Source organism: Sphingomonas sp. SP3, assembly GCF_058514305.1.
The window spans coordinates 993,220-1,103,280 of the sequence record NZ_JBZSOE010000001.1; the positions used below are offsets into that span (position 1 = coordinate 993,220).

The 110,061-nt window shown below is 64.2% G+C and carries 119 protein-coding genes and 3 tRNA genes (2 of these 122 cut by a window edge); 82 read left to right on the forward strand and 40 right to left on the reverse strand.

Features of this window, described 5'->3' with window-relative positions:
- On the forward strand, window positions 1–385 hold the 3' end of the coding sequence (gene astD / locus AC4K8G_RS05240) for a succinylglutamate-semialdehyde dehydrogenase (RefSeq protein ID WP_491733114.1). The gene continues 1,079 nt to the left of window position 1, outside the view; the window shows 385 of its 1,464 coding nt (coding positions 1,080–1,464); the start codon falls outside the window, past its left edge; its stop codon occupies window positions 383–385.
- Between the two features lie 35 nt (window positions 386–420).
- Window positions 421–1,872 carry a L,D-transpeptidase family protein gene (locus tag AC4K8G_RS05245; protein WP_491733115.1) on the forward strand — a complete coding sequence of 484 codons (1,452 nt, stop codon included), beginning with the start codon at window positions 421–423 and terminating at the stop codon, window positions 1,870–1,872.
- A gap of 63 nt (window positions 1,873–1,935) precedes the next feature.
- Here AC4K8G_RS05245 and AC4K8G_RS05250 read toward each other — a convergent pair whose 3' ends face one another.
- Window positions 1,936–3,459, reverse strand: coding sequence for a replicative DNA helicase (locus tag AC4K8G_RS05250; protein WP_491733116.1), 1,524 nt, complete (start codon window positions 3,457–3,459; stop codon window positions 1,936–1,938).
- Between the two features lie 191 nt (window positions 3,460–3,650).
- Here AC4K8G_RS05250 and dcd point away from each other — a divergent pair, with 191 nt between their 5' ends.
- Window positions 3,651–4,205, forward strand: coding sequence for a dCTP deaminase (dcd, locus tag AC4K8G_RS05255; protein WP_491733117.1), 555 nt, complete (start codon window positions 3,651–3,653; stop codon window positions 4,203–4,205).
- A complete protein-coding gene (gene kynU, locus AC4K8G_RS05260) occupies window positions 4,202–5,425 on the forward strand; it encodes a kynureninase (RefSeq protein ID WP_491733118.1) in 1,224 nt (407 codons plus the stop codon). The genes dcd and kynU overlap by 4 nt, the downstream gene beginning before the upstream one ends.
- On the opposite strand, the gene AC4K8G_RS05265 is transcribed toward kynU, so the two are convergent.
- The 6 genes from AC4K8G_RS05265 to AC4K8G_RS05290 form a co-directional block, all read right to left on the reverse strand.
- Window positions 5,418–5,828 carry a DoxX family protein gene (locus tag AC4K8G_RS05265; protein WP_491733119.1) on the reverse strand — a complete coding sequence of 137 codons (411 nt, stop codon included), beginning with the start codon at window positions 5,826–5,828 and terminating at the stop codon, window positions 5,418–5,420. The genes kynU and AC4K8G_RS05265 overlap by 8 nt on opposite strands.
- Before the next feature lie 71 nt (window positions 5,829–5,899).
- Window positions 5,900–6,502 (reverse strand): NADPH-dependent FMN reductase, encoded by a 603-nt coding sequence (locus tag AC4K8G_RS05270; RefSeq protein WP_491733120.1) that lies wholly within the window; start codon window positions 6,500–6,502, stop codon window positions 5,900–5,902.
- Window positions 6,503–6,603: 101 nt separating this feature from the next.
- On the reverse strand, window positions 6,604–6,852 hold the full coding sequence (locus AC4K8G_RS05275) for a hypothetical protein (protein ID WP_491733121.1): 249 nt from the start codon (window positions 6,850–6,852) through the stop codon (window positions 6,604–6,606).
- Window positions 6,853–7,046: 194 nt separating this feature from the next.
- The gene (gene rnr / locus AC4K8G_RS05280; RefSeq protein WP_491733122.1) at window positions 7,047–9,386 is read right to left on the reverse strand and encodes a ribonuclease R; all 2,340 of its coding nucleotides are present in this window, start codon (window positions 9,384–9,386) and stop codon (window positions 7,047–7,049) included.
- An 18-nt stretch (window positions 9,387–9,404) separates the two neighbouring features.
- Window positions 9,405–9,668, reverse strand: a complete 264-nt coding sequence (locus tag AC4K8G_RS05285; protein WP_491733123.1) for a DksA/TraR family C4-type zinc finger protein — start codon at window positions 9,666–9,668, stop codon at window positions 9,405–9,407.
- A 9-nt stretch (window positions 9,669–9,677) separates the two neighbouring features.
- On the reverse strand, window positions 9,678–11,081 hold the full coding sequence (locus AC4K8G_RS05290; protein ID WP_491733124.1) for a M20/M25/M40 family metallo-hydrolase: 1,404 nt from the start codon (window positions 11,079–11,081) through the stop codon (window positions 9,678–9,680).
- A gap of 89 nt (window positions 11,082–11,170) precedes the next feature.
- Between AC4K8G_RS05290 and AC4K8G_RS05295 the strand changes: the two genes are divergently transcribed.
- Entirely contained in the window at window positions 11,171–13,156 is a 1,986-nt protein-coding gene (locus AC4K8G_RS05295; RefSeq protein ID WP_491733125.1) for a M3 family metallopeptidase, read from the forward strand.
- On the opposite strand, the gene AC4K8G_RS05300 is transcribed toward AC4K8G_RS05295, so the two are convergent.
- On the reverse strand, window positions 13,157–14,113 hold the full coding sequence (locus AC4K8G_RS05300) for a DMT family transporter (protein ID WP_491733126.1): 957 nt from the start codon (window positions 14,111–14,113) through the stop codon (window positions 13,157–13,159).
- A gap of 63 nt (window positions 14,114–14,176) precedes the next feature.
- Here AC4K8G_RS05300 and AC4K8G_RS05305 point away from each other — a divergent pair, with 63 nt between their 5' ends.
- The 21 genes from AC4K8G_RS05305 (at window position 14,177) to AC4K8G_RS05405 (ending at window position 31,482) form a co-directional block, all read left to right on the forward strand.
- Entirely contained in the window at window positions 14,177–15,676 is a 1,500-nt protein-coding gene (locus AC4K8G_RS05305) for a CoA-acylating methylmalonate-semialdehyde dehydrogenase (protein WP_491733127.1), read from the forward strand.
- 2 nt (window positions 15,677–15,678) lie between these two features.
- Window positions 15,679–16,617 (forward strand): polysaccharide deacetylase family protein, encoded by a 939-nt coding sequence (locus tag AC4K8G_RS05310; protein WP_491733128.1) that lies wholly within the window; start codon window positions 15,679–15,681, stop codon window positions 16,615–16,617.
- A 60-nt stretch (window positions 16,618–16,677) separates the two neighbouring features.
- Entirely contained in the window at window positions 16,678–16,902 is a 225-nt protein-coding gene (locus tag AC4K8G_RS05315) for a hypothetical protein (protein WP_491733129.1), read from the forward strand.
- A gap of 14 nt (window positions 16,903–16,916) precedes the next feature.
- Window positions 16,917–17,537: a glutathione transferase GstA gene (gstA, locus tag AC4K8G_RS05320; RefSeq protein ID WP_491733130.1), complete on the forward strand. Its 621-nt coding sequence runs from the start codon at window positions 16,917–16,919 to the stop codon at window positions 17,535–17,537.
- A gap of 12 nt (window positions 17,538–17,549) precedes the next feature.
- Window positions 17,550–18,692: an acyl-CoA dehydrogenase family protein gene (locus tag AC4K8G_RS05325; RefSeq protein WP_491733131.1), complete on the forward strand. Its 1,143-nt coding sequence runs from the start codon at window positions 17,550–17,552 to the stop codon at window positions 18,690–18,692.
- 3 nt (window positions 18,693–18,695) lie between these two features.
- Window positions 18,696–20,321, forward strand: coding sequence for a PHA/PHB synthase family protein (locus AC4K8G_RS05330; protein WP_491733132.1), 1,626 nt, complete (start codon window positions 18,696–18,698; stop codon window positions 20,319–20,321).
- 8 nt (window positions 20,322–20,329) lie between these two features.
- The gene (locus tag AC4K8G_RS05335; protein WP_491734415.1) at window positions 20,330–21,397 is read left to right on the forward strand and encodes an enoyl-CoA hydratase/isomerase family protein; all 1,068 of its coding nucleotides are present in this window, start codon (window positions 20,330–20,332) and stop codon (window positions 21,395–21,397) included.
- Window positions 21,398–21,407: 10 nt separating this feature from the next.
- The gene (locus AC4K8G_RS05340) at window positions 21,408–22,184 is read left to right on the forward strand and encodes an enoyl-CoA hydratase (RefSeq protein WP_491733133.1); all 777 of its coding nucleotides are present in this window, start codon (window positions 21,408–21,410) and stop codon (window positions 22,182–22,184) included.
- 1 nt (window position 22,185) lies between these two features.
- Window positions 22,186–23,082, forward strand: a complete 897-nt coding sequence (gene mmsB, locus AC4K8G_RS05345) for a 3-hydroxyisobutyrate dehydrogenase (RefSeq protein WP_491733134.1) — start codon at window positions 22,186–22,188, stop codon at window positions 23,080–23,082.
- On the forward strand, window positions 23,079–23,615 hold the full coding sequence (locus AC4K8G_RS05350; protein ID WP_491733135.1) for a c-type cytochrome: 537 nt from the start codon (window positions 23,079–23,081) through the stop codon (window positions 23,613–23,615). Before mmsB ends, AC4K8G_RS05350 begins: the two co-directional genes overlap by 4 nt.
- A gap of 10 nt (window positions 23,616–23,625) precedes the next feature.
- The gene (locus AC4K8G_RS05355; RefSeq protein ID WP_491733136.1) at window positions 23,626–24,282 is read left to right on the forward strand and encodes a cytochrome b/b6 domain-containing protein; all 657 of its coding nucleotides are present in this window, start codon (window positions 23,626–23,628) and stop codon (window positions 24,280–24,282) included.
- A gap of 31 nt (window positions 24,283–24,313) precedes the next feature.
- Complete coding sequence (locus tag AC4K8G_RS05360; RefSeq protein ID WP_491734416.1) at window positions 24,314–24,886, forward strand: NifU family protein; 573 nt, start codon at window positions 24,314–24,316, stop codon at window positions 24,884–24,886.
- Window positions 24,887–24,941: 55 nt separating this feature from the next.
- Complete coding sequence (gene tsaB / locus AC4K8G_RS05365; protein ID WP_491733137.1) at window positions 24,942–25,556, forward strand: tRNA (adenosine(37)-N6)-threonylcarbamoyltransferase complex dimerization subunit type 1 TsaB; 615 nt, start codon at window positions 24,942–24,944, stop codon at window positions 25,554–25,556.
- A complete protein-coding gene (locus tag AC4K8G_RS05370; RefSeq protein WP_491733138.1) occupies window positions 25,556–26,041 on the forward strand; it encodes a GNAT family N-acetyltransferase in 486 nt (161 codons plus the stop codon). Before tsaB ends, AC4K8G_RS05370 begins: the two co-directional genes overlap by 1 nt.
- 115 nt (window positions 26,042–26,156) lie before the next feature.
- Entirely contained in the window at window positions 26,157–26,576 is a 420-nt protein-coding gene (locus AC4K8G_RS05375) for a Ros/MucR family transcriptional regulator (protein WP_491733139.1), read from the forward strand.
- A 45-nt stretch (window positions 26,577–26,621) separates the two neighbouring features.
- Window positions 26,622–27,044, forward strand: coding sequence for a Fur family transcriptional regulator (locus AC4K8G_RS05380; protein ID WP_491733140.1), 423 nt, complete (start codon window positions 26,622–26,624; stop codon window positions 27,042–27,044).
- Window positions 26,941–27,792: a lysophospholipid acyltransferase family protein gene (locus tag AC4K8G_RS05385; RefSeq protein WP_491733141.1), complete on the forward strand. Its 852-nt coding sequence runs from the start codon at window positions 26,941–26,943 to the stop codon at window positions 27,790–27,792. Before AC4K8G_RS05380 ends, AC4K8G_RS05385 begins: the two co-directional genes overlap by 104 nt.
- Entirely contained in the window at window positions 27,789–29,096 is a 1,308-nt protein-coding gene (miaB, locus tag AC4K8G_RS05390) for a tRNA (N6-isopentenyl adenosine(37)-C2)-methylthiotransferase MiaB (RefSeq protein ID WP_491733142.1), read from the forward strand. Before AC4K8G_RS05385 ends, miaB begins: the two co-directional genes overlap by 4 nt.
- Window positions 29,096–30,088 (forward strand): PhoH family protein, encoded by a 993-nt coding sequence (locus tag AC4K8G_RS05395; RefSeq protein WP_491733143.1) that lies wholly within the window; start codon window positions 29,096–29,098, stop codon window positions 30,086–30,088. The genes miaB and AC4K8G_RS05395 overlap by 1 nt, the downstream gene beginning before the upstream one ends.
- Window positions 30,089–30,094: 6 nt before the next feature.
- The gene (gene ybeY, locus AC4K8G_RS05400; protein ID WP_491733144.1) at window positions 30,095–30,601 is read left to right on the forward strand and encodes an rRNA maturation RNase YbeY; all 507 of its coding nucleotides are present in this window, start codon (window positions 30,095–30,097) and stop codon (window positions 30,599–30,601) included.
- Window positions 30,601–31,482, forward strand: coding sequence for a hemolysin family protein (locus AC4K8G_RS05405; protein WP_491733145.1), 882 nt, complete (start codon window positions 30,601–30,603; stop codon window positions 31,480–31,482). Before ybeY ends, AC4K8G_RS05405 begins: the two co-directional genes overlap by 1 nt.
- Here the strand turns inward: AC4K8G_RS05405 and AC4K8G_RS05410 are convergent.
- Window positions 31,479–31,901: a VOC family protein gene (locus AC4K8G_RS05410; RefSeq protein ID WP_491733146.1), complete on the reverse strand. Its 423-nt coding sequence runs from the start codon at window positions 31,899–31,901 to the stop codon at window positions 31,479–31,481. The two genes, AC4K8G_RS05405 and AC4K8G_RS05410, sit on opposite strands and share 4 nt — an antisense overlap.
- A gap of 66 nt (window positions 31,902–31,967) precedes the next feature.
- On the opposite strand from AC4K8G_RS05410, the gene lnt reads away from it, so the two are divergent.
- Genes lnt through AC4K8G_RS05430 form a run of 4 tightly spaced genes read left to right on the forward strand, consistent with a single transcriptional unit; the run spans window position 31,968 to window position 36,728 of the window.
- Window positions 31,968–33,482: an apolipoprotein N-acyltransferase gene (gene lnt, locus AC4K8G_RS05415; RefSeq protein ID WP_491733147.1), complete on the forward strand. Its 1,515-nt coding sequence runs from the start codon at window positions 31,968–31,970 to the stop codon at window positions 33,480–33,482.
- A 54-nt stretch (window positions 33,483–33,536) separates the two neighbouring features.
- Window positions 33,537–34,772: a methionine adenosyltransferase gene (gene metK / locus AC4K8G_RS05420; RefSeq protein WP_491733148.1), complete on the forward strand. Its 1,236-nt coding sequence runs from the start codon at window positions 33,537–33,539 to the stop codon at window positions 34,770–34,772.
- Window positions 34,773–34,782: 10 nt separating this feature from the next.
- Window positions 34,783–35,481, forward strand: coding sequence for a tRNA (guanine(46)-N(7))-methyltransferase TrmB (trmB, locus tag AC4K8G_RS05425; protein WP_491733149.1), 699 nt, complete (start codon window positions 34,783–34,785; stop codon window positions 35,479–35,481).
- Between the two features lie 14 nt (window positions 35,482–35,495).
- Window positions 35,496–36,728 (forward strand): aminotransferase class V-fold PLP-dependent enzyme, encoded by a 1,233-nt coding sequence (locus AC4K8G_RS05430; protein ID WP_491733150.1) that lies wholly within the window; start codon window positions 35,496–35,498, stop codon window positions 36,726–36,728.
- Here AC4K8G_RS05430 and AC4K8G_RS05435 read toward each other — a convergent pair.
- Window positions 36,718–37,962 (reverse strand): PQQ-dependent sugar dehydrogenase, encoded by a 1,245-nt coding sequence (locus tag AC4K8G_RS05435; RefSeq protein WP_491733151.1) that lies wholly within the window; start codon window positions 37,960–37,962, stop codon window positions 36,718–36,720. The genes AC4K8G_RS05430 and AC4K8G_RS05435 overlap by 11 nt on opposite strands.
- A gap of 28 nt (window positions 37,963–37,990) precedes the next feature.
- Here AC4K8G_RS05435 and AC4K8G_RS05440 point away from each other — a divergent pair, with 28 nt between their 5' ends.
- The 16 genes from AC4K8G_RS05440 (at window position 37,991) to AC4K8G_RS05515 (ending at window position 54,656) form a co-directional block, all read left to right on the forward strand.
- Window positions 37,991–39,067, forward strand: coding sequence for a type III polyketide synthase (locus AC4K8G_RS05440; RefSeq protein WP_491733152.1), 1,077 nt, complete (start codon window positions 37,991–37,993; stop codon window positions 39,065–39,067).
- The gene (locus tag AC4K8G_RS05445) at window positions 39,064–39,549 is read left to right on the forward strand and encodes an isoprenylcysteine carboxyl methyltransferase family protein (protein WP_491733153.1); all 486 of its coding nucleotides are present in this window, start codon (window positions 39,064–39,066) and stop codon (window positions 39,547–39,549) included. The genes AC4K8G_RS05440 and AC4K8G_RS05445 overlap by 4 nt, the downstream gene beginning before the upstream one ends.
- Before the next feature lie 126 nt (window positions 39,550–39,675).
- Entirely contained in the window at window positions 39,676–40,203 is a 528-nt protein-coding gene (gene rimP, locus AC4K8G_RS05450) for a ribosome maturation protein RimP (RefSeq protein ID WP_491733154.1), read from the forward strand.
- Window positions 40,204–40,208: 5 nt separating this feature from the next.
- Window positions 40,209–41,834 carry a transcription termination factor NusA gene (nusA, locus tag AC4K8G_RS05455; protein WP_491733155.1) on the forward strand — a complete coding sequence of 542 codons (1,626 nt, stop codon included), beginning with the start codon at window positions 40,209–40,211 and terminating at the stop codon, window positions 41,832–41,834.
- Window positions 41,815–42,540, forward strand: a complete 726-nt coding sequence (locus AC4K8G_RS05460) for a DUF448 domain-containing protein (RefSeq protein WP_491733156.1) — start codon at window positions 41,815–41,817, stop codon at window positions 42,538–42,540. The genes nusA and AC4K8G_RS05460 overlap by 20 nt, the downstream gene beginning before the upstream one ends.
- Window position 42,541: 1 nt before the next feature.
- A complete protein-coding gene (gene infB, locus AC4K8G_RS05465) occupies window positions 42,542–45,046 on the forward strand; it encodes a translation initiation factor IF-2 (protein WP_491733157.1) in 2,505 nt (834 codons plus the stop codon).
- Complete coding sequence (rbfA, locus tag AC4K8G_RS05470) at window positions 45,047–45,451, forward strand: 30S ribosome-binding factor RbfA (protein ID WP_491733158.1); 405 nt, start codon at window positions 45,047–45,049, stop codon at window positions 45,449–45,451.
- Entirely contained in the window at window positions 45,448–45,990 is a 543-nt protein-coding gene (locus AC4K8G_RS05475; protein WP_491733159.1) for a GNAT family N-acetyltransferase, read from the forward strand. The genes rbfA and AC4K8G_RS05475 overlap by 4 nt, the downstream gene beginning before the upstream one ends.
- 12 nt (window positions 45,991–46,002) lie before the next feature.
- A complete protein-coding gene (truB, locus tag AC4K8G_RS05480) occupies window positions 46,003–46,887 on the forward strand; it encodes a tRNA pseudouridine(55) synthase TruB (RefSeq protein WP_491733160.1) in 885 nt (294 codons plus the stop codon).
- Window positions 46,888–46,904: 17 nt separating this feature from the next.
- Window positions 46,905–47,174, forward strand: a complete 270-nt coding sequence (gene rpsO, locus AC4K8G_RS05485) for a 30S ribosomal protein S15 (protein ID WP_491733161.1) — start codon at window positions 46,905–46,907, stop codon at window positions 47,172–47,174.
- A gap of 154 nt (window positions 47,175–47,328) precedes the next feature.
- Window positions 47,329–49,698: a polyribonucleotide nucleotidyltransferase gene (gene pnp, locus AC4K8G_RS05490; RefSeq protein ID WP_491733162.1), complete on the forward strand. Its 2,370-nt coding sequence runs from the start codon at window positions 47,329–47,331 to the stop codon at window positions 49,696–49,698.
- A 108-nt stretch (window positions 49,699–49,806) separates the two neighbouring features.
- Complete coding sequence (locus AC4K8G_RS05495) at window positions 49,807–51,321, forward strand: beta-N-acetylhexosaminidase (protein ID WP_491733163.1); 1,515 nt, start codon at window positions 49,807–49,809, stop codon at window positions 51,319–51,321.
- Window positions 51,322–51,335: 14 nt separating this feature from the next.
- Window positions 51,336–52,334 (forward strand): L,D-transpeptidase family protein, encoded by a 999-nt coding sequence (locus AC4K8G_RS05500; RefSeq protein WP_491733164.1) that lies wholly within the window; start codon window positions 51,336–51,338, stop codon window positions 52,332–52,334.
- Between the two features lie 67 nt (window positions 52,335–52,401).
- A tRNA-Ala gene (locus tag AC4K8G_RS05505) sits at window positions 52,402–52,477 on the forward strand.
- A 172-nt stretch (window positions 52,478–52,649) separates the two neighbouring features.
- Window positions 52,650–53,555, forward strand: coding sequence for a DUF2171 domain-containing protein (locus tag AC4K8G_RS05510; protein ID WP_491733165.1), 906 nt, complete (start codon window positions 52,650–52,652; stop codon window positions 53,553–53,555).
- Between the two features lie 114 nt (window positions 53,556–53,669).
- Complete coding sequence (locus tag AC4K8G_RS05515) at window positions 53,670–54,656, forward strand: NADP-dependent oxidoreductase (RefSeq protein ID WP_491733166.1); 987 nt, start codon at window positions 53,670–53,672, stop codon at window positions 54,654–54,656.
- Here AC4K8G_RS05515 and ypfJ read toward each other — a convergent pair.
- Complete coding sequence (gene ypfJ, locus AC4K8G_RS05520; RefSeq protein ID WP_491733167.1) at window positions 54,653–55,513, reverse strand: KPN_02809 family neutral zinc metallopeptidase; 861 nt, start codon at window positions 55,511–55,513, stop codon at window positions 54,653–54,655. The two genes, AC4K8G_RS05515 and ypfJ, sit on opposite strands and share 4 nt — an antisense overlap.
- Before the next feature lie 84 nt (window positions 55,514–55,597).
- On the opposite strand from ypfJ, the gene AC4K8G_RS05525 reads away from it, so the two are divergent.
- Complete coding sequence (locus AC4K8G_RS05525; protein ID WP_491733168.1) at window positions 55,598–56,365, forward strand: 3-hydroxybutyrate dehydrogenase; 768 nt, start codon at window positions 55,598–55,600, stop codon at window positions 56,363–56,365.
- Window positions 56,366–56,368: 3 nt separating this feature from the next.
- Window positions 56,369–56,992, forward strand: a complete 624-nt coding sequence (locus AC4K8G_RS05530; protein ID WP_491733169.1) for a DUF4893 domain-containing protein — start codon at window positions 56,369–56,371, stop codon at window positions 56,990–56,992.
- Here the strand turns inward: AC4K8G_RS05530 and AC4K8G_RS05535 are convergent.
- A complete protein-coding gene (locus AC4K8G_RS05535) occupies window positions 56,989–57,975 on the reverse strand; it encodes an aldo/keto reductase (RefSeq protein ID WP_491733170.1) in 987 nt (328 codons plus the stop codon). The genes AC4K8G_RS05530 and AC4K8G_RS05535 overlap by 4 nt on opposite strands.
- Before the next feature lie 89 nt (window positions 57,976–58,064).
- Between AC4K8G_RS05535 and prsK the strand changes: the two genes are divergently transcribed.
- Both prsK and prsR read left to right on the forward strand, forming a co-directional pair.
- On the forward strand, window positions 58,065–60,125 hold the full coding sequence (gene prsK / locus AC4K8G_RS05540) for an XrtA/PEP-CTERM system histidine kinase PrsK (RefSeq protein WP_491733171.1): 2,061 nt from the start codon (window positions 58,065–58,067) through the stop codon (window positions 60,123–60,125).
- Window positions 60,122–61,483 (forward strand): PEP-CTERM-box response regulator transcription factor, encoded by a 1,362-nt coding sequence (gene prsR, locus AC4K8G_RS05545; protein ID WP_491733172.1) that lies wholly within the window; start codon window positions 60,122–60,124, stop codon window positions 61,481–61,483. The genes prsK and prsR overlap by 4 nt, the downstream gene beginning before the upstream one ends.
- A gap of 4 nt (window positions 61,484–61,487) precedes the next feature.
- Here prsR and AC4K8G_RS05550 read toward each other — a convergent pair whose 3' ends face one another.
- On the reverse strand, window positions 61,488–62,384 hold the full coding sequence (locus AC4K8G_RS05550) for a 2OG-Fe(II) oxygenase (protein ID WP_491733173.1): 897 nt from the start codon (window positions 62,382–62,384) through the stop codon (window positions 61,488–61,490).
- Between the two features lie 49 nt (window positions 62,385–62,433).
- Window positions 62,434–64,221 (reverse strand): ABC-F family ATP-binding cassette domain-containing protein, encoded by a 1,788-nt coding sequence (locus tag AC4K8G_RS05555; RefSeq protein WP_491733174.1) that lies wholly within the window; start codon window positions 64,219–64,221, stop codon window positions 62,434–62,436.
- A 97-nt stretch (window positions 64,222–64,318) separates the two neighbouring features.
- Here AC4K8G_RS05555 and AC4K8G_RS05560 point away from each other — a divergent pair, with 97 nt between their 5' ends.
- The 5 genes from AC4K8G_RS05560 (at window position 64,319) to AC4K8G_RS05580 (ending at window position 69,982) form a co-directional block, all read left to right on the forward strand.
- Entirely contained in the window at window positions 64,319–64,621 is a 303-nt protein-coding gene (locus AC4K8G_RS05560) for a hypothetical protein (RefSeq protein ID WP_491733175.1), read from the forward strand.
- A 115-nt stretch (window positions 64,622–64,736) separates the two neighbouring features.
- Complete coding sequence (locus tag AC4K8G_RS05565; RefSeq protein WP_491733176.1) at window positions 64,737–65,402, forward strand: response regulator transcription factor; 666 nt, start codon at window positions 64,737–64,739, stop codon at window positions 65,400–65,402.
- Window positions 65,403–65,491: 89 nt separating this feature from the next.
- Window positions 65,492–66,811: a sensor histidine kinase gene (locus AC4K8G_RS05570; protein ID WP_491734417.1), complete on the forward strand. Its 1,320-nt coding sequence runs from the start codon at window positions 65,492–65,494 to the stop codon at window positions 66,809–66,811.
- Between the two features lie 86 nt (window positions 66,812–66,897).
- On the forward strand, window positions 66,898–68,928 hold the full coding sequence (locus AC4K8G_RS05575; RefSeq protein ID WP_491733177.1) for a M13 family metallopeptidase: 2,031 nt from the start codon (window positions 66,898–66,900) through the stop codon (window positions 68,926–68,928).
- A gap of 94 nt (window positions 68,929–69,022) precedes the next feature.
- Window positions 69,023–69,982, forward strand: coding sequence for a polyprenyl synthetase family protein (locus AC4K8G_RS05580; protein ID WP_491734418.1), 960 nt, complete (start codon window positions 69,023–69,025; stop codon window positions 69,980–69,982).
- Window positions 69,983–69,985: 3 nt separating this feature from the next.
- On the opposite strand, the gene AC4K8G_RS05585 is transcribed toward AC4K8G_RS05580, so the two are convergent.
- Window positions 69,986–70,588 (reverse strand): hypothetical protein, encoded by a 603-nt coding sequence (locus tag AC4K8G_RS05585; RefSeq protein ID WP_491733178.1) that lies wholly within the window; start codon window positions 70,586–70,588, stop codon window positions 69,986–69,988.
- 102 nt (window positions 70,589–70,690) lie between these two features.
- On the opposite strand from AC4K8G_RS05585, the gene AC4K8G_RS05590 reads away from it, so the two are divergent.
- Window positions 70,691–70,972 (forward strand): ETC complex I subunit, encoded by a 282-nt coding sequence (locus AC4K8G_RS05590; RefSeq protein WP_491733179.1) that lies wholly within the window; start codon window positions 70,691–70,693, stop codon window positions 70,970–70,972.
- Here AC4K8G_RS05590 and AC4K8G_RS05595 read toward each other — a convergent pair.
- Both AC4K8G_RS05595 and AC4K8G_RS05600 read right to left on the reverse strand, forming a co-directional pair.
- Window positions 70,969–71,331: a cupin domain-containing protein gene (locus AC4K8G_RS05595; protein ID WP_491733180.1), complete on the reverse strand. Its 363-nt coding sequence runs from the start codon at window positions 71,329–71,331 to the stop codon at window positions 70,969–70,971. The genes AC4K8G_RS05590 and AC4K8G_RS05595 overlap by 4 nt on opposite strands.
- On the reverse strand, window positions 71,331–71,696 hold the full coding sequence (locus tag AC4K8G_RS05600) for a DUF1330 domain-containing protein (protein WP_491733181.1): 366 nt from the start codon (window positions 71,694–71,696) through the stop codon (window positions 71,331–71,333). Before AC4K8G_RS05600 ends, AC4K8G_RS05595 begins: the two co-directional genes overlap by 1 nt.
- Window position 71,697: 1 nt before the next feature.
- Here AC4K8G_RS05600 and wecB point away from each other — a divergent pair, with 1 nt between their 5' ends.
- Complete coding sequence (wecB, locus tag AC4K8G_RS05605) at window positions 71,698–72,840, forward strand: non-hydrolyzing UDP-N-acetylglucosamine 2-epimerase (protein WP_491733182.1); 1,143 nt, start codon at window positions 71,698–71,700, stop codon at window positions 72,838–72,840.
- Between the two features lie 75 nt (window positions 72,841–72,915).
- Here wecB and AC4K8G_RS05610 read toward each other — a convergent pair whose 3' ends face one another.
- From AC4K8G_RS05610 to AC4K8G_RS05620, 3 genes are all read right to left on the reverse strand, one after another.
- Window positions 72,916–73,644 (reverse strand): cytochrome c biogenesis CcdA family protein, encoded by a 729-nt coding sequence (locus tag AC4K8G_RS05610; RefSeq protein ID WP_491733183.1) that lies wholly within the window; start codon window positions 73,642–73,644, stop codon window positions 72,916–72,918.
- Window positions 73,645–73,648: 4 nt separating this feature from the next.
- Window positions 73,649–74,032: a thioredoxin family protein gene (locus AC4K8G_RS05615; RefSeq protein WP_491733184.1), complete on the reverse strand. Its 384-nt coding sequence runs from the start codon at window positions 74,030–74,032 to the stop codon at window positions 73,649–73,651.
- 75 nt (window positions 74,033–74,107) lie between these two features.
- Window positions 74,108–75,037 carry a LysR family transcriptional regulator gene (locus tag AC4K8G_RS05620; RefSeq protein WP_491733185.1) on the reverse strand — a complete coding sequence of 310 codons (930 nt, stop codon included), beginning with the start codon at window positions 75,035–75,037 and terminating at the stop codon, window positions 74,108–74,110.
- A gap of 119 nt (window positions 75,038–75,156) precedes the next feature.
- On the opposite strand from AC4K8G_RS05620, the gene AC4K8G_RS05625 reads away from it, so the two are divergent.
- The 5 genes from AC4K8G_RS05625 (at window position 75,157) to AC4K8G_RS05645 (ending at window position 78,162) form a co-directional block, all read left to right on the forward strand.
- Entirely contained in the window at window positions 75,157–75,702 is a 546-nt protein-coding gene (locus AC4K8G_RS05625) for a carboxymuconolactone decarboxylase family protein (RefSeq protein ID WP_491733186.1), read from the forward strand.
- A complete protein-coding gene (locus tag AC4K8G_RS05630; RefSeq protein WP_491734419.1) occupies window positions 75,699–76,166 on the forward strand; it encodes a nuclear transport factor 2 family protein in 468 nt (155 codons plus the stop codon). The genes AC4K8G_RS05625 and AC4K8G_RS05630 overlap by 4 nt, the downstream gene beginning before the upstream one ends.
- A gap of 78 nt (window positions 76,167–76,244) precedes the next feature.
- Window positions 76,245–76,958, forward strand: a complete 714-nt coding sequence (locus tag AC4K8G_RS05635) for a haloacid dehalogenase type II (protein WP_491733187.1) — start codon at window positions 76,245–76,247, stop codon at window positions 76,956–76,958.
- Between the two features lie 35 nt (window positions 76,959–76,993).
- Window positions 76,994–77,527 (forward strand): sigma-70 family RNA polymerase sigma factor, encoded by a 534-nt coding sequence (locus AC4K8G_RS05640; RefSeq protein ID WP_491733188.1) that lies wholly within the window; start codon window positions 76,994–76,996, stop codon window positions 77,525–77,527.
- Window positions 77,524–78,162: a DUF1109 domain-containing protein gene (locus AC4K8G_RS05645; RefSeq protein WP_491733189.1), complete on the forward strand. Its 639-nt coding sequence runs from the start codon at window positions 77,524–77,526 to the stop codon at window positions 78,160–78,162. The genes AC4K8G_RS05640 and AC4K8G_RS05645 overlap by 4 nt, the downstream gene beginning before the upstream one ends.
- Before the next feature lie 6 nt (window positions 78,163–78,168).
- Here AC4K8G_RS05645 and AC4K8G_RS05650 read toward each other — a convergent pair.
- From AC4K8G_RS05650 to AC4K8G_RS05675, 6 genes are all read right to left on the reverse strand, one after another.
- Window positions 78,169–78,244, reverse strand: a tRNA-Glu gene (locus AC4K8G_RS05650).
- 49 nt (window positions 78,245–78,293) lie between these two features.
- Entirely contained in the window at window positions 78,294–78,734 is a 441-nt protein-coding gene (locus AC4K8G_RS05655; RefSeq protein ID WP_491733190.1) for a nuclear transport factor 2 family protein, read from the reverse strand.
- Window positions 78,735–78,745: 11 nt separating this feature from the next.
- Window positions 78,746–80,326, reverse strand: a complete 1,581-nt coding sequence (locus AC4K8G_RS05660) for a hypothetical protein (RefSeq protein ID WP_491733191.1) — start codon at window positions 80,324–80,326, stop codon at window positions 78,746–78,748.
- A 68-nt stretch (window positions 80,327–80,394) separates the two neighbouring features.
- The gene (locus AC4K8G_RS05665; protein WP_491733192.1) at window positions 80,395–80,580 is read right to left on the reverse strand and encodes a hypothetical protein; all 186 of its coding nucleotides are present in this window, start codon (window positions 80,578–80,580) and stop codon (window positions 80,395–80,397) included.
- Window positions 80,581–80,616: 36 nt separating this feature from the next.
- The gene (locus AC4K8G_RS05670; protein ID WP_491733193.1) at window positions 80,617–80,940 is read right to left on the reverse strand and encodes a hypothetical protein; all 324 of its coding nucleotides are present in this window, start codon (window positions 80,938–80,940) and stop codon (window positions 80,617–80,619) included.
- A gap of 36 nt (window positions 80,941–80,976) precedes the next feature.
- Window positions 80,977–81,462: a DUF4396 domain-containing protein gene (locus tag AC4K8G_RS05675; RefSeq protein ID WP_491733194.1), complete on the reverse strand. Its 486-nt coding sequence runs from the start codon at window positions 81,460–81,462 to the stop codon at window positions 80,977–80,979.
- A 239-nt stretch (window positions 81,463–81,701) separates the two neighbouring features.
- Between AC4K8G_RS05675 and AC4K8G_RS05680 the strand changes: the two genes are divergently transcribed.
- Entirely contained in the window at window positions 81,702–82,091 is a 390-nt protein-coding gene (locus tag AC4K8G_RS05680; RefSeq protein WP_491733195.1) for a MerR family transcriptional regulator, read from the forward strand.
- A 4-nt stretch (window positions 82,092–82,095) separates the two neighbouring features.
- On the opposite strand, the gene AC4K8G_RS05685 is transcribed toward AC4K8G_RS05680, so the two are convergent.
- The gene (locus AC4K8G_RS05685) at window positions 82,096–82,395 is read right to left on the reverse strand and encodes a hypothetical protein (protein ID WP_491733196.1); all 300 of its coding nucleotides are present in this window, start codon (window positions 82,393–82,395) and stop codon (window positions 82,096–82,098) included.
- A 2-nt stretch (window positions 82,396–82,397) separates the two neighbouring features.
- Window positions 82,398–82,907, reverse strand: a complete 510-nt coding sequence (locus AC4K8G_RS05690; protein WP_491733197.1) for a DNA-deoxyinosine glycosylase — start codon at window positions 82,905–82,907, stop codon at window positions 82,398–82,400.
- A gap of 25 nt (window positions 82,908–82,932) precedes the next feature.
- Between AC4K8G_RS05690 and AC4K8G_RS05695 the strand changes: the two genes are divergently transcribed.
- Window positions 82,933–84,102, forward strand: a complete 1,170-nt coding sequence (locus tag AC4K8G_RS05695) for a glycosyltransferase family 4 protein (protein ID WP_491733198.1) — start codon at window positions 82,933–82,935, stop codon at window positions 84,100–84,102.
- Window position 84,103: 1 nt separating this feature from the next.
- On the opposite strand, the gene AC4K8G_RS05700 is transcribed toward AC4K8G_RS05695, so the two are convergent.
- Window positions 84,104–84,733: a PadR family transcriptional regulator gene (locus AC4K8G_RS05700; RefSeq protein WP_491733199.1), complete on the reverse strand. Its 630-nt coding sequence runs from the start codon at window positions 84,731–84,733 to the stop codon at window positions 84,104–84,106.
- A gap of 94 nt (window positions 84,734–84,827) precedes the next feature.
- On the opposite strand from AC4K8G_RS05700, the gene AC4K8G_RS05705 reads away from it, so the two are divergent.
- From AC4K8G_RS05705 to AC4K8G_RS05725, 5 genes are all read left to right on the forward strand, one after another.
- Window positions 84,828–86,168 carry a replication-associated recombination protein A gene (locus AC4K8G_RS05705; RefSeq protein WP_491733200.1) on the forward strand — a complete coding sequence of 447 codons (1,341 nt, stop codon included), beginning with the start codon at window positions 84,828–84,830 and terminating at the stop codon, window positions 86,166–86,168.
- Window positions 86,169–86,200: 32 nt separating this feature from the next.
- A complete protein-coding gene (locus tag AC4K8G_RS05710; protein WP_491733201.1) occupies window positions 86,201–87,508 on the forward strand; it encodes a mechanosensitive ion channel in 1,308 nt (435 codons plus the stop codon).
- The gene (locus AC4K8G_RS05715) at window positions 87,505–88,359 is read left to right on the forward strand and encodes a hypothetical protein (protein WP_491733202.1); all 855 of its coding nucleotides are present in this window, start codon (window positions 87,505–87,507) and stop codon (window positions 88,357–88,359) included. Before AC4K8G_RS05710 ends, AC4K8G_RS05715 begins: the two co-directional genes overlap by 4 nt.
- A gap of 17 nt (window positions 88,360–88,376) precedes the next feature.
- A tRNA-Thr gene (locus AC4K8G_RS05720) sits at window positions 88,377–88,452 on the forward strand.
- Between the two features lie 34 nt (window positions 88,453–88,486).
- Entirely contained in the window at window positions 88,487–89,095 is a 609-nt protein-coding gene (locus tag AC4K8G_RS05725) for an energy transducer TonB (RefSeq protein ID WP_491733203.1), read from the forward strand.
- Window positions 89,096–89,111: 16 nt separating this feature from the next.
- Here the strand turns inward: AC4K8G_RS05725 and xth are convergent, their stop codons facing one another.
- The 3 genes from xth to AC4K8G_RS05740 form a co-directional block, all read right to left on the reverse strand.
- Window positions 89,112–89,885: an exodeoxyribonuclease III gene (gene xth / locus AC4K8G_RS05730; RefSeq protein ID WP_491734420.1), complete on the reverse strand. Its 774-nt coding sequence runs from the start codon at window positions 89,883–89,885 to the stop codon at window positions 89,112–89,114.
- Window positions 89,886–90,137: 252 nt separating this feature from the next.
- Window positions 90,138–91,325: a threonine synthase gene (locus tag AC4K8G_RS05735; RefSeq protein WP_491733204.1), complete on the reverse strand. Its 1,188-nt coding sequence runs from the start codon at window positions 91,323–91,325 to the stop codon at window positions 90,138–90,140.
- Complete coding sequence (locus tag AC4K8G_RS05740; protein ID WP_491733205.1) at window positions 91,325–92,206, reverse strand: cation diffusion facilitator family transporter; 882 nt, start codon at window positions 92,204–92,206, stop codon at window positions 91,325–91,327. Before AC4K8G_RS05740 ends, AC4K8G_RS05735 begins: the two co-directional genes overlap by 1 nt.
- 134 nt (window positions 92,207–92,340) lie before the next feature.
- Between AC4K8G_RS05740 and AC4K8G_RS05745 the strand changes: the two genes are divergently transcribed.
- Together AC4K8G_RS05745 and AC4K8G_RS05750 are read left to right on the forward strand one after the other, a co-directional pair.
- A complete protein-coding gene (locus tag AC4K8G_RS05745) occupies window positions 92,341–92,739 on the forward strand; it encodes a hypothetical protein (protein ID WP_491733206.1) in 399 nt (132 codons plus the stop codon).
- Window positions 92,740–92,883: 144 nt separating this feature from the next.
- Entirely contained in the window at window positions 92,884–95,034 is a 2,151-nt protein-coding gene (locus AC4K8G_RS05750) for a TonB-dependent receptor (protein WP_491733207.1), read from the forward strand.
- Between the two features lie 271 nt (window positions 95,035–95,305).
- Here the strand turns inward: AC4K8G_RS05750 and AC4K8G_RS05755 are convergent, their stop codons facing one another.
- From AC4K8G_RS05755 to AC4K8G_RS05770, 4 genes are read right to left on the reverse strand one after another with little or no spacing between them, the layout of a single operon-like run.
- Complete coding sequence (locus AC4K8G_RS05755) at window positions 95,306–95,539, reverse strand: hypothetical protein (protein WP_491733208.1); 234 nt, start codon at window positions 95,537–95,539, stop codon at window positions 95,306–95,308.
- Entirely contained in the window at window positions 95,536–95,943 is a 408-nt protein-coding gene (locus AC4K8G_RS05760; RefSeq protein ID WP_491733209.1) for a PspC domain-containing protein, read from the reverse strand. The genes AC4K8G_RS05755 and AC4K8G_RS05760 overlap by 4 nt, the downstream gene beginning before the upstream one ends.
- Entirely contained in the window at window positions 95,940–96,725 is a 786-nt protein-coding gene (locus AC4K8G_RS05765; RefSeq protein ID WP_491733210.1) for a PspA/IM30 family protein, read from the reverse strand. Before AC4K8G_RS05765 ends, AC4K8G_RS05760 begins: the two co-directional genes overlap by 4 nt.
- A complete protein-coding gene (locus AC4K8G_RS05770; RefSeq protein ID WP_491733211.1) occupies window positions 96,718–96,855 on the reverse strand; it encodes a hypothetical protein in 138 nt (45 codons plus the stop codon). The genes AC4K8G_RS05765 and AC4K8G_RS05770 overlap by 8 nt, the downstream gene beginning before the upstream one ends.
- A 222-nt stretch (window positions 96,856–97,077) precedes the next feature.
- Here AC4K8G_RS05770 and AC4K8G_RS05775 point away from each other — a divergent pair, with 222 nt between their 5' ends.
- Window positions 97,078–97,305 (forward strand): hypothetical protein, encoded by a 228-nt coding sequence (locus AC4K8G_RS05775; RefSeq protein ID WP_491733212.1) that lies wholly within the window; start codon window positions 97,078–97,080, stop codon window positions 97,303–97,305.
- Here the strand turns inward: AC4K8G_RS05775 and AC4K8G_RS05780 are convergent.
- Window positions 97,266–97,556 carry a DUF3297 family protein gene (locus tag AC4K8G_RS05780; protein ID WP_491733213.1) on the reverse strand — a complete coding sequence of 97 codons (291 nt, stop codon included), beginning with the start codon at window positions 97,554–97,556 and terminating at the stop codon, window positions 97,266–97,268. The two genes, AC4K8G_RS05775 and AC4K8G_RS05780, sit on opposite strands and share 40 nt — an antisense overlap.
- A gap of 112 nt (window positions 97,557–97,668) precedes the next feature.
- Here AC4K8G_RS05780 and AC4K8G_RS05785 point away from each other — a divergent pair, with 112 nt between their 5' ends.
- From AC4K8G_RS05785 to AC4K8G_RS05795, 3 genes are read left to right on the forward strand one after another with little or no spacing between them, the layout of a single operon-like run.
- Complete coding sequence (locus AC4K8G_RS05785) at window positions 97,669–98,940, forward strand: 3-methyl-2-oxobutanoate dehydrogenase (2-methylpropanoyl-transferring) subunit alpha (RefSeq protein WP_491733214.1); 1,272 nt, start codon at window positions 97,669–97,671, stop codon at window positions 98,938–98,940.
- Window positions 98,941–98,948: 8 nt separating this feature from the next.
- Window positions 98,949–99,953, forward strand: a complete 1,005-nt coding sequence (locus tag AC4K8G_RS05790; RefSeq protein ID WP_491734421.1) for an alpha-ketoacid dehydrogenase subunit beta — start codon at window positions 98,949–98,951, stop codon at window positions 99,951–99,953.
- Window positions 99,953–101,251, forward strand: a complete 1,299-nt coding sequence (locus tag AC4K8G_RS05795) for a dihydrolipoamide acetyltransferase family protein (RefSeq protein WP_491733215.1) — start codon at window positions 99,953–99,955, stop codon at window positions 101,249–101,251. Before AC4K8G_RS05790 ends, AC4K8G_RS05795 begins: the two co-directional genes overlap by 1 nt.
- Before the next feature lie 5 nt (window positions 101,252–101,256).
- On the opposite strand, the gene AC4K8G_RS05800 is transcribed toward AC4K8G_RS05795, so the two are convergent.
- On the reverse strand, window positions 101,257–101,499 hold the full coding sequence (locus tag AC4K8G_RS05800) for a DUF6582 domain-containing protein (protein WP_491733216.1): 243 nt from the start codon (window positions 101,497–101,499) through the stop codon (window positions 101,257–101,259).
- A 164-nt stretch (window positions 101,500–101,663) separates the two neighbouring features.
- Window positions 101,664–102,215: an FMN-dependent NADH-azoreductase gene (locus AC4K8G_RS05805; protein ID WP_491733217.1), complete on the reverse strand. Its 552-nt coding sequence runs from the start codon at window positions 102,213–102,215 to the stop codon at window positions 101,664–101,666.
- Window positions 102,216–102,359: 144 nt separating this feature from the next.
- On the opposite strand from AC4K8G_RS05805, the gene AC4K8G_RS05810 reads away from it, so the two are divergent.
- The 7 genes from AC4K8G_RS05810 to AC4K8G_RS05840 are packed head-to-tail and all read left to right on the forward strand — an operon-like array spanning window position 102,360 to window position 109,887.
- Entirely contained in the window at window positions 102,360–102,734 is a 375-nt protein-coding gene (locus AC4K8G_RS05810) for a winged helix-turn-helix transcriptional regulator (protein WP_491733218.1), read from the forward strand.
- Window positions 102,735–102,771: 37 nt separating this feature from the next.
- Entirely contained in the window at window positions 102,772–105,084 is a 2,313-nt protein-coding gene (locus AC4K8G_RS05815) for a thiamine pyrophosphate-binding protein (RefSeq protein WP_491733219.1), read from the forward strand.
- Between the two features lie 9 nt (window positions 105,085–105,093).
- Window positions 105,094–105,543 (forward strand): MaoC family dehydratase, encoded by a 450-nt coding sequence (locus tag AC4K8G_RS05820; RefSeq protein ID WP_491733220.1) that lies wholly within the window; start codon window positions 105,094–105,096, stop codon window positions 105,541–105,543.
- The gene (locus tag AC4K8G_RS05825; RefSeq protein ID WP_491733221.1) at window positions 105,540–106,373 is read left to right on the forward strand and encodes an HpcH/HpaI aldolase/citrate lyase family protein; all 834 of its coding nucleotides are present in this window, start codon (window positions 105,540–105,542) and stop codon (window positions 106,371–106,373) included. The genes AC4K8G_RS05820 and AC4K8G_RS05825 overlap by 4 nt, the downstream gene beginning before the upstream one ends.
- A gap of 9 nt (window positions 106,374–106,382) precedes the next feature.
- Window positions 106,383–107,483, forward strand: a complete 1,101-nt coding sequence (locus AC4K8G_RS05830) for an NAD(P)-dependent alcohol dehydrogenase (RefSeq protein WP_491733222.1) — start codon at window positions 106,383–106,385, stop codon at window positions 107,481–107,483.
- The gene (gene acs / locus AC4K8G_RS05835) at window positions 107,480–109,402 is read left to right on the forward strand and encodes an acetate--CoA ligase (RefSeq protein WP_491733223.1); all 1,923 of its coding nucleotides are present in this window, start codon (window positions 107,480–107,482) and stop codon (window positions 109,400–109,402) included. The genes AC4K8G_RS05830 and acs overlap by 4 nt, the downstream gene beginning before the upstream one ends.
- Window positions 109,399–109,887 (forward strand): DUF3833 family protein, encoded by a 489-nt coding sequence (locus tag AC4K8G_RS05840; RefSeq protein WP_491733224.1) that lies wholly within the window; start codon window positions 109,399–109,401, stop codon window positions 109,885–109,887. Before acs ends, AC4K8G_RS05840 begins: the two co-directional genes overlap by 4 nt.
- Here the strand turns inward: AC4K8G_RS05840 and AC4K8G_RS05845 are convergent.
- Window positions 109,884–110,061 carry the 3' portion of an anti-sigma factor family protein gene (locus tag AC4K8G_RS05845; RefSeq protein ID WP_491733225.1) on the reverse strand. Its footprint extends 566 nt past the window's final position, so only the last 178 of its 744 coding nucleotides appear in the window; its start codon lies beyond the right edge, outside the window; it ends in the stop codon at window positions 109,884–109,886. The two genes, AC4K8G_RS05840 and AC4K8G_RS05845, sit on opposite strands and share 4 nt — an antisense overlap.

Below are 110,061 nucleotides of genomic sequence, written 5' to 3' on the forward strand. Positions count from 1 at the left end.
CGACGTGACCGACATGAAGGATCGTCCGGACGAAGAGATTTTCGGGCCGGTGCTCCAAATCATCCGGGTCGAGGATTTCGATGCGGCGATCGCCGAGGCAAACAACACGCGCTTCGGGCTTGCCGCGAGCCTCGTTGGCGGCACGCCCGAAATGTACAACAAGTTCTGGGCCAGCGTCCGCGCCGGTGTCATCAACTGGAACAAGCCGACCAACGGTGCGCCATCGAGTGCGCCGTTCGGCGGCGTAGGGCTCAGCGGCAATCACCGTCCGAGCGCCTTTTACGCGGCCGACTATTGCGCCTATCCGGTGACGAGCAGCGAAGCTGACCGGGCGCGCGCAACGCTGGGCGAAGGCATCCGCGATCCGGACATGCTCGAGGACTAACGAACCTTTTTCGTTTCCCGCCGCGTTCATCCGCCGTGAAAAAGCAATCGTGGCCCGGCAAAGCCCTGATATTTGCCCTGTCCAGCGTTTCCCTCATTGCCTGCTCGCAGGCGGGAAGCGGATCCAACCAAGCAAGCGCCAATGCGTCTGGCGAGAGCATTTCCCTGAACGACAAGGCCGAGAAGGACCTGCGCGAGGCAATCGCGCAAGCGCCCATGCACGGCTTGAAGACGGAGCTCTTCCTGAAAGGCAGCGAAGACGGGCCGGCGCTGGTCCAGGCCGGTCTGAAATATGCTTCGGCGCTGGCCAACGGCTACACCGACCCTAACAAGCTGCACGAGGTCTACACGATCCCCCGGCCCAAGACCGACGTTCGCGCCGGCCTCCAGCAGGCGATCCAGAACGGCAACGTCGGGGAGTGGCTGAATTCGCTCGCGCCCCAGACCGACGAATATAAGGCACTGAGCCAGGCCTTCGTCCACTATGCGAAGCTCGCGGGGCAAGGCGGTCAACAGCAGATACCGTCCGACACCGCGATCAAGCCGGGTGCGCGCGATACCCGTATCCCGGCCATCGTCGCGGTGCTTCGCTCGGGCGGATACATCCCCGAACAAGCGCAAGGCACTCCCGATCCCACTGTCTATACGCCGGCGTTGGTTGCCGCGGTGAAGCAGTATCAGTCGGACATGGGCACCAAGCCCGACGGCGTTCTAGGCAAGGAGACCATCGGGGCGCTGAGCTGGGGACCCGTTCAGCGCGCGCGCCAGCTAGCCGTCGCCATGGAGCGGCTTCGCTGGCTCAAGCGCGACCCGCCCAAAACGCGGATCGACGTGAACACCGCCGCCTCCTTCCTCGATTTTTGGCGCGACGGCCAGCACGTCGACCATCGCAAGGTGATCAATGGCGAGAGCGACAAGCCGACGCCCCAGCTGCAGGCCCCAATCGTCAACCTGGTCGCCAAGCCGGTCTGGAACATCCCCGAAGGAATCGCCGCGAAAGAGCTGGTGACCAAGAGCGGGAGCTGGCTCGCCAGTAACGGCTACGTCCAGAAGAACGGCAAGTGGATCCAGAAGTCGGGCCCGAAGAACTCACTAGGCCTGGTCAAGTTCGACATGGACGATGATGAGGCGATCTACCTCCACGACACCCCGGCCAAGGCCGTCTTCGCGGAAACCGACCGCCATCGCAGCCATGGCTGCGTCCGGGTCGAAAATGCGGTCCAGTTCGCGACCAGCCTGGCGCAGCAGGAAGGCATCCTCGATAAATTCTCCGCTGCGATGCAGAAGGATGACGAGGCCTTCATCAAGCTGCCGAACCCACTTCTCGTCCGCCTGCTCTACCAGACCGCGTTCTGGGACGGCTCGCGCGTCCAGTTCCGACCTGACGTCTATGGCTGGGACGACAATATCGCGAAGGCGCTCGAGCTCGCGCCCGGCGAGCCGCAGAAGATCGAACAGCCCGAAAGCAGCGACGATATCGGGCCGTAAATTCGACAGAGGGCGCCGGACACGAAGTCCGACGCCCTCGTCCCCCTCCCCCGGAACTGCCGACTAGTTCCGCATCTCGGGCAAATAGCGTTCGTCGACTGCGTCGCTGAACTTGGTTGTCCGACCGTCGAACCTGACCCTGACGATCCCGGTTGAACCGTGGCGCTGCTTGGCGACGATGATCTCCGCCTTCCCCGCAGCGGCATCGTATTTCTGCTTCCACTCTTCGTACTTGGTAACCTTGTCGAGGCTGGCGGAGGCTTCCTCCGGCGTCGGCATCTCGATCTCCGTCCCCTTGAGGTAATAATCCTCGCGATAGATGAAGAGCACGATGTCGGCGTCCTGCTCGATCGAGCCGGATTCGCGAAGGTCAGACAGTTGGGGCCGCTTGTCCTCGCGCTGTTCGACCGCGCGGCTCAGCTGCGACAGGCCGATCACGGGTACGTCCAGTTCCTTGGCGAGCTGTTTCAGGCCGCGGCTGATTTCCGAGATTTCCTGCACGCGGTTGTCGTTACCGCTCCGGCCGCTGCCCTGGAGCAGCTGGAGATAGTCGACCACGACCACGCCGATATTTTTCTGGCGCTTAAGCCGGCGCGCCCGCGTGCGCAGCGCGGCGATCGTCAAGCCCGGCGTGTCGTCGATATAAAGAGGAAGGCTCTGGAGCTCGGCGGCGGCGCGCGCTAGCTCGCGAAATTCCTGCTGGGTGATGCGCCCCGTGCGCAGGTTCTCGGACGTAATGCCCGACTGCTCCGACAGGATACGCGTGGCTAGCTGGTCGGCCGACATTTCCAGGCTGAACAGCAAGGCAGCGGCGCCGGCCGATTTCTCCGCCTCAACCCCTTCTGAGACGTCGCGAAGGAAGCGCTGCGCCGCGGCGAAGGCCATGTTCGTGCCGAGCGCACTCTTGCCCATGCCGGGGCGACCCGCGACGATGATCAAGTCCGATTTGTGGAGGCCGCCGATCTTGGAATTGAGCGCATCGAGGCCGGTAGTGAAGCCTGAAAGATGGCCGCCGCTGTTTAGCGCGCGTTCGGCCATCTCCAGAGCTTCCTTGGTAGCTTCGGAGAAGGACTTGGCCTTGCCCTCGGCTCCCCCCTCCTCGGCTACCTTGTATAACTCGGTCTCGGCGCGCTCGATTTGAGCGAGGGGGGCAACGTCCTCACTCGTGTCGAGCGCGCCTTCGACCAGGTCGCGACCCACGCCGATCAGGGCTCGAAGCAACGCCAGATCGTAGATCTGTTGAGCGAAGTCCCTTGCCCCGATCACGGCCGCGCCCGATCCCGTCAATTGCGCTAAATATTGGACGCCGCCAACTTCTTTTATCGATTCGTCGCCCTCGAAAAGCGGGCGCAATGTCACCGGATTCGCGACCCGGTTTGAATCCGTAAGTTTTAGAATGGCTTCGTAGATGCGGGCATGCAGCGGCTCGAAGAAATGATGCGGCCGCAATTTTAGCTGAACGTCCTCGATCAGCCGGTTATCGATCATCAACGCGCCCAAAAGCGCCGCTTCTGCTTCGATATTCTGAGGGAGGGCCTGAGTCGCCTGATCGGACGCGGACTCGGCGATACGGATGATTTCGGCCATGGCTTGCTCCTACGCCGCCAAGGCCCCGCGGCAACGAGAACAAATTAGCACAGGCACGCTCCCCTGTGGATAGATTGTGCACGAATCGTAACGCCGTGCGGCGGAAGCCCGAAAAAGCCGGCGTGAGCTCCATCCACAGAAATCATGCGGCTCAATTGATGGGGGCCGCATGGCTCGTTAGGCGTGCTCACATGGCGATTTTATCCGACCGCTGGATTCGCGAGCAGGCGCAAGCAAACGCTATGATCGAGCCGTTCGTCGAGGCCCAGAAGCGCGATGGCTGCATCAGCTTCGGCCTCTCGTCATACGGCTATGACGCGCGCGTTTCCGACGAGTTCAAGATCTTCACCAACGTCGACAATGCGATCGTCGACCCGAAGGATTTCGCCGCGAACAGCTTCGTCGACCGCAAGACTGACGTGTGCATCATCCCGCCGAACAGCTTCGCCCTTGCGCGAACGGTCGAATATTTCCGGGTGCCCCGCGACGTTCTCGTCATTTGCCTCGGCAAATCGACCTACGCGCGGTGCGGGATCATCGTAAACGTGACCCCGCTCGAGCCGGGCTGGGAAGGCCATGTGACGCTCGAATTCTCGAACACCACGCCGCTCCCCGCCAAAGTCTACGCCAACGAAGGCGCGTGCCAGTTCCTGTTCCTACAGGGTAATGAGCCGTGCGAAGTGAGCTACGCCGACCGAGCCGGCAAATATATGGGGCAGAAGGGCGTCACGCTGCCCAAGCTGTGACAGTCGACGACGCCCACCAGCTCGACGCAGCCGATCCGCTGGCCTCTGCCCGCGAACGTTTTTCGCTGCCGGATGGCCTGATTTACCTCGACGGCAACAGCCTGGGCGCACTGCCCAGGTCCGCACCGGCCGCGCTCGCGAAGACCGCCGAGGAGCAGTGGGGCGCCGACCTGATCGCCAGCTGGAACAAGCATGGCTGGATCGACTGGCCGACGAGGGTCGCCGCGCGCCTCGCGCCGCTGATTGGCGCCAGGCCAAGCGAGCTGCTGATTGCGGATTCGACCAGCATCTGCCTGTTCAAGCTGCTTGCGGCGGCTGCGCGCACGCGGCCCGGGCGCAGGACCATCCTTTCGCAGAAGGCGAATTTCCCAACTGACCTCTATGCCGCGCAAGGCGTCGCGAACATGCTCGGTCTCGAGCTTCTGGCAGTGTCGCCGGAAGAGGTGCTCGGGTCGATCAACGCAAATACCGCCGTCGTCACCCTGACCCATGTCGACTACCGGAGCGCGAGCATCCACAACATGGCCGCGATCAATGGCGCCGCGGAAGCCGCCGGGGCGCTAGTCGTGTGGGACCTGTCGCACAGCGCCGGCGCTATCGAGCTAGATCTACACGCAGAGGGCGCGTCGCTCGCGGTCGGCTGCGGGTACAAGTATCTGAACGGCGGTCCCGGGGCACCCGCCTATGTCTATGTCGCCGAGGCGCTGCAGGACGAGTTAGCCAATCCGCTACAGGGCTGGATGGGCCATGCCGCGCCCTTCGCGTTCGTCGACGATTACCGGCCAGCCGACGGGATCCTGAAATTCCTCACCGGCACGCCGTCGATCCTCGCACTTGCAGCGCTGGACGCCGGGCTCGCCACCTTCGACGGCATCGCGATGCGCGACCTTGCGGCCAAGTCGCGCGCATTGTCGCAGCTGTTCGTCGACGAGGTCGAAGCGCGCTGCGGCGGAGAAGTGCATCTAGCCAGCCCCCGCGACGCAATGGACCGCGGGAGCCACGTCGTCTTCGCCCACCCAGAAGGCTATGCCGTCATGCAGGCGCTGATAGCGCGCGGCGTGGTCGGCGACTTCCGCGCACCGGACCTGATGCGATTTGGCTTCGCGCCGCTCTACAACGGCTTCAGCGAGATGGTCCGCGCGGCCGAGATCCTCGCCGAGCTGCTCAGCTCACGCGAATGGGATCAGCCGCGCTTCCACGCTCGATCGAAAGTTACCTGATCGGCGCGTTCCGGCTGCGCGTCCCATCCACGCTCCATGCACCCGGTCCAGCCGAGGCAATATAGAGAAAGGCGAAGCAGAACAGGATCGCGGCTTCGCCGTTGTTTAGCGCCGGCCAGAAGCTCTTCGGTCCGTGAAACATCCAATAACCAATTGCGATCTCGCCTGACGCGATGAAGGCCGCCGGTCGCGTGAAGAGGCCAAGGAAAACGAGTGCACCGGTGATGATCTCGATGACGCCGGCGACCCACAGGAGCGTTCCGACCGGTTGCAGGCCCGGAGCGCCGCCGGGCGGAAATCCGAACAATTTGATCGTCGCGTGCTCGATGAACAACAGGGCAACGATGACGCGCAAGACCGCGAGAAGCTGCGGCTGATATCTTTCAAGAAAGCGGAATTCCATGCCGTTCCTCCCGTGAGCGATTGGGGGACGATATCGCCGGTCGGCCTGGCTCGCCAGAAGGATCAGGCGTGTTACTTGCGCTGGGACGCGTGGGCCGAGTCCTCGGCGAGCAACCGGCGCGAACGATGGATCATCTCCACCCAGTCGTGGAATGCGTGGGCGAGAACGCTGATCAAGTCCTTTAACGGCCCTTCCTTCAAGCATCCGCTGTCGTCGAAGGCATCGTCGCTGACATGGCCGAGGTATGCTTCGGGCTGCTGCATCACTGGCATGTTGAGGAACACGCAGGCCTGCCGGATCTGATGATTGGCGCCGAACCCACCGATCGACCCGGGAGACGCGGTGACGATCGCCGCCGGCTTCTTGTCGAACACGCTTTGGCCGTAGGGTCGCGAGCCGACATCGATGGCATTTTTGAGCACCCCGGGAATGCCGCGATTGTATTCGGGGCTGCAGAACAAGACGCCGTCCGCCTGGCCGACCTGTTCGCGAAACCTCACCCATTGTTCGGGCGGGTTGGAGTCGATGTCCTGGTTGTAGAGCGGCAGGTCGCCAATCTCGATCATCGAGCAATCGAGATTGTCGTTGCGAAGACCGCAGATTGATCGCGCTACCTTGCGGTTGATGCTGCCTTCGCGAAGGCTGCCGACGATGATTGCGATCTTATAAGGCATGGCGCTTCTCCTGAGAATGAAGCGCCAATACCCGCTGCGACCAAAGGTTGCGATGGCACGGACACGCCGGCGGCCGAGGGGACCGCCGGCGCCCGGGAAACTTAGCGATTTTCTTCTTCGACCTGCTTCCATTGCTTCGCGGTAAGGCACGCCTTCCGCGGAAGCCGGCTGCCGGAGAGATCGAGCTGCTTACAAATCTTTTTCTCGACCGGAGCGGCCTTGGCGTCCTGCGCGGCAGCGTCTGCGGTCGCAGCCGGGGCTTGGACGGTCGATTCTGCGGCGAGCGCGACATTTGAGGTAGCGAGCAGCGAAGCGGCAGCCAATAGGCCGGAAACGGTGATGCGGTTCATGATCCAAACTCCCTTTTAGGCAGTCATGAATCTACATTTGTAGCGTGTGAAAACGCCACCCGCCCGTTGTCCAATCGCCGACCAATGAGGTGTGTTAGTCGAACGACACATCGACGAACGGCGTTTGTCGATGAACCCCAAATTAATGATGCGTGATCAGTGGCTTCGGGCCACCGAATAGCTAGCCGACTCGATCACCGGCGACGCGATTGGTGCCGGATGTTAGGCGGACGGCCGCGCTTGCCGGTGCTTCGCACGCGGTCGCGGCGTGCTGTGGCCGGTCCACCGTAGCTTCCTTCCGGAAGCTCGAACCGCAGCGATCCGCTGACCGGGTTCGCCTCCGCCAGCCGCAGCGTCAGCCGCTGGCCGACCTTGTAAGTCTCCCCCGTTTCGTCGCCGACCAGTTGCCTCGCGCCTTCGTCGTAACGGAAATATTCCTGGCCCAGGTCCTTGGCGAGGACGAGGCCGTCGCCGCCGAGGTCCTCGACCGTCGCGAAGAAGCCGAAGGGCTGGACGCCGGTGATCCGGCACTCGACCAACTGACCGACCTGATCTGATAGGTAAGCGGCGACATAGCGGTCGACGGTGTCGCGCTCGGCCTCCATCGCGCGTCGCTCGAGCATCGAGATTTGCTCGCCGATCTGCTCGAATCGCTCCTCGTCGCCCTGCGGCAGGCCGCCCTCGCCCAGTCCATAGGCCTTCACCAGCCCGCGGTGGACGAGGAGGTCGGCGTAGCGCCGGATCGGCGAAGTGAAATGGGCGTAGGTTGCGAGCGCCAGCCCGAAATGGCCGAGCCGCTCGGGCCCGTAGCGCGCCTGCATCTGGGTGCGGAGCAGCTGCTCCATGATTTCCTCGCGCCCGTCACCGTCGCCGACCCGCTCGATGATGCGGTTGAAGGTGCCGGGCTTCACAACCTGTCCGAGCGAGAACTCCACGCCGAAGGTTTTCAAATAATCCTTGAGCGCGACCAGTTTCTCACGGCTCGGCGGCTCGTGGACGCGATACATGACGGGCGCCTTCTTGGCCTCGAGCGCGCGCGCCGCGGCGACATTGGCCGCGATCATGAAATCCTCGACCAGCCGGTGCGCGTCGAGCCGGTCGCGCGGCGCGATCGACATGATTCGCCCCTTCTCATCGAGCACCACCCGGCGCTCGGGCAGGTCGAGCTCGAGCGGGTCGCGCTTCTTGCGCGCCGCGAACAAAGCTCGCCAGCACGCCCACAGCGGTTTTAGGGCCCTGTCGACCAGCTCCTGCGGAACGCGGCCTTCCACGGGGGGCATTGCACAGGTCGGGGAGCTGACCTCGACCCGCTCCTCGCCCTCGGCATCGATGGCGGCCTGCGCATCTTCATAGGCGATGTTCGCCGCAATGCGGACCTTGGCGCGGGTGAAGCGCCAGCTCTTGAGCTCCCCGTCCTTCGCGATCTTCAGGTGGCAGACCATCGCCGCGCGGTCCTCACCCTGTTTCAGCGAACAGATGTCGGCCGACAGCTCCTCGGGCAGCATCGGGACGACGCGGTCCGGGAAATAGACGCTGTTGCCGCGCGCCCCGGCTTCCTTGTCGAGCTCGGAGCCGGGGCGGACGTAGAAGCTGACGTCGGCAATCGCGACCACCGCGTTCCAGCCGCCCTCCCCATCCGCCTCGGCCCAGATAGCGTCGTCATGGTCGCGCGCGTCCTCCGGGTCGATCGCGACGATGGGCAAATGCGTCAGGTCCTCGCGCTCGCCCAGCGGCAGCTTTGAGACGCGATGCGCCTCGTCAATCGCGGCCTGCGCGAACTCGTGCCGAAGGCCGTGCTTGTGGATCGCGATCAGCGAGAAACTGCGCGGCGCGAACGGATCGCCGAGCACCGCATCGACCCGCGCATTCACACGCGGCGGCCGACCGCTGACCTCGCACAGCACTAGGTCGCCGGGCTCGGCGTCCTTCAAGTCGCTGATGAACAGCTCTCGCCGTTCCTTCTTGTCGACCGGCGATAGCCAGAAGCGATCGCCCTCGCGCCGCACCACGCCCAGTGCCAGCTCGGCCGAGCGCTCGAGCTTCTTCATCGGGTGCCCGATGTAACCGTCGCCTCTTTCCTCGGTGCGGCAGAGAACCCGGTCGCCGATGCCGAGCGCACTGCGGCGGTCGCGCTCGACCAGCCGGATCCGCGGCGGCGGCGTTTCCGCATGCCATTGCTCGGGCACCCCCCACACCGCGCCGCTGTCGTCGGCCGACTGGACCCGCAGCACCGTGACCCTGGGGACGCCGCCCATTTGGTGAAACGCACGGCCCGGCGAGCTGTCGATCAGGCCTTCATCCGCCATGTCCCTGAGCAGAGCCTTGAGCGCGATTTTGTCATTGCCCTTGAGACCGAACGCGCGCGCGATCTCGCGCTTGCCCGCCGGCTGGTCGGACGAGGCAATGAAGTCGAGGACCTGCTTGCGGGTCGGAAGGCCGGAAGGCCAGCCGCCGGGCTGATTGCGTGGAGGTCGGGATGGCCTTGCGTCGCGCGCCGGCCGGGGGGTTCTCGGTGTTCGGGGCGGTCGGGCCATGTCTCGCCCTAAACGCGCCTAGCGCAGCTGGCTATCCTTGCTGCCGCGCCGATTGATGGTCGAGTGGACCACCGCCTTGTCGCGTGTCGTCTGGCACGCGATACAGGTGCGGACGCCGGGCACCGCATCGCGACGCTTCTTCGGGATCGGCTCGCCGCAATCGTCGCATTCCTCCGCGCTCTCGCCCTGCGGCGTGAGCGCGCGGGCGCGCAACACCGCGTCCTTCACCGTATCCTCGATCTGCTGCTCGACCGCGCCATCGCGGGTCCATCCGCCGGCCATCGAAAGCTCCTATTTCGTTTCAGGCGCAATATAGGGCTTGAACGCCCCGCCCGGTACCGCGGATGCAACCGGGCTTTCGAACCCGTCCTCGCTAACCGAAGAAACGCCGAACACCCAGTCGTCGACGCGGATGTGGGGCAAGACAACTTTGCATTTTGGTACCCAGCCCGGAATGCGCGTCCCGGTGAGAATAAGCGGATCGCAGCCTGCCAGATTGAGCGGACGCGAGGCTTCCCAATTGCTCGCGTCGGTCCGGCGCCACCGGACGACATAATGATCTGCACCATCATATGGCCACGTCACCGTCGTGTCGGTCGCGACGCCGCCCTCGACCTTGGGCTCAGGCGGGGGCGGGGCGCTGGCGATGGCGGCCAGCGCGGCGACGTTCAGTTTCGTCATCTTGGCGAGATAGGCGAAATCGACATGGTCGATCGTGTCGCCGTAGCGAATGCCGTTCTCCGTCCTCAGGTCCTGGTGCTGCCAGTTATAGTTCTCGACCGCGACGCTGATCCGCGCCGCCGGAAAGCCCAGACCGAGGAACGGGATATGGTCGCCGCCGCGGCTGAACCGGTCGGTGCGCCAGATCTGCCGCACGTCGAGCCCGATCTTCAGCCGGTCGGCAAGGCTGTCGAGATAGCGCGAGATGTTGCGCGACGGGCTGTCATTCTCGCCCCCCAAGCTGTGGGTCGCCGCAGCCAGCTCCGCCTGCCCCTGTGAGCGCGGACCTTCCGACAGCACCCGGGCATGCGTGCTGTCGCATACGCCATCGGATGAGCAGCTATTGCCGATGATGTCGTTGTTGAGGACAGTGACGACGTTCCAGCCCTGCGCCTTGGCGTAATTGGCAAGGGTCTTTCCGCCGTACAGCCCCTGCTCTTCGCCCATCAGCGCGGCGTAGACGATAGTGCCCGGGAACCTGTGCTTCGACAGCACTCGCGCCGCTTCCATCACCGCCGCGACGCCCGACCCATCGTCGTTGGCGCCCGGTGCATCGGCGGTAGCGTTCATCGGATCGGTCACGCGGCTGTCGATATGACCCTGGATGATGACCACGTCGTTGGGCCGTTCCGTGCCGCGCTGGATCGCGAACACGTCGGTGATCTTGGTCGGTGCCGGGAGGCGATCCCCACTGAAGGTCTCGCTCGTGCGCTGAACCGTCAGGCAATTGCCGCACGCGGCGGAATAGCGACTGAACTCGGCGTCGGCCCAGTTGAGCGCGGCGCCGATGCCGCGCTTGGGATCCGTCTGCGACGACAAGGTGTGGCGAGTGCCGTAGCTCACCAGGCTCTCGATCGTATGCCGCAGCTGCGCCTGGCTTACCGGGGCGATGATCGCGCGTAGCTTCGCGTCGACGGAAGGCGGCGGCGCGGCGCCGATCAGCAGCACACTTAATCCGGCAATCAGCTTACGCATCGCGACTCTCCCTTTGCAGGCTCGCTTAGCGGCATTTGCGCATCCCTTCACCTTCGCTAGGGTCGCGGCCGACCGAGGGGAGAGTCGCCATGCGTAAATCCGTGATCCTGTTGTCCTGCTGCACCGCGCTGATGAGCACGAATGCCTTTGCAGCGGCCGCGCCCGCGATCCCGCCGATCCTGATCGGCACGCCAACCGCCGCGCGGATCAACCAGCGCTGCACCATGTTGGTCGCGCGCAGCACGGCGCTTCGCACAGCGCTCGAAAAGTCGAAGGGCGCGGCGACTGCCGGCACCACCCTCACCGACTTTGATAAGATCGTCGAAGTGATCAGCGACGGCTCGGGCGAAGCCGGCTTCTACCGCCAGGTATCGCCCAGCGCCGCCAGCCGCGAAGCCGCCGAGAAATGCGAAGTGCGCATGGCGAGCGAGGGCACCAAGCTGTCGCTGTCGCGCCCGATCTACGAGCGCCTGAAGGCGATCAAGGCGCCGACGGACGCGGCGACCAACCTCTATCTCGACCGCAACCTCAAGGCATTCGAGCGCGCCGGCATCGCGCTCGACGCGGCAGGCCGCGCCAAGGCGCAAAAGCTTGGCGACGAGATTGCCAACCTTGGCACCACCTTCGAATCCAATATCCCCAAGGGCCAGCGGACGATCACCGTGACCGCGGCCGAGCTCGATGGCGTGCCGCAGGACTTCATCGACGCCCATAAGCCTGGCGCTGATGGCAAGATCACGCTTCGCACCGACAGCACCGACTATGTGCCAGTCATGACCTACGCGAAGAGCCGCGACCTCAGGCAGCGCTTCTATCGCGAATATCAGCTCCGCGCTTACCCGGCGAACGACACGCCGCTGCGCGGCCTTATCGACAAGCGCGACGAGCTGGCGAAGCTCGTCGGACGGCCCAATTACGCGACGCTAAACTTCGAAGACCGGATGCTGAACACGCCGGACAAGGTGCAGGCCCTGATCGACGACATGGCGTCGGCGGCAAAACCCGCTGCCGATCGCGATTATGCGAAGAAGCTCGCGGTCCTGCAGCAGCTTCAGCCGGGCGCGACCAAGCTCGAACCGTGGGACAACGGCTATGTCAGCCAACTCGTCCAGAAGCAGTCATACGGCTACGACCGACAGGAGGCGCGGAAGTATTTCTCCTACGACAAGGTCCGCGACGGCATCCTCCAGCTGACCGAGGACATGTTCGGCGTCGATATCCGCCCGTGGAAGACAGCGAAGTGGCATAAGTCCGCCGAATCCTATGAGGTCGTCGATCACGGCAAGGTGATCGGTCGCTTCTATTTCGACGCCCACCCGCGCCCCGGTAAGTACGAGCACGCGAATGCGGTGCCGCTGCGCTACGGCGCGCGCGGCCAGGTGCCGGTCGGCGCCTTGGTCTTCAACGTGCCGGAAGGCGTGATGGAGCATGGTGACGTGGAAACCTTCCTCCACGAATATGGCCACCTCCTGCACTTCATCTTCGGCGGCCAGGATCAGCGCTGGGCAGGGATGAGCGGCTTCCAGACGGAGTGGGACTTCGTCGAGGCGCCGTCGCAGATGCTCGAAAACTGGGTCTACGATTACGACACGCTGGCCAAGTTCGCGGTCGACGCGCAGGGCAACGTTATCCCGCGCGACCTCGTCGATAAGATGAACAAGGCCCGCTATTTCTCGATCGGCATGGACGACATGCGGCAGCTCGGGCTGACCAACGTCTCGCTGCAATATTATCTGGGAAGTGCGCCTGCCGATCTCGGCGCGACAGCCCGCGCCAATGATGCGAAATACGACATGCTTCCGCCGGCGCCCTTCTCACAGTTCCAGGACGGGTTCAGTCACCTCGCCGGCTATGGCGCGGCCTACTACACCTACCGCTGGTCGATCGTGATCGCGGACGATTTGTTCACGCAATTCGAAAAGAATGGGCTTCGCGACCGGGCAACGGCGGAGCGCTATCGCAAGTTGGTGCTGGCGCCGGGCGGATCGAAGCCAGCGGCAGACCTCGTCGCCGATTTCCTCGGCCGCCCGATCAGCATCGACGCCTACAAGGCGAAGATGGCGAAGGACCAGTAGCTATTCGTTGACCTCCGGCACGGCGGCGACGGCGTTCTTGAGCAAGCGCAGGCGCTGCTCGCGCCACAGGATGACCAGGCCTGCGCCAATCACGATCGGTGCACCGACCCAGGTCCAGCGCGACGGGACCTGGTCGAATAGCAGCCAGCCGAACAGGCTCGCCCACAGCAGCGACGAATAATCCATCGGCAGCACCACTGCGACCGGAGCCAACCTCAGTGCGCCGGTGAGCGCCAGCTGGGCAATGCCGCCCGAGACGGCAACGCCGGCGATGGCCGCGAAGGTCACGGGATCGTGAGCTTTCGCGACGAACAGCATGACGATCCCGAGCGGAATGAGTGAGCTCGCCCCAAACCAGAAGACGGTCGTGCCCGCTGCCTCGGTCTGCCCAAGCCGGCGGATCGCGATGGTCGCGCAGGCGGTGCTTAAGGCCGCGCCGACCGCGACCAGCCCGCTATAGCCGTCGATATGCGTGCCGCCCGGCTGGACGATCACTAGCACGCCGAGGAAGCCGACCAGCACCGCGCCCCAGCGCCACTTGCCCGTGGGTTCGCCGAGCAAGAGTGCCGCCAGCATCGTCGAGAAGATCGGCGCGGAAAAGCCGATCGAGGTCGCTTCGGCGAGCGGCAGGATGATCATTGCGAGGAAGTTGAGGCCCATGGCAACGACGCCGATGCTCATCCGAGCGACATGTGCGCCGACCCGCTTCGTCCGAAGCGTGGCGATGCCCGGCCCGAGCGCGACCCAGGTCGCCGCGCAGGCGGCGGTGCCGATCTGACGGTAGAACAGGCTTTCGACGAAGCTGACACCGCGCTGGCTTACCCATTTGACGCCAGCGAACATGATTGCGAGGCTCAGCGCCGCAAGCAGGCGGAGCCCAATCGCCAGGGCGACATGCGGCTCGGCTGGCCGATCGGTGGATTTGGCGCCCCCCATGGCTTTGCGCTGCCTAGCCATGGCTGGAGCGAAGGACTAGTGCAGCCCGCGATTCCAGTCTCAGCAAATCAGGACGCGTATCCAATGCTTCGCAGCATCGACCATTTCATCGGCGGTTCCAGCTTCGCTTCGGGCGAGCGCCAGGGCGACGTTTTCGACCCCAACCAGGGCCAGGTCCAGGCGCAGGTCCGGCTCGGCACCTCGGCCGACCTGCAAAAGGCAATCGACGCCGCCAAGGCTGCGCAGCCGGCCTGGGCAGCGACCAATCCGCAGCGCCGGGCGCGCGTGATGTTCAAGTTCAAGGAGCTGGTTGAAGCGAACATGGAAGACCTAGCCCGCACGCTGTCGAGCGAGCACGGCAAGGTGATCGCGGACGCCAAGGGCGACGTTCAGCGCGGGCTCGAAGTGATTGAATTCTGTTGCGGCATCCCGCAGGCGCTGAAGGGCGAATATACGGTCGGCGCGGGTCCAGGGATCGACGTTTACTCGATGCGCCAGCCGCTCGGCATCGGCGCGGGCATCACCCCGTTCAACTTCCCGGCGATGATCCCGATGTGGATGTTCGGCATGGCGATCGCCTGCGGCAACGCCTTCGTGCTGAAGCCATCCGAGCGCGACCCGAGCGTTCCCGTCCGTCTCGCCGAACTAATGAAGGAAGCGGGCCTTCCCGATGGCATCCTGAACGTCGTCCATGGCGACAAGGAAATGGTCGACGCGATCCTGGACCATCCGGACATCGCGGCGGTCAGCTTCGTCGGCTCATCCGACATCGCCCAGTATATTTATTCGCGCGGGACCGCGAACAACAAGCGCGTCCAGGCCTTCGGCGGAGCCAAGAATCACGGGATCGTTATGCCCGACGCGGACCTCGACCAGGTCGTCAACGACCTTGCCGGCGCGGCGTTCGGCTCAGCCGGCGAGCGCTGCATGGCTCTTCCGGTGGTTGTCCCGGTCGGCGAGGAGACCGCCGAGGCTCTGCGCGAGAAATTGATCCCCGCGATCGCAAGTCTTCGCGTCGGCGTTTCGACCGATCCCGAGGCGCATTACGGCCCGGTGGTGAGCAAGGCGCACAAGGCGCGCATCGAGAATTACATCCAGATGGGGATCGACGAAGGCGCCGAGCTGGTCGTCGACGGCCGCGGCTTCTCGCTTCAGGGACATGAGGAAGGCTTCTTCATCGGCCCGACCCTGTTCGACCATGTGAAGCCGAGCATGAAGAGCTACCAGGACGAGATCTTCGGCCCGGTGCTGCAGATCGTCCGCGCCGCCAACTTCGAGGAAGCGGTGAAGCTTCCGTCCGAGCATGACTATGGCAACGGCGTCGCGATCTTCACCCGCAACGGCCATGCCGCGCGTGAATTCACCGCCCGCGTCAATGTCGGGATGGTCGGCATTAACGTGCCGATTCCCGTCCCCGTCAGCTACCACAGCTTCGGCGGGTGGAAGCGTTCGGGCTTCGGCGACATCGGCCAATACGGTCAGGAAGGGATGCGCTTCTGGACCAAGAACAAGGTCGTGACGCAGCGCTGGCCGGACGGCGGCGGCCACGGCGAAAGCGCGTTCATCATCCCGACCTTCGCCTGACCATGCGGTGGCTGATCGCGGCGCTGCTGCTTCTGTTCGCGGCGGCGCCGGCGGCTGCCGACAAGCGCATCGCGCTCACCTTCGACGACGTCCCGCGCGGTCGTGGCGCTTTCTTCACGCCGGACCAGCGCACGATCCGGCTGATCGCGGGGCTGCACAAGGCGGGGGTCAAGCAGGCGGCTTTCTACCTGGTCCCCGGCCAGATCGGTCATGACGACGGCATCGGCGGCGAGGAGCGGATCCAGGCCTACGTCGCGGCCGGCCACGTCATCGCCGACCATAGCTTCACCCACCCGCATTTGAGCGAGCTCAGCGTCGCCGATTACATGGCGAACGTCGACAAGGCCGAGGCCTACCTAAAGGGCCGCGAGGGCCGGCGCCCGTGGTTCCGCTATCCGTTCCTCGACGAAGGCCAGGAGGACAAGGCCAAGGTTGCCGCTGTCCGCGCTGCGCTCAAGGCGCGCGGGCTTCACAACGGCTATGCGACCGTCGACGGGTCCGACTGGTATATCGAAGCGATGACCGCGGACGCGATCGCGGCCGGCAAGAAAATCGACATGGACGGGCTTCGGTCGCTCTATGTGACGACGATGGTCGGCGCGGCGGACTTCGCCGACAGCTTGGCGCTGAAGACCTGGCACCGCCGGCCCGCGCAGGTCATCGTACTCCACGAAACCGATATCGCGGCGCTGTTCATCCCTGACCTCGTCGCGGCGCTGCGCAAGGACGGGTGGAAGATCGTGACCGCCGACGAAGCCTATGCCGACCCCATTTCCAAGCTTGCGCCGAACGTCCCGTCAGCGAACGGCACCCTGCTGGAGCTTGCGGCGTGGGAGAAGGGCATTCCCAAGCCACGCTGGTACGAGCGCAACGACATGGCGCTCGCGAAGCGGCTGTTCGACGAGCAGGTGCTTCACGAGGCGCCCGCACCCGCGAAGTGACGGATACGCCCGTCGCCTGACGCGTTTGATCTGGATCAGGAAGGATGCGGGAGGATCGCGATGCGCGTTGTGACCAAATTGCTCGTTTTGGCGGGAGCGGCAGCTGCGATGGGCGCGTGCCAGAAGCAGTCGGCCGAGAACATCGCGATCGACAACGTCGCTGCCAACGCCGACATCGAAACCTTGCCGGCGGATGAGAGCAGCACCACGCCGTCCGACCAGCTCGCAAACGGCCAGGACGGCGTCGACGTCAACGACCTCAACGCCTCGTCCAACGCGTTCTAGGAAAGCATCCGGCCATGAAGCTCTATTATTCGCCGGGCGCATGCAGCCAGGCACCGCACATCCTTCTTCACGATATCGGCCTTAGCCACGACGCGGTGCGGGTCGACCTCAAAGAGAAGCGCGTCGAAGACGGCAGCGATTTTTTAGCAATCAATCCAAAGGGTTCGGTGCCGGCGCTGGAACTCGACAGTGGCGATGTGCTCACCGAAAACGCGGTGATCCTGCAATATCTCGGCGATCGGTCGAGCGTCGGCGAAGTGCTTCCCCCGCTTGGGAATTTTCGGCGTTACCGAGTGCTCGAGCTGGTCAATTTCATCACCACCGAGCTCCACAAGAGGTTCGGCTTCCTGTTCAACCGTGACGCTACTGACGAAATGAAGCAACTCGTCATTCGCGATCTCGGGAAGAAGCTCGACTATATCGACGGCGAGCTCGGCGAAGGGCCGTTCCTGATGGGCGAGGAGTTGACCCTGCCCGACCCTTATCTGTTTGTGATCACCGGCTGGGCCGAGAAGTTTCTCGGGCTCGACCGCTGGCCCAACCTCAAGGCGTTCCGCGAGCGGATGATGGAACGTCCCTCGGTCCGCCACGTGCTTCGGTTTGAAGGATTGCTTCAAGAGGAACCGGCGGGCTAGAGCGCCCGCGCAATGACGCAATTCGACCTCACCGACGACCAGCTCCAGATCCAGGAGATGGCGCGCAAGTTCACGGCCGACGCCATCACCCCGTTCGCTGCCGAGTGGGACGAGAAGCACATCTTCCCGCGCGACACGATCCGCGAAGCCGCAGAGCTCGGTTTCGGGGCGATTTACGTGAGCGAGGAGAGCGGCGGCATCGGTCTCGGCCGGCTCGAGGCGGCGCTCATTATGGAGGCGATGGCCTACGGCTGCCCCTCGACCAGCGCCTTCATCTCGATCCACAACATGGCGAGCTGGATGATCGACCGCTTCGGCTCAGCCGAGGTGAAGCAGAAATACCTGCCCTCGATGATCACGATGGAGCGGATCGGCAGCTACTGCCTGACTGAGCCGTCCTCTGGCTCCGACGCGGCCGCGCTCAAGACCAAGGCAGTGCTGGACGGCGACCATTATGTCGTCTCCGGGTCCAAGGCGTTCATCTCCGGCGGCGGCGAGAACGAGGTCTATGTGACCATGGTCCGCACCGGCGAGGAAGGACCCAAGGGCATCAGCTGCCTGGTCATCGAAAAGGACATGAAGGGCGTCAGCTTCGGCGCCCAGGAAAAGAAGCTCGGCTGGCATTCGCAACCGACCGCGCAGGTCAATTTCGACGAAGTCCGAGTGCCCGTCGCCAACCGCGTCGGGGGCGAGGGCGAAGGTTTCCGCATTGCGATGATGGGACTCGACGGCGGCCGTCTCAACATCGGCGCCTGTTCGCTTGGCGGGGCGCAGCGTTGCCTCGACGAGGCCGTCAAATATACGAAGGACCGCAAGCAGTTCGGAACGCCGATCGCAGACTTCCAGGCGACGCAATTCACGTTGGCCGACATGGAGACCGAGCTACAGGCCGCACGCTACCTGCTTTACGTTGCCGCGGCCAAGGTCACCGCCAATGCGCCCGACAAGACCCGGTTCGCGGCCATGGCCAAGCGCCTCGCCACCGATAGCGGCTCATCGATCGTCGATCGCGCGCTGCAGTTGCATGGCGGCTACGGCTATCTTCAGGATTATCCGATCGAGCGCTTCTGGCGCGACCTTCGAGTCCACTCGATCCTCGAGGGCACCAACCAGATTATGCGCGTGATCGTCAGCCGCGACCTGCTGCGTCAGTAGCTGATGAAGAAAGCGCCGCATCCCTTCGATCCGTTCGCGCTCGCCCAGGCCGCGACCGAAGCCGCGATCGGCTTTGCCGCGCGGCCGGCAGAATTGCTCAACGTCCAGCTCGAAGCGGCGCGGCAGTGGAGCGACTTCTGGTCTGACGCGCTTGCAGGCAAGCAGACCGACAAGCCGCGCGACCGTCGTTTCTCGTCGTCCGAGTGGCAGGACGATCCTTATTATCGGGCGATCCGGGATTCCTATCTTCTCGCCTCGCGCCAGCTTCGTGACACGGTCGAACGGACAGCCGGCGATGGCTCGAGCGGCGCGATGGCGAAGTTCCTGCTCGACCAATATCTGAACGCAGTCGCGCCAACCAACTTCGCAACCACCAATCCTGACGTGGTCAAAAGGGTCAAGGAAACCGGCGGCGCGAACCTCGTCCAAGGTTTCATGAACCTCCTCGAGGATGTCGGCAGCGGCAAGGGTATCGTCCAGCGCCGGACCGACCCCAGTGCGTTCGTGAAGGGCAAGACGATTGCCGCGACTCCCGGAGCCGTGGTGTTCGAGAACGAGCTGTTCCAGCTGATCCAGTACATGCCCGCGACTGACAAGGTTGCGGCCGAGCCTTTGCTCTACGTGCCGCCGCTGGTGAACCGCTATTACATGATCGACCTCGTGCCTCGGCAGAGCCTGGTCAAATGGCTGGTCGACGAGGGCCGGACGGTGTTCGTGATCAGCTGGGTCAACCCGACCGAGTCTCATCGCGACAAGGACGTCGGCGACTATGTCCGCGACGGCATCATCACCGCGATCGAGCAAGTGGCCAAACGGACCGGCACCGCGCCCGACCTCTTCTCTTTCTGCCTCGGCGGGACGCTGACCGCGATCGCGCTCGCCTGGCTCGCCGCCAAGGGCCGCGCTGACGAGGTCATTTCCGCGACCCTGATTGGCGCGCTGGTCGACTTTTCGGATATGCGCGACTGGTCGGCGTTCGTTCACGAAGCCCATATCGGCGCGCTCGAAGGTCATCTCGAAGCGCAGGGCTTTGCGGACAGCCTGGAGCTTCAACGGCTGTTCGCCGCGATGCGCGCCAACGACCTTATCTGGTCGTCGGTCGTGAACCATTACCTGCTCGACAAGCCAGCGCCGCCGTCGGACCTGCTCTATTGGTTCGAGGATGGAGCACGCATCCCTGCGGCGTTCCTCAAGAGCTACAACCGCGAGCTCCTGCTCGAAAACAGGCTGAAAGAGCCGGCCGGCTTCAAGGTCGGTGATGTCGCCATCGATCTTGCCGCGATCACCACCCCGACCCTGGTCATCGCGCTGAAGGACGACCACGTATCGGCCTGGGAAGCGGTCTATGGCGGCGCCAGGCACCTCGGCGCGGACTTCGTGCTCGGCGGGTCCGGCCACAATGCCGGGATCGTCAACCCGCCCGCGGCCAACAAACATGGCTATTGGACCAACGAAAAGCAGCCCGAGAGCGCCAGCAGCTGGCTCGAAACCGCGACCCGCCACGAAGGCAGCTGGTGGCCGTGGTGGACGAAGTGGCTCGAGCGGCATGGAAGCCGGAAGAGTGTCGCGGCCCGTGAGCCCGAGAAGGTGATCGAGCCCGCGCCGGGCCGATACGCGATGATGCCCTGATGGATGCGATGACCGGGGCGAAGGACGTCATCACCGAAAAGCAGGGGCCGGCGGGGCGATTGCGGCTCAACCGGCCGAAGGCGCTGCACAGCCTCAATCGCCAGATGGTTCGCGACATGGCGAGCGCGCTCATCGAATGGCGCGACGATCCGGAAGTGCGGATCATTCTCATCGACCATGCCGAGGGCCGCGGTTTCTGCGCGGGCGGCGACGTCGTCGGGATTAGCCAGGATGTCGAGGGTCACGAGGCCGCGGCGCGCGCCTTCTTCTTCGACGAATATCGCCTCAACCACCTCGAATATACCTACCCGAAGCCGGGCGTCGCCTTCATGGACGGGATCACAATGGGCGGCGGGGTCGGCATCGCCTGCCCGTGCCGCTTCCGCGTCGCCACCGAGCGCACGGTCTTCGCCATGCCGGAAACGACCATCGGCATTTTCCCGGATGTCGGCGGTGGCCGTTATTTGTCGCGCCTCCGCGGCCGCCTTGCCCAATATCTCGCGCTGACCGGCGATCGCCTCACCGGCTCGGAATGTCTCGGGCTGAGGCTCGCGACGCATTACCTGCCGTCCGAGCGGCTGGAGGAAGCGAAGGAGCGGATCATCTCCCAGCCCTTCCGCACCGAGGCGATCCTAGACGAGCTCAGCGCCGAAGAGGTGCCCGAAGCGCCGATCCTCGGCCGGTTGAAGCAGATCGACAGGCTGTTCGCGTCGGACCGGGTCGAAGACATCCTCCAAGCGCTCGATGATGAAAGCGAAATCGGTGACGGATGGGCGGCCCGCGAAGCCGAGATCATCCGCAAGAAATCGCCCATGGCCTGCAAGGTCAGCCTCAAGATGCTGGTCGAAAGCCCGTACCAGCTTCACTTCGTCGACGAGATGCGGATGGAATATGGGATCATGGTGCGGATGATCCGCCATCCCGATTTCAAGGAAGGCGTTCGCGCCCTCCTGATCGACAAGGACAACAAACCCAACTGGCACCCGACCAACCCGGCCGTCATCGGCGACGCGGACGTGGACAAGTTCTTCGAGCCCCTTCCGCCCGAAGAGCAATGGATGCCGTTCGATTTCTAAAGGACGAGCGATGAGAGACTACAACACGATCCTGGTCGAGAAGCGCGGAGCGGTGACGCTCGTGACCCTCAACCGCCCGCAGGCGCTGAATGCGCTCAACAGCGAGGTGCTGAAGGAGTTGATCGACGCGTTCGCCGCCTATGATGCGGACGACAGCCAGCGCTGCCTGGTCCTGACCGGATCGGAGAAGGCGTTCGCGGCCGGCGCCGACATCAAGGAAATGCAGGGCCAAGGCTTCGCCGACATGTATTCGTCGGACTTCTTCGCCGGCTGGGAAAAGGTTACCGCAACCCGCAAACCGTGGCTCGCCGCGGTGTCGGGATACGCGCTCGGCGGCGGCTGCGAGGTCGCGATGATGGCCGACTTCATCATCGCCGCGGACAGCGCCAAGTTTGGCCAGCCCGAGATCAAGCTCGGCGTCTCGCCGGGCATGGGCGGGTCGCAGCGGCTGACCTGGGCGGTCGGCAAGGCCAAGGCGATGGAAATGTGCCTGACCGGGCGGATGATGGACGCGGCAGAAGCCGAGCGGTCCGGCCTCGTCGCCAAGGTCGTCCCTGCGGCCGACCTGCTCGACGACGCGATGAAAACTGCGGAGGCGATCGCGAGCATGCCGCCGCTGGCAGCGATCGCGGTCAAGGAAATGGTCAACGCCGCCTTCGAAATTCCCCTCGGACAGGGCATCCGGTTCGAGCGTCGGTTGTTCCACGGCCTGTTCGGAACCGAGGACCAGAAAGAGGGCATGAGCGCCTTCGTCGACAAGCGGCCCGGCAATTGGAAGGGACGGTAACATGGCCCGTATCGCGTTCATCGGCTTGGGCCACATGGGCGGCGGCATGGCGCCGAACCTCGCCAAGGCGGGGCACGACGTTCAGGCCTTCGATCTCGTCCCCGAAGCCGTACAGCACGCGACCGACGGCGGCTGCTCAGCCGCGGGCTCTGCCGCCGAAGCGGTCAAGGACGCCGACGTCGTCATCACCATGCTTCCGGCCGCGCAGCACGTCCGCGCGGTCTATGAGAAAGACGTCGCGCCCAACGCAAAGGCCGGCGCGCTGTTTATCGACTGTTCGACGATCGACGTGACTTCGGCGCGCGAGGTCGGCGAAGCGATGAAGGCCGCCGGCTTCGATTTCGTCGATGCGCCGGTATCGGGCGGCATTGCCGCGGCAGCGGCGGGCACGCTGGCCCTGATGGTCGGCGGCACCGACACCCAGTTCGAGCGGGCCAAGCCCTTTCTCGAACCGATGGCCAAGGCGGTGATTCACGCCGGCCAGTTGGGCGCCGGGCAGGCGGCCAAGATCTGCAATAACATGATCCTCGGCGCGACCATGGTTGCGACCTGCGAAGCATTCGTGATGGCAAAGAAGCTGGGTCTCGACCTCCAGACCTTTTTCGACATTTCATCAAAGGCGTCGGGGCAGAGTTGGTCGATGACTACTTATTGCCCGGTCCCCGGAGTCGGCCCCGAAACGCCCGCCGACCATGATTATGAAGGCGGCTTCGCGGCGGCGTTGATGCTGAAGGATTTGAAGCTCGCGGCCGATGCGGCGAAGAGCGTCGATGCTTACACGCCGATGGGCGCCGAAGCCGAAGAGTTGTTCCAGCGCTTCGTCGATCGCGGCGGTGGCGGCAAAGATTTCTCCGGTATCATCAAGATGATCGATGACAGTTGGAAGGCCCCTGAATGAAGATGCGAGCAGCGTTAATTGCGATCCCGCTGATGTTTCTGAGCGGCTGTGGGGGATCCGACACGAGCCAGGCCAACAATGCCGCGCCGGAGACCGCGAAGGGCAATGACATGGCGATGCTTGCCGTCGCCGCGCCGAGCAAGGAGCGGGCGCTCCAGATCATGCATGACCGGCACGAGGCGATGGAGAAGCTGGGCGACTCCATGAAGACGCTGCACCGGGCGCTCGATGCGAGCCCGGCCGACCTCAATGCGGTCCGGGCTCAGACCGCCCTGATGGCGAAGGCCGCGGCGCAAATCCCCGGCATGTTCCCGGTGGGAACCGGTCCGGACGTCGGCAAGACCCGGGCCAAGCCCGAGATCTGGACCCAGCAAGCCAACTTCATTGGGAAATCGAAGGAGTTTCTCGCCGCGACACGGGCGATCGACGCCGCAGCAAGGGCGGGCGACCTGAACAAGGTCATGGCGCTCCACGAGCGGGTCGACCAGGCATGCAAGGCCTGTCACGACCCATTCCGCGCCCCGAAAAGCTGATCTGCCGTCAGTGGCGGCCGTGAAGCAGCCGGTCTGGGACCTGCCCGTCCGGGCTGTGCACTGGCTGCTTGCCGCGCTGATCCTGTTCAGCTGGTGGTCGGTGAAGAACCACCATACCGACTGGCATATCTGGTCGGGCTGCGGGATCCTGACTTTGCTCATCTTCCGCTTGTTGTGGGGCTTCGTCGGAAGCTCGACCGCGCGCTGGTCGAGCTTCATCCGAGGGCCTCGCGCGGTTCGTGAGTATCTGCGAGGCCGATGGACGGGCATCGGTCACACGCCGCTTGGCGCTCTTAGCGTGCTCGCCCTGTTCGGTGCGCTGACGGTCCAGGTCGGCCTGGGGCTGATCGCGGAAGACGAAGACGGGCTTTATACCGGGCCGCTGTCCCGGCTCGTCAGCATCGACACGTCGGACAAGGCGCGCGATCTCCACGAACTTTGGTTCAATGTCATCCTTGGCCTCATCGTCCTGCACATTGCGGCGATCATTTTCTATCGGCTGCGAGGCCGGCACCTGACCAAGCCCATGATCACCGGGAAGGCCGCGGTCGATCCATCGGCCGCGCCGATGAAGCCGGGCAAATGGTGGGTTGCACTGCTTTGCCTCGTTGTCGGCATCGGTATCACGCGCTGGATCATCGCCGGCGCGCCGCCCTTTGCGCCTTGATTGAAGCGGGTCGGAAGACCACATGGCGGCCATGCTGATCCGCACCGAACAGACGCCCAATCCCGCGACGCGCAAGTTCCTGCCCGACCAGACGGTCATGGAAGCCGGAACGCGCGATTTCGCGGACGCGGAGAGCGCCGAAGCGTCGCCCCTTGCGAAGGCGCTGTTCGACAGCGGCCTGGTGGAAGGCGTCTTCTACGGTCGTGATTTTGTCTCGGTGACAGCGGCGCCCGGGGTTTCCTGGAGTGACCTCGAGGCATTGGTGGTTGAGACTCTGCTCGATCATTTCGTAAGCGGCGCTCCGCTATTTGCCCCCGGAAGCGCCGCGGGAATCCACGTCGCCGCTGATGAGGATTTCGATGACGATCCAGCCGACGCAGAGATCATCGACCAGATCAAGGAACTGATCGAAACGCGCGTCCGGCCTGCGGTTGCGCAGGACGGGGGCGATATCGCTTATCGTGGCTACAAGGAGGGCCGGCTCTATTTGTCGATGCATGGCGCCTGTGCCGGCTGTCCGTCATCGACCATCACCTTGAAGCGCGGGATCGAGAGCTTGATCCGCCACTACGTCCCCGAAGTCGAGACGGTCGAAGCGGTATAGGCTTGATCCCTTGGGGGGTTGCGGCGTTGGGCCGCATGTGACCACTATTCAGCCCATGCTTTTGGCGTTCGACACGTCCAGCGCAGCCTGCACTGCGGCCCTCTTCGACGGGGACCGGTGCATCGCGCGCAAGGATGAGCTGATCGGCCGCGGCCACAGCGAGCGGCTGGTGCCGATGATCGCCGAGCTGCTCGACGGCCGAAGCGCGACATCGATCCTGGTGGGCGTGGGTCCGGGCAGCTTCACCGGGATCCGGGTCGCCATCGCCGCTGCGCATGGCCTGGCCATCGGCTGGGGAGCCAAGATCGAGGGCATGTCCTCGCTCGCTCTGCTTGCAGCTGGCGCCGGAGGGGGAGGGGACGGCGAAGTCGCCGCCTGCGTGCTCGGCGGTCATGGTGAGCTGTTCGTCCAGCAATATGATAGCTCGACGGTTGAGCCGACTTCAGAACTCTACAACCTGGTCCCCGCAGAGGCCGCGCAGCGTATCAACGCCCCGATCGTCGTCGGATCAGGCGCCGCGCGGCTGGTTGAAGCTCGCGGATCGGGCGAGGCCCGCGACGCCTGGCCGACAGCAGCCGACGCGCTGCGCTTGCCGGCAGCCTTGCGTTCTCTCGCCCCTAAGCCCGTCTATGCCCGTGCTCCCGACGCGAAAGTCAGGGAGGCCGCGTGATGGCGACGCCCGCCTTCGCCGACTCGATCCGGATTGAGCGCGGTTCGTCCGAGGATCTCGACCAGGTCATGGACGTGATGACCCGGGCATTCGGCAGCCGTTTCGGCGAAGCCTGGACGCGCTCGCAACTCGCCGGAATTCTGCCGATGGCCGGAGTTGTGCTCAGCGTCGCGTCTGAGTCGAAGACCGGGGACACGATCGGGTTTTCGCTGCTCCGGTCGGTGGCTGACGAAGCCGAGCTGCTTCTGCTTGCGGTCCTGCCTGACCGGCATCGTCAGGGAATCGGGCGGCAATTGCTCGATCACTTCATCAATCAGGCCGGGCGCGACGATGTGAATCGCATTCACCTGGAAGTGCGCGACGGCAATCCCGCTGTCCAAATGTACCTGAATGCCGGCTTCGAACCGGTTGGGCGCCGCCGCAATTATTACCAGGCATCGGACGGCAGCCGTTACGACGCAATCACCCTCGCCAAGAATCTCTGAATTCTTTTTTCTTTGTATCGCGGGTGACGATGTTGCGCGCACCCTATTCGCCCCCTAATGCCCTAGTTGCAGCCGATGCTGCATGGGTCTCTGCTTTTAATGGGGAATTGCAAAGATGGCCGATAATGATGGCGCCGAGGACACTTTACTTACGTTAACTGCGGATATTGTCGCGGCTCACGTGAGTAACAACAGTGTTGCAGTGAATGACTTGCCGAACCTGATACAGAATGTTCACCAGGCGCTTTCCACCATTTCGCATAGTTCGTCCGGCGCAGAGCCGCGGCCCGAACCCAAAGTATCGATCCGGTCTTCGGTGAAGCCCGATTACATCGTGTGCCTTGAGGATGGGAAGAAACTGAAGATGCTGAAGCGGCATCTCATGACCCACTACAACCTGACGCCCGACCAGTACCGCCAGAAATGGGGCCTCGCTGCCGATTATCCGATGGTCGCGCCCAACTATGCCGAACAACGGCGGACATTGGCGAAGTCGATCGGCCTCGGCACCAAGCGGCGGCGCAACCGAAAATAAGCGGCACGCTTTGACCGGCACTTCGCCGATGCTTACGTTGGATTCATGACGCGTAAGATCGATATCGAGGCGCTGTGCGCCGACAAGGGACTGAGGATCACCGAGCAGCGCAAGACGATTGCGCGCGCGCTCGGCGATAGCGAGGATCACCCAGACGTCGAAACGCTTCACGCTCGCGCGGCGGCGATCGATCCGAACATCTCGATCGCGACCGTCTACCGGACCGTTCGCCTGTTCGAGGAAGCCGGAATTCTCGAGCGTCACGAGTTTGGCGACGGGCGGTCGCGGTACGAAGCTGCGTCCGAGACGCACCACGACCATTTGATCGACGTCGAGACCGGCAATGTGATCGAGTTCGTCGACGATGAGCTGGAGGCGCTCCAGAAGCGGATCGCCGAGAAGCTCGGCTTCCGCCTCGTCGACCATAGGATGGAGCTGTACGGCGTCTCCCGCGATCGCGACCGCTAAGCCCTCGGCATTCCGCATCGCCATCCGGCTCGCCGGGCTGGTCGGCCTGTTCGTCGTCTGCGCGCCGATCCACCTTGCGACGAAGGCTCTAACTGGGCGCTCGCCATGGCCGCCGCGTTTCCTTGGCGCTGCTGCCTGGATCATCGGCGCGCGTGTGCGGGTCGACGGCGACCCGATCCGCCCCCACACCCTGCTCATCTCCAACCATGTCAGCTGGCTCGATATTTTGGTGATGGGAGGCGCGACGGGATGCGCGTTCGTGTCCAAGGACACGCTTGGCCACCCGTTCATCCACTGGCTCGCCGACCAGAATCACACGGTCTACGTGAAGCGCAGCCACCGGAAGGGTGCCAAGGACCAGGCCTTGGCCATCGCCAAGGCGCTGGAAGGCGACCAACCCGTCGTGCTGTTCCCCGAGGGCACGACCGGCCCCGGAACGCACATGCTGCCGTTCCGTTCGACCCTTCTCGAAGCGGCCAATTATGCCGCGAAGGACGTGGCGATTCGCCCGGTCGCGCTCGATTATGGTGCTGCCGCTTCCGAGATCGGGTGGTGGGAGGAGCCGGGCAAGGACAACATCATGCGCAATCTCGGCCGCCGCGGCACGCTACCAGTCACCGTGCGGCTGCTGGCCCCGCTTGATCGGTCCGGCGACCGCAAGGAATTGGCCGAACGGGCGCGCGACGCAATTGCTGCCAAGCTTCGCTTCAAGTCCGCTTCGCAACCGCCTATAGCCTTGAGCGAATGACTCCCAAGACCTTCAAAATCAAAAGCTTCGGCTGCCAGATGAACGTCTACGACGGCGACCGGATGGCGGAGCTGCTCAGCGAGCAAGGGATGAGCGCGGCTGCCGATGGCACCGACGCGGACCTGGTCGTGCTCAACACCTGCCATATCCGCGAAAAGGCCGCCGAGAAGGCTTATTCCGACGTTGGCCGCCTGCGCCGCGAAGACGGTTCGAAGCCGCTGATCGCGCTCGCTGGTTGTGTCGCGCAGGCCGAAGGCGCCGAGGCGATGCGCCGTTCGCCGATGATCGACCTGGTGGTCGGCCCGCAAGCCTATCACAGGCTCCCCGACATGGTTGCGCAAGTCGGCCGCGGCGCTCGGCCTGTCGACACCGACATGCCGGCGATCTCGAAATTCGACGCCATGCCTTCGCGTCGGCGGGCCGGTCCCGCCGCCTTCCTGACGATCCAGGAAGGTTGCGACAAATTCTGCACCTACTGCGTCGTGCCCTACACCCGCGGCGCGGAGATTTCGCGGCCGCAGGGGGACATCGTCACGGAGGCGCATGCGCTGGTCGACGCCGGCGCTCGGGAAATCACCCTGCTCGGGCAGAATGTGAACGCGTGGGATGACGGTGAGACCAACTTTGCCGACCTCATCCGCACGCTGGCGAAGATCGATGGCCTCGAGCGGATTCGCTACACCACCTCCCACCCGGTCAACATGAGCGACGCGCTGATCGCTGCGCACGGCGAGATCGACAAGCTGATGCCGTACCTGCACCTACCGGTGCAGTCGGGCAGCAACCGAGTGCTGAAGGCGATGAACCGCAGCCACACTGTCGAAAGCTATTTGCGCACGATCGAAAAAATGCGCGCAACGCGGAGCGACATCGCGCTTTCGGGCGATTTCATCGTCGGCTTCCCCGGCGAAAGCGATGCAGAGTTCGAAGACACGCTGAACATCGTCGATGCAGTCGGCTACGCTTCGGCCTATTCGTTCAAATATAGCGCGCGCCCGGGGACCCCGGCCGCCACGATGGAGGACCAAATCGCCCGCGAGATCATGGACGAGCGCCTGCAACGGCTGCAGGAGCGCATCACAGCCCACAGCCTGGCTTTCAACCGCAGCAAGGTTGGCGTGGACACGCAGATCCTGATCGAACGGAAGGGGCGCTATGCCGGTCAGATGATCGGCAAGAGCCCGTGGCTTCAGTCCGTCCATCTCGATACCGATGCACAGGCGGGCGACATCATCGACGTCACCCTGGTCGCCGCGGGGCCCAACAGCATGACCGGCGCCGCGCGCGAACTGGTGGCTGCCTGATGTCCAAGCGCGAGCTTCATGCCGTCCCTGACCGCGCCCGCCTCGAGCTTGAATTCGAGCAGCCGTACCTGCTCGGGCCGTTGTTTGGCGACTATGACCGGCACCTGATCACCATCGAGAACCGGCTTGCCGTGCACATCGCAGCGCGCGGCAACAAGGTACAGATCGAGGGCGATCCGGACGCGGCCGCGCGTGCCCGCGATGTCCTCATTGGACTCTATAACCGGCTCGACAGCGGTCACGACGTAGACGCCGAAGCCGTCGAAGCCGTGCTCGGCATGGCTGCCCAACCCAATCTCGATGGGATCATCCAGGAAGAGGTGACCTCGGCACCCAAGGTCATGATCCGGACGCGCAAGAAGACCATCGTCCCGCGTTCGGCGATGCAGACGCCCTACATGGAAGCGCTTGCCCGAGACGACATGATCTTCGGGCTTGGCCCGGCGGGCACGGGCAAGACCTATCTGGCGGTCGCGCAGGCTGTGTCGCAGCTCATCACCGGAAGCGTCGATCGGCTGATCCTGTCGCGCCCAGCGGTCGAGGCCGGCGAGCGTCTCGGTTTCCTTCCGGGCGACATGAAGGAGAAGGTCGATCCCTATCTTCGTCCGCTTTACGACGCTCTCTACGACATGTTGCCGACCGAACAGGTCGAGCGCCGCATTGCCTCCGGCGAGATCGAGATCGCGCCGCTGGCCTTCATGCGCGGGCGCACGCTCAACGACGCCTTCATCATCCTTGACGAGGCGCAGAACACGACGCCGTTGCAGATGAAGATGTTCCTGACCCGCTTCGGCATGCGCAGCCGGATGGTGATCTGCGGCGACCCCCACCAGGTCGACCTTCCCGATCCGACCAAGTCGGGCCTCGCGGACGCCGTCGGACGCCTGGAGAATGTGAATGGGATTTCGGTCGTGCGCTTCACCTCCGCCGACGTGGTCCGCCATCCGCTGGTCGGGCGCATCGTCGAGGCCTATGAGGGCCCGAGGAACTAAGCGCCGATGATGCTCGAAATCGCCCTCGAAGCCGACGAGGAATGGGACAGTAGCAGCTCGTGGGAGCCGCTCGTTCGCAAAGCGGCGACCGCGGCCATTGCCGAAAGCGCGTTTCCCCAGCTCAACGAAAGCGCGCGCCACATTGAGCTGTCCGTGCGGTTGGCCGGGGACGAAGAAGTACGCGGTCTGAATGCCCACTGGCGCGGCAAGGACAAGCCGACCAACGTCCTCTCCTTCCCCATGGCCGAAGCCTATGAACTGGAGGCGGCCGACGAGGACGGGCCGGCGCTCATGCTCGGAGACATCATCCTTGCGCGCGGCGTGTGTGAGCGTGAAGCGGCCGAAAAGGGCGTCACCATAGACGAGCATGCGACCCACCTGGTTGTCCACGGCACGCTTCACCTGCTCGGTTACGATCACCAGGCCGACGCCGATGCGACGGACATGGAAAGGCGCGAAGCCGATGCGCTGGCGCGGCTGGGAATCGCCAACCCTTATGAGATCGTCGACTGATGGCCACACGTCAGGATGACGAAGGCGGGTCGCGCATCTGGCGCGGGATCCAGCACCTGATCTTCGGGGACGATGCCGAGCCGACGCTCCGCGAGGAGATCGAAGACGCGATCGACGAAGCGGAGGATTCGCATCCCGTTGCCGGAGACCTGTCGCCGACCGAGCGACAGATGTTGCGCAACCTGCTGCATTTCGGCGAGCAGACCGCAGGCGATATCTGCGTGACGCGCGGCGACATCATCGCCGTCCAGGCGGGTGTCAGCTTCGAGGATTTGGTGCGCGCCTTTGCCGATGCCGGTCACAGCCGCCTCCCGGTCTACGGCGAGAGCCTCGACCAGGTCGTTGGCATGGTCCACATCAAGGACGTGTTCGTCGCGTCCGACGACGAAAGCCGGGACCGTTCATTGCCGGCGTTGATGCGCGATCCCTTGTTCGTCCCCGAATCCATGGGCGTGATCGAGTTGCTGGCCCGGATGCGGGCGCAGCGCACGCACCTTGCAATCGTCGTCGATGAGTTCGGCGGGACGGAAGGCCTCGTCACCATCGAAGACGTCGTCGAGGAGATCGTCGGCGACATCGAGGACGAGCACGACGAGGACGTCGCGGGCATGCTCACTTTGCTCGAGGATGGGCTGTGGGAGGCCGATGCACGGCTGGAGCTGGAAGAGCTGCAGCAAGCCGTGGACGCGCGCCTCACTGCCGAAGACGACGAAGTCGATACCGTCGGCGGCCTCACCTTCCTGCTTGCGGGACGGATCCTGCGGCCGGGCGAGTCGGTCATTCACCCGTCAGGCTGGCGGCTCGAATCGACCGATGCCGACAGCCGGCGGATCAAGCGAGTCCGCCTGCATGCACCCGACGGGATGCCGCAGCCCGACTAATTCTTGGCGAAAAGCTTGGCCGGGTCCGCCATCGCCTTGAACTCAAGCGCATTGCCGGCCGGATCGAGCAGGAACATCGTCGCCTGCTCGCCCGGCTGCCCGGCGAAGCGCACCGTGGGCTCGATCACGAACTGCGTGCCGGCCGCCTGCAACCGTTCCGCCAACGCCTTCCACGCATCCATCGCCAGCACCAGCCCGAAGTGCGGAACCGGCACGTCTTCGCCATCGACCGGATTGGTGATGCGGCCGCGGGGAGCGTCAGCGGAAAGATGCGCGACGATCTGGTGTCCGTGGAGATCGAAGTCGATCCAATGGTCCGCGCTGCGGCCCTCGGGGCAGCCGAGAAGCTCACCGTAGAAGCGGCGCGCGGCGGCGAGATCGTCGACCGGAAAAGCGAGGTGGAAGGGAGGCAAGCTCATGGCCAGCGTCCTTACATGCTGTCGAGGCTTTCGTTAACCGCGGTTAATCGCTAGCCATCGCATTTGATGCTGTACGTCCTCTACGCCTTCATCGCCGGTGCAGTCTCTGCCTTCGCGTTCGAGCCGGTCGGCTTGTGGCCGCTGATGCTGGTGGCAATCGCCGTGCTGTGCGAGCTGCTGGACCGCGAGAAGACGCTTTGGCGCAGCCTGTTCATCGGCTGGGCCTTCGGCATCGGCCAATTCGTGGTCGGTCTGAACTGGATCGCGACCGCCTTCACCTTCCAAAGCAACATGCCTGCCTGGCTCGGCTGGATCGCGGTTGTGCTGCTCTCGCTCTACCTCGCGATCTACCCCGCAATCGCTGTCGGCCTCGCCTGGCGCTTCGGCCGCGACGACCGGGTCGTCCTGATCACCGTCCTTGGCGGAGCTTGGGCGATCACCGAGTTTTTGCGGGGGACAATGTTCACGGGCTTCCCGTGGAACCCGGTCGCCGCAGTTCTGGCCCCAACGCCGCTGATTACGATCACGCCGCTGATCGGCACCTATGGCCTGTCGGCGATCGTGATCCTGCTCGGCGGCGCGATCTGGCTGGAATATTACAGGAAATGGCTGCCGCTGGTCGTCATCATCGGCATCACCTTACTCCTGTGGCTGCTGCCCTCGTCGCCCGTTCCGGAGGACCCGCTGACGGTCAAGAACGTGCGGATCGTGCAGCCGAACATCGGACAAGAGGACAAGTGGCGCCCGGGATTTGATGAAGAGGCGGCAAGGCGCCTCGCAACGCTGTCAGGCGGCCCGAGCAGCGAGCCGCGATTGATCCTTTGGCCGGAAGCCGCGGTTACCGACCCGCTCGAGGACGCCCGCACCGGCGATCATCAGGCGATGGCGATGTTCCAGCGCACGCGCGCAGCATCGCTGCTCGGCCCGAACGACCGGCTGCTGACCGGCGGGATTGCAGTCGCGTCGAAGGACGGAGTCCACGTCGACGGCGCGGCGAACAGCATCTTCGTGCTGGCACCCGGCGGCAGGGTCGCCGGAAGATACGACAAGGCCCATTTGGTGCCTTATGGTGAGTATTTGCCGATGCGCCCGTTCCTGTCGGCGCTTGGCCTGTCGAGGCTCGCGCCGGGCGACATGGATTTCACCTCCGGACCCGGGCCGCGGACCATCGATCTCGGCGATCAATGGGGCAAGGTCGGCTTCCAGCTGTGCTACGAAATCATCTTCTCGGGCCATGTGGTCGACTGGGAGAACCGCCCTTCATTCATCTTCAATCCGTCGAACGACGCCTGGTTCGGCAAGTGGGGCCCTCCCCAGCATCTCGCGCAAGCGCGTCTTCGCGCTGCCGAGGAAGGCATTCCGGTGCTGCGCGCGACGCCGACCGGGATCAGCGCCGTGATCGACGCGCACGGCAACGTTGTCCGCTCGCTCCCGTGGCGCAAAGCGGGCGTCGTCGACGCCGTGCTTCCGCCCCCCGCAAATTCGGCGCCGATGTTCGGCCGGTTCGGCAACAGCATCCCGCTGACGCTCGGCTTCCTGCTCATCTTCGGCGGCATTGTGCTAGGGCGGCGGCGTCGCTAGAGGCGCGCATATAAAGACTTCTTTATATCCCTAATTCCGAGGCCGCTCCTCTCCATGCGCAGCTCTTACCTGTTCACCTCCGAATCCGTTTCCGAAGGCCACCCCGACAAGGTCGCCGACCAGATTTCCGACGCGATCGTCGACCTCTTCCTGTCCAAGGACCCTGAGGCTCGCGTCGCCTGCGAAACCATGACCACGACCAACCGCGTCGTCCTTGCTGGCGAGATCCGTGGCAAGGGCATCATGGACCAGGACGGCAATTGGGCGCCGGGGGTTCGCGAAGAGATTGAGGAAGCGGTGCGCGGGGTGGTGAAGCGTATCGGCTACGAACAGAACGGCTTCCACTGGGACCGCTTCGATTTCGCCAACCATCTTCACCCGCAATCGGCGCACATCGCGCAGGGAGTGGATGCCGGCACCGACAAGGACGAAGGCGCAGGCGACCAGGGCATCATGTTTGGCTTTGCCTGCGATGAGACGCCCGACCTGATGCCGGCGACGCTGGATTACAGCCACAAGATCCTGATGGAGATGGCTGCCGACCGCCACAGCGGCAAGGCCCCGTTCCTGGAGCCCGACGCCAAGAGCCAGGTCACGCTGCGCTTCGAGGACGGCAAGCCGGCCAAGGCGACCGCCATCGTGGTCTCGACGCAGCACAAGCCCGGCTATGACCGCGGCGAAAAGCAGGCCGAGCTCCATGCTTATGTGAAGTCGGTCGTCGCTCGGGTGATGCCGTCAGAGCTTCTCGGCAACGAGACCGTCTATCACATCAACCCGACCGGCAGCTTTGAGATCGGCGGCCCCGACGGCGACGCCGGTGTGACTGGCCGCAAGATCATCGTCGACACCTATGGTGGCGCGGCTCCGCACGGCGGCGGCGCTTTCTCGGGCAAGGACCCGACCAAGGTCGACCGCTCGGCAGCTTATGCCGCGCGCTACCTTGCCAAGAACATCGTTGCCGCGGGCCTTGCGCGCCGCTGCACGATCCAGCTCGCTTATGCGATCGGCGTTAGCGAGCCGCTGTCGATTTACGTCGACACGCACGGCACCGGAAAAGTCGGTGACGATCAGATCGAGTCCGCGATCAACCGCATCGCCAAGCTGGGCCGCCTGACCCCGCGCGGCATCCGCACCCACCTTGGGCTCAACAAGCCGATCTACGAGGCGACCGCGGCTTACGGCCACTTCGGGCGCACGGCCGAAGGCGACCGCTTCCCGTGGGAGCGGCTCGACCTGGTCGAGGATTTGAAGGCCGCCGTCGGCGCGGAGGCGCAGACGGTCGACGCCTGACGCGCGGTCGATGACGGCGCACAAAACCGGCGATCCGCTGACGCTCAACCGGCTGTACGGCCGGTCGAGCGGGCACAAGTTACGCAAGAGCCAGCAGGAGCTGGTCGAAAAGCTGCTGCCGCAGATCGAGGTGCCGGCGGAAGGCGAGATCACGGCAGTGCGGTTGTTCGGGGAGGATCGCCCGCTGCATTTCGAGATCGGCTTCGGATCGGGCGAGCATCTCGCCGAACGGGCCGACATGTTGCCCGACCATGGCTTCATCGCCGCCGAGCCGTTCCTGAACGGCGTCGCGACGGCGCTCGGCCACATCCGCGACAAGCATCTCGCCAATGTCCGTATTTGGCGCGGTGACGCGCTCGAGGTGCTGCAGCGCATCCCCGACGGTGCGCTCAGCTTCCTTTACCTCCTTCACCCGGACCCTTGGCCCAAGGCGCGGCATGCCAAACGCCGCATGGCGAACGACGGCCCGCTCGCGCTGTTCGCGTCAAAGCTTCGGTCCGGTGGGGAATTCCGCCTTGCGACGGACGATCCGACCTATCTCACCTGGGCGCTGATGGTGATGCAGCGGCATCAGCATCAGTTCGAATGGCTGGCCGAAAAGCCGGATGACTTTCTCGAACCTCCGGGCGGCTGGATCGAGACGCGCTACGGCGCGAAGTCCCGTCGCGAGGGCCGGCGACCTTATTATTTGCGCTACCGGCGCGCCTGACCCACAAACGGCGCATGGAGATCGATCGCAGGACCATGCTTGGCGCCGCCGCCCTTCCCTTCGCTGCCCCTGCCATTGCGGCCGCCGCGAAGGCCGACGATTGGGAACGCATCGCGCGCGAATATGACGTGACCCACGAGGTCATCCAGCTCGAGCACGGCAATTGGGGCATGATGGCACGGCCGGTAGCCGAGGCGTATCGCGCCCATGTCGCGCGGGTGAACCGCGACACCAGCTATTACGCGCGCCGCACGATGGTCGCCGATCTAGAGGCCGTAAGGGCGCGGCTCGCGCAATGGATGGGCGTGTCGTTCGAGGAAATCGCGCTCACTCGCAATGCTACTGAGGCGATGAAAGCACTGATCCTCCAATACAACGGGCTCAAGCCGGGCGATGCGGTGCTCTACGCCGACCTCGACTATTACAGCATGCAGGCGTGCATGGATTCGCTCGCGCACACGCGCGGGGTGCGGATCATCAAAATCGCTCTCCCCGAACCCGCCACGCGGCAGTCGTTGATCAATGCCTATGCCGACGCGTTTGCGGCTAATCCGACGGTTAGAATGGCCTTGCTCACGCACATCAGCCATCGGACCGGTTTAGTGTTGCCTGTCGCCGATATTGCGATGCTTGCAAGAGCGCGCGGGATCGATGTTATCGTGGATGCCGCACACAGCGTCGGCCAGCTCGACTTCAAGCTGCCCGATATTCGCTCCGACTTCATTGGGATGAACGTGCATAAGTGGCTTGGTGCGCCGCTTGGGGTTGGCGCCGTCTATGTCAGGCGCGACCGGCAAGGCAGCATCGACATCGACCCGGCCGAGAACGTGCTGCCGCCGAGCGATATCGCGTCCCGGGTGCATGTGGGCACCCCCGATTTTGCCGCGCACCTAACCGTGCCGGATGCGCTTGCTTTCCAGGATGCGATCGGTGCGCCGCGCCGCGCGGCCCGCTTGAGGGCGCTGCGCGACCGTTGGGTTCATGCCGTCAGCGACCTGCCCAATATCCAAATCCTTGCACCCGATGGCTTGCATGGCGCGATCACGTCGTTCCGCATTCGCGGACGCACATCGAAAGAAGAGAATGTCGCACTCGCCAAGACCCTGCTCGACAAATATCGGATCTTCACCGTCTATCGCGATGACCTGGCCTCCGGATGTTGCGTTCGAGTAACGCCCGCATTGGCGAGTCGGATGAGCGACCTCGATGCGCTTGCGGCGGCGATCCGCTCGATCGCTACTTCTTAGGCTCCAGCCGGAGCAGCCGCGCCGGCCCGCTCCGCCCATCTTCGAGCAGATAGACTTCGCCGCGCGGCCCCTGCTCGACCTCGCGAATGCGCTGGCCCATGACCCATTGGTCGGCCTTGGACGCCTGGTCGCCCCGGATCCGGACGTGGATCAGCGCCTCGCCCGACAAAGCGCCAAGTAGCGCGTCGCCCTTCCATTGCGGGAAGAGATCTCCCGTATAGATGATCATTCCCGACGGGCTGACCGACGGAGTCCACCACACCTTGGGAGGTTCGAAGCCGTCACCGGGTCGGTGATCGGCAATGGCAACGTCGTCGTAATTGCTGCCATTGGACGCATTGGGCCAGCCATAGTTGCGGCCCGGGAGGATCAGGTTGACCTCGTCGCCGCCGCGCGGGCCCATCTCATTTTCCCACAGGCGCTCGTCAGGCGCGAACGCGAGGCCGTAGGGATTGCGATGGCCCGTGCTCCAGGTTTCCGCTGGCGTGAGGTTGGGGCCGGGCCAGGCAAAGTGGCGGCCCTGTTCGCTTTTTGCAGCGACGCTGTCCTCGGGCGGGTCGATGACGGTGACCGAAGCAGCGCCCATTTGACCGGCCATCGGATTTCCCGGCGCGGGCTTCCCGTCGAGCGTCAGGTGCAGGATCTTGCCGAGCGGCTGGTTCGGATCCTGCGCTGGGGTGAAACGCTGGCGTTCGCCGCTGCTCAGGAATAGCGATTGCCCATCGGGCGCGAAGGCGACGCGCGCGCCGAATTGCCCGCCTTCACCGCCCGCCGGATCGTGCCACAAGACGGTCAGGCCATCGAGCCGCGGCGAGGAGCCAATGTCGACCAGCCGTGCTCGCGCAAGCGCCAGCCCGCTTCCACCATTCGCCGACGGTTCCGAATAGGTCAGGTAGATCTGCTGGTTTCCGGCAAAGTCAGGCGACGCGACGACATCGAGCAGGCCGCCCTGGCTCGATACGATCACGCGCGGCACGCCCGCGACTTCGCGCTTCGCGCCAGTCGCCACGTTCACTAGCCACAACTTCCCGCTCTTCTCGGTGATCAGCGCGGCGTTCGTCAGCGGCAGCCCCGACCCCGGCAGAAAGGCCATCGCCCATGGCGATCCGAAACGCGCTACTTCGCTAACGGTGAATGGCCGTTCGCTCGACGCGGGGCCGACGCTCGCCGATGGCGAGGCCCCGCACCCTCCTAGCGAGAGGAGCAACAGGGCCTGGATCGACCGTCGGGCCATTCAGCACATTCCTTCGTTAGGAAACCATATGGAGCGACCAACGCACTCACTGGGCATGACGATGCAGCCCTGCAGCCTGCTTTCGCTTGCGACGGCGGTACCGCCGCATGTTATCGACCAGGCTTACGCCAAGGAGGTCGGCCGCCGCGCGTTCGGCCGGAAGAACCTGTTCGACAAGCTGTCGACGGTGTTCGACAACGCCGGGATCGCGAAGCGCCACCTGGTCGCGCCTGCTGACTGGTATGAGCGGCCGCACGGATGGCGCGAGCGCAATGCTGTTTATCTTGAGGCGGCCGAGAATCTGTTCGTCGAAGCCGCGACCTCGGCCATCGAGAAGGCTGGTCTTCTGCCCGGCGAGATCGACGGGATCGTCGCGGTATCGACGACGGGCATTGCGACGCCCAGCCTCGAAGCGCGCGCTTTCAGCCGGGTCGGGTTTCGCACCGATGTGCGCCGAGTGCCGGTATTCGGCCTTGGCTGCGCGGGCGGGGTCAACGGCCTGTCGATCGCGACGCGGATGGCGGCGGCCGAGCCCGGCAGCCACTGGTTGTTCGTGACCGTCGAGACCTGCTCGATCTCGATCCGGCTCGACAGCGACGATCCGGCCGCGGTGGTTGCCACCGCATTGTTCGGTGACGGGGCGGCCGCCGCTGTGGTCACGAGCGGCGAGCATAGCGAGGTCCGCATCCGCGGGTCGGCAGAGAAATTGTGGCCGGACACCCTGCGGATCATGGGCTGGGACGTCGAGGACCCGGGACTGGCGGTCGTGTTCGATCGCGCGATCCCGCCATTCGTCGAGGCCGAGCTCGCCGAGGCGGTGAACCAGCTGGGCGCCTCGATGGGTGTGCAGCGCGGCGACGTCGACCGGTTCTGCTGTCACCCAGGCGGCGTGAAGGTGATCGACGCGATCGAGACCGCGCTCCACCTCAACCAGGGCGAACTCAACCTCGAGCGCGAGGTGCTCAACGACTACGGCAACATGAGCGCGCCGACGGTCATGTTCGTGCTCGACCGGTTGATGAAGCAGGGCCTCCCCAACAAGGTGATGATGACGGCGTTCGGCCCCGGCTTCACCTGCGCCGGCATGATGCTCGAGGCTGCTTGACCCTCAACATCCTCATCCTTGCGCTAGTCACCCTGCAGCGGCTCGGCGAGCTGTGGCTTTCGCAGCGCAATACGCGCCGATTGCTGGCGAAGGGCGCCCGGGAGCATTCGCCCGGCCATTATCCGCTGATCGTCGCGGTCCACGCAGGATGGCTGATCGCGCTGTGGCTGCTCGCCCTGCCCCGGCCGGTCGACGGATTCTGGCTGGCGATGTTTGTGCTTATCGAGCTTGCGCGCATCTGGGTGCTGGCCTCGCTTGGCGAGCGCTGGACGACTCGAATCATCGTGCTGCCCAAGACGCGGCTGGTGCGCCGTGGGCCTTACCGCTTCGTCGATCACCCGAATTACATGGTGGTCGTGGCCGAGATCGCCGTCCTGCCGCTGGTTTTCGGCTTGTGGCAGGTCGCCTTGATCTTCAGCTTGTTGAACGCCGCAATCCTGATGATCCGAATCACTGCCGAGAACGCCGCGCTCCGCCGCTGAAGCTTTGCTTGCGGACTGGAGTTGCCGAGCCTATATCGCGGCTCTCTCCTCGACATCGTTAGATGCCTGAGGCTGGGGCCCCTCGGCTCCGGTCCGAGAGACTTTTGGACTTCAAGCGGAGTGAGTGTGACCGATATCGCGACCATCGCAAAGCAAATCGAGCCCGAGGTACAGAGCCTCGGCTACGAGCTCGTGCGCGTGGCGATGATCGGCGGCGCCACCGACCCGACCCTTCAGGTCATGGCCGAGCGTCCGGACACGCGGCAGCTCGACCTCAGCGATTGCGAGACCATCTCGCGCCGCCTGTCCGATTGGCTCGACGCCAACGACCCGATCGAGGGCGGCTTCCGGCTCGAGGTCAGTTCGCCGGGCATCGACCGGCCGCTGACTAGGCTCAAGGATTATCACGACTGGACCGGCCAGGAAGCGCGGATCACGCTCGCTGACCCAAGCGCCGGCCGCAAGCAGCTGTCGGGTACGTTGCACGGGATCGAAGGCGAGAAGGTCAAGCTGCTGGGCAAGGACGGGCAGCATTATTCGATCGATTTTTCGGACATCGCGTCGGCCAAGCTGCTCTTGACCGACAAGCTCATCAACGCCACCGCGCCGCTCAGCACCGAGGGCGCCGACTCAATTCAGACGATAGAGGAATAATTCCAATGGCAACCGCACCCGCTGCCGTGAGCGCCAACAGGGCGGAGCTGCTTGCGATCGCCGACGCCGTCGCGCGCGAGAAGCTGATCGACAAGGGCATCGTCATCGAGGCGATGGAGGACGCGATCCAGCGCGCGGCCCGCGCCCGCTACGGTGCAGAAAACGACATTCGCGCCAAGCTCGACCAGGAAACCGGCGATCTGCGCCTGTGGCGGGTTCTCGAAGTCGTCGAGGAGCCCGAAGATCATTTCAAGCAGGTCGATGTCAAAGGCGCGCAGAAGCTCCAGAAGGACGCCAAGCTCGGCGACTTCATCGTCGACCCGCTACCGCCGATCGAGTTCGGCCGCATCGCCGCTCAGGCCGCCAAACAGGTCATCTTCCAGAAGGTCCGCGATGCCGAGCGCGAGCGCCAGTTTGAAGAGTTCAAGGACCGCACCAGCGAGATCATCACCGGCGTCGTCAAGCGCGTCGAGTTCGGCCACGTCGTCGTCGACTTGGGCCGCGCCGAAGGCGTGATCCGCCGCGACCAGCAGATCCCGCGCGAAATGGTCCGCGTCGGTGATCGCATCCGCAGCCTGATCATGTCGGTCCGCCGCGAAGCCCGCGGCCCGCAAATCTTCCTGTCGCGGGCCCATCCCGACTTTATGAAGAAGCTGTTCGCGCAGGAAGTGCCCGAAATTTACGACGGCATCATCGAGATCAAGGCCGCCGCTCGCGACCCTGGCAGCCGCGCCAAGATCGGCGTCATCAGCCACGACGGCTCGATCGACCCGGTCGGTGCCTGCGTCGGCATGAAGGGCAGCCGCGTCCAGGCCGTCGTCCAGGAGCTCCAGGGCGAGAAGATCGACATCATCCCGTGGAGCGAGGACCTTGCGACCTTCGTCGTCAACGCGCTTCAGCCGGCGACAGTCAGCCGGGTCGTCATCGACGAGGAAGAGAGCCGCATCGAGGTTGTCGTCCCCGATGACCAGCTCAGCCTGGCGATCGGCCGCCGTGGCCAGAACGTGCGCCTCGCCTCGCAGCTAACGATCAGCCAGATCGACATCCTGACCGAAGCCGACGCGAGCGAGAAGCGCCAGCGCGAGTTCGTCGAGCGCTCTGCCTTGTTCCAGAACGAGCTGGACGTCGACGAAACGCTGTCGCAACTGCTCGTCGCGGAAGGCTTCACCAGCCTCGAGGAAGTGGCGTACGTCCCGGTCGACGAAATCGCCTCGATCGAGGGCCTGGACGACGACATCGCGTCAGAGCTTCAGAACCGCGCCACCGAAGCGCTTGAGCGCCGCGAAGCAGCGTCGCGCGAAGAGCGGCGCAAGCTCGGCGTCGAGGATGCGCTTGCCGAGCTGCCGCACCTCACCGAGGCAATGCTCGTGACCTTGGGCAAGGCCAACATCCGCACCCTGGACGATCTCGCCGATCTCGCGACCGACGAGCTCATCCAGAAGAAGCGGCCCGAGCAGCGCCGCCAGCGCGAGCCGAGCAACCGTCCCGAAGACAAGGGTGGCATCCTCGCCGAATATGCCCTGAGCGAAGAGCAGGGCAACGAGATCATCATGGCCGCCCGCGCCCATTGGTTCGAGGACGAAGAGCCGGCCAAATCCGAGGAGGCCGCCAATGCGGACTCCCCGGAATGAGACCCTAAGCTCGGACAATCAGGCCGACGACGCGGGTCCCGAACGGACCTGCGTCCTCACCCGTCGCAAAGGCTCGCGCGATGAGCTGATCCGGCTCGCGCTGGGGCCGGATGGCGAAGTCGCGCCCGACGTGCGCGCCCGCGCTCCGGGTCGTGGCGCGTGGATCGGCGTTGGCCGCGATGCGGTCGATCAGGCCGTCGAGACGGGCAAGCTCCAGCCTGCGCTGCAGCGGGCGTTCAAGACCAGCACCGTCCGCGTACCCTCGAACCTTGGCGAGCGGACCGAGCATGCGCTGCGCAAGACGGCGCTCGACAGGCTTGGGATGGAAGCGCGCGCCGGCAACCTCATCAACGGTGCGGACAAGGTCGAAAATGCTGCGCGTGCCGGCAAAGTCCACCTGCTGCTCCATGCGCTCGATGCGAGCGAAGATGGGCGCAGGCGCATGGACCAGGCCTGGCGCGTCGGCGGAGGCGAGCGCACCGGTCTCTCTCGGGGGATGATATTCCCAGAGGGGCGCACTATCTTGTCCATGGCACTTGGTCGCGAGAATGTGGTACATGTCGCGCTGACTGAACCCGCCGCCGCTTCGCGTGTCCGACACGCGCTTGCCAGGTGGCGAGCTTTCACTGGCCCCGATCGTGGTCTGGAAGGTGGAGAATCCGCCTTGAGGACCGGCTCGGCTGAAGAAGATTTGACGAAGGGATAGAATGGCAGACCAGACCGATAAACCGAAGCTTGGCACCCGGCCCCCGCTGGGCCTCAAGCGCACGGTCGAGACCGGCAAGGTCAAACAGAGCTTCAGCCACGGCCGATCGAACACGGTCGTCGTCGAGGTCAAGAAGCGGCGCATCCTCGGTCGCCCGGGCGAAGCCCCGCCGGCGCCCGTCGAGGCGCCGAAGCCCGAACCCGTCGCCGAAGCGCCCAAGCCTGCCCCGAAGCCAGCCGCACCGGCTCCGCGTAAGCCTTCCGCGCAGGACGAGATTACGAATCGCAAGGAGCTTCAGGCCAAGCTGCTGCGCGAAGCCGAGGAAGCGCGCCTGACGAGCCTTGAGGAGGCGCGCCGGCGTGAGGATCGCGCCAAGGTTGCGCAGTCGGAAGATGAGCGCCGCCGGGCCGAAGAGAATCGCAAGGCGGAAGAAGCCGCGGTCGAACAGGCTCGCCTCGCAGCCGAAGAAGCCAAGCGCGCTGCCGAAGCACCGACGGAGCTCGAAGCTGCGGCTCCTGCTCAGGAGCAGGAAGAGCGCAGCTTCCGCCGCCCCGGTGGTCATGCGCCCGCACCGAAGCGGCCAGAACCCGCGCGCCCGAGCCGAGGCCGCGACGAACATCGCCAGCGCGGCAAGCTGACCGTTACTCGCGCCCTTTCCGACGAAGACGAGAGCCGCGCCCGTTCTCTCGCCGCGCTACGTCGCGCCCGCGAGAAGGAAAAGCGCCACCACATGGAAACCGGCCCTGCGCAAAAGCAGGTTCGCGACGTCGTAGTTCCGGAAACGATCACAGTGCAGGAGCTCGCCAACCGCATGGCCGAGCGTGGCGCCGACCTGGTCAAAGCCCTGTTCAAGATGGGCATGCCGGTAACGCTCACCCAGACGATCGACCAGGACACCGCCGAGCTGCTGGTGACCGAGTTCGGCCATCGCGTGAACCGCGTCAGCGAAAGCGACGTCGACATCGATACGTCGACCGACGTCGATGCTCCGGAAACGCTGAAGGCGCGCCCGCCGGTGGTTACGATCATGGGCCACGTTGACCACGGCAAGACTTCGCTGCTCGATGCGATCCGCGGCGCGGACGTGGTCGCGCACGAAGCCGGCGGCATCACCCAGCATATCGGCGCCTATCAGGTGACCCTGCCGGATAAGTCCAAGGTCACCTTCCTTGATACGCCGGGCCACGAAGCCTTTTCTGAAATGCGTGCTCGCGGCGCCAACGTCACGGACATCGTGATCTTGGTGGTAGCCGCCGACGATGGGCTTCGCCCGCAGACAATCGAAGCGATCAATCACACCAAGGCTGCCGGCGTTCCGATGATCATCGCGATCAACAAGATCGATAAACCGGAAGCGAAGCCGCAGAAGGTCCGCGAGGAGCTCCTCCAGCACGAGGTGATCGTCGAAGACATGGGCGGCGACGTCCAGGACGTCGAAGTTTCGGCCAAGAACAAGACCAACCTCGACAAGCTGCTGGAAGCGATCAACCTCCAGGCCGAAATCCTCGAGCTGAAGGCCAATCCGGATCGCGCCGCCGAAGGCACGGTGATCGAGGCCAAGCTCGACAAGGGCCGTGGGCCGCTTGCGACCGTGCTGGTCGAACGCGGTACGTTGCGGGTCGGCGACGTGTTCGTCGCCGGCGCCTCGAGCGGCAAGGTCCGCGCATTGGTCGACGACCATGGCCGCCAGGTGAAGGAAGCCGGTCCTTCGGTTCCGGTTGAGGTCCTCGGCCTATCGGTAGTGCCGGCCGCCGGCGATCCGTTCACGGTGGTCGAGAACGAGGCTCGCGCCCGCGAGGTCGCGTCCTATCGCCAGGGCGTGCTCGACAAGAAGCGTACGACCTCCGCGCCAGTCAGCCTTGAGAACATGTTCGCCAGCCACGCCTCGACGACCAAGGAACTGCCGCTGGTCGTTAAGGCCGACGTGCAGGGCTCGGTCGAAGCGATCGTGCAGGCGCTCAACCGCCTGTCGACCGACGAGATCAAGGTCCGCGTGCTTCACTCGGGCGTTGGCGCGATCACCGAAAGCGACGTCACGCTTGCCTCGGCGAGCGGCGCTCCGATCATTGGCTTCAACGTCCGGCCCAACGCCAAGGCGCGCGAAGTCGCCGACCGCAACAAGGTCGAGTTCCGCTATTACGACGTCATCTATCACCTGACCGATTGGGCGAAGGGCGCGATGGCCGGCGAACTCGGCCCGGAGATCATCGAGACGGTGGTCGGCCGCGCCAAGGTCCAGGAAGTCTTCCCGGCGGGCAAGCGGGACAAGGCTGCCGGCCTGCTCGTTCTCGAAGGTGTCATTCGCAAGGGCCTCAACGCGCGCCTCACCCGCGACGATGTCATCGTCTCGAAGACGACGATCAGTTCGCTGCGGCGCTTCAAGGACGACGTGGCGGAAGTCACCTCGGGCCTCGAATGCGGCGTACTGCTGGCGGATACCAATGACATCAAGCCGGGCGACAGCCTCGAAGTGTTCGAGGTCGAGGAACGCGCGCGGACGCTGTAAATGCGCCGCGTCGAAACTCCCGAAGGCCGGTCCGTCCGCCTGCTGCGCATCGGCGAGCAGGTGCGCCATGTGCTGAGCGAGATCCTGATGCGCGGCGACGTGCATGACGAGGTGCTGCAAAGCCATCTCGTCAGCGTCACCGAGGTGCGCATGTCGCCCGACCTTCGCCACGCGACGGTGTTCGTGAAGCCGCTCCTTGGGCAGGACGAGGAAGCAGTCCTCAAGGCCATGCGCACGCACACCGCTTACCTGCAGCGCGAAGTCGCCCGCCGCGTCCGCATGAAATATGCGTCGAAGCTCAAGTTCATCGCCGACGAGAGCTTCGACGAGGGCACGCACATCGAGCGCATCCTGCGCTCGGAGAAGGTCGCGCAAGACCTCGGTGCGGAAGATCGGGGCGAATGATCGACCTCGACCGGCTCGCCGAGCCGATGAGCGGCGATGGCTGCCGCGCCGAGCTTTATTCCGACAAGCATCACGACGCGCTTAAGGCCGCCTGTGCCGAGGACGGTGAAATCTGGCAGATTTACGCCAATAATTTCGGCCCGGACGGGTTCGACCAGAGCATCGCCTTCTACACATCGAGTCCGCGCAACCGGACTTTCGTGCTGTTCGACGGCGATGAGCTTGCGGGCATGTCATCCTATCTCGGCATCGACGAAGCGCGGCAGGTGCTGGAGATCGGCGGCACCTACTACCGCCCGCACCTGCGCGGCAGCGGGATCAACCGGCGCATCAAGGACATGATGATCGGCCGCGCGTTCGATTGCGGGATCCGCCGGGTCGAGTTCCGCGTCGATATCCGCAACGGCCGAAGCCAGGCCGCGATGAAGAAATTGGGTGCGGTCCGCGAAGGCGTCATCCGCGCCGACCGCATCACCTGGACCGGCCACGTCCGCGACACGGTGCTGTTCGCCATTTTGAAGGACGAGTGGCCGGTCTAAAGCCGGCGCGTCATGCTTCACGGCTGGATCATCATCGACAAGCCGGTCGGGCTCGGCTCGACCACGGCAGTAAGCGCGGTCAAGCGCATCCTGCGCGAAGCGGACGAGCCCAAGACCAAGGTCGGCCATGGCGGAACGCTCGACCCGCTGGCGAGCGGCGTGCTGCCAATCGCGCTCGGCGAAGCGACCAAGCTCGCCGGGCGGATGCTCGACGCGACCAAGGCCTATGATTTCACGATTTCCTTCGGCGAGGAGACCGACACGCTCGATGCTGAGGGAGAGGCGATCGAGACGAGCGATGCCCGCCCGGCGGTTGAGGCAGTTGCCGCGGCGCTCCCTCAGTTCACCGGAACGATCGAGCAGGTCCCGCCGGCCTATTCGGCGCTGAAGGTCGACGGCAAGCCCGCCTACAAGCGCGCGCGGGCCGGCGAGCCGGTCGAATTGAAGCCGCGGCGCGTCACCATCGAAGACCTTCGTGTCCTGAAGAGCGGCCCCGACGAGGTGACCCTTTCGGCCACGGTTTCCAAGGGCACCTACATCCGCTCGCTGGCCCGCGACATCGCCCGCGCGGTTGGAACCGTCGGACATGTTTCCTATCTTAGGCGTACGCGCGCCGGCCCGTTTGGCCTCGAACAGGCCGTTTCACTGGACTTTCTGGAAGAAACGGCTAAGGCGCGCGCACTGACGAGGATGGTTATGCCGCTCATCGCGGCGCTGGACGACATCCCGGCCCTCCCCGTCACTAGCCGCCAAGCCGAGTTGCTCCGTCATGGGCAGAGGCTTGTCGGTTTCCCCGCAAAGCCGGGGCTTCAACTGGCGACCCACGAGGAAACTCCGGTCGCGCTGGTGGAAGCTTCGGCCGACGGCCTGAAGGTCGTCAGGGGGTTCAACCTTTAAGAATAGGAGTGCTGACGATGTCGATTACTGCCGAGCGCAAAGCGCAGGTTATCAAGGAACATGCCCGCGAGAAGGGCGACACGGGTTCTCCCGAGGTCCAGATCGCGATCCTGACCAGCCGCATCCAGACGCTGACCGAGCATTTCAAGAGCCACGCGAAGGACAACCATAGTCGTCGCGGCCTCCTGATGATGGTCAACAAGCGCCGTTCGCTGCTGGACTATCTCCGCAAGGAAGACGCGCAGCGTTACACCGATCTGATCGCGAAGCTCGGCCTTCGCAAATAACGGGAAACGGCCCCTTTCGAGCCGTTTCGCTTATCTGGAGTCCCGCAATTCGGCGGGGCGCAGTGGGGCTTTTGAAGCGCCCCGAACCGCTGACGGGCCGGACAGTCCGTCATGATGTCCCGCCGGCATCCGGCCCGCGGGTGAAGGAAAACAAATGTTCGACATTAAAACTGTAGAAATCGAGCTCGGCGACAAGACCCTGAAGCTCGAAACGGGCCGCGTTGCCCGCCAGGCCGATGGCGCGGTTCTCGCGACCATGGGTGAAACCGTGGTGCTGTGCGCAGTCACTGCCGCCAAGTCGGTCAAGCCGGGGCAGGATTTCTTCCCCCTGACCGTCCATTATCAGGAGAAATTCTCGGCCGCCGGGCGCATCCCGGGCGGCTTCTTCAAGCGTGAGCGCGGCGCGACCGAAAAGGAAACGCTGACCAGCCGCCTGATCGATCGCCCGATCCGCCCGCTCTTCCCCGAAGGCTTCTACAATGAAGTCCTCGTGATCGCGCAGGTCCTGTCCTACGATGGCGAGAACGAGCCCGATATCGTCGCCATGTGTGCCGCTTCGGCTGCTCTTTGCCTCAGCGGCGTTCCGTTCATGGGCCCGATCGGCGCTGCCCGCGTCGGTTACAAGGACGGCGAATACATCCTCAACCCGACCAATACTGAAGTTGCCGAAGGTGATCTCGACCTGGTCGTCGCCGGTACGCCGAACGCCGTGATGATGGTCGAATCGGAGGCCAAGGAGCTTTCGGAAGACGTCATGCTCGGCGCCGTGATGTTCGCTCATGCGGCCTCGAAGAAGGTCTGCGAGGGGATCATCAAGCTCGCGGAGAAAGCCGCCAAGGAGCCTTGGGACCTCGCCACGAGCGACGCCAAGGACCAGGCGAAGAAAAAGCTTAAGGACCTCGTCGGCAAGGATATCGAGGCGGCGTACAAGCTCACCGACAAGTCGGCGCGCTCATCCGCCCTCAACGAGATCCGCGAAAAGGCCAAAGAGGCGTTCGCCGAGGCCGATCCGCAGGAGCAGATGGCTGCGTCCAAGGCCGTCAAGAGCCTGGAAGCGGATATCGTCCGCACGGCGATCCTGAAGGAAGGCCGCCGCATTGACGGCCGCGACACCAAGACGGTCCGCCCGATCGAGGCGATCGTTGGCTTCCTGCCCCGCACCCACGGTTCGTCGCTGTTCACCCGCGGCGAAACGCAGGCAATCGTCACCACAACGCTTGGCACCAAGGACGCCGAGCAGATGATCGACGGGCTTGAGGGTCTCTCCTACTCGCGCTTCATGGTGCACTATAACTTCCCGCCCTACTCGGTCGGTGAAGTCGGCCGCTTCGGTGCCCCTTCGCGCCGCGACACCGGCCACGGAAAGCTCGCCTGGCGCGCGCTTCACCCGATGCTGCCGAGCGCGGAAGAGTTTCCGTATACGATCCGCGTCCTCAGCGACATCACGGAGAGCAACGGCTCGTCGTCGATGGCCACGGTCTGCGGCGGAAGCCTTGCGATGATGGATGCCGGCGTTCCGCTGGCGCGCCCGGTAGCGGGCATCGCCATGGGCCTGATCCTTGAAGGCAAGGACTTTGCCGTGCTCTCCGACATCCTCGGCGACGAGGATCACCTCGGCGACATGGACTTCAAGGTCGCCGGCACGTCGGAAGGCGTCACCTCGCTTCAGATGGACATCAAGGTCGCGGGAATCACCGAGGAAGTGATGAAGGTCGCCCTGGCGCAAGCCAAAGAGGGCCGCGCCCACATCCTCGGCGAAATGGCCAAGGCACTCGACCACACGCGTGAAGAGCTGTCGGCCCACGCACCGCGCATCGAGACCATGTCGATCCCGAAGGACAAGATCCGCGAAGTCATCGGCACCGGCGGCAAGGTCATTCGCGAGATCGTCGCGACGACCGGCGCCAAGGTCGATATCGACGACGAGGGCGTGATCAAGATCAGCTCGTCCGACCTGAGCCAGATCGAAGCTGCCCGCCAGTGGATCCGCGGCATCGTCGCCGAGCCGGAGCCCGGCACCATTTATACCGGCAAGGTTGCGAGCATCGTCGATTTCGGCGCGTTCGTGACGTTCATGCCGGGCAAGGATGGCCTGGTTCACGTCTCGGAGATCAAGAACGAGCGCGTCGAGAACGTCCGCGACGTCCTCAGCGAAGGCCAGGAGGTCAAGGTCAAGCTGATCGAGGTCGACCAGCGCGGCAAGGTCCGCCTGTCGATGCGCCTCGTCGACCAGGAAACCGGCGAAGAGCTGCCGGACACCCGTCCTCCGCGCGAGCCGCGCGAGGGTGGCGACCGCGGCCCGCGCGGCGATCGTGGCGACCGCCATCGTGGCGGTGGCCGGGATCGCGATCGCGGTCCGCGACGCGAAGGCGGTGACCGGGGCCCACGCCGTGAAGGCGGCGATCGTGGACCGCGCGGTGACCGGGGCGATCGTGGCCCGCGCCGTGAGCGCGAGGGTGGTGACGAAGGCGGGCGCGAGCCTGAATTCTCGCCCGCGTTTTTGACCGGCGACAAGGAAGACTAAGCGCTTAGAACTGCGAAACAAGAAGGGCTCCGCAAGCGATTGCGGGGCCCTTTTTCGTTGGCGGCTGTGCCCGCTCTCCCTAACAAGAACGCCTAAGGGGAGAGTTTGATGAAGCCGCTGCGCCTGTACCTGTTTGCGCTCCTAGTGTTGCTGGTTCCCGACGTTGCCTTTGCGGCTCCCGCGCTGATCCCGATGCCGGTGTCGGTCCAGTGGCACAGCGGCACCCTCCCCATCTCGGCTTCGACAATGGTTCAGGGCGATGGCGCCGCCGCGCCAACGGCAACCTATCTCGCACGCACGCTGGGCGTGAGGACCGGCGCGAAGGGCAGCATCAAGCTCAGGCTCGTCTCCGCGGCGGACATCCCAAACCCGGAAGGCTATCGACTGAGCGTCACGCCCAAGGGCGCAACGATCAGCGCTTCCGATGCTGCAGGCCTGTTCTATGGGTCGCAGACGCTGCTGCAGCTGGTCGCCGACGACCATGGGAAACGGTCGATCGCTGCCGCCGAGATTGCCGACGCGCCGCGTTTCCAATGGCGCGCTCTACTGATCGACGTATCACGCCACTTCTTCGGCAAGCCGACGATGATCAAGTTCATTGACGAGATGGCGCGGTACAAGCTGAACGTCCTCCAGCTCCACCTGACGGACGATCCGGGTTGGCGGCTGGAAATCCCGGCCTATCCGAAGCTCACCGAGGTCGGCGCGCTCAATTCGGCGACCGGCAAGCGGGAGTATTTTACGCAAGCGGACATCCGCGAGATCGTTGCTTATGCGGCCGAGCGCCACATCATGGTCGTTCCCGAGATCGAGATGCCCGGACACTCGGGCTCCGAAGCCCGCGCTTATCCCGAATTTTTCGACGGCCAGGGCCGGTGGAATCCGGGGAAGCCGGAGACCTACAAGTTCATCCAATCACTGCTGGGCGAAGTCGCGGCGCTGTTCCCCGCGCCTTACCTCCACTTCGGCGGTGACGAAGTCGGCGAGGGCGCCTGGGCCGGCCTGCCCGAAGTCGAGCGGCTGAAGGCCGAGCAGGGCCTGAAATCGAGCGGCGACGTCGAGAAATATTTCGGACGCCGCGTCGCCGACATCATCTCCGGGCTTGGCAAGCGGCCGATGGCGTGGGACGAGCAGGCCGAGGCCGGCGCCGATCGCAAGGTGGTCATCATGTGGTGGCGCAAGGGCCGCCCGGACGTGCTCAGCGCCGCCGCCAAGTCTGGCTACGACCTGATCATGGCACCGGTCGATTATACCTATTTTGACTACACACAGGCGCGCGGCGAGCCGGGCGCGCCATGGGAGGGCAATGACAATGGCCCGGTGTCAGTCGGCAAGGTGCTGAACTGGGAGCCCGTGCCCGCCAGCTTCACGCCCGCCGAAGAAGGCCGCGTCATGGGCGTCGAAGCCGCGCTGTGGACTGAATTCATTTCGACCGAGCGCTACCTCGAGTTCATGGCCTTCCCACGCCTGCTCGCATTGTCCGAAGTCGCCTGGTCGCCAAAGGGGAAGCGCGACGAGGCCGAGTTCAACGTGCGCCTCGTGCCGCACATCGCTGGCCTTCGCGAACGCGGCCTCAACGTCCGGCGCGACGAGGGCGACGGGTACGAGTTCATCACGAATTGAGCTATAATGCCCCCATGAGGGGCACTGGAATCATCTTCGCCAGCGCGTTTCTCGCGCTCAACTTCCCGACGTCGGCGATCGCTCAGGGCGCGGCGACGTCCGCGCAGCTCCAGCTCGCCAAGCAGGCTGACAAGCTGAAGCCGGGCGAATGGGTGTGGAAGCCCGATATCGCCAAGACCGGCCCGGTGCTCGTCTACGTCGATATCGGCCGGCAGCGCGCGACGGTCTATCGCAACGGCGTGCGCATCGGCGTGTCGACCATCTCGTCGGGCAAAGACGGATACGAGACCCCGACTGGCGTCTTTACCATCCTCGAAAAGGACAAGGACCACCGCAGCCGCACGTACGACAATGCGCCAATGCCCTATCAGCAACGGCTGACCTGGAAGGGTGTCGCGCTTCATGCCGGCAACCTGCCCGGTTTCCCCGCAAGCCATGGCTGCGTCCGGCTGCCGATGGAGTTCGCCAAGAAACTATTCACGGTGACGCCGATGGGCGGGACCGTGGTGATTGCCGGCGGACACCAGGATCCGGTCAAACGCCCGGCCGCGGGCGTACTTGCCCCGACACTGGCCGGCGTGACGTCCGCTCCTTCGGCGCAGCTTAGCCCCGAAGGCCAGTTCACCTGGACCCCGGAGGTCAGCGCGTCAGGCCCTGTGTCAATCATCATTTCGACCGGCGACCAACAGGTCGTGATCCTGCGCAATGGCAAGGAAATCGGCCGTGCGCACGCCCTGGTGCAGCAGCAGAGCAGCGAAACTCAGGTGCTGACTTATGCCGGGGGCAAGGCCAAGCAGTGGATCCAGGTCGGTGTCGCGGATCTGACCGGCCAGCCGGCCGAAATCATTTCGACCGAGCGGGTCGAGCAGATGCATTTGCCGCCCGCATTTGTGACCGCGATGCGCTCGGTGATTACGCCGGGAACGACGGTTCTGGTCACGCAAGCGAGCGTCAGCACCGGCTCGACCGGGCAGCAGGCGACGATGCTCGACGCGGACGACGCGAAGAATTGAACGGGGCTGGCTGAAGGTCCGGTTGCGCGCTCCCAAAGGCACCGCTAAGGAGCCGCTTCGCCGGTGCGGGGCTGTAGCTCAGATGGGAGAGCGCTGCAATCGCACTGCAGAGGTCAGGGGTTCGATTCCCCTCAGCTCCACCAACCGCCCGGCGCCATTTTCCGCCCTCCGCCAGCGCCTGTCCCGCAGAGCCTTCGCCCTGCCGATTTGAGGCCGGTCCGCGCCGTTCATAGAGGAACGGCGTTTCCCGACTGATCGTTTTCTCCCTGGTTTCCGGCCGGCCCCCACCGGCCTTGTCAGCATGGAGGAAATAACATGGCGTATGATCGCTACGACACCCGCGACGAACGTCCGCGATGGTACAACGACCGCTATTCGCGCTCACGCGACCAAGAACGCGACTGGGATAACCGCGAACGCGGCCATTCGGGTCGGGAGGAGCGCGGCTTCTTCGAGCGCGCTGGCGACGAGATTGCCTCCTGGTTCGGCGATGACGATGCCGACCGCCGCGGCGAACGCCACGACCGCATGGAGGGCCGTTCGAGCCGCGATCAGCGGGGCGACTACCATAGCGAGCGCAGCTTCGGCGGCAACGACCTGAGCTTCCGCCGGAGCCGCGATCAGGACCGCAGCTATCGCCCGATTACAGGTGACTATGGCCGCGGACACCATGAATCCGACCAGTTCTTCGCAGCCAGTGGCTATGGCCGCGGTGAGCAATTTGCCGGGGATCGGGAGCGTTCGCGCTTTTCATCGCGCAACCGCGATCCACATTACCAGTCCTGGCGCCAGCAGCACTTGGATGAGCTCGACCGCGACTATGATGACTACCGTCGCGAGAACCAGTCGCGCTTCGAAAACCACTTCGGCGACTGGCGAGATCGCCGGATGCAGAAGCGCGGCCTGCTCGGTCAGATCCGAGAGCATATGGAAGTGGTGGGCAGCGACGACCAGCATGTCGGCACGGTCGACAAGATCGGACGCGACCGGCTGATCCTGGCCAAGTCCGATCCGGACAGCGGCGGCGCGCACCATTCGCTTAGCTGTTCGGACATCGACCGCATCGAAGGCGATCGTGTCATCCTCGACTGCTCGGCCGACCAGGCACGCGAACGCTGGCGCGACGAAAGCCGCAGCCGCGCTTTGTTCGAGCGTGACGACCAAAGCGAAATGGGGCCGCGCGTGCTCGATCGAAGCTTCCAAGGCACCTACCGCGACTGAGCGGTAGAAAGCCAGCCTCCTCCCCTTGGAGGCTATCTGAGGCCCGGTGGCGCCGTCCCCTTCGCCACCGGGCCTTTTGCGCTTATGCGCGGGCCCGCAACCGGAGACATCAACATGGCACGCGCCTGGCACCTGAAAAGTCGCCCCGAAGGGCTCCCGACCGCAGAAAACTTCGAGCTCAAGCAGCTGAAACTGGCGCCGCTCGACGAGGGGATGATCCGCGTTCGCAACCGCTGGCTGTCAGTCGACCCGTACATGCGCGGCCGGATGAACGACGTGAAGAGCTACGTTCTGCCATTCCAATTGGGCGAGCCGATGGAAGGCGGCGCGGTCGGCGAGGTAGTCGAGAGCAAAGCCGAAGGCTTTGCACTGGGCGACCTCGTCCAGCACATGGCGGGATGGCGCGACGAAGCGGTCGTCGCGGCGCGCACGGCGACCAAACTCCCCGACCTCGGCGCCGAGCCTCAGAAATTCCTCGGCGTGCTCGGAGTTACCGGGGCGACGGCCTATTTCGGACTGCTTGATGCGGCATCGGCCAAGGGGGGCGATGTCGTTTTCGTCTCCGCCGCCGCGGGCGCCGTTGGCTCGGCGGTCGTCCAGATCGCGAAGGCTAAAGGCATGACCGTGATCGGCTCAGCGGGCGGCAAGACGAAATGCGACTACGTACGTTCGCTCGGTGCGGACCAGGTCATCGACTATCGCGCGGAGCCGATCCTCAAAAGCCTGGCCAAGGCCGCGCCAAATGGGATTGACGTCTACTTTGACAATGTTGGCGGCGACCATCTGGATGCGGCGCTGGCGCTCGCGCGAAACAATGCGCGCTTTGCGATCTGCGGGATGATCGGGGGCTACAACAAGGCGGAGCCGGCCAAGCTTCGCTTCCTCATGCGTGTGATCGCTGCCCGCATCCGCCTGCAGGGCTTCATTATCTTCGACTATTTCCCGCGCCTGTCCGAATTCTACGCAGAGATGGGCCCGTGGGTCGCCAACGGCACGGTCAAGTCAACCGAAACGGTCGTCGAAGGGCTCGACAAGATGCCCGACGCTTTCCAGGGCCTGTTCAAGGGCGCCAACACCGGGAAGATGCTGGTCAAGCTCTAGAATCGGCAGGTCGCCGGATCGCCGCTGGCAAGGCCGGCGCGAAGAGCGGCCATGCGCTGTTCGGACGAACCGTGCGTAAAGCTGTCCGGCACGACGGTGCCCTGCGTTTCCTTTTGCAGCGTGTCGTCGCCGATCGCCTCAGCCGCCCGCATGCCCTCTTCAAGGTCACCGGCTTCCATGCCGCCCGAGCGCTTGGCCCAGACGCCGGCATAACAATCGGCTTGAAGCTCGACGCGGACCTGGACCGCGTTCCCCGCCGTCTCGCTCGACCGCGCCTGGAGGTTGTGCGCCTGATCGAGCGTGCCTTCCAGGTCCTGGACGTGGTGGCCGACCTCGTGCGCGATCACATAAGCGATCGGGAAGTCGCCGGGCGCGTTGAAGCGCGTTGAAAGCTCATTGAAGAATTCGGGGTCGACGTAGATCCGCCGGTCGGTCGGGCAGTAAAAGGGTCCCATCGCCGACTGGGCCGCGCCGCAGCCCGACTGGTAGCCCCTGCTGTAAGCGACAAGCGTCGTCGGCGAGTAGCGCGCGCCGGCCTTCTGAAACACGTCGCCCCACACCTGCTCCGTCGACCCCAGCACCTGGAGCATGAAATGCTTCGTTTGCGGATCGATCGTCGACTGACCTGCAGGTGCGTTGCTGCTCGTGCTGGTGCCGGGAATCAGCCCGCCGCCACCGCCAAGCTGGGTCAGCGCGCAATAGCCGAGCAACAGGATGAGGACACCGACGATGCCGAAGCGGCTCGCGACCATCGGCAACAAGCAGCCGAGCATATTGCCGCCGCCACCGCCGAAACCCATGCCCGATCGGCCAGTATTGTCCTCGAAATTACCGCTCTCGGGTCCATCAAGCCGCATCGCCGCTCTCCCTGTTCCGCCGTTCCAATGCACTGAGCACCCTCACGGTTGCAATTGCCCGCGCAAACGCCTTTTGCAGGCGACATGAGTCTCGAAGGCAAAGTAGCGCTCGTCACCGGATCGACGTCGGGTATCGGGCTGGCGATCGCGACTGCGCTCGCTCGAGAGGGCGCGAAGCTGATGATCAACGGCTTCGGGCCGCTTGAAGAGATCGAGCGTATCTGTGCCGAACTGGGCGCCATCCATGACAGCGCCGACATGGCCCATGGCGGCGCAATCGAGCGGATGATTGACCGCTGCTCGGCCGAGCTCGGCCCGCCGGACATCCTGGTCAATAATGCCGGCATCCAGCATGTCGCGCCGGTGGAGGATTTCCCGCCCGAGAAATGGGACGCAATTATCGCGATCAACTTGAGCGCGGCGTTTCACACCACCCGCCTCGTCCTGCCGGCGATGAAGTCGAAGGGTTGGGGCAGAATCATCAACACCGCTTCTGCGCACAGCCTCGTCGCCTCCCCCAACAAGTCGGCTTATGTCGCGGCCAAGCACGGCATCGCCGGCTTCACCAAGACGGTCGCGCTGGAAACGGCGCGCGATGGCATCACCGTGAACTGCATCTCGCCCGGTTATGTCTGGACGCCTCTGGTCGAGCGTCAAATACCCGACACGATGGCGACCCGCGGCCTGACGCGCGAGCAGGTGATGGAAGACGTGCTGCTCGCCGCCCAGCCCACCAAAAGGTTCGTCACGCCCGAAGAAGTGGCGGCGCTCGCCCTATTTCTATGCCGCGGCGAAGCTGCCTCGATCACCGGGGCCAACCTCAGCGTCGACGGCGGTTGGACGGCTGCCTGATCGATGCGCGCGTTTCTCGTCCTTGCACTCGCCCTGACCTGCACGGCCTGTGAGACGGTCATGCAGCCGGCCGGCATGGTGGACCATTGGACGACGGCCTGGCGCGATGTCGCCACGCCCCGCGACCGTGAGCGCCTGCGCGACTGGCGCAAGACCTTTGTCGATGCGCTGGCGGCCGCCCGAAAGTCCGGTCACGTGGCGGACATCACCAGGGAAGGACAGCTGCTCGATCCGGATGCGGCGCTCGCCGGCCAGGGCCTTCCCAATGGGATGTATCGGTGCCGGGTGTTCAAGATCGGCGCCAAGACGGAGGGCATGCTCGACTATGTCGCCTATCCCGCTTTTTCCTGCCGGGTCCGCGTTGAACGCGACCTCCAGCGCCTGGAAAAGCTAACTGGCTCGCAACGCTACGTCGGCCTGATCTTCCCCAACGATGCGATGCGGCAGATCTTCCTGGGCACGCTTGTGCTCGGCGACGAAACTCGAGCGATGCAATATGGCGAGGACCCCGACCGCAACGTCGCCGGCTATGTCGAGCGGATCGGGGACAAACGCTGGCGGCTGTTGATGCCCAAGCCGCAGTTCGAATCGCAGATCGACGTGATGGAGTTGGTTCCGGCGACCTAGGCCGGAAGCGCTTCGGAACTCGCTTCGCTCAGCCGATCGAGCTGGGAGGCCGATAGCTTCAATTCCATCGCCGCGGTCAGCTCATTGAGCTGCTCGACCGATGTGGCGCTCGCGATCGGCGCAACGATCGACGGCTGCGCCATCAGCCATGCTAGCGAAATCGTCGCAAGCGCTGCGCCGGTCTCCTCTGCAACCTCGTCCAGTGCCTTGAGCACGTCAGCGCCCTTGCCCCGGAGGAATGCACGCGACCGCTCGCCGCGAACGCTCTTCGCGAGGTCTGCTTCGCTCCGATATTTCCCGCTGAGGAAGCCGTTGGCGAGGCTGTAGAAAGGAAAGACGCCGAGATTGTTGCGGATCGCGGCGTCGCGCGGATCGGGCTCGAAGCGCTCGCGCTCCATCAAGTTATACCACGGCTGGAGGGCGGCTGGGGGAGCGAAGCCTTCTGCCCGCGATGTCGCAACCGCCTCGTTAATCCGGTCGCCGGTGAAGTTCGAAAGGCCGATTGCGTTGATCTTGCCGGCGCGGCGGAGCTCCTCGAACGCGCCGAGGCTGTCGGCCAGGGGCACGGTCGGGCTGTCGCGATGCTGATAATAAAGGTCGATGCGGTCGGTTCCGAGCCGGCGCAGCGAAGCATCGCAGGCGCGGCTTACGACCTCAGGTTCAAGGTTCGGCACATATTCACCGTCGACGATTTCGCCGTCGAGAAAGCCGACCTTGGTCGCGATCACGACCTTGCCGCGCTTGGACGGGTCGCGCTTCAGCCAGCGTCCGACCAGCCGTTCGCTTTCCCCGCCCTCGTGCCCGGGCACCCATGCCGAATAGACGTCCGCGGTGTCGATCATCGTCCCGCCGGCATCCACGAATGCGTCGAGGACCGCGAAACTCGTCTTTTCGTCGGCGGTCCAGTCGAACACATTGCCGCCGAGTGCCAGCGGCGCGACCTCGAGGTCGCTAGTGCCGACGCGCCGTTTTTCGATGGTCATGCGCGCTCTCTAGCGCGTTCGTTCACCACTTATTTGTAAAATTTAGCGACACCTGTGCCTATGTCGGTGAAATTGACAGCATCAGGCGCATGAGCGCGCTGATTTCCTTCTGGAGCCACGCGCTTGCCGCGGTGCTGTTTCTCGCCCTGATGATCTGGCGCCTTGGCGAAGCATCGCGCCAGCCGGGCCAGCGCCTGCTTGTCGGCTCCTTCGCGATGACCGCTTTCTGGGCGTGGCTCAGCGCGGTGATGCCAGGCGAGCCGCTTGCGGCTTACGCCGAAAGCGCCCGCAACCTCGTCTGGATCAGCCTGCTTTACAGCCTGTCCAGCGCCGGCGACGATCGGCAGCACGGCGTCCGCCTCGTCTATGGAGCCGTTGCAGCGTCGATCGGAATGCAGCTGGTAACGACCAGCCTCGGCTTGCTGGCCCCGGGCGGAGCGATTGCCCAGACCAGCCTGCTCCTCCGGATTACGACCGCTGCCGGTGCCCTCGTATTGGTGCACAATCTCTATGGACAGGCCGCGCCGGCCAGCCGCTCGCACATTCGTCTGGCCATGATCGGGCTCGCATGGATGTGGGTCTACGACCTCAACCTCTACACCATGGCTTATCTCGGCGCGCCGAATGCCAAGTGGCTGATGGAAGGGCGCGGGCTGGCCGTCGCCCTGACCGCCCCCCTGCTGGCGTTGGGCGCGCGCAACGAAAGCGGGTGGCGCGTGCGCCTGTCCCGCGCCGCCACCTTCCAATCCCTCTCACTCCTCGCGATTTGCGCCTATTTCGCCTTAATGGCGATCGTCGCGACCGCGCTTCGCGGCTCGGGCCTCGATTGGTCGTCGACGGTGATGGTGGCCCTGCTGGCGGTGATGACGGTCGGCGCCATGGCCGTCATCCCGAGCGCGCGCGCTCGCGGGTGGCTCAAGGTCAAGGTCGCCAAGCATCTGTTCGAGCATCGCTACGACTATCGTAGCGAGTGGCTTCGCTTCACCGAAACTCTCGGAAGGTCGGATACGGACAGCGGGCCCTTGTCGGAACGTATCGTCAAAGCCTTTGCGGACGTGGTCGATGCGCCGGGCGGGCTGCTCCTGGTTAGCGATGGCCGTCGCGGCGCCGAAGTTGCGGCGACGTGGAACTGGCCGTCGGTCAATCCGCCCGTCGACCAGCTCGAAGATATCCAGCAGTTCTGGGACGGCCTTGAGGCAAGCGGCCGGATCCTTGAGTTCGAGGCGTTGCGAGGCGGTTGGGCGCATGGGTTGGAACGACAGTTGCCGGTGCCGCCGTGGATGATCGCGGACCCGGCCGTGTGGGCCGGAATTCCGCTGGTCCATCACGATCGCCTGGTCGGTATCGTGGTGCTGGCCGTGCCGGAATTCCAGCGCCCGCTCGACTGGGAGGACTTCGACCTTTTGCGGACGGCCGGCCGCCAGGCGGCTAGCTCGTTGGCCGAAGCCCTCGGTCAGGAGGCGCTCGCTAATGCCCAGCGCTTTGAAGAGTTCAATCGCCGCTTCGCCTTCATCCTTCACGATATCAAGAATCTGGTCAGCCAGCTGTCACTGCTCGCCCGAAATGCGGAGCGCCACGCCGACAACCCCGAATTTCGCACCGACATGGTCGCGACCCTCCGCTCCTCCGTGGGCAAGATGAACGACTTGTTGGCGAGGCTCACCCCGCATGCATCGGCGCGCCTGCACCGGACCGAAGCGCAGCCGCTGCGCGCCATCCTGAGCTCGGCCATCGCCGCCAAGCGCGGCGACCACGAGGTGAAGATGCTGGGTGACGCGAGCCTGTGGGCGATGGTCGATCCGGGCGCGCTCGAGCAGGCGCTCGGCCACCTTCTCCAGAATGCGGTCGAAGCCAGCCCAGGCGGCCAGCCCGTCACGGTAAAGGTTTCGGGCACCGAAGGGACCGTATCCATCGCGATCAGTGACCGCGGCCCCGGCATGGACGGCGATTTCGTCCGCGGCCAGCTGTTCCAGCCGTTCGCGTCAACCAAGGCAGGCGGCTTCGGCATCGGCGCGTTCGAGGCCCGGTCCCTGATCACCGCGATGGGCGGGCGGATCAGTGTCGACAGCCGCCCCAACCACGGCACCACCTTCACGATCAACCTTCCGGCCGCCGATCCGGCCGAACAACCGCAACGGAAAAGCGCATGACCGACACGACCAATCCCAAAGTCCTGCTCGTCGTCGAGGACGACGAAGGCCTGCAGCGCCAGCTCAAATGGGCCTACGAAGGCTATCAGGTCGTCTGCGCCGGGGACCGCGCCCAGGCGATCGAAGTGCTGCGCGCGCATGAGCCCGCGGTCGTCACGCTCGACCTTGGCCTTCCGCCCGATCCCGACGGCACCGACGAGGGCTTCGCGGTGCTGGAGGAGATCCTCCGTCTCAAGCCCGACACCAAGGTCATCGTCGCGACCGGCCATGGCGCGCGGGAAAGCGCACTCAAGGCGATCGGGATGGGTGCGTACGATTTCTACAAGAAACCAGTCGACATTGACGAGCTCGGGATGATCGTCGCCCGCGCCTTCCACCTGCACGCAATCGAGGACGAGAATCGCCGCCTCGAGACCGGCGGTAGCGCAACTGTGCTGGGATCGATCATCAGCGCCGCACCCGAGATGCTCAAGGTCGCCAAGACCATCGAGCGGGTCGCGTCGGCCGACGTGTCGGTGATGCTGCTCGGTGCCAGCGGCACCGGCAAGGAGCTGCTCGCGCGTGCAGTGCATGAGAAAAGCACCCGCAAGGGTGAGTTCGTCGCGATCAATTGCGCGGCGATCCCCGAAAACCTGCTCGAGGCCGAGTTGTTCGGTTACGAGCGCGGATCCTTCACCGGCGCGGTCAAATCGAACGTCGGCAAGATCGAGCTCGCGCAAGGCGGCACCCTGTTCCTCGACGAAGTCGGCGACATCCCGCTGCCGCTGCAGGTGAAGCTTCTGCGCTTCCTCCAGGAGCGGGTGATCGAGCGCATTGGTGGCCGCCAGCCGATCGCCGTCGACACGCGCATCGTCTGCGCAACCCACCAGGACCTTGAAGCGATGATTGCGGACGGCCGCTTCCGCGACGACCTGTATTACCGCCTCGCCGAGATCGTAGTGAAGATTCCCTCGCTCGCCGAGCGGTCGGGCGACGCTGTTCTGCTTGCTCGCCATTTCATCCAGCGCTTCGGAAGTGAATTAAAGCGCGGCGGCATGGCCCTGTCGCCGGACGCCATCACCGCCATCGATTCCTGCGCCTGGCCTGGCAACGTTCGCGAACTCGAGAACCGCATCAAGCGCGCAGTTATCATGGCCGACGGCAAGAGCGTCACCGCCGCCGATCTCGACCTGGGACCGCAGCGGGATGAGGATGGCGTCGCGATTAACCTGCGCGCCGTTCGCGAGGTCGCCGATCGCCGGGCGATCCGCCAGGCGATGAGCCGCACCGACAACAATATCTCGGGCGCCGCAAAGCTGCTCGGAATCAGCCGGCCAACGCTCTATGACCTGCTGAAGCAGTACCGCCTGCAGGCCTGAGCCTTCAGAACATCAGCGGGATATTGGCCTTGGTCGACGAGGCCGCCGTCGGGAATTTAAGGCTTTTGATGCGCTCGACGGCGTCCGATCGGATGGCGTCGATGTCGACTTCTTCACCGCTCGCCAGCCGGTCAAAGATCGGTCGGACGCTCTCGACCTCGCCAGAAGTGCCGACCTCGATCGACAGCACTAACGGCCCGTTGACCGCGGTGCCGGCGCGTTCGCGCAAGGTCTTCAACACCTCGACCACCGGTTCCTGAATCGCGTTGGGCGGCAATGCGCCCTGGACGACGACACCGCCCTCGCGGATATGGCCATGCAGCACGAAGCGGCCCTCGAGTGGGTCCATCGACCCGTCGACACGCTGCACTGCGTGCGGAATGCGATCGTCGAACAAGGTGAGGCGGTTGAAGCGCGGTTCGACCAGGTCGAACATCGCCCTGCCTGCCGCGGCGGTTCGGAGCGAACTGCGGAACAGATCGCGGTCATGGACGACCATCGTCTCTCCGCCGATCGTCTGCCGGTCGTTTCGGGTCAGCGAATAGACGTAGCCGAGCTGGCCGTTGGTCGCGTCATTGTGCAAATTTTGTGAGCAGCCCGGGACATATAGCCCGAAAAAGGGCCAAGTGACCTCGGCGAAGCCGAATTTGACCGCCGACAATGACCTCAGCGCCTCGACGAACCGCTCGACCTTGTCCCGCCCGATGACCTTTTCTGGTGTCGTGCGCAGGTAATTATACTGGCCCGGCACGTGCCAGTAATTCCACACGTCGTGGGTCTCGTGCTTGTGCTGGTACGGGTTGGAGAAATGCGCGTCGATGTCGCCGCGCATTCCGGCGCTCGCCTCCGCGGGGAGGAAATCGTCGAAGATATAGAGCCGCTCGGTCAGGCAGTCGGCCATCTAATCCCCCGCATCACGTTGTGGTGTGTAGCTCACCCATTGACGGCTGTCAGGCTTTCAGCGCCTCGGCCGTCTCAGCGACCTCGAGCCAGCGAAGCTCGGCAGCTTCAACCTCGGCGCGGTTGCGCGCGATTTTCTCGGTCAGCTCGGCGAAGCGCTTCGGGTCGCGCGCGTACAAATCAGGGTCGTGCAGCGCTTCTTCCGCTGAAGCGATTTCCGCCTGGAGCTTCTCGATCTCGCCCGGCAACCGGTCATAGTCGCGCTGATCCTTGTAGGAGAGCTTGGTCGTCGCCGACGGGCGCGGCGTCGCCACCGGCGAAGCCTTAGTTGGCGTTTTGGTGGGCGCACGCGCGGCCTCATAGCGCTTCCTGATCCAGTCTTCGTACCCACCGGCGACAACGTCGACCTTACCGCTGCCGTCGAGACCCAAGGTGATGGTCACGGTGCGGTCGAGGAAGTCGCGGTCGTGGCTGACGATCAGCACCGTGCCCTCGTAGTCGGCGATCACTTCCTGCAGCAGGTCGAGCGTCTCGAGGTCGAGATCGTTGGTCGGCTCGTCGAGCACCAGCAGGTTCGCTTCGCGCGCGAACTCGCGCGCGAGCAGCAGTCGCGACCGCTCACCGCCGGACAGCGACCCGATCGGCGCTTCCGCGAGCGCCGGGTCGAACAGGAATTCTTTGAGGTAGCCCTTGATGTGCTTCTTGTGCCCGCGCACCTCGATCCAGTCGCCGCCGTTGGCAAGCACGTCCTTCACCCGCTTGGCCGGGTCCATCAGCTTACGCTGCTGGTCGATCACTATTCCGCTCAGGGTCTTGGCGAGGGTGACCGTCCCGCTGTCCGGCTGAAGCTCACCGGTGAGCAGCTTCAGCAGTGTCGTCTTCCCCGCGCCGTTGGGCCCGACCAGGCCGATGCGGTCGCCGCGCTGCACGCGCAGGCTGAAGTCGCGGATGATGACGCGGTCGCCAAAACTCTTCGACACCTGGTCGGCGTCGATCACCGTCTTCGATTTCACATCGTCCTTGGCGAGCGCGAGCTTGGCCGCCCCAGTCGCGCCAAGCATCGCCGCGCGCTGGGCACGCATCTCGTTGAGCTTGGCGAGCCGCCCCTGGTTGCGACGCCGGCGCGCCGTCACGCCGCGCTGAAGCCAGTGAAGCTCGATCTTCAGCTTGGCGTCGAGCTTCTCGGCGGCGCGCGCCTCCTCCTCGTAAACGCGCTCGGTCCACGCTTCGAACCCGCCAAAGCCAATCTCGGCGCGCTTGAGGTCGCCGCGGTCAAGCCAGATGCAGCTCCGCGTCAGCCGGGCCAGGAAGGTCCGGTCGTGGCTGATAACGATGAACGCGCCCTTGAACCGCTTCAGCCATTCCTCGAGCCATTCGATCGCGCCCAGGTCGAGGTGGTTGGTCGGCTCGTCGAGCAGCAGGATGTCGGGACCCTGCGCGAGCGCGCGCGTGATCGCGGCCCTCCGCCGCTCGCCGCCGCTGGCGGTCGACGTCGGGCGATTAAGGTCGATGCCGAGCTGGTGAGCAATCGCGTCAGCCTCATGCGCCTCCGGGGCCTCGGCGCCGTGAAGCACCCATTCCCGCAATGTCGCGAACCCGTCCATCTTCGGGTCCTGCTCCAGCAAGACGACATTGGTGCCGGGGACGATCGTGCGCTTGCCTTCGTCGGTGTCGATCAACTCAGCGAGACATTTCAGGAGCGTTGTCTTGCCCGCGCCGTTGCGGCCGATCAGCGCCAGCCGGTCTCGCTCCCCGATGTACAGGTCGAGGCCGCGGAACAGCCAGCCTTCGCCCTGGATCAGTCCAAGGTCTTCGTAAGAGAGGATCGGCGCCGCCATGATCCGCGCCTGTTAGAGCCTGAACAGCCACGTTCAACGGCATTCATAGCCTATTCAATGCGCCGTGATACAAAGCGGACGTGAAAAGAGTCGCGTAATGACCTTGTTTCGAACTTTCCTTCTCGCCGTCGCGGTTGCGACCGGCCTCACCAGCGCTCCGGCGCTGGCCGATCCGCCGCGCGAGACGCAGCGGGCGTTCGAGGCGACGCGCGAGGGCCGTTCGATGCCGCTCCCCCAGCTTGAGCGCCGCGTCCTCCCCTTCATGGGCGGGGCCGACTATCTGGGCCCTGAACTCAACGGCGGCACCTATCGCCTAAAGTTCATTCAGAACGGCCAGGTGATCTGGGTCGACGTCGACGCCCAAAGCGGCAAGATCATCCGCCGTTCCCGCCCGAAGTGATCGTTTCGGGCGCAGATTGACTTTTGCGCACTTGTTCCCAGTTGTTCCGGACAAGCAACCGATCGCCGCAACGCGGGTTGACGGCGGGAATATGAACAGCTCCGGGGAGCTTTGAATGCGCGTTTTGATCGTCGAAGACGAACCCAACCTTGGGCGCCAGCTGCGCTCCACCCTCGAAGGGGCTGGCTACGCCGTCGACCTCGCGACCGACGGCGAGGACGGGCATTACCTGGGCTCCACGGAAAATTACGATGCCGTGATCCTCGATCTCGGCCTGCCCGAGGTCGATGGGCTGACGGTCCTTGACCGGTGGCGCAAGGAAGCGCGCAAGATGCCGGTGCTGGTCCTGACCGCACGCGACAGCTGGTCCGACAAAGTTGCCGGCCTCGATGCCGGTGCTGATGATTATCTCGCCAAGCCGTTTCAGACCGAAGAGCTGATCGCGCGCCTGCGCGCGCTCATTCGCCGCTCCTCCGGCAATGCCTCATCGGAGCTGGTCGCGGGCGACATCCGCCTCGATACGCGCTCGGGCAAGGTAACCAAGGGCGGCGAGCCGGTGAAGCTCACGGCACAGGAGTACAAGCTGCTGAGCTACCTCATGCACCATAAGGGCAAGGTCGTGAGCCGGACCGAGCTTATCGAGCATATCTACGACCAGGATTTCGACCGCGATTCGAACACGATCGAAGTGTTCGTGACGCGCATCCGCAAGAAGCTTGGCGCTGACGTGATCACCACCATCCGGGGCCTCGGGTATAGCCTGGAAGACCCCGGCAGTTGAACGACCAGGCCGCCTCGGTAACGGCGGCGGCCGACGACAAGCGAGCCGCCGGTGCGAAGGGACCGCGCATCGGTTCGCTGACACGGCGCATGATCGGCGTCGCAGCGATCTGGATCTTCGCGCTTCTGCTGATGGGCGGATTCGCGCTCGACCGCGTGCTCAGCCGATCCATCGTCGACAGCTTCGACAACCAGCTCGTCTTCATTTTGAATTCGATGATCGCCTCGTCGGAAATTGGCCCTGACGGCGAGGTGCGTTTCAACCGTCCGCCCGCCGACCAGCGGTTCGTCGAGCCATATTCAGGCCTCTACTTCCAGATTAGCGGGCTGGGCGCGGAAACCTTCCCGTCGCGCTCATTGTGGGACCGGCGCTTAAAGGTGCTCGAAGCGCACAATGACGTGAAGCCGCATCTTTACGACAGCGGCGAATTCTCGGTGGCGGAGCACCCCGAGCCGCTGCGCATCGCCGAGCGGGACGCCGTGCTCCCGGGATCGAAGATCCGCTGGCGCTTCCAGGTCGCGCAATCGCGCGAAACGATCGACGAGCAGATCCACCGCCTCCGCCAAACTCTGATCTGGAGCTTCACCGCGCTTGGCGTGGGCTTACTCATCCTCGCGGCTCTGCAGACCTTCTACGGCTTGTGGCCGCTAAGAAGGGTGCGGCGCGAAGTGTCGTCGATCAGATCCGGCGAGAAAACCCGGATCGAGCAGGATTTCCCGACCGAGATTCGCCCGCTGACTGAAGAGATCAACCAGCTCCTGGCCCATAGCGAAGCCCAGGCGGAGGAAGCGCGACGTCATGCCGGCAACCTTGCCCACGCGCTGAAGACACCCCTAACCGTCATCACCAACGCTGCGACCGCGCGTTCGCCCGATCTTGCCGACACCGTGTGCCGGGAAGCTCTGGTGATGCGGCGCCAGGTCGACCACCATCTCGCGCGGGCCCGAGCCATCGGCCGTCGCGCTTCAGCGCAGGCGCGGGCCACGGTGTGGGAGAGCCTCGAAGCCGTGCAGCGCGCCGTCGATCGCATGCACGAAGGCGTCACCGTCGATATCGCCGGCGACAAAGAAGCACAGGTGCGGGTGGAACGACAGGACCTCGACGAGATGCTCGGCAACCTCGTCGAGAATGCAGCGAAATATGGCGGCGGACGTGTGTTCGTCACGGTCGAGCGCAAGCGGTCCAAGGTCGATATCCTGATCGAGGATGACGGCCCCGGCATCCCAAAGGAAAAGCGCGGGCATTTGTTCACGCGCGGGGCGCGGCTCGACACCACGGGCAAACCCGGAACGGGCCTGGGGCTGGCCATCGTTCGCGACGTTGCGGAGATTTACGGTGGATCAGTCCATCTTGAGGAAAGCGAAGACCTGGGTGGTCTGCTCGCGCGCCTAACCCTCCCCGCGGGCTAGACAAGCCGGCCTTTCGTCGAAAAGCTGTTTGCCGACTGCTCGGCCTGGGCGAACCAGCGCCGAATTTCCCGCCGGAAGGACTTGAAATGAATCTGAAAACGTTTGCGCTCGCCGGATGTGCGCTGCTCTCGATTGCCGCAGCATCGCCGGCCGCAGCGGCTGATCCCAAGTTCCTACCCTGGGGCGTGGATCTTACCGCCGCTGATTCCTCGGTGAAGCCCGGGGATGATTTCTGGGCCTTCGTCAACGGCGGCTGGGACAAGCGCACGGAGATCGATCCGCAACGCACCTTCGCAGGCATCGATTCCGTGCTCAACGATCAGATCGACGCGGACGTTCGCTCGATCATCGAAGATATGGCGAAGGACCCGACCGCCAACGGCCAAATCGGGCAGCAGATCGGCGACTTCTACGCGAGCTGGATGGACCAGCCGACGATCGAGAGCCGCGGCGTCAGCCCGGTTCTTCCCTACCTCGACCAGATTGACGCAGCGAAGACCCGCGGCGACCTTATCGACCTATTCGCAAGCACCGGCTTTTCATCGCCCGTCGGCGTGGGCATCGGCGCCGACCTCAAGGACCCGACGCGCTACACCGTGAACATCGACCAGTCGGGGTTGGGCCTGCCGACGCGCGATTATTACCTGCTCCCCGACGCGAAGTTCAAAGCCTATCGCGACGCCTACCGTGCCTACGTGGCGAAGATGCTGGGCATGGCCGGCTACCGCAATGCGGAGGCTCGCGCCGATCGAGTGCTCGCGCTCGAAACCGCGCTTGCCAAGGTCTACTGGCCCATCGAGCGGCTACGCGACGTCGATCAGACCTATCACCCGATGACTCGGGCCAAGCTTCGCGCTTTCGCGCCCCAATTCCAGTGGGACCGCCTGCTCGCGAAGCAGGGACTGGCCAAGGCGGGCGATGTCATCGTCGGAGAGCCAAGCGCGATCACCGCCGCCGGCAAGCTTTTCGCGGCAACGCCGCTGACGACTTGGAAGGACTATCTCGCCTTTCATTTCATCAGCGATCACGCGTCGTTCCTGCCCAAGGCGTTTGATGACTCGGCGTTCGATTTCTACTCGAAGACCCTTCGCGGCGTGCCGGTCCAGCGCGACCGCTGGAAACGCGGTGTCGACCTGGTCAATGGCGCGCTCGGCGAAGGCGTTGGCCAGATCTACGTGCAGCGGCGCTATCCGCCCGAAAGCGACCGCCAGATGGGCGAGCTCATTGCCAACATTCGCGCGGCGCTCGCCGAGAAGATCGCCGGCGCAAGCTGGATGGACGCGGCCACCAGAAAGGCCGCAGATGTCAAGCTCGGGCAGTTCGATCCGCGGATCGGCCACCCGGCAAAATACATCGATTACTCGACCCTGAAGGTCGATCGCGGCGACCTGTTCGGCAACGTGATGCGTTCCGAGCAGTTCGATTGGGACTTGCAGCTGTCGCGCTATCCCAAGCCGGTGGACCGCTCGCTGTGGGACATGCTGCCCCAGACCAACAACGCTTATTACAACCCGTCGACCAACCAGATCACGTTCCCGGCGGCGATCCTCCAGCCGCCCTATTTCGATCCCAATGCCGATCCCGCTGCCAACTATGGCAGCATCGGCGCGACCATCGGTCACGAGATCGGCCACGGGTTCGACGACCAGGGCCGCAAGTTCGATGGCATGGGACGCCTTCGCGACTGGTGGACCAAGTCGACCGCCGCGAAATACGACGCACATGCGCAAGCGCTGGTGAAGCAGTACGACCAGTTCGAGCCCCTTCCGGGCCTTCACATCAAGGGCCAGCAGACCTTGGGCGAAAATCTCGGTGACCTCGGCGGGCTTGAAGTCGCCTACGCCGCCTACCGCAAATATGTCGCCGAACATGGCGAGCCGCCGGTGATCGGCGGCCTCACCGGCGACCAGCGCTTCTTCATCGCTTACGGCTACAGCTGGGAGAGCAAATATCGCGAGGACAGCATGCGCTCGCGGCTGCTCGCCGACGTGCATTCCCCGTCCAAGTACCGGGTCAACGGCATCGTCCGGAACATGGACGAATGGTACAAGGCCTTCAACGTGCAGCCCGGCGACAAGCTTTATCTTCCGCCCGATCAGCGGGTCCACGTCTGGTAGGACGCTAGGAAAAGCCGCGCCCACCCGCTAGGGCGGCGCCGTGACCGGAACGCTTCATTCGCTGACCGCGCAGCGCGAGCCATCGCTCGACGCGATGATGGCGCTCGTCGCTGCTGACATGAACGGCGTCAACGCCGTCATCCTCGAGCGGATGCAAAGCAATGTCGCGCTAATTCCGGAGCTTGCGGGGCACCTGATTGCGGGTGGCGGCAAGCGCATGCGCCCGATGCTTACCCTCGCAAGTGCGGCGCTGCTCGGTTACCCCGGAACGCGGCACCACAAGCTCGCCGCCGCGGTCGAGTTCATCCACACCGCGACCCTGCTTCATGACGATGTCGTCGATGGCTCCGGCATGCGTCGCGGCAAGCGCACTGCCAACCTCATTTGGGGCAACCCGGCGAGCGTCCTGGTCGGCGATTTCCTGTTCAGCCGGGCGTTCGAGCTGATGGTCGAGGACGGCAGCCTCAAAGTCCTTCGCATACTTAGCCATGCGTCGGCTGTGATCGCGGAAGGCGAGGTCGATCAGCTGACCGCCCAGCGGCAAATTGAAACCGACGAAGACCAATATCTGAACATCATCAGCGCCAAGACTGCGGCCCTGTTCGCCGCCGCCTGCCGCGTCGCGCCGGTCGTTGCCGAAGCGAGCGAGGACGATGAAGTCGCGCTCGAATGCTACGGCCGCAACCTGGGCATCGCGTTCCAGCTCACCGACGACGCGATCGACTATTCTTCCGACGCGGCGACCATGGGCAAGGGTGTCGGTGATGACTTCCGCGACGGCAAGATGACTCTTCCGGTCATTCTCGCTTATGCGCGTGGCAGCGATGAGGGCCGCGCCTTCTGGCGCTCCGCAATCAGCGGTGACCGTATCTCCGACGAGGATCTCGCCCATGCCATCCGGCTACTTCGCTCGAGCGACGCGATTGCGGACACGATTGAGCGCGCGCGCCAATATGCGCGACGCGCGATCGATGCTCTCGCCCGTTTCCCGGCAAGCAAGGCCCGGGCGGCGCTGGTCGAGGCTGCCGAATTCGCGGTCGCCCGCGCCTACTAGTCCCTATTTAATCGGGATCATCATGTGCGCGTAAGGCGTACCGCCGAACATCACATATGGCTTGGTGGTGTCGGGATCCGCGGTGGCCGGGTACAGCTTGTTGAGCGAGTCCGCGCCGACGACCATCACATGTGGGCCCGTATCGACCCACTTTCCGTTCGCTGGTTTGTCTCCGAACGGATCCAAGTTGCTGGCATCGCTTCCGCCTTGAAGCATGTACATGAGCCCGACGTTGTCGGCTGGCGGGGCCTTGTGAGCCATCCAGGCCTGCGCCCACTTCATTGCATTGGCGTCCATGCACATGGGGTCTTTGCCCGGTGTCTGCGGATTGTCCGGCATGCAGGTCCAGCCGTTCGTGCCTTTTCGCAACTCCTTCACGGATCCGTCAGCGGCAACCTGGATCACCGCGGCGTCGGCAGAGATGGACGCCGGCGCGGCCGATTGAGCACTCGCCGTCGGATCTGAATCATCCGCCGGGACCGTGCTGCTGTTGGTAGCCGCCGCATTGTCCGCAGCCGCTTTCTTGGCGTTCGGATCTTTCATGCAGCCTCCGAGCGCGATCAACGCGCTGGTGACGCACAACGCTTTTAGCATCGTCGATTTCATGGAACCCCTCCTCTCCAAAGGAAGGACGGGACCTGTAGCACAGCGTCCGGCTTTCGGCACGTGACCTTGATTTGAACCGGCCACTTTGCCACCAGCGGACACATGACCATTGCCCGCATCTCCGAAGCCGAGCGCAAGACAACTCAGTCGGGCAAAGCCAATACCGGCCGCTGGTTGCTGGAATTCGAGCGGCAACAGGCGCAGCGACCCGACCCGCTGACGGGCTGGAACGGCTCCGGCGACACCAACACACAGGTTCGGCTGACCTTTCCGACCAAGGAAGCGGCGATCGCTTATTGCGCCCGGCACGGGCTTCAGCATCACATCGTCGCGGCCCCGCCGGTACGGCTCAAGATCCAGGCTTACGCCGACAATTTCCGCTAGATTCTGACGCGGCTCGGGGCTGTGTAGACCTCGTCCTCGATATTGCCGCTGTTTCGCGTCCCAATGGGCTCAAGCAGGAAAATCTCTGCCTCTTCCTCGGCAACCGGCCGATGCTCGACGCCTGCTGGAACAACGATCAGCTGGCCGGGCTTCATTTCGATCGCGTGATTCTCAAACTCGAGGCGAAAGCTTCCCCGCCAGGCGAAAAACATCTCGTCCACCTCATGGTGGTGCCACGGATATTCGCCTTTGATCTTCGCCAGCTTCAGCTCCTGGCCGTTGAGCTCAGCGATCGTCTTCGGCCGCCAATGCTCAGAAAACAGCGCGAACTTCTCAGCGACGTCGACAACCTCGGTCATCACGCGCCCTCCACGATGAACAGCCGCCCGTCCGACGCGCGCGTCCGGAACGGGATCACTTGCTGATATTCGGGGCAATCGTAGAAGCCCCGTGCTGCTTCGAGGCTCGGAAACTCGATGATCACCAGCCGGTGGATCTCCGGATTGCCTTCGAGCAGGTGAACCTTGCCGCCGCGCACGATGAATTTCCCACCATGCTTGGCGACGATGGCGCCCGTCCGGCTTCGATAGTCCTCGTACTTCTCGGGGTCCTGCACATCGACATTGGCGATCAGGTAAGCATTCATCGTCTCGGTCTCCTTCGACCACCAGCCGATTTGGCCGTTAGAACAACGGTGCTTGCGCTTCCACCATGTCGGAGGCATTTTGCTCCGGCCGAAGCTAGGGGGAAGGCTGCGTTTCGCCGACATCCGGCTGGTTATCGGCACCAGGCCCGAAGCAATCAAAATCGCCCCGCTCGCGCGCGCCCTTGTCGCGCGCGGAGCTGAACCGACGCTCACCTTCACTGGCCAGCATGCGCTGCGATCGGAGGAATTCGGGCTCAATGATCTCGCAACCCACGATCTCGATTGCCCCGGACGAGAGGATCCGCACGAGCATGTTCGCGCGGTCACCGACGCGCTGATCCCGCATCTCATCGATCGACCTGATTTGCTCGTTGTTCAAGGCGATACTTCGAGCGCGCTTGGTGCCGCGCTGGCCGGGTTCACAGCGGCGGTTCCGGTCGCGCACGTCGAAGCAGGGTTGAGGACCTTCGACCCGGCGCTCCCGTGGCCCGAGGAGGAATATCGAACCGCCATCGACGCGCACGCCTCGCTGCTATTCGCACCGACGGACCGAGCGGCCGCGAACCTCCGCGCTGAAGGCGTGCCGGGCGCAATCTTCGTCACCGGTAACACGGCGATCGACGCGCTGCTCGACGTCGAGGCCCGGCTGCCGACCGTTGGATTGAGCGAGAGCAACGGCAAGCGTCTGCTCGTCACGTGCCACCGCCGCGAAAGTTGGGGCGATGGCGTCGCATTCATTGCCTCGGCGCTGCGGGCGATTGCCCGGCAAGGCCTCGAGGTTGATGTCGTCCTTCACCCAAATGAACATCTCGCAGCTTCCATGAGAGCCTCGCTCGCCGGTGTGCCCAGTATCAACTTGCTCGACCCTTGCGGCCACGATGAGCTCGTTGGCAGGATGAGGTTGGCCACGCTGATCCTCAGCGATTCCGGCGGCATCCAGGAGGAGGCGCCTGCGCTCGGCGTCCCGCTGCTCGTGCTTCGCGACAAGACCGAGCGGCCAGAAGGGGTGGAATGCGGCAATGCGCGCCTTGTCGGCACCGACCGGAACAGGATCGTCGAGGAAGTGACGCGCCTGCTCGACCAGCCGGCAGCGTTATGGGCGATGAGCCGCCGCGCTCTTCCTTATGGCGATGGCCGGGCCGCGCCGCGCATCGCGGCAATTGTCGAGCGATGGCTTGAGGAGCGTAACCTGGGGGAAAGCCGCGGCGTATCAGTCGCGTGATACTCGCCGCCCCAGCGTGTATCACCGGCGATGCCATGCCGCCCCCGCTGCCCGGCATCGCCGCATTTTCGCCCGTCAGAGCCGAGTGCTGGCGTTGATCAGCCACAACGGGGCGTGCGTCACGAATGCCGTCTCGATCATGCGATCGACGCCGGTCAGTATGGCGACACCGACAGCGAGCAAAATGCCCCCCAGGATATATTTGCCCTGCCGCCCACGCGTGGTGAGATCGCCGCGCAGCCGATTGAACAACTGGCGTCCGAGGATCGAAATCACGACGAGAACCGTCGCGATACCGGCGCCGAACGCGGCCATGGTCAGCGCGACTTGTCCGAGGCCTTTTCCCTGCGCGGCGAGCGCGACGGCAGCGCCGAGCGTTGGACCGACGCAGGGACTCCACACGATGCCGAGCAACGCGCCGATCGCGGCCTGCCCGGCAAGACCGCCGCCATCCAGGTTCTGCTGCTTGTCGCCGGCCCAGGCGATCAGTGGAGCGAACAGGCGCGCGAATGAATCCTGCAGCTTCGAACTAATCAGAAAAACGCCCGCAATGGCGAGGATCGCGGCTCCGACCAGCCGCACTTGCTCCGCGTCGACGCCGAGGCGCGACCCGAACACGGCCAAGACGAACCCCACTGCGGTGAAGCTCACGACCAACCCGCCTGCCAATGCGAGCGGGCCGAGGCGGTGGCGCTGGGCAGACGAGCCCAACGCCACCGGGACCAGCGGGAGGACGCATGGGGACAGGATGGTCAGCCCGCCGGCCGCAAAGGCCAGCAGCGGATTGAGGAATTCGGCCGCCATCGATTCAGCGGAGCGTTGAAGCTAGGACGGCTTCGACCTTCGCCGGGTCGGTCTGATATTCGAGCCGACCGGTTTCGCGGCGGCCATGATAGCCGATGAGTGTTGACTGGCGCGTGACTCCGAACTTGCTCCACACCGCCTTTTCGGAGTCGAAGTCGATCCGCAGCACCTGCACATTTTTGTACTTCGGCGTCTTCAGCAGCGACTGGATCGTTTGTTCCTGCGCGCGGCAAATTGGGCACCACGGCGCATGGACGAACACCACGACTGACTTGTTGTGCGCCTGCTCGGCCTGAAACGAAGAAGCAGTGAACGGCCGAATGTCGACGGCTTGGGCCGGGGAAGCAAATGCCGCAGCGGCGGCAAAAAGTAGGACAGGGGTGCGCATTGGGGGTTCGCCTTTGTGAGGAATTGGATCGCGATGCAGCGTCGTGCCCCCAGTTCGGCAATGCTCGGCGATTGGTTACCGCAGCTCGTGCGCCTTTCGTAATCGGGACGGCGGGGCAGACAGTGCTAGAAGCGTGGAGCGAAGTTCCGGTACTGCAAAGTCCAGGAAGCTTCGGATCTTGGCCGGTATGGCTCTGCCGGCCGAATGGAGGAAACTCACCGGCCTCGGCTCTAATTCATATTGCTGGAGGACCAGGCGAAGATCGCCCCGGTTCAGGGCGTCCGCCACTTGATAACTAAATAGCCGCGCGAAACCGGCGCCACTCGTGGCCGCTTCCACCGTCCCCTCCGCCGTCGATACCGACAGACGCGGGTTCACGACGATGCGACGCTCCCCCTTGCCGCCAGCCCGCGCGAAGCTCCAGCTCGTCGCGTGGACTTGGAAGTCGTGCGCGACGCAGGGTAAGTCGATGAGGTCCTCGGGTACCTTCGGCTCTCCGTACCTTTCGATCGCGGCCGGGCTTGCGCAGATAATTCGACGGGTCTCGCCAAGCCGTACTGCAAGCATCGTGCTATCAGCTAGCACGCCTACGCGAACTGCTAGGTCGAACCCTTCTTCAACGATCTGCGCGTTTCGATCAGATAATGCGAGGTCAACTCGAATGTCGGAATAACGATCGAGGAATTTCCCGATCACAGGAAGCAAGAATCGTTGCCCGAACATTACCGGCGAAGTGATCGCCAATATGCCTTTGGGTGACGAAAATTCGCCGGCCGCGGTCCGCTCGGCGGTTTCGACTTGCTCGAGTATTTCACGGCTAGCCTCAACATAGTGCCTCCCCGCTTCGGTTAGCGCGAGCTTGCGTGTGGTGCGGGTCAGAAATTGGGTGCCAACATGGCGCTCCAAGTCGGTTATCCGGCGGCTAAGTGTCGAGAGCGGGACGTTCAGCCGTTGCGCCGCGCGCGAAAAGCTGCCGCAGTCGCTCACCTCGACGAGAAGGCGCATTGCTTGAAGTCGATCCATTATTCCATAATTCGGAAGATAATTCGCAACTTTCGCTACATTATCACGACAAACAGAAATATTAAATCTGCTCCTTCGGCGTCCAGCCCAGGAGAATTGCAATGTCTAGAATCAGCGTTCCGACGCGGGACGAAGCCCCCGCCGCGTCAATTCCGATCCTCGACGAGATCGATCGCAAGTTCGGTGTCATTCCCAACCTGTTCCGGCTGCTGGGAATCAGTTCGAAGGCGCTCAAGGCTTATGCCGATCTCAACGCGACGCTGGCCGGCACCTTCACGGTCAAAACGCGCGAACAGGTTGCAATCACCGTCGCCCAGATCAACAGCTGCGATTATTGCCTGTCGGCGCATAGCTATCTCGGCACCAACCTCGCCGGCCTCAGCGAGGATGACGTGAAGCTCGCCCGCAACCGCACCGCGGCCGATGCCGGGACCGCGGCGATCGTGCAGTTTGCTGCCAGCGTTGCCGACAAGCGCGGGCACCTGTCGAACGACGAGCTCGCGGCGGCCCGGCGTGCCGGCCTTAGCGACGCCGAGCTTGTGGAGATCGTCGCCCTCGTCGCGGAGAATGTCTTCTCCAACTTCGTCAACAGCGTCGCCCAGACCGACATCGATTTCCCCGTCGTCCTGGCGGCGAAGGCCGCCTGACGGTGGTCCCGCTGGTGCCGCCGTTCGAACTCGACAGCGCCACGCGCAAGGTTCGAGCGGCGGAAGACCTGTGGAACAGCCGCGACCCGGCCAAGGTCATCCAGGCCTACACGCCAGACTCCCATTGGCGGAACCGCGGGCATGAGCTGAACGGCCGCCACGCCATTCGCGCGTTCCTGACGCGCAAATGGTCGGCCGAGTTGGACTACCGGCTGGTAAAGGAGCTGTGGGGCTTTCGGCTTAACCGCATGGCGGTGCGCTTCTGTTACGAATCCAGGAACGCTCAAGGCCAGTGGATGCGGTCCTTTGGTAACGAATTATGGGAGTTCGACGAACAGGGGCTGATGCTCTGCCGGTACGCCAGCGTGAACGATGTCCCGATTGACGAAGTCGATCGCAAATTCCGCTGGTCGCTGGGCCCCCGCCCCCTAACCCATCCGGGGCTGAGCGAGCTGGGACTCTAGCCGGAGGTGAGGGCAGGTCCTCCGCTCACTCGGCGTCAGCTGGTCAACAGCCTCGCAGGCTTAGGCGCGGCTGCGAGCGTGCGCGGTCGGGCGATAGGCGCCACGCACTCACCAATTCGCGCGATCGCGTTCGATGCGTTTCCGATCTTCAACCCGGCGCGCCTGGCCGAGACGGCAACCTCCTTCTTCGGCGACGCCGGCAAAACTCTCGCCGCCGCCTGGTCGATGCGCCTGTTCAGCTTGACCTGGCTGGTCACCGCAGCGGACCGCTACCAGCCGTTCGAAACACTCGCCGGCCTCGCGCTCGATTCCGCCGCGCGCGACGCTGGCATCGACCTGCCGTCGGCGATGCGCCGCGACCTCGTTGATGCTTACGGCGATTTGAAAGTCTGGCCCGATGTGCCGGAGGCGCTCGAGCGATTGCGTTCGCGCGGTATCCGATTGCGATTTCTGTCGAACCTCGGCGAGGTCACCCTGGAGCGCAACATGCGCACCAACCGGATCAGGGACTATTTCGACCCGCCACTCAGCACCGACCAGGTCCGGCGTTTCAAACCCTCACCCGCCGCTTACGCAATGGCGACCCGCGCGTTCGGGTTACCGAGGGAAGAGATCGGCTTCGCAGCCTTCGCCAATTGGGACGCCGCCGGCGCAGCGCATTTCGGCTTTCCGACTGCATGGGTGAACCGCAGCGCCGCTGCGCCTGACTCATTCGGTCCGGAGCCCGCGCGATCAGGCAAGACTATCGAAGCCTTGCTCCACCTAGTAGGCGGGTCAGGAGCTGACTCGTAACCTTTTCGGCGTCCGTCGCGAATGCTGGGGATTGAATGCGGGCCGACGAAGACCAATTGCGAGAATGGATGATCGGTGGCCTCGATGGCAACGCCGCTGATCACACGCGGCTGCTCGCCGCGATCGTCCCCATTCTCACGGCCTTCTTTCGGCGCCGCATGAACGAAGGCGCGGACGTTGAGGATATGGTTCAGGACACACTGATTGCAGTTCACACGCGGCGCGAGACCTATGATCGCGACCGCGCGTTCACGCCGTGGCTCTTCTCGATCGCGCGTTACAAGATGATCGACAATTTCCGCCGGAACCGGCGGACCGTCCCGATCGAGGGGCTGGAAGAAATCCTCGTTTCCGAAGGCTTCGAAGATGCAGTCAGCGCACGCGTCGACATAGAGTCGCTACTGTCCCAAATTCCTGAAAAGCAGGCGCGCCTGATCCGCGCTACGCGGCTTGGTGGATCGTCGATCGCCGACGTGTCGGCCGCGGAATCGCTCGGCATCTCAGACGTGAAGGTGTCCGTGCACCGCGGCATCAAGGCGCTCGCCGCGAAAGTGGGAAAAGCGCGGTGAACACGCAGGATCTCATCGACACCCTGGGCCGCGACGTTCGGCCCGTTCCGCGCCATGCGGTTGAGCGGAAGATCGCGCTCGCGCTGATCCTCGGAATCATTGGATCGACGGTGCTGATCGTCGCCACCCTCGGCATTCGGAGAGATCTCGGTGCAGCCATGGGTGAAGCCGATTTCTGGATAAAATGGCTCTACACCGCGTCGCTGGCCATCGTCGCGGCCGGACTTACGTTCCGGTTGGCACGGCCCGAACCTGCCAGGTTCGCGCGCTGGTGGCTGGCCGTTCCAGTCGTCGTCCTGGCGTTGATCGGAATCGCCGAACTGGCCGCAGCACCGCCGTCGCATTGGCTCGCCATGTGGCTTGGCCGCACCGCGTCGAAATGCCCGTTCCTTGTCCTCGGCCTGTCGATCCCGATCCTCGGCGCACTGTTGTGGTCAATGCGCCGGCTCGCGCCCACGCGCCTCGCTGCTGCCGGCGCCGCGGCCGGCCTTACCGCCGGCGCATTCGCTGCGACGGTCTATTGCCTGCACTGCCCGGAAAGCTCGGCGGTGTTCGTGCTGACCTGGTATTCGCTCGGTATCGCCTTCGCGACCGGCGTCGGTGCGCTGCTCGGTCCGCGCTTTCTCCGCTGGTAGCTTTGCTGGTGACCCCTACGGGACTCGAACCCGTGTTTTCGCCGTGAGAGGGCGACGTCCTAGACCGCTAGACGAAGGGGCCAGCGCTGCAAGCGAGGCGGCCATATGTGGGCTGAAGCCGCGCTAGTCAATCAACGCGCTGACGACCAATGGACGTGGATGATCCGCCAGCCATCGGGCGTCCGCCGGAGCAACATCGTCTCGGTCGTCGCGCTGTCGATCGGCTTGCCCTTGTAGCTTCCCTTGGTCCTGCCTTCCGTCGCGACCCAGGCCAGATTGCCTTCACCCCCGCCGAAGCGATGGGCGGTGGTTGAGCTTACGGCTGTCGAGAAGGCGGCGTCGGCGGCGAGGTGATGCGCGGCATATTCCGCCTTGGACCGCTCAGCTTCGCCGGATTCGAACACCACTGCATCGTCTGCAACCAGCGCCGCAGCGCCGACGGTGTCGCCCCGGCGGAGCGCGGCGTGAAAGGCATCGACGGTCGCAGCCGCTTCCAATGCAACGCCTTCCAAGGGGGCGGCCGGGGCAACGCTCGACCAAGCCAAAGCCAATGCCGTGATGATCAATCGCATGGTCATTCCCCTCAATTCAGCTTGAGCCGGACGAAGCCCATCGTCCCGACCGGATTCTTGCCGCCATAGAGCGGTGCGAGGCTATCCGGCACGAAGTTCAGTGCAACCAGCCCGCCGGCGCCGATCGACCAGTGATCGGCGATCCGGAAGTCGCGTACCGCGCCAAGCGAAACCTTGCCGACCCGATAGGCGGGCCCGTGCTCGTCGGGATCTTCAACAAGCTCGCGATTCTCGGTCATTTCGCCGCGGCCGAAAATCGTCCAGCCGCCGTGCTTTAGGGACGCTTCGGCGGCGAACGCATCGTCATTATGATGCTCGACGGTCTTGCGGCCCCACGCCAGCGTGCCAGCCAGCTTCCAGCCAGCCGCAATCTCGTCCGCGTAGAGCAGGCTCGCCGATAGCCGCTTCTGATCGACGCCCGGCTCTAGTTGCTCGGGGTCCTTGAAGTATCCCCAGCTTCCCTGCAGCGAGAGCGCGCGCGTCGGGTTCCACGAGACCCGGACCGCGGTCGAATCCAGCGCCCCTGTTTCGATGTTCCAGCGATGCTCATCCGGCTCGCGCCCGTTGAATCGGCTGACCTCTACCTTGACCCGGTCGAGGACAATCCCGGCGGTTACCACGCCGAAGCTAATGTGCGTGGAATCGAGCCAGTGGTGGCTGATCGGCGCCTCGGGCGAATCCAGGATCGCCTCGCGGTGCATGAACGCGGGCGGCCCGAACGCCGGCTCGCCGGGCAGGCCGCCATACAGAAACACGCTGCTCTTCTCGCCGATATTCTGAGACACGGACGCGGACAGCTCCATGAACAAATCGTGCGGATGCTGGCGGTCGATCAGCCGGTCGGTGCCGTTCGCTGTCTCTCCGCTCGCAAGGAGCAAGGGATAGCCGCTCTTCCCCATCAGCGGATCCGGGCTCAGCATCGCCTTGAACTGCAAGGTGCCGTTCCCGAGTGGACGGCGGGCCATGCCCATCAGCATGCCACTGGCGGAGAATTTATCGTCGCCGCGCGGGCCCGATTGATGGTCGTAGACCAGGTTGACGACGCCGTGCGCCATCAACGTCCAGTCGCCGCTCATCACGTGCAGGCCGGCGTGCTCGCTATTGTCGGGCTGCCACGCCGTGCCCGATGACTCGCGCGTCATCGGATACGGTCCGAACGCGCCTGTCACGGCCATATTGTGGCCAGCGTGCTCGCCGCCCTGTGTGTCGCCCGCCGGCATCGCACCCATTTGCGAATGATCCATCTGGCCATGGTCCATAGGCTCGGGTGTGGCCTGGGCCGGCGGCATGGGCATGTCGCCCATTTGCGAATGGTCCATTTGGCTGTGGTCCATAGGAGGCGGAGCAGCGTCAGGGGCCTTGCGTTCCGCAGGCGCATGATCGGCATGAGCGTGCGCCGGTGCTTGTGACGCCTTCTTCATAGGCGCCTTCTTCGCAGCCACTCTATTTTTCGCCGCCTTTTTCACGGCCTTCTTGGCCGCGGGCTTGGCCGGCGCAGGCATATGCATGCCGGGCATGTGCATCTGCGCTTGGGCGGGCGCGGACAGGCTCGCCAGCGCGAGCGCGCTGGCAGTCAGGAATCGATAAGTCACAAAGATATCTCCGGTCAGGAAGCGCGGCCGGTTACAGCCGCGCCTCCCTTCATTCACTCAGGCGATTGCTACTGGCCGCGCTCGGCATGGTGGCCTTCCATCTTGGCCTCCATGTCTTTGCAGCATTCCTTGCAGCAATCCTTGTGGTCCGCATGCTCGCCCATCTTCATGTGCATGTCGTGGGCACTTGGAGCGGCGGGAGCCGGCGCAGCCGGCTGAGCGGCCAAAACCGCCGCGGCAATCAACGTCATCATTTTGAGTCTCCTGAAATTCGAATGTGGTTCGAGGTTTCAGGATGCGCGCGGAGGGGGTGTTGCCGTTTCCGGATGAAGTCCGTGCAGTTGGTGGGCGGCGGCCAACCGAGGTACCTCGGTCGCGATTGCCAGCGCCGGTGCGCCGGGCGCTTCCACGGCGGGCAGCGCGGCCGCGCACGCCATCGTGCATTCGGCAAAGCCTGCTTTATGGTCCTGCGTCGGTGCCTGGTCAGGGCAATGGCCCATGACCATGCCCGCCATGTCGTGATGCGCCGGCACGGCCGCTGTCACGGGGCTCATGCCAAGCGGCATCAGCAGCACTGCGACAAGCAGCATCAGGCGGGCAAGCACGCGAGCCATGGTCGTCACGATAGGGCTAGCCCCGTCCGCGCGCAATCAGTGGCAGGCTTTTAGCTCGCGCTTCAGCAGCCAGTAATTGACCGGCCACGCCGCGAGGAATCCAGCCGGAACTGCGAACAACAGGCCGCGCCAGAACATCCATGCGAAGACGGATTTCGCACCCATCCCGCCCATTTGGTAATCGACGAAGTTCATAACGATCTCCATCACCCCGATGGAGATCACCTCGCCGATCCAGATGATCTTCAAGGCGGCGAGCAGGCCGACCTTTTGATCGCGCATCACTGGGAGCAGGCCGAGCGTGATGCCCGACAAGTAAGAAAGCGCGGTCGCCAGCGCGATCATCGGCCATGGCGAAAGCCCGAGCAGCGTGCCGGTCAAAAGGCCGGCAACTTCCCCGACGATGCATCCGGTGAGGCAGTGCAGCGTAGCGTGCGCGGAGGTTTTGAAAGCACCTCCGCCATGGCCCCCATGAGCGTGGCCATGGCCGTGGTGGGTGGAATGAGCATTGGAAGTCATCATTGTTTCCTGAAATTCGCCCCCGCCAGCACGCGCGGGGGCTTACGACTAACGTTTGTAATTTTAGCAGACGCAGTTCTTGCAGGTGCACGGATTGCAGCGGCACGTGCCGCGAACCGCACAGCCACAATTGTCGTCCTTCTTCACTTCCTTGCGATCGGTCATTTCCAGTCTCCTTTTTGACGTTGCTCATGTCGAGCGAATCGCCATATAGCCGCCGTACCATGGTACGGAGTCAAGCAATGCAATCGCTGACCATCGGAAAGCTCGCCGCCTCGGGTGACGTCGGAGTGGAGACCATCCGCTTCTACCAGCGCCGCGGCCTGCTCGGGACGCCCGCGCGGGCCGATGGCGTCCGCCGCTACGGCTCCGAGGACGTCCGCCGCCTGCGGTTCATCCGCCAGGCACAGGCCGCTGGCTTCACGCTCGAGGAGATCAAGCAGCTGCTCGATCTGGACGCGAGCGAAGACCGCGCCCGGGCGCGTGAGCTCGCCAACGCCCGGGTGAAGGCGCTCGACCAGCGCATCGCCGAGCTCAAGGGTGCGCGTAACGCCCTTCGCAGATTGGCTAGTGAATGTGGGTCGGGAAGTTCGGGACCGTGCCCGATCCTCGCGTCATTCGAGCAGCACTAGTCGCTCACTCGTCGCGTTCGCGCTCGCTCAAATACCGCATCAACTCCGCGAGCGTCGATTCCATCTGGTCCTGCATCTGGCTGACCAGCTCGTTCTCGCGCATGCCGACATGGTCGAGCGGTTTTGAATAGCTATCGGAAAAGGCCTGCAGGTCGGAGCGGTCGAACACGCCCTTTGATACAAGCTTGGCGAGGATCACCAGCAGGCCGTTGGTGTTGGCGATCGTGCCGGCGACCAGCGCCTCGTCGACCATCGACAATTGCTTGTCGGTTTCGATCTCGATTTCGTCTTCGTCGGGAATCATCTTCACCACTTCTGATGGGGCGGCACGAATTGGGCAAGCCTTGACCACGCGGCAGCCTTTTCGGCGAACGGCCTCGTATTGGCCGCGCTCGATGAGGGGAGATCGACCAGACTGAGGCCGGGTGGCGGATCGCCGACCAATCCACGCCCGACACGGGCAGCCGTCCCTCCGTTGAATGCAATTGCAACAAGGTCTGGGAAATCGCGGAGCAGATGCTCGATCTGGTTATGCTCGGCTTCGCGGATCGCCTGGTCGAGGCTGCCTGACCGGCTTGCCGAGGCAATCACGTCCCACAGGCCGATACGCCGCTCCGCGAGGCGCGCCAGCCGGTCCTCGTAATCCAGCGCCTGCAGCTCCTCGCCGATCGCTGCGCCAAGAAGCCGCCAGAACTGGTTGGTCGGATGCGCATAATAGCGCTGCGCCGCGAGCGAGGCGTCGCCGGGCAGACTGCCCAGCACGAATAGCCGCGCGTCGGGACTGGCAATCGGCGGCAGTCCGTATTTGACGCCCACAAATTAACCCCTACAGCCCCGATCCGTGAAGCCGACCGACCTCCGCGTCGCCCTCTTTTCGGGCAACTACAATTATGTGCGCGACGGGGCCAACCAGGCATTGAATCGCCTGGTCGGCTATCTGCTGCGGCAGGGCGTCCAGGTGCGCGTTTACTCGCCGACCGTGAAGAACCCAGCCTTTCCGGCAACTGGTGATCTCGTCAGCGTGCCCTCGATCGCGATCCCGGGCCGCGAGGAATATCGGCTGCCGATCGCCCTACCCGCCCGGGTCAAGCGCGACCTTGCCGAGTTCAATCCCAACGTCGTCCACGTTTCGAGCCCCGACATCGTCGGGCATCGCGCGGTGACCTGGGCGCGCAAGAACAAGATCGCAGCCGTGGCCTCGGTGCACACGCGGTTCGAGACCTATCTCGCTTATTATCATCTTCAGTTCCTTGAACCCGACGTGCGCGCGATCCTGCGCCGCTTCTACAGCCGCTGCGAAGTCGTGATGGCGCCGGCGGAATCGACCGCCGCGATCCTTCGCGCGCAGCGCATGAACCGCGACATCGCGATCTGGGCTCGCGGGATCGACCGCGACCAGTTCAAACCCGCACGCCGCGACATGGAATGGCGACGCAGCCACGGCATCGGCGACGATGAGATGGTCGTCGCCTACCTCGGCCGGATCGTGATGGAGAAGGGGCTCGACGTTTTTTCAGACGCGATCCACGCCTTTGCCGCTCACAAGGTCCCGCACCGCGTGCTCGTCATCGGCGAAGGGCCCGCGCGCCCATGGTTCGAAGAACAATTGCCCGACGCGATCTTCGTCGGCCAGCAAACCGGCGCCGATCTCGCCCGCGCGCTCGCGAGCTCGGACGTGCTGCTCAACCCCTCGATCACCGAGGCGTTCGGCAACGTCACCCTTGAAGCCATGGCCTGCGCGCTGCCGGTTGTCGCCGCCGATGCTTCCGGCGCGACCAATCTCGTGCGGAACGGGATTACCGGAACGCTGGCCGACCCCGATGAGCTCGAGGAGTTCGCCGACGCACTTGAGGCCTATGCTCGCGATCCCGAGCTTCGCCGCCGCCACGGCGAAGCCGGGCTTGCCGTGGCGGAGACGATGGATTGGGACACGATCAACGCGCAGGTCATCCGTGTCTACAAGCACGCGATCGTCAAGCGGGCGCGGCTCGAGCGGATGACCGGCCGCTAGGTTACTTAACCCGCTCGATCCGCTGCGCTGCCTCGTCGAGGATCGCTGCAATTTCGTGAAGCAGATCCTCGTCCAGGCCGTCGCGGCCGACGCGGTGGCTGAGCGCGGTCATCAGATTTTTGACCGCCCGGCCGATCGCGGGCCCCGCATTTTCAGCCTCGCGCGGCTTGAGGTCGCTCAGTCGCTCGAGCAGCGCGTCGACCTCCTCTTTGCGCCCCTCGAGATGGGCGCGTCCCTCGTCGGTCGCCTGGAATGGCTTGCGCGCGCCCTCGCCGGGCGCTTCCTCGATATGGCCCATGTCCTGTAGCAAGGTCAGCGTCGGATAGATGATGCCCGGGCTCGGCGCATATTCGCCGCCGGTCAGCTCCTCGATTGCGCGGATCAAATCATAGCCGTGACGCGGCTCGTCGGCGATCAGCTTCAGGAGCACGAGCCTGAGCTCGCCGCCTTCAAACATGCGGCGGCTGCGGCGGCCGTGCCGGCCGCGTCCGCGGCCTTCAGGCCCGTCCCCGAGGTCGAAGTGAATCGGCCCCCAGTTCCAGCCGCGGCCGCCGCGCATTGCGAACAGCCCTTCCGGAATTTCGATTTCGATATGGCTCTTGGGCCCGCAACCATGATGACTATGTCGCATAATATCTCCTTTGATGTGTCGCAGATATATCTTAGCTGCATCACGGACAAGGCCGCTCGTGCAATTTTTGTCATTCGCCTTATGTCTCAAGGCGATGGCCGACCTTTTCCAGGACGAGCAGATTTCGACCCGCCCGCCGGAGGCACCGCCGGCCAATGCACCGCTTGCGGATCGCCTGCGGCCCGCTTCACTAAGCGACGTCGTCGGCCAGGAGCATCTGACCGGTCCCGACGGCGCGATCGGACGGATGGTCGCGGCCGGGCGCCTCGCCTCGATGATCCTGTGGGGCCCGCCGGGCACCGGCAAGACCAGCATAGCGCGCCTGCTGGCCGATGCCGTCGGCCTTCGCTTCGTCGCCATCTCGGCGGTCTTCTCGGGCGTTGCGGACTTAAAGAAGATCTTCGCCGAGGCGCGCACCGCCGCGAAGGCCGGCCAGCAGACCCTGCTGTTCGTGGACGAGATCCACCGCTTCAACCGCTCGCAGCAGGACGGCTTCCTGCCCTATGTCGAGGACGGCACCGTCATCCTCGTCGGCGCAACGACCGAGAACCCCAGCTTCGAGCTCAACGCCGCGCTTTTGTCGCGCTGCCAGGTTTTGATCCTGCGCCGGCTGGATCACCAGGCGCTGGGCGAACTGATCCGCCGCGCCGAAGCGATCGAGGAGCGCGCCCTCCCCGTCACCACCGAAGCCCGCGACGCGCTGATCGCATCGGCCGACGGCGACGGCCGCTTCCTGTTGAACCAGGCAGAGACCTTGTTCTCGATCGACATCGGCGAGCCGCTGGATGCCGCCCAATTATCGGAGCTCCTGCACCGCCGCGTGCCCGTCTACGACAAGGATCGGGAGGGCCATTACAACCTCATCTCCGCGCTCCACAAAAGCATCCGCGGCTCCGATCCGCAGGCCGCGCTTTATTATCTCGCGCGCATGCTCGTTGCCGGCGAGGAGCCGCTGTACGTGCTTCGGCGCCTCACCCGCGCCGCCGTCGAGGACATCGGCATGGCCGATCCCAACGCGCTACTTCAGTGCCTCGCGGCGAAGGAGATGTACGATTTCCTTGGGTCTCCAGAAGGCGAGATCGGCATCGTCCAGGCCTGCCTCTATCTGGCGACCGCGCCCAAATCGAACGCCGCCTACATGGCCCAGAAAGCGGCGTGGCGAAGCGCGAAAGAAACGGGAAGCCTGATGCCGCCGATGCATATCCTCAACGCGCCAACGAAGCTGATGAAGAATGTCGGCTACGGCAAAGGCTATGCTTACGACCACAGCAGCGACGAGGGCTTCTCCGGCCAGGACTATTGGCCGGAAGGCATGGACCGGCAGGCCTTTTACGAACCTACCGATCGCGGCTTCGAAGCCAAGGTGCGCGAGCGGCTGGAATATTGGGACGAACGGCGCAAAGAGCTGCAACAAAAGGCGGACGAGTCGGGTTAACCGACAACCAGCAAAACGGAGGGATCGCGGGCATGTATCAGGTCGACCAAAGCGCTTACTGGCAGGCTCAGACGGTGTACTGGGGGCCCAAGATCCTCATCGCCATCCTCATCCTGATCGCTACATGGGTCGTCGCCCGGGCGGTCAAGTGGGTCCTGCAGCGCGCGATCGACCGCACCCCTGCGCTGAAGAAGCATGTGACAGGGACGCCGGAAGAGACGGTCGGCCACCAGCTCGGCACCATCGCCAAGCTGATCATCTGGCTGGTCGGCATTATGGCCGCGCTTAGATTCCTCGGCGTTGGACAGATCCTCGCTCCGATCAATGAGCTGGTCACCGAGATCTTCGCTTTCTTGCCCCGGCTGATCGGCGCCGGCCTGATCTTCTTCGTCGGCCTGATCGTCGCCCGGATCGTGCGGCGGCTGGTCGAGACCGTGCTCATCGCAGCCAATATCGACGGCCTGCTGGCGCGCATCGGTATCGGTGAGACGGCGGGCACGCGCCGCACCGACCCGAAGGACGTCCCGCCGGGAACTGTGCCCGGCATGACTCGCGCCAGCCTGGCCAAGGCGCTTGGCGTGCTCGTCTTTGCCCTTATCATCATCCCGGTCGCCATTGCGGCGCTTCAGGTCCTCGGCATCGAAGCCATCTCGGGTCCTGCGACCGCGATGCTGAACGAAATTCTAGCCGCGATTCCGAACGTGCTTTACGCGGCCTTGTGGATCGGCATTGCGTTCATCGCCGCCCGCTTCCTCAAAACCTTTATCGAGGCGATCCTGCCGCCGACAGGCTTCGACGACGCGATCCGTTCGATGGGTGTGCTGCCGGCTAACGCCAGTGCTTCACGCATCGTCGCCAACATCGCCATGATTGCGATTATCCTCGGCGCGTCGATCGAGGCGCTGCGGCAGATTGGCGGCGGTGACATCGCGATCTTCCTCGCGCAGGTGACGGCGCTTGGCAGCAAGGTGATCTTCGGAACGCTGATCATCGTTGCGGGCATCTTTTTGTCCAACGTCATCGCCAAGCTAGTCGGTAGCGGCACCGGCGAAGGAAGCTTCGCCCAGACCATCGTTCGCTACGCGATCATCGCCCTGTTCACGGCGATCGGCCTCACCTTCATGGGCCTGGCCGACCAGATCGTGATGATGGCGTTCGGCCTGATCCTCGGCTCCGCCGCGGTGGCGACTGCCTTGGCGTTCGGGCTCGGCGGGCGTGACGCTGCGGGACGCATTGCCGATTATTGGGCCTCGCGCATCACGGGGCGGTCGGCTCCGCCTCCGCCGCCCAAGCGGCTGCGCAGCACGCCCGGCGACGACAGTCAGCCGCCGCTCGTGTGACATCCCGCTTCGCGGCCTACGTCGCGATCGACTGGTCGGGCGCGAAGGGCAAGCAGCACAAGGGCATCGCCATTGCCGAAGCGCGCGGCGGCGCCGCCCCTCGGCTGGTCCGGTCCGGCCACGCCTGGTCGCGCGAGGAGGTCGCCGATTGGCTCCTCGCGCAGGCGGCGAAGGAGCCGACCCTGTTCGGCTTCGACTTCAGCTTCGCCCCGCCGCTGATGGAACGCGGCGAGTATCTTCCCGGCGAAGCTGGCGTGCCGAAGACTGCACGCGCGTTCTGGGCCTACGTCGATTCCCTCTGCGACGATGAGGATCTGGGCGCCGCGAGCTTCCTCGAGCTCGCGCACCGCAAGCATTTTTATTTCGGCATCGCCGACGGGGTGAAGGCCGATTTCGTCCGCTTCCGCCAGTGCGATGCGAGGCTCAATGCGCAAGGCGGGCGTAAAACCGCGTCCGCTTACGACGCAATCGGGGCCGCGCAGGTCGCCAAGGCAAGCTTCGCCGGCATGCGCTTCCTCCATCGCCTCGACGGCAAGGTCGCGATCTGGCCGATGGACACCCTCCCCGACCATGGCAGCGCGGTGGTCGAAATCTACACCCGCATCTACCTCCGCCGGGCGGGGCTATCGGGAACTAAAGTGAGGACTCGCGCAGACCTCAATCGCGCGCTGCTCGGTCTCAACAGCCCGCCCGCCCGGCTTCGCTTCGAGCCCAACGACCATCAAACCGACGCGCTGATCACGGCTGCCGGGATGCGCCAGCTCACGCTGACCGAGCCGCGCGCCTTTAAGCCCGAAGGCCTGACGCCCGAGATCGCCCAAGCGGAAGGCTGGACCTTCGGCGTGCTATGAAGCAGAGCGACCGGCGGGCCGGATTAGCTCAGTTGGTAGAGCAGCGGTTTTGTAAACCGAAGGTCGCGGGTTCAAATCCTGCATCCGGCACCACTCGCAGCCTTCATCGGCGAATGCAGGAGGGATAATGCTCGGTCTTCTGATTGCCTCGCAGCTCGTTGGGGCCCGTCCGCTTCCCAATGAAATGTGGTTCGCGAATATTGATCCGCCGAGCTCCGTGAGAGAGTCCGACGATGTCGTCCAGACCGTCACTCAGACGCTGGTCGACAAGAATGGCAACGTGGTGGGCTGCAGGGTCGAAGAGAAATCAAAACAGCCAAAGGCCGACGCTTTCGCCTGCGCCGCAATCATCAAGCTTGGGAAGTTCAGGCCCGGGCACTGGTCGGATGGCACGCCGGTGCCTTCGATCTTTCGTTATACCTTCACCTTCAACGCCGACGAGGACGCGAAGCCGACCGGCGACCTTGAATTGTCAGTCGATCGCCTTCCAGACGGCGCCCGCTCTTCGGTCCTCCTGACACTGGATTATGCCGCGGACGCGGACGGCAAGATCAGCGACTGCGCCGACGCTCCGCAACCGGGCCTCGCCAATACGAAGGCCGACGATCCGGGATTAGTGACGCTCGCATGCACCCAGCTCGTCAAGAACTGGCAGCCTTTCACCGTGTTGGATGAGGCCGGGAAACCGACGCGATCGGTGCAGAACGCCTACGTCGTCATCAACAAATCGCGATAACGAGTCCGCCCATTCTCTAAGCCTCGACCTCAACCCACATTGGCGCATGGTCGCTGGTCTTTTCCCAGCCGCGCGGAGTTCGGTCGACGCCTGCGGCCTTCAGCTTCTTCGCGAGGCTCGGGCTTAGTAGCGCATGGTCGATGCGGATGCCGGCGTCGCGCTCGAATGAGTTTCGCCAGTAATGCCAGAAGGTGTAGATTCGCTCCTTCGGGTGAAGCTTGCGGATCGCGTCGGTCCAGCCCTGCCCGACCAGCTCCTTGTACTTCTCCTTCGCTCGCGGCGCGAACAGCGCATCCTTTGCCCAGCGCTCGGGCTTGTACACGTCCATGTCGGTCGGAATGATATTGTAATCGCCAATCAGGATGGCCGGCAGGCCGCTGTCGAGAAGCTCCTGCGCATGGTCGTATAGCCGGTCGAGCCAGGCGAGCTTGTAGTCGAACTTGGGCCCCGGCCACGGGTTACCGTTCGGCGCATACATGTTGCCGACCAGGATGCCGCATACAGCCGCCTCGATGTACCGGCTCTGGTCGAGGTTGGGATCATCGGGCAGCGCGCGGCGCGTTTCCACCGGCTCGCCGACGCGGCTCAGCAGAGCAACGCCGTTCCAGCTTTTCTGGCCGTGCCAGATGGCCGAATAGCCGAGCGCCTCGATGGCCTCGGCCGGAAAGGCTTCATCCGTGCATTTGAGCTCCTGAAGGCCGACGATGTCGGGCTTAAATTCCTCGAGCCAGCGAATCAGCACGGCCAGCCTCGAGTTGATTCCGTTGATGTTGTAGCTCGCGATTCGCAGCCGTTTTTTCATGACTTTCCGAACCCGCGCGGGGCGAATCCGTTGCCTGTTCCGAGTCCCACAGGTTTATCCACAGATTCGCCCCCTGTTTTCTCGTTCGGCACCTCATTTAGGGCTGGAACATTCGGCCGGCCCAGCTATTGTCTACCTGTGTTTCGGAGACTTCGGTCGAAGAAACATGGAACCCCGGCAACTTCGGTTGCCGGGGTTTACTCGTTTCTGGGCCCGAGCATTTATTTGGGCCTCCCAAAATCACAGCGCGGCCGGGTCCGCTTCTTTCAGCGCCAACGGCTTCGACCGGTCCGGCAAGGGATATTTGCTGCCGTTCGCGCAATTGAACAGCAGGACTCGCTCCTCCTCGCCAACCAGCCCGCGCTCTCGCGCCAGCCTCCACGCCGCAAGCACCGCGCCGCCCTCCGGACAGAACAGGAAGCCGTCGTCGCGCGCCGCATCCTCGACGGCCTTAAGGATAGCTTCTTCCGGCACCGCGAGGGCAGCACCGCCACTTTCGCGGACCGCCCGGAGAATCAGGAAATCGCCGACCGCCTTCGGCACGCGGATACCCGTCGCGACCGTCGCCGCATTCTCCCACCGCTCGGCGAACTCATCGCCATTGTCGAACGCGCGAACCATCGGCGCGCAGCCCTCGGCCTGGACCGCATACATGCGCGGGCGCTTGGGCCCGATCAGGCCGACCGCTTCCAGCTCGTCAAATGCCTTCCACATGCCGATGAGGCCGGTGCCGCCGCCCGTCGGGTAGAAGATCGCGTCGGGCAGCTCCCAGTCGAGTTGCTCGGCAAGCTCGAAGCCCATCACCTTTTTCCCCTCGAGGCGATAGGGCTCCTTCAGGGTCGAGCAGTCGAACCACAGCCCCTCGGCGGCGCCCTTGCCCACGAGCGCGCCGCACTCGTCGATCTGACCGTCGGCGACATAGACCCGCGCGCCATAGGCGACCGTCTCAGTCACGTTGATTTGCGGCGTTTCGGCGGGGCAGATGACGACGGTCTCGATCCCCGCCCGCGCCCCGTAAGCCGCCAGCGCCGCGCCGGCATTGCCGTTGGTCGGCATCGCGATCCGCCCGATCCCGAACTGCTTCGCCATGGTCACCGCCATGGCGAGGCCACGCGCCTTGAAGGAGCCCGTCGGGAGCCGCCCTTCGTCCTTGACCAGCAGGTTCGCACTGCCGGTCCTGGTCAGCGTGACGATCGGTGTCTCGGGCTCGCCCAGGCTAACCGGCTCCCCGTCGAACGGCAGCAGTTCACGCCATTTCCACATGCCCGGCTCGCGTTCGGCCAGGTTCTCGCGCGTCAAGCTCCGGCGCGCCGCCTCCATGTCGTAGCGCACCAGCAAAGGCTTGCCGGCGCGGCTGAGGTTATGGACCTGCCCCGCTTCATAGCGCTCGCCCGTCAGCGAGCATTCGAGGTGAGTGACGAGGCTCATCAGCAATTGTGATGGTCGGACGCGTGCTCGCGTTCAACCTGGATGGTGCAATGCTCGATGTGAAACCGGTCGTGGAGCATCTCGCGCGCGGCGGCCAAAAGCGCATCAGGATAATCGGCACGCGCCGTGACGATGTGCGCGGTCAGCGCCGTTTCCGAGGTGCTGAGCGGCCAGACGTGAAGATCGTGCACCGCCTCGACGCCCTCGATTTCAGCGAGTGAAGCCTCGACTTGGTCAACGTTGATTCCAGCGGGCACGCCGGCGAGCGACATCCAAACCGATTCCTTGAGCAGACCGACGCTACTCCACAGGATTACCCCGGCGACGGCCAGGCTCATAACCGGATCGACCCAACGCTGGCCGGTCCACAGAATGACCAGCCCCGCGAAAACCACCGCCGCCGAAACCGCAGCGTCCGCGGCCATGTGCAGGAAGGCGCCGCGGGTGTTGAGATCGTGCTGTCCGCGTATGAACAGCAAAGCCGTCGCGCCGTTCACCGCGATCCCGATCGCCGCGACGACCATGACCACGCCACCTTCGGTCGGCGCCGGATGGAACAGGCGGCGAATGGCTTCGGCCCCGATCGCGCCAACGGCGATCAGCAGGAACAAGGCGTTGACGAGCGCCGCCAGGATCGACGCTTTCTTCAGCCCGTAGGTAAAGCGCGGCGAGGATCCGGTCTTCGCCATCAGCCCGCCTGCCCAGGCCACCAGCAGCCCCAGGACGTCGGACAAATTATGACCCGCGTCAGACAGCAGGGCCATCGAATTAGCGGTGAAGCCAAAGGCCGCCTCGACGACCACGAATGCTACATTGAGGCCGATGCCGAGCGCGAACGCCCGGTTCATGTCCGCATGATGGTGATGTGCGTGGCCGGCCATGCACCCGTCCTAGCTGACGACTTTAGCGACGCAAATCGTCGCCTTCGCCAACCTGACGTTGATGTAATCCAGCGCTCACCTTGCCTAAAGATGATGGGGTGTAGGCAGCACGGCATTTCGGCAGGGGGAATCCGATGTTTCCCACATGGCTCGCCGCCGCGCTGATCGTAATTGCCGGTGCTTCTTCCAACCGTGCCCGGCCGCCTTCCGCACTAGAGCAACCGAGCGCCCAATCTGCACGCGCCGCGGGGGCGCCGGACATGAATGACACCAAGCGTCCGTCGAGCCCTGTCGTCAGCTATCGGCTAAACGAAGGTAGGGTGTCGAACGGGCACGATTGGTCGCCCGACATCGACCCATCCTGGCTCTCCCAAAGTCTAGTCCGCTACGAACCTCGTGAGGGAGTAACGCTCCGCCTTCACTCGAAGAAACTGTATGATAAATTCGACGTGGTCGGCGGCGGGTCGGGTGTCGGTCCGTCGCAATATGCGGGTCGCAAGCGCCTCATGCTAAGCATTCTGAAAAGCTTCTGAGCGTCCGATCCGATTTGGCGCGGGGCGGAGGCTTCCCATTTCTTCCATCGGTCGAAGGTGAACGGCGTTTCACCGATTAGCCACCTTGCGATAATATATCATTAGCTCTAGCGGGCAGCGAACCCCCTCGCAGTTTGAGTCCCCGTGAAACAGCCAATGATCCCGATCGCAGCGATCGCTGCCGCATTTCCGCTTTCGCCCGCGCTGGGCCAGCAGGCCGCCATTGACCCTGCGCAGCCCACCGTTACCAGTGAGGCCGCTGCCGCCGGTTCGGACACTGCCACTCCGCCTACTCCTGGCGACGCGGCCAAAGCGCACCCCGACCAGGATCAGGCGATCGTCATCACCGGCGTGAAGCGTAAGGCCGAAGACGTGCTCGGCGGCGTCTCGGTGGTCGACGAGGCGGAGCTCAACCGATCGATCAAGCCCAGCATCGGCGAGACGCTCGCCAAGCTTCCCGGCGTGTCCGCGACAAGCTTCGGGCCGAAGGCCTCCGCGCCTGTCCTGCGCGGCCTCCAGGGCGAACGCGTTCGAGTCCTGACCGATGGCATTGGCACGCTCGACATGTCCGCGGTCGGTCCCGACCACGAGGTCGCGATCAACCCGATCACTGCGGAGCGCATCGAGGTCCTTCGCGGCCCCGCAGCGTTGCTGTTCGGGTCGTCCGCGATCGGCGGCGTCGTCAACGTCATCGACACCCGCATCCCCCGCAAAGTCCCCGAAAATGCGGTCGGCGTTAACGCTATCGTCCAATATGGCAGCGCAGCCAACGAACGCTCGGCCAACGTTTCGCTCGACGTCCCCGTCGCCGGCCATTTCGTCGTCCACGCCGACGGCAATTATTCAAAGACGGACGATCTCGACATCGGCGGTTACGTGCTGTCGAAGGATCTTCGCGAGCAGGCGCTGGCCAGCCCCGATCCTGACATTCGTGCACTCGCCCACCTCAAGGATAAGCTCCCCAATTCCGCATCACGCACGAAAGAAGGCTCGCTGGGCGTCGCTTATGTCGACGGCGGTTTGAACGTCGGCATTTCGGTAACGAGGCACGACGCGCGGTACCAGGTGCCGATCCGCTATTCGCTCGACCCTGCAATCGAGGCTGAGGCGCCCACGCTCGACCCGAAGCAGACGCGCTACGACTTCCGCGCCGAGGTCCCGGTATCGAGCGGCTTTCTGAGCCAGATCCGTGCTCGCGCCGGCTATTCGAAATATCATCACGACGAGCTCAATCCCGAGGGCGGTGTTGATTCCAGCTTCTTCAGCAACGGTGGCGAGGGCCGGCTCGAGCTGGTCCAGCACGATCGTTCCGGCTGGGGCGGGACCAGCGGGGTCCAGTATCTCAACCGTGACGTCCGCATCCGCGGCGACGAGAAGTTCTTGCCCGACGCTCGCCAGAAGGAAACCGGTCTTTTCACGTTGCAGACCTTCGTCAGCGGGCCCCTGCGGCTTGAGGGCGGCGCGCGCGTCGAGTTCAGCAAGCTCGCCGCGCAGCCAGACGGCCAGATCGGAACGCCCGGCCAGTCGTCCGACTTCACGACCGTCTCGGGCTCACTCGGCGCGCAGTATGAATTCGCGCATGACTGGCGCGCTGGCCTGTCGCTGTCGCATAGCGAACGCGCGCCCGCAGTCGATGAGTTGTTCGCTCACGGCCCGCACGGAGGCACGCAGGCTTTTGAAATCGGCGACCCGAATATCGGCGCGGAAAAAAGCAATTCGGTCGAGTTCAGCCTGCACCACACGACTGGGCCGGTGCACCTTAGCGGCAGCCTCTATTACAGTCGCTTTTCGAACTTCATCTACCAGGCGCCGACCGGCGCAACCGAAGATGATCTTCCGGTGCTTCAGTTCAGCGAGGGCAAGGCCAATTATTACGGCTTTGAGTTCCAGGCCGATGCCAAGCTCGGCACTTTTGCAGGCATTGACTGGGGGGCCGAGTTCCAGGGCGACGCGGTAAAGGCGACGATCAGGAATTTCGGGCCGGCACCGCTCATCCCGCCGCTCCGCCTGCTTGGGGCGGTTACCGGCTCCATCGGACAGCTCGACGGTCGCGTCGAAGTGGAGCGCGACTTCGCCCATGACCGCACCGCGCCCAACGAGACCGACACAGCGGGCTTCACGATGGTCAATGCATCGCTCGATTATCACCCGTTCGCGGCGAACCCGGAGCTGACCTTGAGCCTGGTCGCGAACAACCTGTTCGACGTGGACGCCCGCAGGAGTACGTCGCTGCTCAAGGACTTTGCACCACTCGCTGGCCGCGACATCCGCTTGAGCGCGCGAGTCAACTTCTAGCTCGTAACCGGACGACGCCGTCTGCCGAACTAAGCCAGGTCAGATGGAGATGGTCATGAAAGCCAGGTTGTTGATCGGTGCAGTTCTGTTGATGAGCGCGTCGTCCGCGCTCGCTGCGTCCGGCGCGGCAAGAAATGCGTGCTGCGCGCTCGCTGCATGTTGTGGCTTACCCTGCTGCTAGCCCGCTAAAGAAAGAGGCGGTCCGGGAAGGGTACCGAACCGCCTCTTCTGGCAGCGCACCTGGGGAGAAAGTGCGCGGGAAATGTCGTCCCTACATGTCGATCCCGGCGGCGATCGCTTCGAGCTTGCGGATCCGCTCCTTGAGGTCCGCCATCTCGATCCGGCCCGAAGCAGCCGGAAGCGTCCGGTCAGCGCAATCATGGGTTAGTTCGAACCGCTTCAGCTCCAGCCAGCCGCTCCAGGCCTTAAGCCCCGCCCAGCTGGCGGCACCGAGGCCGCCGAGGACTGCCGTGCTCAGCATTCCAATCGTCACCGGGTCCATCACTTTTCCTCCTCGGCCTGGCGCAGCGATTCTATCTCGCGCGCCAGCTCGTCGTTCTGGCTGTTGATGTGATGATCGATCGCCATCAGCCGGCGGTCGGTCGGGTCGAGCTCGGTGCGCATCGCGTGCACCGTCGGCTTGCGCCGGGCGACCTCGTCCATCCGGTCGAAGTCGCTCATCCGGCTGCGACCGGTCATCGACTTCTTCTTCTGCACGGCGAGGTAAAGCCCGATCGCTGCGTAGGCGACGACCGTCCAGACGAAGCTGGTGAAGACGGCAGCGGCCACAAAGCCGATGCGGACAAAGGTCGGGTCGATCCCGGCGATCTCACCGATCGTCGAGCAGACACCGGCGATTTTCGCGTCCTTGCGGTCCAGCGAATAAGGATAAATCTTGCGGGCCATCATTCCCCTTCCTCCTGTTCGCCGCGTGCGGTCAGTGCGGCCTTCATGACATTCAGCTCTGCCTCGATCTTCTCGTCGACCTTGAGCTGTTCGATCTCGTCTTCGAGGCTACCAATGCCGAGCGCTTCCGCGCGGCCTTCGGCGAGGTCGGCGCGGCGCTCGAGCAGCTCGAACTTCGAAAATGCATCCTGCGTGCGGCCGCCGTTCATGATCTCATTCGCCCGGGCGCGGGTCAGTGCGCTCTCGAACCTGGCGGCGATCGCATTTTGGCGGGCGCGGGCTTCGCGCAGCTTCGCCTGCAGCTTGGCGATGTCGGCTTCATAGCCGCGCAGCACCGCTTCGATCTGGTCGACCTCGGCGCGCAGGCTGTCCGCCATGTCGCCGGCCTTTTGCCGCTCGATCAGCGCCGCCTTGGCAAGGTCCTCGCGGTCCTTGGACAGCGCCAATTCGGCCTTCTGAGTCCAGTCGGACTGAAGCTCGTCGAGCCGGTCGAGGGCGCGCCGCATCTCCTTGATGTCGGCGATGGAGCGAGCCGCGGTGGCCCGAACCTCGACTAGTGTCTCTTCCATCTCGAGGATCACCATCCGGATCATCTTCGCCGGGTCTTCCGACCGGTCGAGGATTTCGGTGATGTTCGCCGCGAAGATATCGCGGGCCCGGCTGAATACCGGACCGCTGAACCAGGCGGCGGCAGGGGCTAACCGCACGGTGGCGGTCTCGGTTTCCCTCACCAGAACCGGCGTGCGAACCGGAACCTTGGCCTCGAGAATTTCGAGTTCAGGCATAGACCGGAGCCTGGAACGGGCTGGCAACGGCCTGGGCCGGGCCAACCGCTGCGCCAACCGCGACAGTGCTCATGGCGAGCGCCGCGGCAATGGCAACCAGGGTACGGCTGAGTTGCGACTTCATAAGCATTTCAAAACTCCCTTTTCTCGATCCGTCCGTTGTGGCGAACCGATGCCCATTCCTAATCAAGGACCGTGCCAATCCCGGAAAACCGCCAAAAATATAGCTTGAGCTGGCCGATTGGGAGATTTTCCCAACCAAGAGTTGGTGGGAAATCCCACGGGTCGGTTGGGAACATTCCCCAAGCCCGGCGCGTCGAACCGGCGAGACATTTGAGCAGGAGTATTGAGTATGTTGGGCAAGCTTGCGGGCGCGTGGCTGGGCGAGAAGATCGCCGGTCGCAATAGTGGCACCAAGGGCGCGATCCTGGGGTACGGGGCCGCCGCAGTCGCACGCCGGAGCGTTCCGGCGCTGGCCGCGATCACCCTGGGCGGTTGGGCGTTTCGCAAATGGCGCGACAAGCGCCGCGCGCGTGCGTCCTATCCTTCGGAAGCGACGCCTTCTTCGCCGTCGGCCTGAGCAGGATTCTCGAAATAGGGCTCGACTTTGCCGTTGAGCTTGATGGTCATAGGTTGGCCGTAGCGGTCCAGGCTGCGGCCGGCCGCGACGCGGATCCAGCCTTCCGAGACGCTATATTCGATGACGTTGGTCTTCTCGTTCCCGTTGAACTTGATGCCAACGCCGCGGCTGAGCAGCGCTTCATCGAAATACTGGCTTCGCGGGTCGAGCGAGAGACGGTCGGGCGGGGAATCTGATGCTTTGTCGGCCATGCCGCCGCCCTAGCGGGCGAGCGCTTCGACCGTCAACGCAGAGGAGATGTAAAGGTCGCTTGACTACGACAGTTGCCGCAACGCCGACTCCGGATTAAGCGGCTCACCCAGCATGAGCGACAAGGACCCCAAGGTAACGCGCGCGAACGCGCCCAAGCTGGCGTTGCATGTGCCCGAGCCGGCTTTCCGCCCGGGTGACACGCCCGATTTTTCTTCGCTGAAGATTCCACCCGCCGGCGCGGCGCCGCGCCCCGACACCAACGCCACGCCTGCGGAAACTCATCCGCTGACTACCGACCTGGTCCGCGTGCTTGGCGATGACCATCAGGCGGTAGGCCCATGGAACCCGAAGCTGGACCCGGACACGCTCCGCAAGATCCTCCGCGACATGGTCACGGTCCGGATCTTCGATGACCGCATGTACCGCGCCCAGCGCCAGGGGAAGACCAGCTTCTACATGAAGTGCACCGGCGAGGAGGCTATCGCCACCACCACCGCCGCCGCGCTCGCCAGCGACGACATGCACTTCCCGACCTACCGCCAGCAGGGGCTGCTCGTCGCCCGCGGCTATCCGCTGACGGAGATGATGAACCAGATTTATTCGAACAAGGGCGACAAGCTCAAAGGCCGTCAGCTGCCGATCATGTATTCGGACAAACAGCACGGCTTCTTTTCGATCTCGGGCAATCTCGGCACCCAATTCCCGCAAGCGGTGGGCTGGGCGATGGCCGCCGCGATCAAGGGCGACAGCCGGATCTGCATGGGTTGGATCGGCGATGGCGCGACCGCAGAAGGCGACTTCCACAGCGCGATGACCTTCGCCGCGGTCTACAACGCGCCCGTCATCCTCGCGACGGTCAACAACCAATGGGCGATTTCTAGCTTCTCCGGGATCGCCGGCGCGGAGCGCGCGACCTTTGCCCAGCGCGCGGTCGGCTATGGCGTCGCCGGCCTCCGCGTCGACGGCAACGATGCGCTGGCGGTCTATGCCGCCGTGCAGTGGGCAGCGGAGCGTGCGCGCTCGAACGCCGGTCCGACCCTGATCGAGTTTTTTACATATCGCGCCGAAGGCCATTCGACGTCGGACGATCCGTCCGGCTACCGCCCAAGCAACGAAGGCAAGGCCTGGCCGCTTGGCGACCCGATCGATCGGCTCAAGGCGCACTTGGTCGCGCTTGGCGAATGGGACGAGGAACGGCACGCGGCGATGACTGCCGAATGCGACACCGAGGTTCGCGCCGCACAGAAGGAATCAGAGAAGCTCGGCATCCTTCCGCAGCAGGGCAAGGACAATGTCGAGAGCATGTTCGACGACGTCTATGCCGACGTCCCGTGGCATCTCGCCGAGCAGCGCGAAATCGCGTTGTCGGAGGGCCGCGACTGATGCCGACCATGAATATGATCCAGGCGCTCAACGATGCCCACAAGGTGATGATGCGCGCCGACGAGGACATCGTCGTGTTCGGCGAGGACATCGGCTATTTCGGCGGCGTTTTCCGGGTGACGGAAGGGCTGCAAAAGGAATTCGGCAAAACCCGCGCGTTCGATGCGCCGATCAGCGAAGGTGGGATCATCGCAACGGCCGTCGGCATGGCGGCCTATGGCATCAAGCCGGTCGTCGAGATTCAGTTCGCCGACTACATCTATCCCGGCTACGACCAGATTGTCAGCGAAGTCGCCAAGATGCGCTACCGCACCGGCGGCGAATGGACGATGCCGATGGTCATCCGCTCGCCCTATGGCGGCGGCATTTTCGGCGGCCAGACGCACAGCCAAAGCCCCGAAAGCCTGTTTACGCACATTGCGGGCCTCAAGGTGGTGATCCCGTCGACGCCCCATGACGCGAAGGGTTTGTTGATCGCCGCGATCGAGGATCCCGATCCGGTGATCTTCTTCGAGCCCAAGCGCATCTACAACGGCCCGTTCGACGGTCACCACGACAAGCCCGTGAAGCCCTGGTCGAAGCACCCTGCAAGCGAAGTGCCCGAAGGTCACTATACCGTCTCGCTGGGCAAGGCCGCGGTGGTTCGCGAAGGCGCCGACCTGACGGTCCTTGCGTACGGCACGATGGTCCATGTCGCGCTGGCATCGGTCGAGGAGCAGGGCCTCGACGCTGAAGTCATCGACCTTCGCACATTGGTACCGCTCGACATCGACACGATCGAGACGTCAGTAAAAAAGACCGGCCGCTGCCTCGTCGTGCAGGAAGCGCCGCGCACCTCGGGCTTCGCGTCGGAGTTGGTGACCCTGGTGCAGGAGCGCTGCTTCTATCATCTCGAAGCGCCGGTCGAACGCGTGACCGGGTGGGACACGCCTTATCCGCACTCCTACGAATGGGCTTATTTCCCCGGCCCCAAGCGCTTCAAGCGCGCGCTAGAAAAAGTGATGGCTGACTGATGGCTAGATACGAATTCAAGCTGCCGGACATCGGCGAAGGCATCGCCGAGGCGGAGATCGTCGCGTGGCACGTGAAAATCGGCGACACGATCGGCGAGGACCAGCAGATCGCCGACATGATGACCGACAAGGCGACGGTCGAAATGGAAAGCCCCGTCGCGGGCAAGGTGATTGAGCTCGCCGGCGAAGTGGGCGATCAGATTCCGATCGGGTCGGTGCTCGCCGTGATCGAGACCGAAGGCGCCGATCGAGCCGCCGAGCCCGTCTCGGACAGCGAGGAGGAGCGTCCGCTCGCCGATGGCGCGGTCCAGGCCACGCCGGAGCTCGCCGAAGAAATCCCGGTCACCAAGGTGGTCGAGGATGCAAAGCCAAAGACGGCGCCAGAGATCAGGCCCGAACCGAAGCCCGAGCCGGAAGTCGCCGAACATGCGACGGGCAAGGGCCAGGTCCTCGCCTCTCCCGCGGTTCGGCAGCGCGCGCGCGATCTCGGTGTCGACCTTGGCCAGGTGAAAACGGCGAGCGACCGCATCCGCCACGCGGATCTCGACGCCTACCTGCTCTACAACGGCGGCAATGTTTCGGTCCGCGGATCAGCCGCGCCGCGCCGCGACGAAGCGATCAAGGTTGTCGGCCTCAGGCGCAAGATCGCCGAGAACATGGCCGAGGCGAACCGCCGCATCCAGCACTTCACCCTGGTCGAAGAATATGACGTCACCGCTCTCGAAGAGACGCGGCAGATGATGAATCGCGACCGCGGCTCGAACCCCAAGCTCACCCTCCTGCCGTTCCTCATCACGGCGCTGTCACGCGGGCTCGCCGAATGGCCGATGCTCAACGCGACCTTCGATGATGAGGCGATGGTCGTCACCCGCCACGGCTCGGTGCAGATGGGCGTCGCGACCCAAACCCAGAACGGGCTGATGGTCGCCACCATCCGCGATGCCCAGGCCCGCTCGGTGTGGGAACTCGCGGCCGAGATCGTGCGCCTGTCCGAAGCGGCGCGCACCGGCAAGGCAAGCCGCGAGGAGCTGACCGGCGCCACCTTCACCATCTCCAGCCTCGGCCCGATGGGCGGCATCACCTCGACCCCGGTGGTCAATCCGCCTCAGGTCGCGATCGTCGCGGTAAACAAAATCGAGGACAAGCTCGTTCCCGTCGACGACGAGATCGAGGTGCGGAAGCGGATGAACCTGTCGCTGTCGTGCGATCACCGCGTGGTCGACGGTTGGGATGCGGCGAGCTTCATGCAGACGCTGAAGGGCTACATCGAGAACCCGCTGCGACTGCTCTCGGCTTAAACCCGCTATTTCTTTCCGAGTTCTCGCCAGCTCTTTTCGCTGACCTCGACGCCATGCTTGTCGGCGGCCTTCTTGATCCGCCGCCAGGCGGAATCGCGCTCGTCGTCGGAAACGCCTTCGACCTGGTTGAAGCGCGAAATCGCGTTCCTCACGTGCGCCGCGTCGTGGATCGGTTCCTTTCGCTCCTTGGGAAAGGCGAACTTGTCGCTGTCGATATGGTCGCGCTGTGCTTCCTTGAGTTCGGCCATCACTCATTCTCCTCGAAATGGAGAAAGTAAAACGCGCGCACTCTTCGCTTGCTTCATGAATTGAGCCCCGGCGCTCCGTGGAGGGGATAAGACGAAGCGCCGGGGCTGCGAACGGCGGAAATGCGCGCGTAAACAGGGGCAAAACGCGCGCGCCCGCCAAGCTCTCAGGCCGCGAGGCGGAGACTCTCGCCGACTGCCTGTTCGATCGCGGCTGTGCGATGTTCGGGGCTGATGTTGATGCCCTCGGCGATCACGAACTCCGGTTCGATTCCCATGAAGTTGAACACGCCGCGAAGGTAGGTTTCGAGATGCTCGAGCGCTGCGGCCGGCGCACCATGGCTGTAGATGCCGCCGCGAGCGATCGCGAAGATGACCCGCCGCCCGCCAGCCAGGCCCTCTGGGCCGTTTTCGCCGTAGCGGAACGTCTTGCCCGCCACCATCAGGCGGTCGATCCACGACTTGAGCTGGGTTGGCAGCGTGAAGTTGTACATTGGCGCGCCAACGACGATCGTATCGGCGGCGAGGAATTCGTCGAGCACCGAGGAATCCGCGAATGCGTCCAAAGTCAGGTGCGGAAGGGGATCAGCGGCAAGGTCGCGATAGACCACTTCCTCCCCCCACAGGGCGCCCTTGAGCTGCTCGACGATCGAGCGGCTAACCTCTCGGCTGGCGCTGTTCTCGCCATTGATGCTGCTGTCGATGTGAAGGATGGTCACTAATGCCTCCTAAGTATTGATTTGTTACTGAGGCACGCTAGATAACCACCATCAAAGCACCCACAAGAACGCACTTTTTTGTGGTGGACGAACAAATTTGTGGGCCGCGAACACGGCTGTGACGCAGGAACAGGGACGATACCGATGAAGGATCCAGCGAACCCGGTATGCCGCACGATCAGCACGTTGCTGGCGCGCATTGGCGACAAGTGGAGCGTGCTCGTCGTGACCACGCTCGGTGATGGATCGCGTCGCTTCAATGAGCTTCGGCGCGAAATCCCGAGCGTCTCGCAGCGCATGTTGACCCTGACCTTGAGGAACCTCGAGCGCGACGGCCTCGTCAGCCGGACGGTCACCCCGACCATCCCGCCGCGGGTCGATTATGCGCTGACGGACCTTGGCTGCTCATTGCTCAAGCCGGTGAATGCGCTGTCGCAATGGGCGCTGGATAATGTCGAAGCGATCCATGCGGCCCATGCGCGGTTCGACGCCGAGAACGACAAGGCCGAAGCAGCCTAGCATTTTCGCGGGGCCCGCGACCCGCTAGGGCGGGCGAATGTTGAAGCCCGTCACCACCGACATCGATGCGCTGAAGATACTCGACGATCGCCTGAAATGGCTGTCGGCGTGGACGATCCACCACGCCAATCACATCCGCGACAATGACGACGGGCTAAAGGTCGGCGGTCACCAGGCGAGCTGCGCCTCGATGACCGCGATCATGGCCGCCCTCTATTTCCATGCGCTTGGCGAGAATGACCGCGTCGCGGTCAAGCCGCATGCCGGCCCGGTTCTGCACGCGATTCATTATCTGCTCGGTTCGCAGTCGCTGGATAAGCTCGAAAACTTCCGCGGTTTCGGCGGCGCGCAGAGCTACCCCAGCCGGACCAAGGACAAGATCCCGGTAGACTTTTCGACCGGCTCGGTCGGGCTTGGCGTCGCCATCACGCTCTTCGCCTCGCTCGTGCAGGATTATTTGACCGCTCACGGTTGGCTCGACGACAAGGACCGCGGCCGGTTCGTAGCGCTGATCGGCGACGCCGAGCTCGACGAAGGCAATATCTACGAAGCGATCATCGAGGGCGCGAAGCACGACGTCCGCAACCTGTGGTGGATCATCGATTACAATCGCCAGAGCCTCGACGCGACCAGCGCCGACCGCATGTTCGAGCGCTTCGACGAGATTTTCAAAAGCTGCGGCTGGCGCGTCGTCGAGCTTCGCTACGGCAAGCAGCTGCAGGCGACGCTCGACGCGAATCCGAAGCTGAAAAGTTGGTTCGAAACGCTCTCCAACGCGGATCTGTCAGTGCTTCATTATCAGGGTGGAGCGGCGTGGCGCGCGCGCATTCAGGCAGAGCTTGGAAAGAGCGCCGCGCCGTTCCTGAAGGCCCATGATGATGAGGCGCTCGCGTCCTTGTTCACCGATCTTGGCGGCCATTGCATGGAGACGCTGGTCGCGGCCTTCGAAGCCGCCGACGATGATGTCCCGACCCTGTTCATCGCCTGGACCATCAAGGGCCACGGCCTGCCCTTTGCCGGCCACAAGGACAATCACGCGGGCCTGATGAACCCGACGCAGATGACGGCGTGGCGCGAAGCGATGGGCGTTCGCGAAGGCCAGGAATGGGAACCGCTCGAATCCGTCGGTGACAACGCTCGCTCAGGCGTCGAGGCTCTGCTCGAACGGACGCGAATCCGGCGCGACAAGCGCGGCCGCGACTTCGGCAGTGTGGAGATTCCAAACCTGCTTGCGCCAGCCGGCGAGGAACAGTCGACGCAAGCCGCGTTCGGCCGCATCCTGCTGGAACTAAGCAAGGCAGGCGGCGCGCTCGCCGACCGCATCGTTACCACCTCGCCCGATGTGACCGTCTCGACCAATTTGGGCGCCTGGGTGAATCAGCGTGGCCTGTTCCGCCGCAGCGACACGCCCGACGTGTTCGCTAAGGCGAAGATTCCATCAGCGCAGAAATGGGGCGCGACCAACCAGGGCCAGCATATCGAGCTCGGCATCGCGGAATCGAATCTGTTCCTGATGCTCGCGGCGGCGGGCCTCTCAGGCGATCTATGGGATCAGCGCCTGTTCCCGATCGGAACACTCTACGACCCGTTCATCGCGCGGGGATTGGATAGCCTGAATTACGCCTGTTACCAGGACGCGCGCTTCCTGCTGGTGGCGACGCCGAGCGGCATCACGCTTGGGCCCGAAGGCGGTGCGCACCAGTCGATCAACCCGCCGCTCATCGCGCTCGGTCAGCCGGGCCTCCGCCATTACGAGCCAGCCTATGCCGACGAGCTCGCGGCGATGATGCAGGAGGCGTTCCGCCTGATCGACGATCCGAATGGGGAAAGCACCTATCTCCGCCTGTCGACGCGTAGCATCACGCAAGTGGAGCGAGGTGGCGATAGCTGGCGCGAGGGCGCGCTCGCCGGCGGTTACTGGCTGCGGGAGCCTGGCGACCAGGCAGAGGCGGCAATCGTGGCGATGGGTGCGGTCATGCCCGAAGCGCTCGCCGCCTGGGAAGAACTAAAGGAAGACCTGCCGGGCCTCGGATTGCTGGCGGTCACTTCGCCCGACCTGCTGCACCGTGGATGGACCGCAGCCCAAGCCGCGCGGTGGAAAGGCGAGCGCAAGCCGAGCCATATCGAGCAGCTCCTGTCCGGCCTGTCGCCCAGCGCCGGCCTGGTCACCATCGCCGATGCCGCGCCCGCGTCTCTGTCATGGCTTGGTGGCGTACTCGGCCAGCGCGTCGCGCCGCTCGGAGTCGAGAAGTTCGGACAGACGGGCAACCTTGCCGACCTTTACGCGGCCTATCGCCTCGACGGGTCGGCGATCACCGAAGGCGTTGCCGAGCTACTCCTCGGCCAATAGGAAGGGCGCATGGCAGGGCGCTATTTCGATGAGTGGCAGGTCGGGGACAAGGTCGCGCACGCGCTGACGCGCACCGTAACCGAAACCGACAACGTCCTGTTCTCGACGCTGACCCACAATCCCCAGCCGCTGCACCTCGACCTTGAGGCGTCGAAGGCGAGCGAGTTCGGGCAGATCCTCGTGAACAGCTGCTTCACTTTCAGCCTAGTGGTCGGCGTATCGGTCGCGGACACCACGCTCGGCACCTTGATTGCCAACCTTGGCTTCGACGAAGTCAAATTCCCAAAGCCAGTGTTCTACGGCGACACCTTGCGCTTCGAGAGCGAGTGCGTCGCGGTGCGCGAGAGCAGTTCGCGGCCGACAGCCGGGATCGTCACCTGGGAGCATCGCGCCACCAACCAGCGCGACGAAATCGTGTGCGTGATGAAACGCACCGCGCTTTTGCAGAAGAAGCCGTGAGCGCCAAGCCGCGCAGCTGGCTGTTCGTCCCCGCGGACAGCGAGAAGAAGATCATGAAGGCGCTCGACAGCGACGCCGACGCAATCATCTTTGACCTGGAAGACAGCGTCGCCCCGGCGATGAAGCCGATCGCGCGCGAACTGCTGAAGAACATCCCGAAACGCTCGGGCGGGCCCTTATGGTGGGTTCGGGTCAATCCGCTTGGGTCGGAGTTTCACAAGGACGACATGGATGTGCTCGGCATCGCCGACATCCACGGCATCGTCCTGCCCAAGGCCGAGAGCGGCGCGGACATCGCCGAGCTTGCCTTCCGCACCGGCAACATCCCGATCCACGCGATCGTGACGGAAACTGCCGCAAGCCTGTTCGGGCTCCTGTCCTACCGTCAGCCGGGATCGCCGCTCGCGGCAATGAGCTGGGGCGCGGAGGATTTGTCTGCGGCGCTCGGCGCCTCGTCCAAATATGACGACAATGGCCAGCTTGCCTTCACCTACAAACTCGCGCGCTCATTGTGCCTTGCCGGCGCAGTCGCCGCCGGTGTCCAGCCGGTCGACGGGGTATTCGCGGATTTTCGCGACGAAGCTGGTCTCCGCGCCGAGGCCGAAGCGGCGCGAGCTGAAGGCTTCACCGGCAAGCTCGCGATTCATCCAGCACAGGTCGGAGTGATCAACGCGGCTTTCACGCCGTCCTCCGACGAGGTGAAGCATGCCGAGGCCGTCGTCGCCGCGTTCGAGGCACAGCCTGACGCCGGAGTGCTTTCGGTCGACGGAAAAATGGTCGATCGCCCACATCTCGTCCAGGCAAGGCGCATACTCGAACGATCACGATAGGAGGTTCCGATGGCCACGACTGCAGACCCGCACGCTGCGAATACTCAGCAGGCCACGAACGGACCGACCAAGGCCAAGGGCTGGGGCAGCGATGCGGCCGATCAGCCGCTCCGCCCGATGGAATTCGAACGCCGCGCGCTTCGCCCGGACGACGTCGCGATCAAGATCACCTATGCCGGCATCTGCCATTCGGACCTTCACACGGTTCGCGGCGACTGGGGCGAGCCCGCCCGCCCGTCCATCCCCGGCCACGAGATCGTCGGCCGCGTGACGGCGATCGGGAGCGAAGTCACGCGTCACCGCGTCGGCGACACGGTCGCGGTCGGCTGCATGGTCGACAGTTGCATGGCATGCGACCAGTGCCTAGCCGGCTGGGAAGTCTTCTGCCGCGAAGGTTGCACGCAAACCTACAACAGCCCCGACCGGCACACCGGCGAGAACACGAAGGGCGGCTACACCGACCATATCGTGGTTCGCGACCATTTCGTGCTGAAGGTCCCGCAAGGGATGGACGAGGCGCGCGTCGCGCCTTTGCTATGCGCGGGCATCACGACCTACTCGCCGCTCCGCCAATATAATGTCGGCACTGGCACGAAGATGGCCATCGTCGGCCTCGGCGGGCTTGGCCATATGGGCGTGAAGCTCGGCGCAGCGCTTGGCGCGCACGTCACCATGGTCACCACCACGCCCAGCAAGGGCGACGACGCACGTGAGCTTGGCGCGCATGACGTGATCATCTCGACCGACGCCAAGCAAATGGACGAAGCGGCGACGCGCTTCGACTTCATTCTCAACACCATCCCGGTAAGTCACGACCTGACCCCGTACCTTCATCTGCTCGGGCGATCGGGGCGAATGGTGATCGTCGGCGCGCTCAACGAGCTGCCGCCTTTTGCTGGCCGCGACGTGGTGTGGTGGAACCGCGCAGTCGGGGGGTCGGCGATCGGTGGCATTCCGGAAACGCAGGAGATGCTCGATTTCTGCGCCGAGAAAGGGATCTACCCCGACGTCGAATTCATCGAGATGCGCGAGATAAACGAAGCCTATGAGCGCTTACTGAGGAATGACGTCCGCTATCGGTTCGTGGTCGACATGAGCAAGGGATTGTGAGCGAAGCGATCTATCCAATCCCCGAAGGGTTTGGCGGGCGCATCGGTCCTGTCGAGCTGGCGAAGCTCCATGAGTCCGCGCAGAGTGATCGCGACCGCTTCTGGCTCGACCAGGCGCGCCGGCTGACGTGGAACAAGGATCCGACCAAGGCCGGCGACTGGTCGTATGACGAGGCCGATTTCCACATCAACTGGTACGCCGATGGCGAACTGAACCTGTCGGTCAATTGCCTCGACCGCCACCTTGCGGAGCATGGTGACCGAACCGCAATCATCTTCGAGGCGGACGAGCCGGGCGACGGCTATTCGCTCACTTACAAGGAGATGTTCGAAGAAACCTGTCGCTTCGCCAATTTGCTCAAGTCGCGTGGGGTGAAGCGCGGCGACCGGGTGATGATCTACATGCCGATGATCCCCGAAGCGGCGGCGGCAATGCTCGCGTGCGCGCGCATCGGCGCGGTTCATTCGGTCGTGTTCGGCGGTTTCTCACCCGAGAGTCTCCACGGGCGCATCGTCGACTGCGACGCGGTGTGCGTGATCACCGCCGACGAGGGCGTGCGCGGCGGCAAGCCCATCCCGTTGAAACGCAACGTCGACCAGGCGCTCGAGCAGCGCGATGTCGACACTGTCATCGTCGTCACGCGCACCGGTTCTGATGTGCCGATGAAGGACGGGCGCGACATTAGCTATTCAGCAGTTCGCGACAGCCTCTCGACCGAATGCGAGCCGGAAATGATGAATGCGGAGGACCCGCTGTTCATCCTTTACACCTCGGGATCGACCGGAAAGCCGAAAGGCGTCGTGCACACGACCGGCGGCTATTCGGTGTGGGCCGCGACAACCTTCGATTGGATCTTCGATTACCGGCCGGACGACATCTTCTGGTGCACCGCCGACGTCGGCTGGATTACCGGCCATAGCTACGTCGTCTACGGCCCGCTCGCCAATTGCGCGACGAGCGTCATGTTCGACGGCGTTCCGAATTATCCTGACTTCGGCCGCTTTTGGGAAACCATCGACCGCCTCGGCGTCACCCTCTTCTACACCGCGCCGACCGCGATCCGGGCGCTCGAGCGCGAGGGCGACGAGTGGGTGACGCGTCATTCGCGCAAATCCCTGCGCCTGCTCGGCACGGTGGGCGAGCCAATCAATCCGAACGCATGGGAATGGTATTGGCGCATCGTTGGCGACGGGCGCTGCCCGATCGTCGACACCTGGTGGCAGACTGAAACTGGCGCCGCACTCATCTCACCGGTCCCGGGCGCGGTTCCCGCCAAACCGGGTTCGGCGACAAAACCGCTTCCCGGAATCCAGGTCGAGCTGGTCGATAGCGAGGGCCGAACCCTTGACGGCGCGGTCAGCGGCAACCTCTGCCTAACCGCCTCATGGCCCGGCCAAATGCGTACTGTTTGGGGCGACCATAAGCGCTTCTTCGAGACCTACTTCACCACTTATCGCGGGAAATATTTCACCGGCGACGGCTGTCGCCGCGACGATGACGGCTATTATTGGATCACCGGCCGTGTCGACGACGTGATCAACGTATCCGGCCACCGCGTCGGCTCCGCCGAGGTCGAAAGCTCGCTCGTGTCGCATCCGAAGGTTGCCGAGGCCGCGGTCGTCGGTTTCCCCCACGATATCAAGGGTCAGGGAATTTATGCCTTTGTCACATTGAACGCAGGTGAGGAAGGGGATGACTCACTTCGCAAGGAACTGAACCAGGAAGTCCGCAATGACATCGGCGCGCTCGCCGCGCCGGAGAAAATCCAGTTCACGCCCGCGTTACCAAAGACGAGGTCAGGAAAAATCATGCGCCGCATTTTGAGAAAGATTGCCGAAGGGGCGACTGAAGGCTTCGGGGACACCTCGACACTTGCTGATCCCAGCGTCGTGGCTGCCTTGCTTGCGGGGCGGCAATGAGGATCACCGCAGCATCTGCAATCTTGCTGCTGTGCGCTGCAACCTCGGCGTCGGCGGACAAGCCGCGGCTCGACATGCTCGCCTTCTTCACCGGCAAGACCCACGCCGACAATGTGATGAAGGTCGTGCTGAAGAAGCCTGTGTCCCTGATCGTGGACAGCGTCGGCGGCAAGGGCGACCGCGGCGACTTCGTGCTGATCGACACGGTGCGCGAAGGCGACAAGCCCGTTCGCCAGCGCAAGTGGATCATGCGGCAGGCCGGCCCCAACCATTTCACCGGAACGCTGACCGACGCGACCGGGCCGGTCGACATCCAGATCGACGGCGACACGGCGATGATCCGCTATGTGATGAAAGGTGGCCTCAACATCCAGCAACAGCTGAAGCTGTCAGCCGACGGCAAGAGCCTCAGCAATCAGGTCGTTGCGAAGAAGGTCGGCCTGAAGTTCGCGCGCGTCGAAGGCACGGTGCGCAAAGTCGACTAGCCGGACGCGGCGATGAACTGCTTCTGGAAGTTCTTGAGATCGGCGACCGGAATGTCGGACACGGCCGAATAACGTAAGCCGTCCTTGTTCCATTCCTCGATCGCAAAACCGTCCTTCTGGAACGATCGTGGCGCGCCTTTGTCACCGGGCCAAACGTACAGGTTCACGACGTGA

Coding starts and splice junctions, on each gene's coding strand:
- AC4K8G_RS05250 (WP_491733116.1), bottom strand. CDS start 3,459: ATGGCCGAAATCATCCGTATCGCCGAGTCCGCGTCCGATCAGGCGACT.
- dcd (WP_491733117.1), top strand. CDS start 3,651: ATGGCGATTTTATCCGACCGCTGGATTCGCGAGCAGGCGCAAGCAAAC.
- AC4K8G_RS05265 (WP_491733119.1), bottom strand. CDS start 5,828: ATGGAATTCCGCTTTCTTGAAAGATATCAGCCGCAGCTTCTCGCGGTC.
- AC4K8G_RS05270 (WP_491733120.1), bottom strand. CDS start 6,502: ATGCCTTATAAGATCGCAATCATCGTCGGCAGCCTTCGCGAAGGCAGC.
- AC4K8G_RS05275 (WP_491733121.1), bottom strand. CDS start 6,852: ATGAACCGCATCACCGTTTCCGGCCTATTGGCTGCCGCTTCGCTGCTC.
- rnr (WP_491733122.1), bottom strand. CDS start 9,386: ATGGCCCGACCGCCCCGAACACCGAGAACCCCCCGGCCGGCGCGCGAC.
- AC4K8G_RS05285 (WP_491733123.1), bottom strand. CDS start 9,668: ATGGCCGGCGGATGGACCCGCGATGGCGCGGTCGAGCAGCAGATCGAG.
- AC4K8G_RS05290 (WP_491733124.1), bottom strand. CDS start 11,081: ATGCGTAAGCTGATTGCCGGATTAAGTGTGCTGCTGATCGGCGCCGCG.
- AC4K8G_RS05295 (WP_491733125.1), top strand. CDS start 11,171: ATGCGTAAATCCGTGATCCTGTTGTCCTGCTGCACCGCGCTGATGAGC.
- AC4K8G_RS05300 (WP_491733126.1), bottom strand. CDS start 14,113: ATGGCTAGGCAGCGCAAAGCCATGGGGGGCGCCAAATCCACCGATCGG.
- AC4K8G_RS05305 (WP_491733127.1), top strand. CDS start 14,177: ATGCTTCGCAGCATCGACCATTTCATCGGCGGTTCCAGCTTCGCTTCG.
- AC4K8G_RS05310 (WP_491733128.1), top strand. CDS start 15,679: ATGCGGTGGCTGATCGCGGCGCTGCTGCTTCTGTTCGCGGCGGCGCCG.
- AC4K8G_RS05315 (WP_491733129.1), top strand. CDS start 16,678: ATGCGCGTTGTGACCAAATTGCTCGTTTTGGCGGGAGCGGCAGCTGCG.
- gstA (WP_491733130.1), top strand. CDS start 16,917: ATGAAGCTCTATTATTCGCCGGGCGCATGCAGCCAGGCACCGCACATC.
- AC4K8G_RS05325 (WP_491733131.1), top strand. CDS start 17,550: ATGACGCAATTCGACCTCACCGACGACCAGCTCCAGATCCAGGAGATG.
- AC4K8G_RS05330 (WP_491733132.1), top strand. CDS start 18,696: ATGAAGAAAGCGCCGCATCCCTTCGATCCGTTCGCGCTCGCCCAGGCC.
- AC4K8G_RS05335 (WP_491734415.1), top strand. CDS start 20,330: ATGACCGGGGCGAAGGACGTCATCACCGAAAAGCAGGGGCCGGCGGGG.
- AC4K8G_RS05340 (WP_491733133.1), top strand. CDS start 21,408: ATGAGAGACTACAACACGATCCTGGTCGAGAAGCGCGGAGCGGTGACG.
- mmsB (WP_491733134.1), top strand. CDS start 22,186: ATGGCCCGTATCGCGTTCATCGGCTTGGGCCACATGGGCGGCGGCATG.
- AC4K8G_RS05350 (WP_491733135.1), top strand. CDS start 23,079: ATGAAGATGCGAGCAGCGTTAATTGCGATCCCGCTGATGTTTCTGAGC.
- AC4K8G_RS05360 (WP_491734416.1), top strand. CDS start 24,314: ATGCTGATCCGCACCGAACAGACGCCCAATCCCGCGACGCGCAAGTTC.
- tsaB (WP_491733137.1), top strand. CDS start 24,942: ATGCTTTTGGCGTTCGACACGTCCAGCGCAGCCTGCACTGCGGCCCTC.
- AC4K8G_RS05370 (WP_491733138.1), top strand. CDS start 25,556: ATGGCGACGCCCGCCTTCGCCGACTCGATCCGGATTGAGCGCGGTTCG.
- AC4K8G_RS05375 (WP_491733139.1), top strand. CDS start 26,157: ATGGCCGATAATGATGGCGCCGAGGACACTTTACTTACGTTAACTGCG.
- AC4K8G_RS05380 (WP_491733140.1), top strand. CDS start 26,622: ATGACGCGTAAGATCGATATCGAGGCGCTGTGCGCCGACAAGGGACTG.
- AC4K8G_RS05385 (WP_491733141.1), top strand. CDS start 26,941: ATGAGCTGGAGGCGCTCCAGAAGCGGATCGCCGAGAAGCTCGGCTTCC.
- miaB (WP_491733142.1), top strand. CDS start 27,789: ATGACTCCCAAGACCTTCAAAATCAAAAGCTTCGGCTGCCAGATGAAC.
- AC4K8G_RS05395 (WP_491733143.1), top strand. CDS start 29,096: ATGTCCAAGCGCGAGCTTCATGCCGTCCCTGACCGCGCCCGCCTCGAG.
- ybeY (WP_491733144.1), top strand. CDS start 30,095: ATGATGCTCGAAATCGCCCTCGAAGCCGACGAGGAATGGGACAGTAGC.
- AC4K8G_RS05405 (WP_491733145.1), top strand. CDS start 30,601: ATGGCCACACGTCAGGATGACGAAGGCGGGTCGCGCATCTGGCGCGGG.
- AC4K8G_RS05410 (WP_491733146.1), bottom strand. CDS start 31,901: ATGAGCTTGCCTCCCTTCCACCTCGCTTTTCCGGTCGACGATCTCGCC.
- lnt (WP_491733147.1), top strand. CDS start 31,968: ATGCTGTACGTCCTCTACGCCTTCATCGCCGGTGCAGTCTCTGCCTTC.
- metK (WP_491733148.1), top strand. CDS start 33,537: ATGCGCAGCTCTTACCTGTTCACCTCCGAATCCGTTTCCGAAGGCCAC.
- trmB (WP_491733149.1), top strand. CDS start 34,783: ATGACGGCGCACAAAACCGGCGATCCGCTGACGCTCAACCGGCTGTAC.
- AC4K8G_RS05430 (WP_491733150.1), top strand. CDS start 35,496: ATGGAGATCGATCGCAGGACCATGCTTGGCGCCGCCGCCCTTCCCTTC.
- AC4K8G_RS05435 (WP_491733151.1), bottom strand. CDS start 37,962: ATGGCCCGACGGTCGATCCAGGCCCTGTTGCTCCTCTCGCTAGGAGGG.
- AC4K8G_RS05440 (WP_491733152.1), top strand. CDS start 37,991: ATGGAGCGACCAACGCACTCACTGGGCATGACGATGCAGCCCTGCAGC.
- nusA (WP_491733155.1), top strand. CDS start 40,209: ATGGCAACCGCACCCGCTGCCGTGAGCGCCAACAGGGCGGAGCTGCTT.
- AC4K8G_RS05460 (WP_491733156.1), top strand. CDS start 41,815: ATGCGGACTCCCCGGAATGAGACCCTAAGCTCGGACAATCAGGCCGAC.
- infB (WP_491733157.1), top strand. CDS start 42,542: ATGGCAGACCAGACCGATAAACCGAAGCTTGGCACCCGGCCCCCGCTG.
- rbfA (WP_491733158.1), top strand. CDS start 45,047: ATGCGCCGCGTCGAAACTCCCGAAGGCCGGTCCGTCCGCCTGCTGCGC.
- AC4K8G_RS05475 (WP_491733159.1), top strand. CDS start 45,448: ATGATCGACCTCGACCGGCTCGCCGAGCCGATGAGCGGCGATGGCTGC.
- truB (WP_491733160.1), top strand. CDS start 46,003: ATGCTTCACGGCTGGATCATCATCGACAAGCCGGTCGGGCTCGGCTCG.
- rpsO (WP_491733161.1), top strand. CDS start 46,905: ATGTCGATTACTGCCGAGCGCAAAGCGCAGGTTATCAAGGAACATGCC.
- pnp (WP_491733162.1), top strand. CDS start 47,329: ATGTTCGACATTAAAACTGTAGAAATCGAGCTCGGCGACAAGACCCTG.
- AC4K8G_RS05495 (WP_491733163.1), top strand. CDS start 49,807: ATGAAGCCGCTGCGCCTGTACCTGTTTGCGCTCCTAGTGTTGCTGGTT.
- AC4K8G_RS05500 (WP_491733164.1), top strand. CDS start 51,336: ATGAGGGGCACTGGAATCATCTTCGCCAGCGCGTTTCTCGCGCTCAAC.
- AC4K8G_RS05510 (WP_491733165.1), top strand. CDS start 52,650: ATGGCGTATGATCGCTACGACACCCGCGACGAACGTCCGCGATGGTAC.
- AC4K8G_RS05515 (WP_491733166.1), top strand. CDS start 53,670: ATGGCACGCGCCTGGCACCTGAAAAGTCGCCCCGAAGGGCTCCCGACC.
- ypfJ (WP_491733167.1), bottom strand. CDS start 55,513: ATGCGGCTTGATGGACCCGAGAGCGGTAATTTCGAGGACAATACTGGC.
- AC4K8G_RS05525 (WP_491733168.1), top strand. CDS start 55,598: ATGAGTCTCGAAGGCAAAGTAGCGCTCGTCACCGGATCGACGTCGGGT.
- AC4K8G_RS05530 (WP_491733169.1), top strand. CDS start 56,369: ATGCGCGCGTTTCTCGTCCTTGCACTCGCCCTGACCTGCACGGCCTGT.
- AC4K8G_RS05535 (WP_491733170.1), bottom strand. CDS start 57,975: ATGACCATCGAAAAACGGCGCGTCGGCACTAGCGACCTCGAGGTCGCG.
- prsK (WP_491733171.1), top strand. CDS start 58,065: ATGAGCGCGCTGATTTCCTTCTGGAGCCACGCGCTTGCCGCGGTGCTG.
- prsR (WP_491733172.1), top strand. CDS start 60,122: ATGACCGACACGACCAATCCCAAAGTCCTGCTCGTCGTCGAGGACGAC.
- AC4K8G_RS05550 (WP_491733173.1), bottom strand. CDS start 62,384: ATGGCCGACTGCCTGACCGAGCGGCTCTATATCTTCGACGATTTCCTC.
- AC4K8G_RS05555 (WP_491733174.1), bottom strand. CDS start 64,221: ATGGCGGCGCCGATCCTCTCTTACGAAGACCTTGGACTGATCCAGGGC.
- AC4K8G_RS05560 (WP_491733175.1), top strand. CDS start 64,319: ATGACCTTGTTTCGAACTTTCCTTCTCGCCGTCGCGGTTGCGACCGGC.
- AC4K8G_RS05565 (WP_491733176.1), top strand. CDS start 64,737: ATGCGCGTTTTGATCGTCGAAGACGAACCCAACCTTGGGCGCCAGCTG.
- AC4K8G_RS05570 (WP_491734417.1), top strand. CDS start 65,492: ATGATCGGCGTCGCAGCGATCTGGATCTTCGCGCTTCTGCTGATGGGC.
- AC4K8G_RS05575 (WP_491733177.1), top strand. CDS start 66,898: ATGAATCTGAAAACGTTTGCGCTCGCCGGATGTGCGCTGCTCTCGATT.
- AC4K8G_RS05580 (WP_491734418.1), top strand. CDS start 69,023: ATGATGGCGCTCGTCGCTGCTGACATGAACGGCGTCAACGCCGTCATC.
- AC4K8G_RS05585 (WP_491733178.1), bottom strand. CDS start 70,588: ATGAAATCGACGATGCTAAAAGCGTTGTGCGTCACCAGCGCGTTGATC.
- AC4K8G_RS05590 (WP_491733179.1), top strand. CDS start 70,691: ATGACCATTGCCCGCATCTCCGAAGCCGAGCGCAAGACAACTCAGTCG.
- AC4K8G_RS05595 (WP_491733180.1), bottom strand. CDS start 71,331: ATGACCGAGGTTGTCGACGTCGCTGAGAAGTTCGCGCTGTTTTCTGAG.
- AC4K8G_RS05600 (WP_491733181.1), bottom strand. CDS start 71,696: ATGCCTCCGACATGGTGGAAGCGCAAGCACCGTTGTTCTAACGGCCAA.
- AC4K8G_RS05610 (WP_491733183.1), bottom strand. CDS start 73,644: ATGGCGGCCGAATTCCTCAATCCGCTGCTGGCCTTTGCGGCCGGCGGG.
- AC4K8G_RS05615 (WP_491733184.1), bottom strand. CDS start 74,032: ATGCGCACCCCTGTCCTACTTTTTGCCGCCGCTGCGGCATTTGCTTCC.
- AC4K8G_RS05620 (WP_491733185.1), bottom strand. CDS start 75,037: ATGCGCCTTCTCGTCGAGGTGAGCGACTGCGGCAGCTTTTCGCGCGCG.
- AC4K8G_RS05625 (WP_491733186.1), top strand. CDS start 75,157: ATGTCTAGAATCAGCGTTCCGACGCGGGACGAAGCCCCCGCCGCGTCA.
- AC4K8G_RS05640 (WP_491733188.1), top strand. CDS start 76,994: ATGCGGGCCGACGAAGACCAATTGCGAGAATGGATGATCGGTGGCCTC.
- AC4K8G_RS05655 (WP_491733190.1), bottom strand. CDS start 78,734: ATGCGATTGATCATCACGGCATTGGCTTTGGCTTGGTCGAGCGTTGCC.
- AC4K8G_RS05665 (WP_491733192.1), bottom strand. CDS start 80,580: ATGATGACGTTGATTGCCGCGGCGGTTTTGGCCGCTCAGCCGGCTGCG.
- AC4K8G_RS05670 (WP_491733193.1), bottom strand. CDS start 80,940: ATGGCTCGCGTGCTTGCCCGCCTGATGCTGCTTGTCGCAGTGCTGCTG.
- AC4K8G_RS05675 (WP_491733194.1), bottom strand. CDS start 81,462: ATGATGACTTCCAATGCTCATTCCACCCACCACGGCCATGGCCACGCT.
- AC4K8G_RS05680 (WP_491733195.1), top strand. CDS start 81,702: ATGCAATCGCTGACCATCGGAAAGCTCGCCGCCTCGGGTGACGTCGGA.
- AC4K8G_RS05685 (WP_491733196.1), bottom strand. CDS start 82,395: ATGATTCCCGACGAAGACGAAATCGAGATCGAAACCGACAAGCAATTG.
- AC4K8G_RS05700 (WP_491733199.1), bottom strand. CDS start 84,733: ATGCGACATAGTCATCATGGTTGCGGGCCCAAGAGCCATATCGAAATC.
- AC4K8G_RS05705 (WP_491733200.1), top strand. CDS start 84,828: ATGGCCGACCTTTTCCAGGACGAGCAGATTTCGACCCGCCCGCCGGAG.
- AC4K8G_RS05710 (WP_491733201.1), top strand. CDS start 86,201: ATGTATCAGGTCGACCAAAGCGCTTACTGGCAGGCTCAGACGGTGTAC.
- AC4K8G_RS05725 (WP_491733203.1), top strand. CDS start 88,487: ATGCTCGGTCTTCTGATTGCCTCGCAGCTCGTTGGGGCCCGTCCGCTT.
- AC4K8G_RS05735 (WP_491733204.1), bottom strand. CDS start 91,325: ATGAGCCTCGTCACTCACCTCGAATGCTCGCTGACGGGCGAGCGCTAT.
- AC4K8G_RS05740 (WP_491733205.1), bottom strand. CDS start 92,206: ATGGCCGGCCACGCACATCACCATCATGCGGACATGAACCGGGCGTTC.
- AC4K8G_RS05745 (WP_491733206.1), top strand. CDS start 92,341: ATGTTTCCCACATGGCTCGCCGCCGCGCTGATCGTAATTGCCGGTGCT.
- AC4K8G_RS05760 (WP_491733209.1), bottom strand. CDS start 95,943: ATGATGGCCCGCAAGATTTATCCTTATTCGCTGGACCGCAAGGACGCG.
- AC4K8G_RS05765 (WP_491733210.1), bottom strand. CDS start 96,725: ATGCCTGAACTCGAAATTCTCGAGGCCAAGGTTCCGGTTCGCACGCCG.
- AC4K8G_RS05770 (WP_491733211.1), bottom strand. CDS start 96,855: ATGCTTATGAAGTCGCAACTCAGCCGTACCCTGGTTGCCATTGCCGCG.
- AC4K8G_RS05775 (WP_491733212.1), top strand. CDS start 97,078: ATGTTGGGCAAGCTTGCGGGCGCGTGGCTGGGCGAGAAGATCGCCGGT.
- AC4K8G_RS05780 (WP_491733213.1), bottom strand. CDS start 97,556: ATGGCCGACAAAGCATCAGATTCCCCGCCCGACCGTCTCTCGCTCGAC.
- AC4K8G_RS05785 (WP_491733214.1), top strand. CDS start 97,669: ATGAGCGACAAGGACCCCAAGGTAACGCGCGCGAACGCGCCCAAGCTG.
- AC4K8G_RS05790 (WP_491734421.1), top strand. CDS start 98,949: ATGAATATGATCCAGGCGCTCAACGATGCCCACAAGGTGATGATGCGC.
- AC4K8G_RS05795 (WP_491733215.1), top strand. CDS start 99,953: ATGGCTAGATACGAATTCAAGCTGCCGGACATCGGCGAAGGCATCGCC.
- AC4K8G_RS05800 (WP_491733216.1), bottom strand. CDS start 101,499: ATGGCCGAACTCAAGGAAGCACAGCGCGACCATATCGACAGCGACAAG.
- AC4K8G_RS05810 (WP_491733218.1), top strand. CDS start 102,360: ATGAAGGATCCAGCGAACCCGGTATGCCGCACGATCAGCACGTTGCTG.
- AC4K8G_RS05815 (WP_491733219.1), top strand. CDS start 102,772: ATGTTGAAGCCCGTCACCACCGACATCGATGCGCTGAAGATACTCGAC.
- AC4K8G_RS05820 (WP_491733220.1), top strand. CDS start 105,094: ATGGCAGGGCGCTATTTCGATGAGTGGCAGGTCGGGGACAAGGTCGCG.
- AC4K8G_RS05830 (WP_491733222.1), top strand. CDS start 106,383: ATGGCCACGACTGCAGACCCGCACGCTGCGAATACTCAGCAGGCCACG.
- AC4K8G_RS05840 (WP_491733224.1), top strand. CDS start 109,399: ATGAGGATCACCGCAGCATCTGCAATCTTGCTGCTGTGCGCTGCAACC.